The organism is Vreelandella lutescens, assembly GCF_014640815.1.
GTDB lineage: Bacteria > Pseudomonadota > Gammaproteobacteria > Pseudomonadales > Halomonadaceae > Vreelandella > Vreelandella lutescens.
The window spans coordinates 572,211-683,546 of sequence record NZ_BMHM01000003.1 but is presented as its reverse complement, the minus strand read 5'-3'; the positions used below and the strand labels follow the sequence as shown (position 1 = coordinate 683,546).

The window sequence follows — 111,336 nt, the reverse complement described above, 5'->3', positions numbered from 1 at the left end:
GTCGAACCACGTAGCGCGGCGTAACGAATCTTGCGAGGCACGAGCAAATGAGGCACCCGCGAGGGCGGCGATGAGCCGCCTGGATTTGGCCACCGTAAATCATTCAATCTCTGTGCCGCCTTCGGCACCCCTGTCGGGGTGCTTCGCGGGTGCGCTATCGCTTACGCCGCGCTACGGGGTGGCCACCTTAAGTATGGTCGAACCACGTAACTCGGTGTAACGAATGAGCGAGAGCAACGAGCAAATGAGGCACCCGCGGGGCGGCGATGAGCCGCCTGGGTTGGGCCACCGTAAATCATTCAACTTTGGTGCCGCCTTCGGCACCCCTACCGGGGTGCTTCGCGGGTGCGCTCCGCTTACGCCGCGCTACGGGGTGGCCACCTTGAGCGCCTGGGAACCACGTAGCGCGGCGTAACGAATCTTGCGAGGCACGAGCAAATGAGGCACCCGCGAGGGCGGCGATGAGCCGCCTGGGTTTGGCCAACGTAAATCATCACACCTGAGTACCATCTTCGGCACCCCTACCGGGGTGCTTCGCGGGTGCGCTCTGCTTACGCCGCGCTACGGAGCGGCCACCTTGAGANTCACACCTGAGTACCATCTTCGGCACCCCTACCGGGGTGCTTCGCGGGTGCGCTCTGCTTACGCCGCGCTACGGAGCGGCCACCTTGAGAGCCTGGGAGCCACGTAGCGCGGCGTAACGAATCTTGCGAGGCACGAGCAAATGAGGCACCCGCGAGGGCGGCGATAAGCCGCCTGGATTTGGCCAACGTAAATCATCACATCTGAGTGCCACCTTCGGCACCCCTACCGGGGTGCTTCGCGGGTGCGCTCCGCTTACGCCGCGCTACGGGGTGGCCACCTTAAGTGTGGTCGAACCACGTAGCTCGGCGTAACGAATGAGCGAGAGCAACGAGCAAATGAGGCACCCGAGGGGGCGGCGATGAGCCGCCTGGGTTGGGCCAACGTAAATCATCACATCTGAGTGCCGCCTTCGGCACCCCTGGCGGGGTGCTTCGCGGGTGCGCTCCGCTTACGCCGCGCTACGGGGTGGCCACCTTGAGCACCTGGGAACCACGTAGCGCGGCGTAACGAAAGAGCGAGAGCAACGAGCGAAGGAGGCACCCGCAGGGGCGGCGAGTAGCCGCCTGGAAGGTGCCACTGCTGCGTTGCTATAGGTGGTGTTTTAGCGGGATCCAGCGGCGTTGGCGGTGGCTGTCTAGGCCAGCTTCTAGTAGAGCCATGCAACGCAGGGCGTCATCAATATCCACGGGAAGCGGCGCTTTATCACGAATCGCCGTGCTCACCCCTTGGTAATAGGCGAGATAGTCGCCGGGCAGCGTGGGGTGGTCGTGACGGACTAGCGGTGCGTCTTCTCCTTCCCCATCGCGCAGGGTAAGCGTGCCAGGGCTATCCTCTCCCCAGGCAGACGACGGCGTTTCCCCGGCTTTTAAACGATCTTCCTGCGGGTCTAAGCCGTACTTAATGTAGCTACCTTTGGTGCCATGGATACGGTAACGCGGCGTGGGTTCTGCCACTAGCGTACCGGCACTCAAGCTCACACGGAAACCGTCGTATTCTAGCAAGGCGAGGAAGTCGTCATCCGCTTTGGCACTGTCACGGCGTACGCCTAGCTCTAGCAAAATGGCGCTGGGCGTGCCGAATAGCTCGCAGGCTTGATCCAGCAGGTGCGGGCCTAAGTCGTACCAAATACCGCCCCCTGGGGTAGCTTTTTCCCGCCAGCGGTCGCGCACTTCAGGACGAAAGCGATCAAAGCGCGACTCAAAGCCGGTCATGCGCCCTAGCGTGCCTTCCTTTAAGAGCGCTTGAATGGTCAGGAAGTCGCTATCCCAGCGGCGGTTATGAAATACCGAAATCAGCCTTTCCTTATCCACCGCCAGGGCTTTTAGCTGCTTTGCTTCTGAGAGCGTGACGGTAAAGGGCTTATCCACCACTACATGCTTACCCGCCGCGAGCGCCGCTTTGGCTAAAGGGAAGTGGGTATCGTTTGGCGTGGGAATCACGATCAGATCAATATCCTGACGCTTACACAATGCCAGCGCTTGGCTTTCCACCTCCACGTTTGGCAGATCCGCCTTCACTTTGGACTCATCGCTGGAAGAGACAGCCACTAAATCTAGCCCTTCAGTCGCTTGAATCAGCGGGGCGTGAAACGTCTTGCTTGCGAAACCATAGCCAACAAGGCCAACGTTGATGATCGCCTTCATTACAATCCTTAGTCGATGTGACGGTTCAGGTTGGCAAAAAAACAGCCCGTACGAGACGGGCTGTTTGATGGGGAGATTAATCTAGCTTAGACAGGTCGCGCACCGCGCCTTTATCGGCGGAGGTGGCAAGCAGCGCGTAGGCTTTGAGCGCAGGCGTGACTTTACGCGGGCGCTGCTCGACCGGCTTCCAGGCATCTTTGCCTTTGGCGTCCATGGCTTCACGGCGTTTGGCCAACTCAGCATCGCTGAGCTGCACGTTGATGGTGCGGTTGGGGATATCGATCAAGATGGTGTCGCCTTGTTCGACCAAACCAATCGCGCCCCCTGCTGCCGCTTCCGGGGATACATGCCCAATCGATAGGCCCGATGTACCGCCGGAGAAACGACCATCGGTGAGCAGCGCACAGGCCTTACCTAAACCTTTCGATTTCAGGTAAGAGGTCGGGTACAGCATCTCCTGCATACCGGGGCCGCCTTTGGGGCCTTCGTAGCGGATGACGACCACATCGCCCTCTTTCACTTTGCCATCTAACACGTTGGTCACCGCTTGGTCTTGAGACTCCACCACGTGGGCTTTGCCTTCAAATACCAAAATGGAGTCATCGACCCCTGCGGTTTTCACCACGCAGCCATCCAGCGCGATATTGCCGTAAAGCACGGCCAGGCCGCCCTCGCGGGAGAACGCGTGCTCCAAATCGCGGATACAGCCGGTGGCGCGGTCGCCATCGAGACTTGGCCAGCGCGTGCTCTGCGAGAACGCTGTTTGCGTTGGCACGCCACCCGGACCTGCTTTAAAGAACTCAACCACCTCAGGGCTTGGCGAGCGCATGATATCCCACTCATCAAGCGCCGCTTTTAAACTGTCGCCGTAGACGGTAGGAACCGAGGTATCCAGCACGCCTGCCCGGTCCAGCTCGCCCAAAATGGCCATAATGCCACCCGCACGGTGTACATCTTCAATATGGTACTTCTGGGTATTAGGAGCCACTTTACACAGCTGCGGCACTTCCCGGGAAAGTCGGTCGATATCCGACATGGAGAAGTCGACTTCTGCCTCTTGCGCCGCTGCTAATAGGTGAAGAATGGTATTGGTAGAGCCGCCCATGGCAATGTCGAGCGTCATGGCGTTTTTAAACGCCGCCTTGTTGCCAATTGCACGGGGCAACAGGTGGGCCTCTTCGCCCTCGTAGAACCGTTTAGCGAGTTCAACAATGCGGTGACCCGCATTTTCAAACAGTCGACGACGGTCTGAGTGGGTTGCCAGCACGGTACCATTACCTGGCAGCGCTAGGCCCAATGCTTCCATCAAGCAGTTCATGGAGTTGGCGGTAAACATACCTGAACAGCTACCACAGGTGGGGCAAGCACTGCGCTCTACTTCCGCCAGCGTTTCATCATCCACGCTGTCATCGGCCGCCATGACCATGGCATCGACCAAGTCTAGGCCGTGGTTGAGCAGCTTGGTTTTACCGGCTTCCATCGGGCCGCCTGATACAAAAATCACCGGAATATTGAGGCGCATCGCGGCCATCAGCATTCCGGGGGTAATTTTGTCGCAGTTGGAAATACACACTAGCGCATCGGCACAGTGGGCGTTACACATGTACTCGACACTGTCGGCGATGATATCGCGGCTCGGCAGCGAATAGAGCATGCCGTCGTGGCCCATGGCGATGCCGTCGTCCACGGCGATGGTGTTGAACTCTTTGGCTACGCCGCCCGCTTTTTCAATCTCACGCGCCACCAGTTGGCCCATGTCTTTTAGATGCACATGACCGGGTACAAACTGGGTGAAGGAGTTGGCGACCGCAATAATCGGTTTATGAAAGTCGTCATCTTTCATACCGGTGGCACGCCATAGGGCACGGGCGCCAGCCATATTGCGGCCAGCAGTAGTGGTACGGGAGCGATACTCGGGCATGGTGTCCTCTACATCTTTATCATGGCCTGCCGCATACGTGGCAGCAGGCAGTTGAATCCAGCGGTCTTAGATTGTGGCATGAGCGCACCGCTGAGACTAGATGCAGAGGGCAACCAAAGGCCTGTGAGGCCGCCTAGTTGTTAGAAGGTCTCCCACTCCTCTTCTGTGCTCGCTGTGGCCGGCCGTTTGAGCGCCGGACGTGGCTGAGGCGGGTCATTCTCTGGCTGAGTGTCATGAAGTGGTAGGCTAGGCGCTTGGGCATCATTGCGCAGTAACCGTAGTCGCGCCGTTTCGCTGCTCTCCTCTTCTGCCCCTTCTAGCCGGAAGGCAGCAATGACATTCGCTAAGTCCTGCGCTTCGTTCGTTAGCTGCTGGGCAGCACTAGAAATGGACTGCAGCTTGCCAGCGTTCTGCTGAGTGACATTGTCCATTTCAGAGACCGCCGTATTGATCTGGGCGATGCCGCTGCTTTGCTCATCAGAGGCGGTGCTGATCTCTTCCATGATGTCGCTGACCCGCATCACCTGACTGACCACCTGATCGATGGCCTGCTCGGCCTGTTTCACAGCGTCAGCACCACCGGCAATTTCCTGGGAGGAGGTGTCGATTAGGCGACGAATCTCTCCGGCGGCATCGGCACTGCGGCCAGCTAAGTTACGTACTTCATTGGCGACCACGGCAAACCCGCGCCCCTGCTCGCCTGCTCTCGCGGCCTCAACGGAGGCATTTAGCGCCAGAATATTGGTTTGGAAGGCAATGCCGTCAATCACGGTGATGATGTCGTTCATCTTATCGGCGCTCGCGGCAATACGCTCCATACGCTCTACTAATGCCTGCATGCGCTCGCCTGTCTCGCGGCTGGTGGTGGCGTTTTGCATGGCAAGCTGATTGGCCTGACGGGCATTTTCCGTGTTCTGCTGAACCGTCGCGGTCATTTGGTCCATGCTGGAAGCAGTTTGCTGCAGCGAAGAGGCCTGCTGCTCCGTGCGTGAAGCCAGCTCTTCATTTTGCTGCTTAATATGCTCCGAAGCAGGGGTCACGACGTCGACCTTATTGCCCACTTCCGTAATCAGCCCAGATAAGCTGGCCCGCATCGTTTCTAACGACGCCAGCAATTCACCCAGCTCATCATCGCGTTTGAGAGTCACCCGGTTAGCGAGGTTACCCGCTGCAATTTGGAACGTGACACGGCGAGCTTCGTTGAGCGACTTCAGCAGCGATTTCAGGACAGCCACACTCAGCCAAACCATCAAGATAATGCCGAACAACAGAACGCCTAACTGCCCCCACAGTAGCCACTGCTGCTGACGCTCCGCATTGGCCATCAAGGTTTGCGCAGCGGCGCGCTCGTTATCGACTAGCAAATTGATCGTGGCACTTATGCTGTCGGAGGTGGGTTTCACAACATCGTTAAAGGCTTCAAACGCGGCAAACCCATTGCCATCGCGTATCGCGGTAAAGGCTGTTTCAGCACCGGTTAAAAATGTGGCCAAGTGCGCTGTGAGCCCCTGCTGAACGCCACTAGCTTCCGTACGCTGGGCTGTAAAGTCTTGCCAAGTTTGATTGATATCCGCCTGAAGCGTCGTTAATTGTTCTTCCAGTAAGACTAAATCAGCTCGACGCGGGTTACGTACGGCTGGCTCTAACGCCTGAAGTAGCTGTGCGGAGCCCTGCTCAATCTGCTGAAGGTCTGCTATGCCTTCAAGACCCGTTTGGTTCAGGGTACGCAGCCGCTCAGCAGAGCTGGTTAACCCGTAGACCCCAGCCGTTCCGGCCACGGCAAGCAGCACAATGGCGGCAATCACCATTCCCATCAGCTTGGCTTGCATGCTGCTGAAACTAAAGCGTTGCACCCAACCACGCAGCCCGGTGCGGCGTAATGCACCATTATGGAGCTTGAAGCCTCGACTGCGCCCTTGCTGCATCGCGCTATACCCCTTAATAGCGCGAGCGATTGATTTTTGGCCTGCTTTACGGCGAATGGCGGTATAGCCTGCTACGCGATTGCCATCCAGCAGTGGCGCCACGGTAGTATGCACCCAGTAGGTATCGCCGTTCTTGCTACGATTTTTCACCACCCCTTGCCAGGTTTTTCCTTTCTCGATGGTGGCCCACATATTTTTGAAGACCAATGAGGGCATTTCTGGATCGCGAAAAATGCTATGGGGTTCACCCATTAGCTCTGCCTGCGAGTAACCACTAACATCGATAAATGTCTGGTTCACGTAGGTGATCTTCCCCTGACGATCGGAGCGCGAAATCAACACCTGATCATCTGACAGTTCAAGCGCTGTCTGGCTGGATATGCTCATAAAGAACCCCACCTGTTATTTTAAAAAAGGCCTGTTTTGCCTAATGACCCAGCGATGTCCTTTTTACCAAGCCGTTCACTCTAATCACTCTGCTACCTAACCAACGGATATCAGTAGAAAGTATGAGCAAAAAATATGCCACCCAAAGGATGGCATATTCAAATGGTAAAGCATGGTGGTGACTAATGGTGATTAAACGCAGCCGTCAAAAGGCATCCCACTCTTCACTCTCATCGCGCTGACGGTGCTGCTGAGCACTGGGTTGTGACGGTTTGCCGCTTGGCAATCCGGGGGCTCCCTGCTTTACGGCTTTTTGGGCACGGGCAAGCTTTTCACGGGCGGTGTTAATGCTCTCTGCCTGCGCGCCCTCTAAGCGGAAGGCGTCAACAACGTTCGCAAGCTCAAACGCTTCCAGCGCAAGGTTATCTGCCGATGCGGCAATCGACTGCACTTTGGTGGCGTTTTGTTGCGTGACGCTATCCATTTCGGCAATCGCCGCATTGATCTGCCCGATACCGCTGCTCTGCTCATTGGAGGCGGTACTGATGGACGCCATCAGCTCACTCACACGGCTGACCTGTGTCACGACATTCTCAATGGCCTTTTCCGCTTGCTCAACCGCACTGCGACCGCCGCTCACTTCTTGCGTGGTGCTGTCGATCATCTTGCGGATTTCTTGCGCCGCATCCGCACTGCGACTTGCCAACATACGCACTTCGCTAGCCACCACCGCAAACCCGCGTCCATGCTCCCCGGCCCGAGCAGCCTCTACCGACGCATTAAGCGCTAAGATATTGGTCTGAAACGCAATGCCATCGATGACACCGATCATTTCGGTCATCTTTTCGGCACTCTTAGCAATGCGCTGCATACGCTCAACCAACTGCTCCATCTGCTGACGAGTATCCCGCGTGCTGGTGGCATTTTGCTGAGCCAGCTCTGTCGCTTGTCGGGCGTTATCGTTATTTTGCTGAACGGTCGAGGTCATCTCTTCCATGCTAGAGGCGGTTTGTTGCAGCGACGATGCCTGCTGTTCGGTACGGCTCGCCAGCTCCTCGTTCTCGGCGGCAATTTGCTGAATCGCGGGTGTCACGACCGACACGCGGTTTTCTACATCGCCCACGATGCTGGATAAACTGAAGCGCATGGTATCCAGCGAATAGAGCAGCTCCCCTAGCTCGTCATTGCTTTGACGACGCTCCCGCGCCGCTAAGTTACCCGCTGCAATCTGGAACGTCATATAACGCGCGCCCGCCAAACTGCGGAAGACTGATTTCAGGATGAAGACGCTGAGGGCCACCAGTACACACAGGCCAATCAGCAGCAGCACTAGCTGGGCAATAAACATCTGCTGTCGATCATGACGGGCATCATCCATCAGAGCAGCAGCGCCAGCGCGTTCGTAATCCACTAGTTGGCTATTAAGCTCACGAATTTCCGTTGTGGCAGGAAGTACCACGCTATTGAGCGCCTCAAACGCCGCAAACCCGTTGGCTTGGCCTACAGCCTCAATGGCACTGGTAGCACCACCACGCCAAGCGTCAAAGGCAACATTAAACGCCTCTACGCTCTCCTCGGGGGCACTGCTGGTTTGGCGGTACTCTTCCCATAGCTGCTGGGCGGTCTGCGTGCTGCCCGTTAAACTCGCAGACACGGCCTCCATATCTATTCGCCGTGGGTTTCTGACGGCGGGCTCCAACTGCTCCACCGCTAACCCAATATGGCGTTCTATTAACTGCAAGTCAGCCACTGCCTCAAGACCTGCGCGGTTGAGGGTTTCAAGACGATCCCCAGAGGCACTCAAACCATAAAGCCCCAGGCCGCCCGACAACCCGAGCAAGATGAGGGCAACGACCACCATACCGGTCAGTTTTGCTTTTAAGCTGGTGAATTGAAAACGCGCCGCAATACCGCCTAGCCCTCGGCGCTTTAGCGCCCCTTGATGCAAGCCATAGCGACGGGATTTGCCCTTTTCACGTATTTCCGCATACACCCGTTCTGCCAGGGCGATCTGCTTATCCGACGCTTTGCGACGCAGCGACGTGTACCCCACAATACGGTCGCCATCTCTCAGGGGAGCCACCGTTGCGTTGACCCAGTAGTGATCACCATTTTTGCGGCGGTTTTTTACCGTGCCCTGCCAAGTGCCGCCTGATTGAATGGTTTTCCAAAAATCCGCGTAGGCGACTTCAGGCATATCAGGGTGACGAATGAGATTATGCGGCGCGCCGAGCAGCTCATCCCTTGAATAGCCGCTCACCTCCACAAAGGCTGCGTTGGCATAGGTCACGTTACCTTTTAAATCAGAGCGTGAAATAAGCACGGTCTCTTCATCGAGCACGTATTCACGTTGGGTAACGGGCTGGTTGTTGCGCATAGAAGCTCCCCAGGGGCATTATTTTTAATAATTTGATTTTTCTCTATTATCCAGAATTAGCGGGGCACTTAACCAGTAAACAGATGTAAAAAAGCGCCGCTCTCTTCAGAGCGGCGCTTGTAACGATGTTATGGTCTGCCTCAGCTGGCCATCGGCCCGCTATTTGAAGACCACGTTAGCGACATCCCGATAGCGGTTGGCAAAGTGCACCGTCATCCCCTCTTTCAGATAGTCCGGTAGCTCTTCGTAGTCGCGACGGTTTGCTTCAGGCAGGATCACTTCAAAAATATCGCTGCGCCGTGCGGCAATGACTTTTTCGCGGATACCGCCTACGGGTAGCACTTGGCCTGTGAGGGTAAGCTCACCGGTCATCGCCAGCGGGCGAGTGATGGCTTGATGCTTGGCCAACGACAGTAGCGCGGTGGTCATGGTCACCCCGGCGGATGGACCATCCTTAGGCGTTGCCCCTTCAGGCACGTGGAGATGAACAAACGCAGAATCAAAGAAATCTGCATCCGCACCGTACTCCGCCAAATGCCCCAGCGTGTAGCTATAGGCAATATTGGCCGACTCTTTCATCACATCGCCGAGCTTGCCGGTTAGCTTGAAGCCGCGATCTAGCGAATGCACCTTGCCTGCCTCAATCGGCAGCGTGGCACCACCCATGGATGTCCAAGCAAGTCCTGTGACGACGCCTTCGCCTTTCAGGACTTTCTCTTTACGGAAGAGCGGTGCGCCCAGGAACTCTTCCAGGTTTTTGACCGAAACTTTGACGGTCTCGACCTCCTCTTCCAGCAGCTTCACTGCGGCTTTACGTACAATGCGGTGCAGCTGTTTTTCCAACTGACGTACGCCTGCTTCACGGGCATAACCGTCGATCACCTGCTTCAGCGCCGCATCGCTTAGGTTAATGCGCTTTTTCGGCAAGTTATCGCGCTTAAGCAGCTTGGGCCACAGGTGGTGCTTAGCGATTTGCAGCTTCTCTTCGGCGATGTAGCCCGACAGGCGAATCTGCTCCATACGGTCCAGTAGAGGCCCGGGGATGCTGTCTAAGGTGTTGGCGGTGCATACGAAGAGCACCTTGGAGAGATCCATCCGTACGTCGAGGTAGTGATCCAGGAAGTCGACGTTCTGCTCTGGATCAAGCACTTCCAGCAGCGCTGACGCGGGATCACCCTGGAAGGATTGGCCCAGCTTGTCGATCTCATCCAGCATGATGACCGGGTTTTCGACTTCCACCTCTTTAAAGGCTTGAACCAGCTTGCCGGGCATAGCGCCCACATAGGTGCGCCGGTGGCCTTTAATTTCGGCTTCATCGCGCATACCGCCCACCGAGAAGCGGTAGAACTCACGGCCCAGCGCCTCGGCAATGGAGCGCCCAATGGAGGTTTTACCAACCCCAGGCGGGCCCACTAGCAGCACAATCGAGCCACCTACATCGCCCTTGAACGTGCCTTCGGCGAGAAACTCGATAATCCGCTCTTTGACGTCTTTCAGGCCATCGTGGTCGCGGTCGAGCACTGCCCTGGCGTGCGGAAGATCCAGCTGGTCTTGGCTAGTTACCCCCCAAGGTAATGATGTCAGCCAATCCAGGTAGTTGCGGGTTGTGCCGTACTCCGGCGAGCCGGTTTCCAAAACGCTGAGCTTATTGAGCTCATCATCAATGCGTGCCTGCACGCGCTCTGGCACCACTAGGGAATCAAGCCGGTTCCTAAAGGTATCCACGTCGTTTTCGCGGTCGTCTTTGGAGATCCCCAGCTCACGCTGAATCACCTTAAGCTGTTCGCGGAGGAAAAACTCCCGCTGACGCTCCTGCATCTGCGCGTTGACCTGCTCGCTGATTTCGCTTTGCAGCTGTGCCACATCAATCTCTTTACGCAGCAGCGGCAGCACTTTGTGCATGCGCTCGGCGACGGGCAGCGTGGCTAACACGTCCTGCAACTCGGGGCCTTTAGCGGAGGTAATGGCTGCTGCAAAATCCGTCAGCGGGCCCGGTTGATGAGGGCTAAAGCGGTTGAGGTAATGTTTTAGCTCTTCCCCATAGAGCGGGTTGATGGGCAGCAGCTCTTTAATGCCGTTAATGATCGCCATGGCATACGCCCGGGTCTCTTCGTCTTCAGCATTTACGGGCTCTTTCGGGTAGGTAACTTCTACCAAGTATGGCGGCTCTTTTGATAGCCAGCGCTGAATTTTAAAACGCTGCAGGCCCTGGGCAATAAACTGAATTTGCTGATCTTCACTTTTCAGCTTATGCACCTTGACGGCGGTGCCAATCTCAGGAAACCCTTCGTGATCCAGGGACTCAAGACCGTGCTCACCCACAAAGGCCACGCCAATGGTGTGGTGCGGCGTATTACCAACCCGGCGCATGGTCTCCTCCCAGCGCTCGCGGTTGATGACCAGCGGCTGCACCTGGGCAGGAAAGAAGGGGCGGTTGTGAATCGGCAGCAGATAAATGCGTTCGGGCAGCATTTCACTGGCGGGCACTAGTGAGTTAACGCGCTCTCCGTCAGAGCGATAATGCTCACTTTCAGTGCTTTCGTTGCGGGCGTCTTGTGGCTCCTTATCGGTGAGCCACTCATGGTGTTCGTGATCGCGTTCGTAATCCTGGTCGCTCATGCGCCCTCCCATCAACAGTGGTTAGCGGCTTTCGTCGCTTAGCATTGTTAAAGGAATGTGGGCATAGAGCGAAAACTTCAACCCTAAACGTGATTTAGCTCATCACTTGGACATCAGCAATTGCCGTTATGATGGGCTTACGGTTAAGGCTGTAGCAGCGGCGGCATAGGGCGCCCATTCACGCGCCATACGCCGCGAATCACATCAAACTGCAGCTCCCGTGTCCCCAAGGGTAGTCCCAGCCAAAGCGCCGCTACGGTGGGGGCATCATGCCAAATAAAATCGCCGTCGATGCGCTCTAACCAGCGGTGACGCTCTTCCGGTTTATCTAGCGCCGTGATCCGCAGCTCATCTAAGCGGCGAGCATCGAAAAACAGTGCGCCATCCGCCTCTACTTGCAGCCCTAACAGCGGGCTATCGAGTGTGATGGTCGTCACGTCTAATCGGGGGGAGTCACTCAACACCTGTCGTAAATCGGGCTCTAAACGGGCTAACAGACCTTCTGCCATGGGTAGACTGGTGTCTCCCCAGGCCGCTTCTTGGCGCAAACGACGAATGGTTTGACGTACGGCATCCGCGTTTAAGCGGGAAAGCTCGGCTTCTATCCGGCCACTGAGTAGAGGCGTATCAGGGGCTTCGCTAGGCACGCGCACTTCCCCAACCACTAGCTCGCCTTTAAGACGCAGCTCGCTTTCATCCAACTCCATGTGGCTGTGTACGTCCAGGGGCGCAACGTGGATATCATAAGCGGGATAATGAAGCGCTAACTGCTCAATATGCAGGTGGTCGCGCTGGGCAAAGTGGTAGGCGTCATCAATATAGGTGTATCGGCTTTCCAGCGTGGTGGGCCCTAGCGTTAGCTGAGAAAGGCCATCGGTCAAGGTGAGTTGATCCAGCAGCCCACGAAGACGCCAGTCACCAAACATACCTTCTAAGCGGACACGCGCTCCACGCACATCCAGTTCACGACCATTTTGCTGGATAACAAAAGGGGCAAGCGCTAAGCGCAGTTCGGTGTGGCCACTCAATGTTTGATAGCGGCCCTGCCAGCGCGGTACGGAAGGGGCCGAGACTTCACCCACGGCTTTTTGTAGCACGCTATCCAAGCGCGGCAGCAGCGTACCTTCTACATCGGTACTGAGCACACCGTGCCGCGCGCGATATGTGAGTTCCAAGCGCCAAGGTCGGCCTAGCAGCGGTGACAGTACGAGCCGACCGCGGGAGCTCAGCCACCCCTGACGGCTTTCTAATCGGCTCACACGCCACTCACCACGCGCTTCCAAATCCTCCAGCGCTTGGCGGAGACTGCGTTCAAATAGAACGCTGGATAGCAGTTGCGCGACCATCCAAACGACGGCAATCGTCGCGAGGACAGGCACGATCAAACGTTCCTTGCGCATGCTATCTCCTTGAATAGCCTCCCTGCGATACCTTACTCCCTGCATTTCTGCTGGCGGCTAGTTGCTTAACATAACAGGCCATTGGCTCTCTTCATGTCATCCTTTTGATTAATGCAACCAGAACCACAGGTGCATGGTGCTCCAGGCATAAATGCCTGCCATGACATCATCAATCATAATGCCAAAGCCACCGGCTACCCGGCGGTCTGCCCAACGAATGGGCCACGGCTTGAAAACATCGAAAATACGAAAGACCACAAACCCCCAGAGCGCTGCTTCCCAGGAGAATGGCACGGCTGCCATGGTAATCCAATAGCCAACGAACTCATCCCAGACAATACCGGAATGGTCATGCACGCCTAGGTCATGGGAAGTTTTGTCGCACAGCCATACCCCGACCACAAAAGCGACCAGCACAATGCCGAGGTACCAGCCCAAGGTTAGGTCGGCCATCATCCAATAAAAGGGAATGGCGGCTAGCGTACCGAAGGTGCCCGGTGCCCAGGGCACTGTGCCGCTACCTAGGCCAAAGGCAAAAAAGTGAGTGGGCCGTCGCCAAACGCTCGCCGGTGCTCGATTCATTGGGCGCCTCCACAAAAATGCTGCCAGCCAGTGGCGGCTTGAGCGGGCACACCGGTTACCCCTAACGCTTCGCTACAGTGACCAATCACACTCAGTGAGAGCCCACACTCAGCCAATTGCGCTCGCGCTTGTGCCACGTTGTCAGGAGACAGCGTCACTAAAAGCTCGTAGTCGTCTCCCCCCGACAGCGCAGCGGACAATGCCGCCTCACGGCCTAGCGCATCTACTAATCCTTCTACCAAGGGTAGCGCTTCAGGCTCAAGCACAACGCCTACCTGAGAGGCTTCGCGCAGATGGGTTAAATCCGCCAGCAGGCCATCGGAAATATCCATGGCTGCAGTGGCAAGTCCACGCAAGGCAATGCCCGCCGCCAGCCGTGGCTGAGGCATAAGATAGCGCTGTAGCAATGGGTGTGTCAGGTCTCGCTCACCCTGTTGCCACAACGCTAGCCCGCCAGCACCACCGCCTAACGCGCCGGTCACGGCCACTACATCACCCGGCTGAGCGCCTGAACGCGTCATGGCTAACTCAGCAGGCACTTCCCCCATTACCGTCACGCTAATGCTGAGCGCGCCAGAGGTTACATCGCCTCCGGCGAGGGTGGTGGCGTGCTGCTGGCATAACGCATGGAAGCCACGGGCGTAGCCTGCCAACCATTGCTCGGCGGCGGTTTCTTCCTTGAAAACACGCTGATCAAGGGTAAGCGCCATCAGACACCAGCGCGACGTTGCCCCCATGGCGGCCAAATCACTCAGCGCGACCGCCAACGCACGATGCCCTACCGCGTGGGCGGGGGCATCGTGGGGGAAGTGTATGTTCACCACAGAGGTATCAACGCTTACGACAAGCTGTTGGCCTAACTGGGGAATCAATAGTGTGGCGTCATCGCCGCATCCTAGGGCAACGCCATCTGTCGCTTGCGCCTCCTGCGGCGACATCATGTAACGTCGAATCAGATCAAATTCGGCAAGCACAAAGGCCCCTTAAACGCTTGATCAGGCCAGCCGCTTATAGGCGGCGGGCGCTGACTTCGGCACTTCGTAAGCGGTTCGCCAGCTTATCGAGAATACCATTCACGTATTTATGGCCGTCGGTGGCGCCAAATGATTTTGCCAGCTCAACGCCTTCGTTAATCACTACGCGGTAAGGCACTTCCATACGCCGAGAGAGCTCGTAGGCTCCCAGGCGAAGAATGGCCAGTTCCACCGCGTCTAAATCTTCCAAACGACGATCCAGCAACGGCGCAATATCGCGATCTAACTCGGCTTTAAAACGCACCGTGTTATGCAGCAGCTCATGGAACAGCGCTTTGTCCGCGATCTCCATGACTTTTACCCAGTTCTCATGATCTTCTAAATCATCGTCAGCCACTTGGCTACGAAATTCAGCTTCAATCGTGGTAATGGATTTACCGGTCATATGCCACTGGTAAAGTCCTTGTACCGCTAATTCCCTTGCGGCGTGACGCCCCTGCTGTGCCGCAGAGGGCTTGCGCTCACGACGCTCGCTCATTGAGAGTCTCCTACCGGCAGAGCGCGTAGCAGCGATACCATTTCCATCGCGGCCATGGCGGCTTCGGTGCCTTTGTTACCGGCTTTGGTGCCCGCACGCTCAATGGCTTGCTCGATAGATTCAACGGTCAATACGCCATTGGCGACCGGTGTATCAAACTCAAGCTGAAGATGGTTCATCGCTGTATTGCAGCCGCCCGCCACGTACTCAAAGTGCGGCGTGCCGCCACGAATGACAGCACCCAGGGCAATCACCGCGTCTGGTTTCATGACCTTCAGCACACGCTTCACGGCAAGGGGCAGTTCCCACGCGCCCGGCACATGAACGATATGAATATTTTCCACATCCACACCGTGGCGTGTCAGGCTGTCGACAGCGCCTTCTACTAAGCTATCTACGACGTGGTGATTAAAGCGGCCCACCACGATCACGTAGCGTCCATCGACGTCTACAAAAGTGCCTTCAATTTGCGAAAGGGATTGCATCACATTATTCCTGCTGAGAAGTTGGCTCGTCGGCCGTGTCGTTTGGCCCCAGGCGCTCAACCACTTCCAGGTCAAACCCAGAGAGCGCTGAGAATTTCCACGGAGAGCTGAGTAGCCGCATTTTACCCACGCCTAAGTGGCGCAGAATCTGCGAACCAGTACCAATCGTTAAGTAGTTGCCAGACCCATCTGAATCGCTAGTACGCGGTTGACGCACACGATCCAGATAGATATCTAGCTGGTCTTTCAAATCTTGATTCGGGCGTCCGTCATCAATCAGAACAAACACGCCAGCCGGTGCCTGGGCGATTTGGTCAATGGCACGGTGGGCATCCCACCTGCATTGTTCGCCCTTCATCAGGCCCATCACATCGCGCAGGGTGTCGGCTAAATGGACACGTACGGTAGTGGCTTGTTCAGGCGTTGGCTGACCTTTCACCAGCGCCAGATGATGCGCTCCTTGAATACGGTCGCGGAACACATGCAGCGCCAGCTGTCCGTGAACGGTAGATACCTGGGTGGTTTCCACATGGTCTACGGTTTGCTCGTTCACTATACGGTAGTGAATCAGATCGGCAATCGTGCCCATCTTAATGCCATGCGCCTTCGCAAACACTTCCAATTCTGGACGACGCGCCATGCTGCCATCATCGTTCATAATTTCACAGATCACACCGCTGGGGTCAAAGCCTGCCAACGCCGCCAAATCACAGGCGGCTTCGGTGTGGCCAGCACGGCGTAGCACGCCGCCGGGCTCTGCCATGAGCGGGAAAATATGCCCTGGCTGTACGATATCGGACGGCTTTGCATTCGCGGCTACCGCGGCCTGTACCGTACGCGCGCGGTCAGCAGCCGAAATGCCGGTCGTCACGCCTTCAGTTGCTTCGATAGAGAGCGTGAATTTGGTGCCAAAGCCCGAGCCGTTGTCGCGTACCATCAGCGGCAGGTTGAGCTGCTCGCAGCGCTCGCGGGTCATTGGCATACAAATGAGGCCACACGCATAGCGTGCCATGAAGTTGATATGCTCAGGCTTCACCATTTCGGCGGCCATGATGATATCACCTTCATTCTCGCGATCCTCATCATCCATGAGAATCACCATTTTGCCCTGGCGAATATCTTCCACCAGCTCAGCGATCGGGGATAAACCCTCAGAAGAGGAGTGCGCCATGGAATCTCCAAAAAATGTGGTCGCATCGTATGCGATTTCGGGCGTCAGGGTACCTTGCAATGGCAGCTTGCGCTAGTCAGCGTGAGGGGTGGCGATGATCCACCAATCTTGCCCAACGGTTCGCGACTCTTTAATCGTTAAGCGTTTTTGGTCGGCCATCTGGATAATTCCCGGCAGTGCAAAGAGTGGTCTTGCTTCACCGCCTAATAGCGTAGGAGCGATAAACAACTGCAGCTCGTCGACTAAATTCGCCTCTAATAGCGCTCCCGCCAGCGTTGCACCGGTTTCCACCAACAGCTCATTTACCTGCTCATTTTCTGCCAGCCAGCGCAGCATATCCGCTAGCGCAATACGGCCGGCCTCAGCGGGCAGCACCTTAATCTCAGCGCCAGCGGCGGCCAGTTTACGCCGTTTCTCTTCGCTATGCTGATCTGTCGTGATAATCAGCGTGCGCCCTGGTTCCCGCAGGCACGCCGCCGCCAGCGGTAATCGTAGCCGTGAATCCAGAATCACCCTCAACGGCTGGCGCTGAGCGATATCGTCGGCATTGGCCAACGCCAGCTGGTCGGCGCGCAGCGTTAAGCGCGAGTCATCCATAATCACCGATTCTACGCCGCTCAAAATCGCGCTAGAGCGCGCACGTAAACGCTGTACCTGGGCGCGTGCTTGCGGGCCGGTAATCCACTGAGACTCACCCGACCCCATGGCCGTGCGGCCGTCTAAGCTCATGGCCATTTTCAGCCGCACAAAGGGGCGCTGGCGCTCCATACGGGAAATAAAACCAGGGTTTAGCGCGCGCGCATCGGCTTCTAGCAAGCCTACCTGAACCTGGATGCCCGCTGTTTTTAAATGCGCAATGCCACCACCGCTAACCTGAGGGTTGGGGTCTTTCATGGCGACTACTACGCGCGCAACCCCCGCCTGCGCCAGCGCCACCGCGCAGGGGCCTGTTCGCCCGGTGTGGGAACAAGGCTCTAGGGTGACGTAAGCAGTAGCGCCCTGGGCGGCGCTGCCTGCCGCTTTCAGCGCGTGAACTTCTGCATGTGGCTCTCCCGCGCGCTCATGGTAGCCCTCCCCCACCACGCAGCCCTGCTCACTGCTATCAAAGCGCACAATCACACAGCCTACCCTGGGGTTAGGGTCCGTGGTGTAAAGCCCTCGTTTCGCCAACTGAATAGCACGGGCCATAAAGCGATGGTCTGCGGTGGAGAACTCACCCATTACGATGCTCCGTGTGATGAACTATTTCCTGCTATCTCATCAGTAGGCTCTTGGGAGAGCCGATCAATCTCAGCGCGAAATTCATCTAAATCTTGAAACTTGCGGTATACCGAAGCAAAACGAATGTAGGCTACTTGGTCGAGACTACGCAGCGCTTTCATCACGGCTTCCCCAATCTCGCGAGCATTCACTTCACGGTCGCCACGGGCACGCAGCGTTTGGCGGATGCGCTCCACCGAGGCTTCGATGGCCTCAGCACTGACGGGGCGCTTTTCCAACGCCCTTAGCATACCTGCCCGCAATTTCGCCTCGTCAAAGCTCTCGCGGGAGCCGTCGGATTTCACCACCCGAGGCATAATAAGCTCGGCGGTTTCATAAGTCGTAAAGCGCTCGTGGCAATTGGCACACTGGCGGCGACGGCGTACCTGATCGCCTTCCGCCACCAGCCTTGAATCTGTCACTCTCGTATCATTTGCACCACAAAAAGGGCAATGCATGGCAGTCAACCTATTATCAGTACGCACTGGAAGCGGTGCGTGCAGCGTGTCAGCCTGTACGAATAAACCATTGGCAACGCTTAACGCCCTGCCGTTATTCGCCATTTTGTAAACTGTTTTATCGCCTGTTGTCGGCGGCAGCCGTGTCGCCGACCTGACGGCGTAGCTGTGTTATACAACGCATATCACACAGTATTGTAACGATTTGGCACACAAGCTGCAGCGTTTGTCGAAGGTTGATTGATAGGACGCCCTTTATGACCACTTTCGAGCAGACCGTTCACCACTACCTGACCCACCTGTATGGCCCCCGTGCGGGGGAGGTACAGCGGCGGATAGGCCAACATATTGCGCATTTTCGCACCGCCTCAATGGCTGCTCCACCCGCGAGCGCAGCGAATCAAGATGCACCAACATGGAGCGAAAAAGATCAGTGGGTCATCTGTTACGGTGACTCTATTGTGAATGAGGGAACGCCGCCGCTGGCCGTGCTGGACACTTTTCTACAGCGCTACCTAGGGGATGCCATCAGCGGGGTTCACGTGCTGCCCTTTTTCCCTTGGAGCAGCGACGACGGTTTTTCGGTGATTCACTATCGCGAGGTCAATAGCGAGCTGGGCGAGTGGGCGCATATTCAAACGCTAGCCAGCCACTATGACTTGATGGCCGATTTAGTGCTCAATCATGTATCGCGGGAGTCGCTTTGGTTTGTCGATTACCTGACCGGCAGCCTGCCAGGCCGCGACTACTTTATCGAAGTCGATCCGGAAACAGATGTGTCTCAAGTCACCCGCCCACGCAGTAGCCCGCTACTGGTGCCGATCTCCACCCGCCGTGGCATGCGCCACGTGTGGGCGACCTTCTCGGAAGACCAAATAGATCTCAACTTTGAAAATCCGGATGTGCTGTTAGAGTTCGTAGGTATTCTGCTGTTCTACCTACAGCAAGGAGTGCGCATTATTCGCCTGGATGCGGTGGCGTTTTTATGGAAGCGCTTGGGCACTTCCTGCATTCACCTGCCTGAAACCCATACAGTGGTGCGCTTACTTCGCGCCATCGTGGATGAAATAGCCCCAGGTACGCTGCTCATTACCGAAACCAACGTGCCCCATGCCGAAAACATCAGCTACTTTGGCTTAGAGCGCTCAGCGGAAAGCAAGCCCGATGAAGCCCACATGGTGTATCAGTTCGCCCTACCGCCACTGCTGCTGCACACCCTAACCCGTGGCGAAGCGACGACGATGCAAACGTGGTTAAACAGCCTGCCGGTGCTGCCTGAACAGTGCACCTACTTAAACTTCACCGCGAGCCACGATGGTATTGGCGTACGGCCGTTAGAAGGCCTGCTGCCTGACCATGAGCGCGACGCACTGCTGGAGCTGATGCATCGCTTTGGTGGGTTTGTCAGCATGCGCAGCAACCCTGATGGCAGCGATACACCCTACGAGATCAACATTACTTGGTTTGAAGCCATGCGCGGCACCCGCCGCGGGCCAGACCCGTGGCAAATTGCGCGTTTTCTATGCAGCCAAGCGATCATGCTCAGCCTGCAAGGAATACCCGCGCTCTATATTCATACGCTCACCGGCACGCTAAACGATGTCGAAGGCGTGGAGCGCAGCGGCCGCTTACGCTCGATTAACCGTCGCCGCTGGCAGCTTGATGAGCTAGCGCTGCTGCTGGAGAGCCCTTCCACCCCCACCCATGACGTTTTTCGAGCGCTTCACCGGCTACTGGAACAGCGTCGCCAAGAGCCCTGCTTCCACCCCAACGCGCCACAGCGCGTGATAGAAACGCCGCCTGAACTGCTAGCCATTGAGCGCGGCCCGCTTACTCATGGTCGACGTCTACTCGCGCTGTATAACGTCACCGATGGTAAGTTTGACCTCGCCCACGCAGGCGATGCCCTGAACCAAACGCTCACTCAGCACCACTGGCAGCCGCTAGACCCGCTGACAGCTCACCACGAGGAAACGCTGCCGCCTTATGCCGTGCGCTGGCTGGTTGCTGACGCGTAACCCTTGCGACATAACGACTCAGGGCAACGCGAGATAATCGTTAAATAATCTTACTCTGACACACTCACGCTAAACCACCGGAGAGAGCGTGAGTGATGATGCTGCAGCAAAGCGTTGCGATTGGGCCAATGGGGTTTAGTCTGCATCAATTGATGATTGGATTTGCCTTTTTACTGGCCCTGCTAACGGGTGCGCTGATTGGCCAGCGGCATCGTGTGGCGGTCAGCGATACGCTATTTACCTTACTATTTGTGGCAATGGTGGCCGCACGCCTCGTCTTTGTGGTGCGCTACTGGAGCGACTATGATGGCGTTCTGTCGCGTTTGGATATTCGCGATGGCGGCTTCGATATACTGGGTGGCATAGTGGCGGCCCTTGGCTATGCGGGCTGGGCAATGTGGCGCTCATCGCGCCAGCGAGTGCCGCTTGCGGGGGCACTTTTAGTAGGCGGTTTGGCTTGGGGTTTGACAGCTGGCAGTACGCTCCTGATCGAACAGCAGGCTCGTCCACTGCCCACAACACCGCTTGCAACGCTCAGCGGCGAGCCTATTACCCTGCCTGAACTTGCTCAGCAGCAGCAAAAGCCCATGGTGATTAACCTATGGGCAAGCTGGTGCCCGCCGTGTATTCGTGAAATGCCGGTGTTTGAAGAGGCTCAGCAGCAGGCGCAAGACATCACCTTTGTGTTCGTTAACCAAGGTGAAAGCCTTCAACACATTCATGCGTTTATGAGCGAACACACCTTTGATTTGAATAATGTATGGCAAGACCCACGCAATGCCCTAGGCCAAACCACCGGGGCCCATGCCATGCCCACAACGCTTTACTACAACGCAGATGGTCAGCTCGTTAGCACCAATTTTGGCGAGCTTTCCCGTGCCACTTTGCAAGATGGCCTCACACGTATTCGTTAATATGTTTTACCTCTCGGCACCCACATCAAGCCGTATTCATAAGGATAGTGCTATGCAGCGTGTTTTCTTACCCTATGCGGGTCGTTTCGCTTTATTTGCTGCACTGAGCAGCGCAGCGGCAGCCAGTCATGCCGACGAATTGCCAGCCCCCGTTCAGGCACTTGCTGACCAGGGTTTAACGATTCATGGGCAGTTTGATGCGCCGGGCGGAATGCGTGGCTTTGGGGCTAGCGCGCAAGGGCAAGATATGGCGATTTATCTAACGCCTGATGGGGAGCACGCCATTATCGGCACGCTGTTCGACAGCGAAGGTAGCGACCTAACAGAAGCACAGCTAGATGAGCATGTACGGGCACCCTTAGAAGCTGAAACCTGGAAGCTGCTTGAAGAGAGCCGCTGGATTCAGGATGGCAACCCGGATGCTCCACGCATCATCTACACCTTCACCGACGCCAACTGCCCTTACTGCCGCCAGCTGTGGCAACAAACCCGCCCCTGGGTAGAGGCTGGCGAGGTTCAGCTGCGCCACATTATGGTCGGCATTCTCGCCCCTAATAGCCCTGCGTTAGCCGCCACGCTTCTCGGCGCTGACGATCCCTCCGCCGCCCTACACCGCCACAGTGAAGGCGATGAACTCTCCCCCAGCGCACAGCCACGGGATATCGAAGAGCAGGTCTACGCCAACAACCAACTCTTTGAAGAGCTAGGCCTCTACGCCACCCCCACCAGCGCTTTCCAACGTGAGGCTGAAGGCGGCACTGTTCGCATTGACCGAATCCAAGGCCTCCCCAGCCAAGAACGACTCATTGAGATGATGGGTAGCGAAGCGCCCTAACAAAATAAGTAAAAGGCCAATTCATTGGGCGACGGCGGCGATAGCCGCACTTAGCCTGCTGCCGTACTGGTGACCAAATCTTCGCGAGCTGAAGCTCCCTCCCACACCTGAATTTTGAGTCGTGAAAAGCTTGATGTGGGAGGCCAATTCATTGGGCGACGGCGGCGATAGCCGCCCTTAGCCTGCCGCAACACTGGTGCCTTCATCGTCGCGAGCTAAAGCCCCTCCCACACCTGAATTTTTGAGTGATGAAGAGCTTGATGTGGGAGGCCAATTCATTGGGCGACGGCGGCGATAGCCGCACTTAGCCTGCCGCCGTACTGGTGACCAAATCTTCGCGAGCTGAAGCTCCCTCCCACACCTGAATTTTGAGTCGTGAAAAGCTTGATGTGGGAGGCCAATTCATTGGGCGACGGCGGCGATAGCCGCCCTTAGCCTGCCGCAACACTGGTGCCTTCATCGTCGCGAGCTAAAGCCCCTCCCACACCTGAATTTTTGAGTGATGAAGAGCTTGATGTGGGAGGCCAATTCATTGGGCGACGGCGGCGATAGCCGCACTTAGCCTGCTGCCGTACTGGTGACCAAATCTTCGCGAGCTGAAGCTCCCTCCCACACCTGAATTTTGAGTCGTGAAAAGCTTGATGTGGGAGGCCAATTCATTGGGCGACGGCGGCGATAGCCGCCCTTAGCCTGCCGCAACACTGGTGCCTTCATCGTCGCGAGCTAAAGCCCCTCCCACACCTGAATTTTTGAGTGATGAAGAGCTTGATGTGGGAGGCCAATTTATTGGGCGATGGCGGCGGTAGCCGCCCTTAGCCTGCCGCCGCACTGGTGACCAAATCTTCGCGAGCTAAAGCTCCCTCCCACACCTGAATTTTTGAGTGATGAAGAGCTTGATGTGGGAGGCCAATTTATTGGGCGATGGCGGCAGTAGCCGCCCTTAGCCTGCCGCCGCACTGGTGACCAAATCTTCGCGAGCTAAAGCTCCCTCCCACAGAACATTCTACAAAGCATGTGCTAAGTTAATTAAAACTTTATAGGGAGCATAAAATGAACAGGAGCCACCTGCTTCGTCAAGGAAGGAACTCGATTCCGAATGCTCACTACTTAGTAACTGCAACGACTCACCGTCGTCAGCAGGTTTTTACTAATTTTGATAATGCCTGCTGCGCATCCAGGCATTTTTATCACCCTCGCGTGAGCGAGCTAGCGACAACTTTTGCTTTTGTTGTCATGCCAGACCATATCCACTGGCTAATTCAGCTAAACGGCGACCTATCTGAAGCTGTGCGACGTTATAAGACTTATGTATCGCTGAATATTGGCAAGCGTCTTTGGCAAGATGGCTTTCACGATCGAATGATCAAAGATGAAACATCACTTAGAGCAGCTGCAAGGTATATCGTCGCAAATCCTCTAAGAGCTAATTTGGTCGAAGATATAAGAAAGTACGGCTATTGGAATGCTGTTTGGCTATAAGTCACATCCTAGAAAACAAGTGTAAACAACCAGCTGTTTGTCGATTAGAAAAAAGCCAGATGTGGGAGGCCAATTTATTGGGCAACGGCGGCGTCAGCCGCCCTTAGCCTGCCGCAGCACTGGAGCCCACATCATCGCGAGCTGAAGCTCCTCCCACACCTGACTGCTTGAGGGGTGAAGAGCTAGATGTGGGAGGCCAATTTATTGGGCGACGGCGGCGTCAGCCGCCCTTAGCTTGCCGCAGCACTGGAGCCCACATCGTCGCGAGCTGAAGCTCCCTCCTACAACAGTCCTTACGTTCTCTCCTGCAAATGCGTTCAAGCTTACTCTTCAGAGAGATTTTCGAACCGGGGCATGCCGACGTTCCAGGGTTGGATGTCACCTTTCTCGCCAAAATTAGCGTGGTCGCCTAGCACATGGCCGTCATGCTCGCGGGTTTGGCCGTAGAGCGAGCGGTTGTGGAATGTGGGGCCGAAGCGCTCAGCGGTTTCTGCAACATCGCCGGTGTAGCGCGGGTCTTGGGGGCGCTCTTGGCTATTGATGTAGTAGGCAATATCCCACGCTTGCTGACCGGTTAACGAGCGCGGCTGGCCCAGTGGCATGTTTTGATAGATAAACCCAGCCATGGTTTCTACCCGTGCAATACCGGCCCCCCAGTTGTTGGAACCGTCGCCCCAAGGGGCGGGGAAGACATACTCGCCGCTTTCATAGTGCCCAGAGCCATCTTCCTGGTGGCAGATGGCGCAGTTTTCCTGATACGCCTCCTCACCTCTGGCATAGCTGGGTGCTTCAGGCTGCTCAGGTGCTGGGAAGCCACGCCCATAGATCGGCTTATCGGGGTACATCGGCGCGCCGGTGGCGAGCCACTGGTGGTAAGCGCTCAGCGCCAGCATTTCGTCGCTACCATACTCAGGCGGTGTGCCGTTCATGGAGTAGGCAAAGCAGCCTGCAATGCGCTCTTCCAGGTTGTTCACATGCTGATTTTTGCCGCGAAAATCGGGCAAGGTGATGGCGGCTGCCCACACCGGCGCGCTAAACGGTACGCGACCCTCTCCTAGGTGGCAGCTTGAGCAGTTCATATCGTTGTAAACGTACTCGCCTCTTAGCTGCTGGGTATTGGTGAAAAGGTCATGGCCGTAGCGAATGACTTTTTTAAGCTCTGGGTGAAGATCGGAGGCTTCCAGGTCTTCCATGGTGGGCGGCTCATGCACCAACTGATTCAGCGCGGCATCGGCCCGCTCCTCCTGCTGGGCAAACGCATGCGCGGCGTAGAAGCTTAATCCAGCACCCACCACCAGAACAGTACTGGATAGCGCGATTATTTTATGGCGACGGACAATGCTCATTGTGTGGCCTCCCCCTCAGCGGCGGGCTGAGTGGCGTACCACGCCGACACCGCCTGGATATCCTCTTCACTCATGCGTTTAGCAATCGCTCCCATAAGATTCTGTGGGTCGTTACTGCGTGAGTCGTTCTTCCAAGCGTTTAGCTGCGCACTGATATAGCCTGCATGCTGCCCCGCGATGCCTGGAAACGCCTCACCTACACCCCGCCCACCTGGGCCATGACAGCTTTGGCAGGACACAATATAGGCGTTCCAGTCGCCGCGTTCGGCAAGCCGTTGGCCGCGCGCTAGCAGCGCCTCATCGGCATTGTCACCGCCTTGGCCTGGCGTCGCAGGTAGTTGGCTGTAATACACCGCCCCATCGGCAATTTGCTGATCGTTGAGCATATTGGCGAACGTCATCATCGTGGCGTTCTGGCGCTCCCCGGATTTGAAATCGTGCAATTGCTTCGCGATATAGTCAGCATTTAAGCCAGCCAAACGCGGCCAGGATTCGCCACCAGGAATATTCATGCCTCCACCGTTGGCTTGGTGACAGGCTACACACGTCGCTGATGCCGCTTCACCCCGCGCGACATCACCCTCTTGCGCCATGCTAGTGTTCGCCATTAGGCAGGCCCCTAGCAGCAGGCTGAGCCTGCCCCCACGCACTATTTTCATACTCCCCCCTTATGCTTCTGTTGTTATGGTCTTACTGGTTTGAGCTGATACGGTGGGCACTCGCAAGTGTGCGCAAAAACCCCCAGTGGGTGCGTTTTCAAAACGAACATCCCCCCCGAAACGCTCTGTTATCGCGGCGACAATGGCCAATCCCAGCCCACTGCCCTGCTGTTTGCTGGCCCGCCAAAAACGCTGGGTCAGTTGAGCCAGCGTCTCTTCATCCACTCCTGGGCCCTGGTCGTGCACAGTGAAGGTAATGTCGCTGTGCGTTTGTTCAGCCGAGAGCGTAATGGGTGCATCTTTGGGCCCGTGATGTAGCGCGTTATCCACTAAATTTCGCAACGCCGTAATCGCAAGCTCCCTAGGCATCGCCAAATACGCCTCAGGCAGCGCTGCTTGCCACTGGCACTGGCCTTGAGCAGCGGCACTATCGGCAACAGCCAACTCGACAACCTGAGCCACATCGCTTGGCTCGCCATCATCAAAGCGCATGCGGCCCTCAACGCGGGCCAGCGTGAGCAGTTGGTCCAGGGTGTGGGCCAGACGCACGACGCCTGCCTCGGCATGCAGAAGGGCTTCTTGAGCAGCCAGGCCCTCCGCTCGCTGTGCGACTTGTAGGTGGGTTTTGATCGCGGTGAGCGGGGTGCGTAACTCATGGGCAGCGTCATTGGTAAAACGCTGCTCTCGCACCAGGGTTTGCTGCACCCGCCGTAATAAATTATTGAGCGTATCAATGAGGGGCTTGATCTCTTTCGGCACACCGTAAGTAGAGACCGGCGCCAACGCTTCCGGGTGGCGGCTTGCCAACGACGCCCGCAATCGAGAAAGCGGTGCCAAACCACGCCATACGCCTATCCACAACGCGATAAGGCTGCCGATTAATGCCACTACAAATGGCACAACGGCAACACGCACAATGCCGTTTAATAGCATATTGCGCTCATCCATTCGGTCGGCCGTAGTAATCACTAAACCGCCTCGCTCGTAGGTAAACACACGCCAGGTGGTATCGCCTTCTTGGCGGTAGGTATGGCCATGTCGCCCGGGTGCTAGGACGTCATCCATATTGGCGTGAGTGCGGGCGATAATCTCACCGCGTGGCGAGTGCACCTGGCAGGCCAACCCTTCAATAGGCGGAATGGAAAGCGTATTCATCAGGCTTTGCTCCCACACTTCTTCCGGCAATTGATGCACCAGCCCTGCCACCATTCGCGCCGACTGAGCCAATCTCTGGTCGAGGGTGGCCACGAATGTTTTCTGCAAATCGTTGAGCAACCAGGCAGCCGCAACGCCCCATAGCAAGGCCAGTGTTAACCCCAGCGTGAGCAGCAGGCGGGCGCGCAGACTCATCGCTGCCCCTTGGGCATTTGCCCCGGCACAAACACGGCTTCTGGCTTACCTAAGCGGTAACCCAAGCCGCGTACGGTCTCAATAATGCCGCTGCCTAACTTGCGCCGAAGATGATGAATATGGACATTGAGCGCGTTACTTTCGACATCGTCGCTTAGCCCGTAGAGGCTATCTTTGAGTTGATCGGCTGACAGCACGCTACGTGGGGCATGTAGGAAAGCCTCTAGCAGTACCAGCTCACGGCGTGAAAGTGCGATCAGCTCACCGGCTACCCATACTTCCCGCGCGGCAGGATCAAGCGTTAGCGCCCCGTGCACCGTCAGCCCTTGGCTGCGCCCAGCGACACGCCGCAACAAGGCATGCAGTCGCGCTACCAGCTCATCTAAATCGAAGGGCTTGATGAGGTAATCATCTGCGCCTCTTTGCAGCCCATCCACTCTGTCACGCACGGCATCCCTGGCAGTCAGCATGAGCACCGGCGTCGTAACGCCTTCATCTCGCCACGCGCTCAGTAGCGCTAGACCATCGCCATCGGGCAAGCCGCGGTCCAGAATCACCACGTCGCTGGCGACGCTTTGCATTGCCTGACGCGCTGCTTGCACCGAGGTCACGTGCTCCACCACGAAGTGGTACATCATTAGGCCAGAGCGAATACCCGAGGCCACCAGCGGATCATCTTCAATCAATAGGACGTGCATAGCGGTTTCCTTGTGATGGAAGCAGCATGACAAAAGCGCATTAACTAAGCGTTAAGCCACAAGGCAAAAGGATTGCGCCAGATCAAAAAAAGCGCCCTTACCGGGCGGCAAGGGCGTCGATCTTGTAAGCGCTGATAACTTAGCGGGAGATTCGCTGAGCGATAAACCAACCCAGCACCATCGCCGCCAGTAGCGCCAGCAGTGGCAGCGTTACCCCGCCAACAGACGCAATGGCAGGCCCAGGGCAGTAACCCGAGAGCCCCCAACCCACTCCAAACAGCGCTGCGCCGCCTAGCAGCTTGGCATCCAGCTCCTGCTTGGTTGGCAATTGGAATTTGGTGCTAAAAAGCGGCGTGCCGCGGGCGAAGACTAAGCGATAGCCCACAAAGGTGGTGCCCACGGCGGCTCCCAGTACAAACATCAGCGTTGGATCCCAGGCACCGGCAATATCCAAAAAACCGAGCACCCGTGCAGGGTCTGTCATCCCTGAAATCGCGAGTCCCAAACCAAACAGCAGGCCGGCGAGATATCCCGCTGCGGTTTTGACGACTGGCGTGCTCATACCCCACCTCCGATGACATGCCGTACCACATAGACCGTCGCGATGGCCGCCACCAGGAACGTTCCGGTAGCCGCCATAGACCGTGGCGCTAAACGCGCCAAGCCACACACGCCATGGCCACTGGTACAGCCACTGCCTAGCCCAGTGCCCAATCCCACCAAAAGCCCCGCGAGTAGCATTAGCGGCACGCCACCTGCGGGTTCACCAATCACTGCACCGGGCACGCCTGCCACGTTACCTAACCCACCCCCTACGGCCATTACCAGTAATGGGCCGCTAATTAGCCCGGCCAAAAACGCCACCCGCCAAGCACTGTCTCCTTTGGGGCGCTGAGTGATTAAGCCACCAATAATGCCGCTAATACCGGCAATGCGCCCTAGCGCTCCCATCAGCCACACCGCAGAGAGCCCAATCAGCACGCCACCTACCAGCCCTTGCAGGCTTGCCATCGCATTCACAAATCACTCCTTGTACGTTCTAACGCTTGGTTTTGCAGGTTGAAATCCCCAGCAGCGAGTAGAGTGGGCAGAAACTAAATAGCCCCGTCGCCAGCGGAATCACGCCGACCCAGCCCCATACGCCAATCGTGCCTGTTAGCGCCAGCACAATGAGCAGTGCGCCCACTGCAATACGCGCCATTTTGTCGAAGCCACCTACATTCGTTTTCATTGCTGGATACCTGCTGATTTAACGTTGCGCCACCCACCGCTCAAAACCGATTGAGCGGTACTTTTAAGTACACCTGCCCGTTGTCTTCAGCAGGCGGAAGTTCACCTGCCCGCATATTGATTTGAACCGAAGGAATAATCAGGCGCGGCATACCCAAGGTGGCGTCCCGTTCGGTACGCATCTTGACGAATGCCTCTTCACTGATGCCGTCATGCACATGAACGTTCGCTTGGCGCTGTTCAGCAACGTTGGTTTCATGCTGATAGCTTTCGCGCCCTGGCGCTTTGTAGTCGTGGCATAGAAACAGCCGCGTCTGCTCAGGCAGTGCCAATACTTTTTGAATAGAGTGGTAAAGCGTGCGGGCATCCCCGCCTGGAAAATCGCAGCGCGCCGTGCCGTAGTCCGGCATAAAGAGGGTGTCGCCCACAAACGCGGCGTCTCCTACCACATAGGTTAAACACGCCGGCGTGTGGCCCGGCGTATGAAGCACCCGCCCTTCTAGCGCACCAATAGTGAAGGTGTCACCTTCGTTAAAGAGTGCATCAAACTGGCTACCATCCCGTGCAAACTCGGTGCCTGCATTGAAAGCTTTGCCAAAAATTTCCTGCACGTCGACGATGTGCGCACCAATGCCTGTTTTGCCGCCCAGCTTGGTATGTAGGTACGGCGCGGCCGACAGGTGATCTGCATGCACATGGGTTTCTAATATCCATTCCACCTTAAGCCCTTTACCACGCACAAAGGCAATGATCTGCTCGGCAGAGCGGACGTCGGTGCGCCCGGCGGCGTAATCAAAATCGAGTACGGAGTCGATGATGGCGCACGCATCGCTAACGGGGTCTTGCACCACATAGCTAAACGTATTGGTGGGCTCATCGAAAAAGTGGGTGACGACAGGGCGTTGCATGGAGAGCCTCCTGTTGATGCCTGCTAACGTTCAGTCAGTATTTAGCAAGCATAGCGCATTTATAGTTATATATTTAGATCATTTTAGAATTTAAAGACACGAATTACCGTTCGTTTTTTCTTAGCTCCGACTAAGGTCGCAAGCATTTCGGCCGATAAAAGTAAGGGCTTACTTACTGATTGGATTTTTCACAGGGACACCATGAACCGTTTGACAACGACACAGAAACTTTGGAGCACGCTCGGCATCATTTGGGTGGCGATGCTACTGCTAGTGGGCTGGTTGGCGTGGGAGAACCGCCAAACCATCGAAAGTGAACGTCGCGACAGCATTGAGCATATCGTCAGCAGTGTTCATGGGCAGGTTGAAGCACTACAGGCACGCGCTGAGCGCGGCGAGTTAACAGAAGAAGAAGCGCAGCAGCGCGCGATTGATAATATTGCCAGCGTCAGCTTTGGCGACGGTGAGTATGTCTTCGCCTTTGATAACGCCTTGGCCATTGTGTCGCACCCCAATCGTCCTCGGGGTGAAGATATGAGCGCTTACCAAGATGCTAGTGGCATGCGCCTTTACGCCGCCTTTTTAGACGTAGCGCAGGCCGGAGGCGGTCATGTGGACTACTTCTCACGCCGCATTAGCGGTGACGACCAAGTACCCAAAGTGAGCTATGTGGCGCACTTACCCCAATGGGGCTGGTCGCTGGCCGCAGGCGTGTACGTAGATGATATCAACGCCGCCTTTATTGCTAGGTTGATTCGCTCAGCAATGATTCTGTTGGTCATTGGCGTGCCGGTCACACTACTGATGGGCTGGGTCATCCGTGATGTTGCCCGCCGGTTAGGTGGAGATCCTCGTTATGCGGCCACCGTGGTACGCCATATTGCCGATGGCGATTTGACCCAAGCAGCCACCCTCTCCGCCAACGATCAGCACAGCTTACTTTATGATATTAATCGTATGCGCGAGACCCTAGCCGACACTATTAGCGACATCCATCACGGCGCTGACCAAGTCAATAACGGGGTAGAGCAAATTGTAGGTGTCAACGAAGAGCTCTCTACCCGTACCGAAGAGCAGGCCGCCTCGCTTGCGGAAACTGCCTCCAGCATGGAACAGCTAACGGCAACAGTGAAGCAGAACGCTGAACATGCTGACCACGCCCGCACACTGGCTACCAAAACAGCAGAAAGCGCTCAACGCGGTAGCGATGCTATGGTGTCAGTGATCAATACCATGACCACCATTAACGACAGCGCGAGCCAAATGAGCAGCATCGTCAATACGATTGATGCCATCGCGTTCCAGACCAATATTCTGGCACTGAATGCCTCGGTGGAAGCAGCCCGCGCGGGTGAGCAAGGCCGTGGGTTTGCCGTAGTGGCCAACGAAGTTCGCCAGCTGGCTAGCCGCTCTGCGTCTGCTGCTCAAGAGATCAAAGGCTTGATTGAAAACGCCGATGCCCAAGTGGTCGAAGGCAGCCGCCAAGTCAAACACACAGGCGAGATGATTAACGGCGTGGTCAGTGATATTCAGCAGCTCAGTACGCTGGTACAGGAGATCTCGGCGGCCACCATCGAGCAAAGCAGCGGGATTGAGCAGGTGAACCAGGCCGTCACTCAGATGGACCAAATGACACAGCAAAATGCAGGCTTGGTACAGCAGAGCAACCATGCTACTCAGCAACTAGCGCACTTAAGTACTCAACTGCGCCAACTGGTGACGAACTTTAAGCTCAATAACACCGCTCGCCCACCGGCGATTGCCTCTGCCAATGCACCTGCCAAATCCTACACAGACGACTTTTAACCCAGTTTAGCCCCGCCTGACCTTTCAACGGGCGGGGCTTGCTACGTCCTAAATTCTAAGTTCTAAGTTCTACGGCCTACACCTTCCCCTGATTATCCAGCTCTACCGCCTCATGCATGCGCGCCAATATATCCGGCACGGCCGCCTGTACACGGTTCCAGCTAGGGATAAAGGGCCGTTCACGGGGGTTATCTAAAAACAAGTTGCCTGCTTCCAGCAAGTTGCTGGCAAACAGTTCTACCGCCTGCTCTTCGCAGTGGCGATCTAAACTCAACCCATTCATGGTGGCGTCGTGGTCGTAAGCTTCGATCAAATCGAGCGCTAAGCGGTAATAAGTTGCTTTTAGTGTGCGGAAGTCTTCACTGCTAAAGCTCACTCCTTGAGTCGCCAGCTTACGGTACAGCGCTTTGGCGATATCCAGACTCATGCGGTTCAGGCCACCATTGGCATCATCTTCGCTGACGGGCTGGTGCTTGTGGTCGTAAGCATCGGCAATATCGACCTGACAGAGCTGGCGGTGAGAGTAGTTACGCTGCAGTTCAGACAGCACTCCGATCTCCAGGCCCCAGTCGGCGGGGATACGTATGCCTTCCAGCACATCGCTACGCATCGCAAACTCCCCAGAAAGCGGGTATCGGAAACTGTCTAAGTAGTCCAGGTAAGGCAATGGCCCGCATACGGTTTTGAGCGCTCGCAGCAGCGGCGTCACCATCAGCCGAGATACCCGGCCATTGAGCTTTCCTTCCGCAATGCGCGGGTAATAGCCTTTGCAAAAACTGTAATTAAACCGCGGATGAGCCACGGGGTACATGAGCCGTGCCAGCAGGCTGCGGTCATAAGTGAGAATATCGCAGTCGTGTAGCCCCACGACAGAAGAGCGGCCTGACGCTAGCACGTACCCGGCGCAGTACCACACATTGCGCCCTTTGCCTGGCTCCAGCGCGCCCAGACCATGACTCTCCAATTCGGCATCCAGCTCACGCAACCGCGGGCCGTCGTTCCATAAAATACGAGTGTGTTGGGGAAGGCGTGAGAAAAACTCACGGGCGTACAGAAACTGTTCGCGGTCGGCACGATCTAGACCGATCACAATTTCATTAAGGTAAGGCACCTTTACCAGTTCATCGACAATCGCAGAGAGTGCAGGGCCTTCCAGCTCGGAAAATAGCGACGGTAGTATCAGCCCCATCGGTCGGCGTTTAGCAAACTGACTCAGTTCCTGTTCCAGCGCTTCCACTGGGCGGCGGGTAAGGTTATGGAAATCGGTGATAACGCCATTTTGATGAAAATCACTCATACGCTAATCCCCTCATTGGTTAGGCCATGGCAGACGTTTGCAGTGGTGCCGCCGCTAATCGGCGGTCGTCTCGCCCCCACCAGTGGGCCACCCCCTCGGCCCAGCCCGTAGGCCCGGTTTCCTGCGTGCGATAAAGCGCGGTGTTTGTAGGTGTGACCGTTAAGTCGTGGCAGCCTTTGATCACGACGGCCTGATCGACGGCATTGAGCATGGAAATGTCGTTGGGACCATCACCCAATCCCAATGCAAGCGGCGTACGCCCACGTAACGCTGTAAAGCGTTTAATGAGCCAGTCAACGGCGCTCCCTTTATCAGAGGCTTTGCCCATCACATGCCAAAAACGACCGCCTTGCGTTAGCGTCAAACCATCCCCTTCAAGCGCTAAACGAAAGTTTGCCAGCGCGGCCTCATCGTCTTGCCAAATCAAAGGCTCACTACCCTCACGCTTGCGGGCTGCCTTAGCACGGGGTTCATCTAACCCCGTGAGCGACATGACATCGCGAATGTCCAATTCGCTCATGCGGGTAAAACGTACGCCTAGACGATGACGCCAAACGTTCAGTCGGGCGCGGATAAATCCAACGTCAACACCGGTGTGCTTCACCACCACGCCATCCAAACCGCTGCCAGGACGGTCTAAGCGGGCATGACACCACCCCGGCGGCAAACCAATAACGGCACCGTTTTCAGCAACAAACGGCGTGGCCGTCAGGCCTAACGCCTCACGTAGAGAAATAAGTTCGGCACGCGTTTTACTGGTGACCGGTATCACGGGGACGCCTAGCTGCTTTAGACGCGCAAGCCAGGGCGCTGCCGGAGAGAAGTCATAACTGTGGTGGTCAAGCAGAGAGCCGTCTAAGTCGGTAACCACCAAGCGGGGCTGCAGGGCCGGGTCGGCAGCGCTCCCCGTTAGCGGATCGAGATCAAGCAGCTCCGGGTGAGCGCGTGTAGTGCGGGTGTGTTCTGTCATGGCACCACCTTATTACTATCTTAATCACTATCTTAAAAGCCGTTATGCTGGCGTCTTGTTCAGATAAGCAATAAAGCAGAATGCATGCCAATGATTTTTAAACAATTAAAATCAAATACTTAAAATAAAAACTAACGCTTATTCATTCGGAGCACCAAAATAGCGCACCTATAAAGCACCATTTAAGTGCACACCACCCGCACTCCCCTTACCAGTGTCGGAAAGGAAATTTGCAAAAAAAGTAAACAATGCCTTGGCAAACCCTCATAAATAGCTATACTCGAATTGTACCCACTGACAACCTTGTACACCCCCTCACCTGATGTCAGTGGGCTGCAGTGAGCCAAGCCCTTTCATGCCCGCCACCCCCGGCGGGCTTTTTTTATGCTGTATCTATCGCCTTATACAAAAGCGTTGTTCATTGCTTGATGCCACCTATTGAGCATGAATGACCACCTCCACTCGGCGATTACGCGCACGCCCCTCGGCGGTGCTGTTATCTTCCAAGGGTTGAGTGGCGGCTAACCCTACGGCTCGCAAGCGTTCAGCGGCCACACCCGCCGCTTCCAAGGCTTCAACAATGGCAATAGCACGTGCGCTGGAGAGCGCCCAGTTAGAGGAGAACTCTGGGGTGTTAATACTTTGGCTATCAGAGTGGCCTTCTACCCATACTTCGCCATCGTAGCGCTGAATGGTTTCCAGTAGGCTACCCACCAGTGATGAGCCGCCTTCAGTCAGCTCGGCCGTCGCAGAGGGGAACAGCAACCTGTCTTGCACGCGCAAGCTGATGCCCTCAGCCACCCTCGAAACTTCTACCCCTTCCAAATTGGGTAAATAGGGCGAGGTCTCCACCCGTTCAGAAAGCTGGGCATCCAATGCCAGGGCGCTACTGATCGCCTCATCGCTAACTGCCTGTACATTTACCGGGGGACGATCGGTCAGCAGTACCATGTAATCTGCCAAGGGCGCGACGGCAACCTCCTCATCCACACGTACTAGCGGAGTAGGTAGCGTAGAAGTGGGTGATGGAGAGGGTAAGCGCTCCACTAGCGATGCCACCAACGGTGGCTCTAATTCCGGAGTGGGCTCCTCTGCTGCTGGCAGTGCCAATAAAGGAGGTACAAGGGGAGCAGCGGCAGGTCGAGGAGGCAATCCAGCCACTCCTAGTGCGGCGCTCACGGCCATCGGACTAAGGCTGCCTGGCACCGTCACCAGCGCTGCACTTCGCTGCTGGCGGCGCTCTTCCAACATAGCGGGTAAAGGCACTTCTAACGGTGCTGTTAGGCTCTCGCTTGTGTCAGTCTCAGCCGTCTCAGGTGACCAGTCTGGGCTTGTCACCCCCGCTGCGGCAATAATAATGACAAATAGCGCCACCAGCAGCGTCATGATATCGATATAGCTAATCATCCAACCATTGTTGCTATCATCTTCTGGGTAGGTAGACAAAAGTGAGTCATGACGTGGGCCGCTGCGGTGGTCTTCAAGCATGGGGGTGATTACTCATTCAAGTTTTTAACCTCGTGGCCGATTTATGCTAAGCATGGCAAACTAGTCTATCAAAAAGCCGTTTAGTAGCGATAAGGAACTACCAGGTGCGCACTCGTCCTATGTCACTCCCCATTGCCCATTTTTTACGCCCCGTTGGCCTGGGACTTGCTAGCCTGATGCTCAGCGGCTGTTTTTATGCCAGCACCTCGCAAGCGCCCATTGCCACTACCTATCCTTACACTGAACAACAGCGTATGCAGGCGGCCCAACATTGGGAAGTGCTCGCACAGCACGAAGCAGCCGGTATTTTAGGCAGTGAGCGGGTACGCTTTCGTGATTTGCATATCGCAGCCCCTGAGCACGAGCAATATGGCTCATACTACAGCGGTGGAGAATTCGAGCGCGGTTTTAGAACGCTATTAACCAGCGAGCTGGTTTCTCGTGGCGGCAGTGTAACGACCCAGCCACGGGCCAATGGTGCTCTAATACAAATTGATGTAGAAGTGGTCGCCCATCGGGATCGAGGATATACCCGCCCGCCTTTTGGCGCATACACCGCCCTAGCGAGCGGTATTGCCGTTGCCAGCATTCCACTGGGCAACTGGAGTGAACCTGCACTTGCGCTCATTCCAGCGGCGATGGTGGCAGATACCACCAGCGGCAGTTGGACACCTAAAGGGAATGAGGAAATCATCATTACGACGCAAATAGTGGAACAGGATCAGATTCTCTACTCCTCTTCCAACATCTATTACATTAATGCAGGTGACCGCCGCCAATACGCGCCTCACCGGGTTCCTCAAGCCCCCACCACGCCAACCGTTTCTATCACCGATACTTGGTAACATTTATGTCCTTACAATCTCTGTTTGTGTCGTCATCAGCGCGCGTCTTTCGCTTGGGGGCTTTTGCTACCCTCTGCTTGGCAATGCTGGCAGGCTGTTCGACGCTAGGTAATAACGCCCAGCCCCAGGAGCCAAAGCCAGATCTGTCTGAACTCGCCCATCAAGCGGCTCAGCAAATGGTCGCTAACAATCCTGATTTAACGCGCTATAGCCCGATGATAGCCGCCACCTTTGTGAGTATCGACAACCTTACCCAATCCTCCACCTTTGGCCGTATCAGTTCTGAGATTATGGCATCGGCCTTGGCCCAGCAGGGGATGCAGGTTCGCGAAGTAAAAATGCGCGACAGCATGTTTATTGAAGAGAGCGTGGGTGAACTTATTCTCTCTCGTCAGGTTCAACGTTTAAGCTCTCAGCATAATGCTCGCTCAATTTTGATGGGTACGTACGCCCAAGGGCAGGACGCGCTTTATGTGAGCGCCCGAGTGGTTCGCGCAGGCGATGCTATGGTGCTGGGCAGCGCAGACTTCCAGCTTCCGCTGGATAATAATATGCGCAGTTTATTAGAGGCTCAGGGCGGCTGGTAATCTATAGGCTCGCCAGCCAATGACAGTCTGAAAGCCTAGCGATACGCTAGGCTTTTCATTTGCTTAATGAAAGGACGACTATGTCTGCACGTCGGCGTAACAGTAAACCACACATTGTGGCCGTCAGTCGGGTCATCAAGCTATTTGCTAACGTTACCAAAGTATTGAGCTATGGGTTCCACGCACTCTTTCCCAACAAGCGTTTTACGCTGCCAGAACGTGCGGCCCCCTGGCTACCCGCCAATCAAGATACCGTCATCCCTCGTATTATTTGGCAAACCAACTTTACCAATAAGGTGACGCTGCCGGTTTATCTCAATTATCTCTTTAACCGTCTGATGGCACCGCGCTTTGAGTATCGTTTCATGATCACCCAAGCGCGCCATGACTTTATAGAGCAGCACTTTGACCCTGCGTGGCTCGAGAGCTACGACAAACTGCAAATTGGTGCCGCTCAGGCCGATTTTTGGCGGCTATTGGCGCTTTATAAGCATGGCGGCGTTTACCTAGACATCGACGCCCATGCCATCTGGCCATTAGGCCGGGTAGTACCAGCAAATATTGACGAATTATATGTGACGACCCGCAAGGGCGAGCTGAGCAACTACTTTATTGCCAGCCGTCCTGGCAATCCCAATGTGCTTAAATTAATTGAGCAGGTACATCGCAACATTGAGGAGAATCAGCTGACTAATGTGTTCGAGTTAACGGGGCCTGGGGTGTTTATTAAGCTGCTGGATCAAGAGCACGTGCAGACCGTCTCTTATCGCCACGCTTGCAATCAAGGCAGCTTCACTAATGAACACTTTCAGTACATTGATAAAAAAGCGGGGAAATGGACCAAGGAGCAGCAAAAAGTCAGCATTATTCGCCAAGATCCTCCTTCCACGTCTTAATGCACAGCACCGGCTGCCGCTCACCACTAAGCCATAAAAAAGCGCTAGCCTTTACAGGCTAGCGCTTTTTACTAGGCGGTTTTACCCAGCCTAGTGCCCCTTAATGGTGGCTTACTTATACACTGGGAAGCGGCCACACACGTCAGCAACTTTATCCAGCACTTGAGCTTCGATAGCGCTGGTGTCTTCGCCTTTGGCCAGGACGTCGAGAATATCGCAAATCCAACCTGCTAGGTGCGTGCACTCGTCTTCACCGAAGCCGCGCGTGGTCACGGCGGGGGTGCCGATACGCAGGCCAGAAGTGACGAACGGGCTTTGCGGGTCGTTCGGTACGGCATTTTTATTGACGGTGATATGGGCGCGGCCAAGGGCAGCATCCGCATCTTTACCGGTCACGCCCTGCTTGATCAGTGATAGCAAGAACAGGTGGTCTTCGGTACCACCAGATACGATATCGTAACCGCGGTCGATGAAGACCTTCGCCATGGCTTGGGCGTTCTTAACCACCTGCTGCTGGTAGGTTTTGAACTCGGGCTCCATGGCTTCTTTGAAGCAGATCGCTTTGGCGGCAATCACGTGCATCAGCGGGCCGCCCTGGCCACCGGGGAAGACCGCCGACTGCAGCTTCTTCTCGATGTCAGGGTTGTTCTCTGCCGAGAGAATCACGCCGCTACGCGGGCCGCGCAGGGTTTTGTGCGTCGTGGACGTGACCACATGGGCGTGGGGCAGCGGGCTGGGGTAAACGCCAGCAGCGACCAAGCCAGAAACGTGCGCCATATCCACCAACAAGTAAGCGCCTACTTCGTCAGCGATCTCACGGAATTTTGCCCAGTCGACAATCTGAGAGTAGGCAGAGAAACCGGCGATGATCATCTTCGGCTTGTGCTCACGGGCCAGTTCAGCGACTTGGTCGTAATCGATCAGGCCTTGCTCATTCAGGCCGTACTGAATGGCATTGTAGTGCTTGCCAGAGAAGTTGGGCTTGGCACCGTGCGTTAGGTGGCCACCCGCGTCCAGGCTCATACCGAGGATAGTGTCGCCCGGCGTAACCAACGCTTGGAAAACGGCGCTGTTGGCTTGAGAGCCAGAGTGCGGCTGAACGTTAACGTAGGTCGCGCCGAACAGCTGCTTGGCGTAGTCGATGGCTAAGTTTTCAGCGATATCGACAAACTCACAGCCGCCGTAGTAGCGCTTGCCTGGGTAACCTTCGGCGTATTTGTTGGTCAGCTGGCTGCCTTGCGCTTCTAGTACGCGGGGGCTGGCGTAGTTTTCAGAAGCAATCAGTTCGATGTGGGCTTCTTGGCGTGCCACTTCTTTTTGCATGGCATCAAATAGCGCATCATCGAATCCGGCAATTGTCATATCGCGGCTGAACATCGGCGGGAACCTCGTTACAAAAGGATCATCATGGAGAAGCGAGGCGGCTATCATACCGCAGCCTGACGCGACTTTCATCGCATCCGCGTCAGGTCTTACATGAGCATGTTTCATGTTGCCAGCCGCCCCTCAAACCTGACCGACTGGACAACCACGCTACTTCAGCTCAAAGGTGAAGGTGAGGCGCTCGCTGCTGCCCATGGGGTTCATTATGAATTGATTAAGCATAAATGGGTTAGGCAGCGCCACATTAACGGTTAACGACTGGGCTTTGCCCGCCATAATATCCACCATGCCCACCATGAGCTTGGTAATTTGCGGGCCAAGCAGCGGTCCTAATTGCTGCGCTTGCGCCCAGGCTTGCGAAATCGCTTGTTCTTCGCTGATGCCTTCTTGGTTTGCTATTTCGGTAGTCATGCGCGGCAACATGCCTTCATCGCTGTAAGCCACGGTGACGTTACCACCGTACAGCGTCGCCGCTTCAAACAGGGCGGGGTTTTGTGTGGCCTGCTCTAAGGTGGCCCCTTTGGGCAAGCTGATGGGCACATCCATAGAGAACTCTAGGCCACCGGCTCCGTCCAACTGCAAATACCCTTCTGAGGTGAGGCGGTTGCGGCTGCTCGGTTCATTGGAGGGTGCTTCATGCCACTGCGAGGCGCTTTGGCCTTCGGCACTTAAACGCCCGGTACCGCCCGTCAATACACGGTTCAGGGCTTGAAGTTCTTCTCGCTCAGCGGGGGGCACTAAATTGATTAACTCGCCAAGATCAAATTCCGCACCGCTAAAACCCGCCTCGCCTACATAGCTGTTACCTTTTACCCAAGCGTTGTCCAGTAATACGCTCCACTGCTCGCCGGTTAAACTAAAACCGTTGAGTTCGGCATGCTCAAGGCGCTCGTCTCCGGGGCGGTCGAGCCCTTCCAGCGCTTCAATGCGCATATCTCCTAATGCCAACGTCGCGGAGATGCCGGTGGCGAGGTCGTTCAACTCACCGCTAACCCCTTGTAACGCGATGAGACCAACGGCACTGCTGCTCGCCTCTTCTAGCTCTAGGGAATCAATGGAGAGATAACCTGCTAGCGCTTGGCTCTCAAGCTCAGCAGCTAGCTCATCTGCCAAGCTGCCCTCTAGCCGAAAAGTAATATCACTCAGGCTGAGTGCGCTAATCGGGCTGCCTTCCGTCTCGAAAGCTTTTAGCGTAGGCACGGCAGCGCCAGGTTCTCGTAGTACCAGCTCTCCCACGGTCAGCACGGGCGAGTCGAACCCCAATTCAGTGACGCTGATGCCATCTAGCGTAATTGACTCTGGCTGTGTGTAACGACCTGCCACGCGGTAACGGTCGATCGAGAGCAAATCGCCATTGGCGTAAGTAATCGCCACATCTTCTGCCACATAGCTGTTGGCTTCTTCTACTAGCTGCCCAATGGCCATACGGGCATCGTCGCCCGCCAGTTCTGCCTGCAGATCCGCCTCGAACTGCTGTAGCGACGCCTGCGCGGTTCCCGCCACCAACCACAGCGCTACCCCTGTTACGCCCCACTTCATCACATTCGCCCGCATGCCACGACCTCCCTGTTGAAAGGTTTTAGCATATCACCAAGCTGCACCAACGCCATCGCTTATCCATCAGCGAAAAGGCTGCTAAAGAGCCGCCTTTTTTTATTGCTAGTACGATTACGCCTCGCCTAATAATCCTAAGCTTGCCGCCGGGGCTTGCCTACGCAGGCTGTAGGAGAGCGCGTGGCCGATGACACCTATTAACAGCGCGCCGCCGATGGGGAGTGTTAGCCATAGGCCGATATGCAGGCGCGGAGTTAAATCGAGCCAGTAGAGGTAGAGCGCGGCGGTGGCGAGCTCTGCGAGCACCGCCCCTAGCAAGCCGCTGGCAAAACCGAGCAGAGCATATTCTGCCCCCTGCACGCGGGAGATCATCCGGTTACCCGCACCAAACACCCGCAGCAGGCCACTTTCATGGGCACGCACCGGGCGGCTGGCGGTGAGGGCGGCGTAGAGCACACTCACGCCCGCTAACAGCACCAGAATAAGCACGAGCTCCACCGCCCGAGTCACTTGGGTCAACACATCACGAACCTGCCCGAGAATGGCATCTACGTTAAGCAGCGAGACGCCTGGGAAGTCGCTAACCAGCTCGCGCACCAAGCCCTGCTCTTCGTCTGGCAGATGGAAAGCGGTGATGAAGCTATGGCCGAAAGATTCCAATACGCCGGGCGGGAAGATCACGAAGAAGTTCGGGTTAAAGCTGTCCCAGTTAAGGCTACGCAGGCTGTCGATGCGCGTTATGATGCTGTCGCTGCCCACGGCGAATGTGATTTCGTCTCCCAGCCCCAAACCAAGACGCTCAGCCAAACCATCTTCTACCGAAATGGGGACAGTTTCTGAGTCGCTCGAAGGCGTCGCGTCCACTTCGCTCATCCAGCCTTGAGGTTCACTGGCAGGGGTAAACCACTGCCCTGCCACCACTTGGTTGCCCTCAGGCAGGTCAGATTGCCACGTCAGATTTAACTCACGGCGCAGCGAGTTGTCGCCTCGGGCATCAGCGGGCACCGCATCCCTTGGCGCTTGACCGTTAATCTCGGTAATTCGGCCGCGTACCATGGGGTAAAGGGTGCTCTGGGTATCGACCCGTGGCGCCACCGCTTGCTCAAACGCATCCCGCTCGCCGGGCTGAATGTTGATGGCGAAGTAGTTGGGCGTATCTTCTGGGAGCTGGTCTTGCCATGTAGTGAGCAGATCACCACGCACCAGGACGATCATCGCCATGGCAAAAAACGTCACCGAGAAAGCTAATAGTTGCCCCAGCCCCGCCTGCTTGCGGCGGGCCAGCTGACGCCCGCCCAAGCGAAACGCCTGAACCCACTCGCCACCGCCCGTAAGGCGCTGCACAGCGCGAAGCAAACCATTCAGCAATAAAGAACTCACACCCCAAAGCAGCGCCAGTAAAGCTGAGCCACCTACCAGAAGTGCCAAGGCTAATGGGAAGCTGCCTGAATAGAGCCACAGCAGGCCACCAAAGACGATGCTGGCCACACCCACCACCAGCCAAGCGGCGGGCGGCAGGGGGTCCAGCTCTCGGCGCAGTACTTTCAGCGCGCTTACCTGCTTGATACGCAGCAACGTTGGCCCCGCAAACCCTACCAGCACCGACAGCGCGGTAAAGATTCCCAGCCACAGGGGCATAATGCCCGGAGGTGGCAGGGTCATGGGTAAAAAGCTGGTCAAAAGCCACAGTAGCAACGATTGCCCCACCAACCCCAGCAAGGCACCCAGAATCGATGCCATCAACGCTAGGCCGATCAGTTGCAGGCTGAAAATCGTTACTAGCTGGTACTGGCTGGCCCCAAAGCAGCGCAGCAAGGCAGCGGTGTCCAGATGACGCTCTACGTAGCGGCGAGTCGACATCGCCACGGCCACCCCGGCCAACAGCACCGCTGCTAACCCGGCAAGGCCTAAGTAGCTTTCCGCCCGCTGTAAGGCGTTGCCCAGCTGCGGGCGGTCTACCCGCACATCACGCACCTCTACTCCATCACGCCGTAGCTGTGCTAATAAGCCCTGCACTTGCTCTAACGCGGCGGGCGGCCCGGCAGCCAGCAGTTCAAACTCAATGCGCGACCCTGGCTGTACCAACCCAGTGGCTTCAAGGTCAGCGGTATTGAGCATCAAGCGCGGGTTGAAGTTACCAAAACCTGCGGACTGGTCCGCTTCGCGTTCGATAATCCCGCTAATGGTCAGTTCCGTTTGCCCCACCTGCACGCGGTCGCCAATCTCTATCTCAATCAGCTCGGCGAGCCGTGGGTCAGCCCAGGCTTCTCCCGCAGGTGGGCCAGAGGCGATTTGCTCTACGCCGTTACCACGATCCACGTGAGAAACGCCGTAGTGTGGGTAAATATCATCCACCGCTTTGAGGCTGGCAGGCTGGAAACGCTCGCCTTGGCTGATCATGGAGACCAGATCCACTTGATCGCTCAGCGTAAAACCCGCCTGCTCTAAGGTATTGCGCAGCTCTTCCGAAAAGGGATCACGCTGTTCAAGCACTAAGTCGCCACCTAGCATCTGCCCGGCCTGGCGCTCTAGGCCGCGCTCTAACCGATCAAGAAAGAAAGCAATCATGGTGGAAGCGGCCACCGCCAGTACTAGCGCGACAAACAGCGCGCGCACATCTGCCGCGCGAAGATCACGCTTAAGACTTCGCGCCGCTAATCGCCAGTTGATATCACTCATCGCCTTCCTCGCTGCTTGCCGGTGCGGGATCAAACGCTTCCAACTGGCCATTGGTCAGGCGTAGGCAACGGTCGCAGCGACGTGCCAGGGCATGATCGTGGGTGACGAGAATCAGTGTTGTGCCTGCTTCATGATTGAGTGTGAAAAGCAGATCGATGATTTGCGCACCCGTATCCGGATCTAGGTTGCCGGTGGGTTCATCGGCGAAGACCAATTCGGGATCTGTCACGAAGGCTCTGGCAATGGCGACTCGCTGCTGCTCACCGCCAGAAAGCTGCTTGGGCTGGTGGGAGGTGCGTTCGCCCAATCCTACACGTTCTAGCCACTGCTCAGCGGTGCGAGCCTCACCGGCGCGTGGAGAGAGCTCAAGCGGTAGCAGCACGTTTTCTAGGGCACTTAACGTGGGCAATAGCTGAAAATTTTGGAACACAAACCCTACACGCCCTGCCCGCAACGCAGCTCGGCCATCTTCATCTAAGCGGCTAAGCGCATGACCAAAGAGCGTTAGCTCTCCATCGCTAGGCGTATCTAACCCCGCTAGCAGGCCTAACAGCGTTGACTTCCCTGCCCCACTTTTGCCTAGGATCGCCACGCTTTCCCCCGCCGCCACGCTCAACGAAAGGTCGTGTAAGATAGTGAGCGTGCGTTCACCACTGGTCACCCGTTTGGCAAGCTTTTCTGCATGAAGTACTGGCTGGCTAGCCACTTCATTCGGAACCTTATGAGCAAACGATGGGTCGGTGGTGGGCTGGCGTGTAGGCGCGCCATCGGTGGTTATCTTGGATGTTGGGTCAGAGGAGTAAGACATGAAGCTTGGGTTCCCTATAGCGATTCAAAAACTGATGATTCAAAAGCGAGTGATCCAGTCACTTTTTTTTGCTCGTCTTGGCGTTTCAAGTAGCGTTGCACTGGTGACGTTAATGAGCGCGACACCCCTGTATGCCAACAACATTGCCAACGACCCTCCTACACTGCTGGTGATGGGAGATAGCCTCAGTGCGGCTTATGGCATTGAGCAGGAGCAGGGCTGGGTAGCCTTATTAGCAGAGCGCCTTGACGGCGACGCGCAGGTCGTTAATGCCAGCATCAGCGGCGAGACAACCTCAGGAGGCGCGCAGCGATTTGCCGATATCATCGGACAGCGTCAGCCAGATATCGTTCTCTTAGAGCTTGGTGGCAATGATGGCCTACGTGGCCTACCGCCTGCTCAAATGCGGGCCAACTTAGCGGTCATGATTGAGCAAAGCCAGCAAGCAGGTGCAGACGTACTGTTGCTGGGCATCGATATTCCGCCGAATTACGGACAAGCCTACCGCGATGCCTTCACCGGGGTCTATCACTCTCTGGCGGAGGAGTACGATCTCTCCCTCGTGCCTTTTTTGCTGGAAGATATCGCGCTTAACCAACAGCTGATGCAAAGCGATGGCATTCACCCCACAGCGGAAGCCCAGCCCATTATCTTAGATAACGTATGGCCTGCGCTTGAACCCATGTTGGAAGAGACGTACCAGGCTTCTTCTCAGTAGCTACTGAACTCAGTCAGCGTTGATACTTTCTACTGAGGAGATATAGCGCTTTTTTGCCTTAGCTTGTAGTCTTAAGCGATATTTGACCAACGCTAATGGCGTCCATGTCTACTTCCTCGTCCCGCTCGCTTTCTACCGTTTCGCGTCGGCAGTTTTTAACCGCTGCTGGCGCGTTGCTATTGGGTGCCGGGCTGGGGATACACCCCTCTTCTGCGGTGGCTTTCAACCCTCAACAGTTGCGACAAAGTATGCAACAGCAGTATGGGCAAGTTGGACTTAATGTGCTTGAAGAGTGGTTCACACTATTGGAACGCTTACGCGGCCAGGACGTGCAGGCACAGCTTCGCGATGTGAACGATTTTTTTAATCGGCGTATCCGCTGGGTAGAAGATATTCGCGTATGGGGAGAAGAGGACTTTTGGGCAACGCCGCTGGAAGCACTAGGTAAAGGCCAAGGGGACTGTGAGGATTACTCCATCGCGAAATACATTACCCTGAAGCAGCTTGGTGTGCCGGGGGAGCGCTTGCGTATGATCTACGTGCGCGCCCGTATTGGCCGCAGCCAAATCACCCAGGCCCACATGGTGCTAGGTTACTACTCAACACCGAATGCCGAACCGCTGGTACTGGACAACATTTCGCCTTCTATCTCTCCTGCTTCTCAGCGTAACGATTTAGACCCCGTCTTTAGTTTTAACAGTGACGGTCTTTGGGCAGGTGGCGGCTCAGAATCCCGCGCCGACCCGCTGGCACGGCTATCGCGCTGGCGTAGCGTCATCGGGCGGATGCAATCACAAGGATTTATTTAAGAGGACTGGCGTTATGTCGCTGATTAAACAGCTTTGGCTGGCCATTATTGCGCTCTTGCTGTTGTCGTTTGTCGGCAGCCTGGCGATCAGTATCACCAGCAGCCGTGACTACATCGAGCAGGAAGTGCGCATTAAGAACGAAGACAATGCCACGACTCTGGCGCTCTCCATGAGCCAGTTGGATAAAGACTTAGTGATTTTAGAGCTGCTGATCTCGGCCCAGTTCGATACCGGCTACTACCGCTCAATCACACTGCGCGATGCTGAAGGCGAGGTATTGGTTGAGCGCCGCGCCGGTGAATACAGCGGCGATGTTCCTGCATGGTTCCGCAGTTTAGTCCAGTTCGATGTACCCACTGGCAACGCCACGATTCAAGATGGCTGGCGGCAGTTCGGCACGCTGGAACTAGAGAGCCAGCACAGCTACGCTTACGCCTCACTTTGGCGCAGCATGTTAGAACTCGCCGGCTGGTTTTTACTCGCTGGGGCCATTAGCTTAGCGATTGCCACCGTGATGGTGCGGGGCATCAAGCATCCTCTGGTACGCGTCGTCGCTCAGGCAAAAGATATCAGCGCGCGACGCTTTACCACCATTCAAGAACCCCGCACGCTAGAGCTTCGTGAAGTCGCCCAGGCGATGAACGTGCTTTCCGCCAACGTGCGCCAAATGCTCAGCCAAGAGAGCCAAAAGCTCGATGAACTGCGCCGCCATTTGCAGCATGATCGCGTCACGGGAGCTTTAAACCGTGATGTTCTGATGGGCAAACTGGCATCACTATTAGGCAGCGACGATGCCCGCGCCACAGGCCTGATGGTGATGGTGCGCGTGCAGTCCCTAGAGAGTTTGAACGACCAGCTAGGCCACCAAGCGACCGACCAAGTGCTTAGCACCCTGGTCACAGAGTTGGCAGCTCTAGAAACCAGCGCCGACGAAGCGATGATTGGGCGCTTAAACGGCAGTGATTTTCTACTGATGTTGCCGTTGGAAGAGCAGCCAGATGCCCTACTCCCCCGTTTGCAACAAGCACTGGAAAAGGTCGCTTTTAGCGCCCCAGAGGCAAACATACGCCTAGCGACGGCGGTAGTGGCTTATCACTCTAACGACGAACGCGGGCCACTATTGGCCACGTTAGATGATGCCTTGGCCGAAGCCGAAAGTGACAGCAGTACGACCAATATCGCTCTTCGACAGCGTGAGCAAGGTTCATTGTTCGGTAACCATACCGATTGGCGTAACGCGCTAACCGCGGCTATTGCTCAAGGCCCTCAGTTGGCTTACTTCCCTGTGGTGGATGCTCAGAACCGAGTACTGCACTACGAATGCCCGGCTCGACTGGAGCTTGCCAATGCTTGGCAAACCGCAGGCTTGTTTATTCCTTGGGTCACGCGTTTTGCGCTTGAGCCCGCCTTAGATATCGCTGTTATCAAAAAAGCACTGGCACAGCTGGACGTTAACCCAGACCAATGTATTGGGATTAACCTCTCCATTGCGTCGATCAACAATGCGCAGTTCGTCAACGAGCTGCGTTTACTATTAGAGAAGCAGCCCGCCCTTGCAAGTAAGCTCTGCTTCGAAGTGCCTGCTACTCTGACACCTCATACCATTGGCAGCCTACGCGGGCTGTGCAGCGCACTGCGGCCACTTGGCTGCCAGTTCGGTATTGAGCACGTAGGCGCGGAATTCACTAAGCTGGCCGACTTACACGACGTAGGACTTGCCTATCTCAAAGTGGATAGCAGCTTAATTCGCGGTATCCATACCTCAAACGAGCAGCAAACCATCGTGCGCGGCATGGCCACGCTGTGCCACTCGCTGGGGATTCAGGTAATTGCGGAGGGAGTCACAAGCTCTGAGGAGCTAGAAAGCCTGTTCCGCACAGGCGTAGACGGTGCGACGGGACCAGGCGTGCGCTTGAGCTAATCGCTCAAGCCTCTCTTTAGTAAGATTGTTTAGATAGACCACGACGCGGCATCTGCCGCGTCAGATAATCCCGCCATCATCACTCAGCAAATTCACATCGTTCTTAGCACGAAGCGACTTACGCTCCATCACCTTACTCTGAGCGGCAGCGGGCAAATCGGTAAAGCTAAGCACACCTTTCTCTAGCAGCACTTCCAGCATATCTTCCACTACCCGCACAAACGCTAAATCCGACGCAATCATTTGCGCCGACTGCCCCGTTTGCTGGGCCAGAAAGGCAAACACCTCCGGCGAATCCGCCGCGATGGTGTCATTACACTCAGGCGAGGGCTCTTTGCTGAGCATCACAATCTCCCCACGGGCATTTCGTTTGATGTAGAGCATAGCCGCTTCCTCTGTAAGTAAACGCACTGATTGGTTGCGAAAAGTAAACCTGGGTTAGAGACGACAAGGCCGCCCGGAGGCGGCCTTTGGGTTGGGTTAGATATTACTGGTCGATTTTGAGTTGATCGTTATTCAACATATGCTGAATAACATCTTGAGCGCTTCCGCCACCGAAGTCAGAGAAACTCTTACCTTCCAAGCGAACCACTTGATCTGCGTTCTCTTTATTACCAGCCAAATTACCGTCAGAGTTGATGTACAGAACCGTATCATCCCCTTCTTCTTCCGCAACGATATAGGTGCTCAAATCAGCAGCACTCTCTTCGTTCTGAAGCAGCTCAGAGATATCCAACACGTCCCCCTCGCTAGCATTGAAATCCATGACGCTATCATTAGCAGGCTGCTCGGTAGAGCCTTGGTCACCAAACTCCCACTTGAAGGTGTCTGCGCCAAGCCCACCTATTAAGATATCGTCTCCTTGACCTCCAATCAGCGTGTCATTTCCGCCTTTAGCAGGGTTCGGGTCTATCAAGCTATCATAGTTATCTTTGATATAGCTGTAGATATCATCCGATGTGGGTACGCGGCCTAAATCGTCCTCTAGGAAAGCTTTCAGAGCCTTCAACCCAGAACCATCTGGAAGCTCAGCCGAGTCGCGTCCCTCCCATGTCAAAGTATCAGTGAAGATAGCATCGCCAAAGATAATATCGTCACCCTCACCACCACGGAGTATATCGTCCCCGACGTCTGCCAACTCCAGTTCGGTAGATCCTTGGTTCAACGCAACAGAGAGTTCATCTGCTGTATTGACGATTTGTGGTTGGCCAATAGCGGCTGTCACGGGTACAGGAGACACTAGGCCAATTTCATTCAAAGACATTGTTGCATTGGAGTTATTGTTACTCCGGTCATCTACAGAGTAGACAAGCCTGTAGTCACCTGCAGCCAGATCATTGATGACAATGGTAGAGCCACCCGTTCTACTCAAACCGCTATTGATGAGCGAGTTCCAAGAGCCTCCAACCAATTTTTGAAGCTGATATCCAAAGACGTCACTTGAGTTACTAAAAGTGGAGTAAGAGAAACGTAACTGGCTACCATCGGCGGCCACGTTAAACTGATCGCTCGTAACAGAGAAGGCACCCTGGTTTCTTGAATCTGAAATTTGCAGATAGCCTTGATCGATGACAAAGCGACCATTACTGCCAGCTCCTGTCCAATTAGACGCTCTGTCAAGTACGTCATTACTGCCACTAAAATCAGCCAACGTAACGGTATCGATTACACTGACAGTTCCTTGACCTAAGCTATTGGTATTGTCAAAGAAGTTCAAATAATCTTGATTGACACCATTTCCAATGCCTACGCCATAGACCTTCGTGCTACTAGCCTGCACCAACGATCCATAAGCATCGATAGAGGCGCGCAACACGTCAGCATTTGTTGAGTTCCCTGGCCCTTGATCGTTAGCCCCGTAGAAGGTGGGATCGCCATCGGTTAAAAAGAAGGTTAGGTTCTCATACCCAGCCTTGGCATCACTACCGCTAAACCACTGCTCGGCGGCATTGAACGCGGCAGAATAGTTCGTACCGCCGTTAGCACTTAACGTATCAATGGCGTCGGTCAAGTTCTTAAGAAGCTCGCCACTTTGTAAATCTTTTACCGATGCTTTGATGGACGTTTGTCCGCTACCGGCAAACGGTATCAGTGCAATATTGATGACGCCGGAATGGCCCGCAAGCTCGGTAACAAGTTGTGAGAGCGCCTGCTTGGCTAGCTCCATCCGAGTTAGACCGGCGGTGCCCGAAGCATTACCCATACTCCCCGAGACGTCGACGATTAGGGCAATATTATAGTTACCGCCTGGCTCAACAGTCACTTTCGCCCCTCCGACATCACCAATGATGACGTCGTTACCAGAGCCACCTTGAATCACACCACTATTGGGCTCTTGCGGGTTAGGCGTATTATGGGCTGGCGGTGTGTCTTGGCTACCATCGTCATCTAGGTTGCTACCGATAACCAGCAGGCCTTTGTAGAGAGTGATACTTGCTGGTACCGCCACTGATTCAAAATTGCCGTTTACTTCAAGTACAGTTGCTACCAGATCGACATTACCCTCAGCATCCACAGAGAGAGTGCCTTTACCATTTCGGTCAAGGTTAACTACATACTGCGTGCCGCCCACTTCCACCAATGCTGTTGGGAAGGTGTATTCAAAATCGTACTGACTAACGTCGGGTGGATTCGAGGTCTGTATATCAAAGACCACTTCAGAAGGCCCATCAATAGTGGAAGCATCTTCAGACAACACTTCTTTATACTTGATAGCATGTATCAAGTAGTCATCATCATGGCCAACGGCCGTGAACTCAGCACGAGTGAAGAGCAAGCCACTTCCCGGCTCGAATGTGTAAGCATTATCTACTCTATCCGAGCCACCAGGCGCATGCTCTGTTTTAGTGACATTGCCTTGAGCATCGTAATAAGTAACTAACGCATCTGTTGAACTGCCACCACCAGACACAATTGCCCAACCAACGGAATCCCCCTCGTCGTCGAAGAAGTCTACGCGTGCTTCCTCAGCATTATTTCGCCACGCAAACTGGACGTCAAAAGACTTAATCTGGTTATTAAACTCAACCGTAATCTTCTCACTCTGTCCATTACCAACATAGCCAAGCTCACTGCTGGCGGCACCACCCGAGGAAGCACCGACTACTCCAAAACCATCATGGACGGTTCCCGTGACCTTGGATATCTCACCAACGTCACCGTTACCCTTGTAGGCAGTCACAGTAAAGCTACTGGTCGTATCAACGTTTCCTACGTTAATTTCTGATGTCTTCGTGACAATCGCACTGATACTAACTGTTGTGGTATCGATGGTGTCGTTCACTGTAACGGTAGCTTTATCGCTAATGTCTAAGCTTTCAAAATTATGATTGCCTGCATCATTCACCGTGACCTCATAGCTTTCACTATCTAGGTATACATCATCACCCTGAACAGCAAATGCACTTGAGACACTTTCTGTTGCTCCTGAGGCAAAGGTAATGGTCGCTCCATTACTTAATGTAACCGTGAACTCTTTACCTGCTGGATGGCTCAATGTGGCACTAATCGTAGCCGTGCCGCTGCCTTCGTTCACAGTAATATCGTGAAGGGTGATCGTGGTGACGTCGTTGTCGTCAACCGTGGCCACCGTGGCGGTGCTGGTGGTGTCCAGGGCTTCGTAGTTGCCACCGGTGGTGCCGGTGATGCTCAGGGTCTGGCTCTGCTCGCCTTGCTGGAAGACGTCGTCTTCACGGCTGGCGAACGTGACGCTGCCTTCGGTGGCACCGGCGGCAATGACGATCTGCTCGCCGTTGGAGAGCGTGATGGTCAGCTCGGTGGCCGGGGCGTTGTCCACGCGGGCGGTGACGGTGATGTCCTCGCCTTCGGTGACGGTGTCCGGGGCCTCCAGGGTGACAGTAGCCTCTAAATCAGCGTCTGCATCAGCATCCGCATCGGAATCTGCATCTGAATCGGCATCCGCGTCTGCATCGGCGTCCGCATCTGCATCTGCATCGGCATCAGCGTCCGCATCTGCATCGGCGTCCGCATCGGCATCAGCGTCCGCATCTGCATCAGCGTCCGCATCTGCATCTGCATCCGCATCCGCATCGGCATCTGAATCGGCATCCGCATCTGCATCCGCATCCGCATCTGCATCCGCGTCGGCGTCTGCATCGGAATCTGCATCCGAATCGGCGTCCGCATCTGCATCGGCATCTGAATCGGCATCCGCATCTGCATCCGCATCCGCATCTGCATCCGCGTCGGCATCGGAATCTGCATCCGAATCGGCGTCCGCATCTGCATCGGCGTCCGCATCCGAATCGGCATCAGCGTCCGCATCTGCGTCGGCGTCGGCGTCGGCGTCGGCGTCGGCGTCGGCGTCGGCATCAGCGTCCGCATCCGCGTCTGCATCTGAATCGGCATCGGCATCGGCATCGGCATCGGCATCCGCATCCGCATCGGAATCTGCATCCGAATCGGCGTCCGCATCTGAATCGGCATCCGCATCAGCGTCCGCATCAGCGTCGGCGTCGGCATCAGCGTCCGCATCCGCGTCTGCATCTGCATCTGAATCGGCATCGGCATCAGCGTCCGCATCTGCATCCGAATCGGCGTCCGCATCCGCGTCTGCATCGGCATCGGCATCGGCATCGGCATCGGCATCGGCATCAGCATCAGCATCAGCGTCCGCATCGGCATCAGCATCAGCGTCCGCATCGGCGTCCGCGTCAGCGTCAGCATCGGCGTCCGCATCCGCATCCGCATCAGCATCAGCATCGGCATCGGCATCGGCATCGGCATCAGCGTCCGCATCGGCATCAGCGTCCGCATCGGCATCTGCGTCCGCATCGGCATCCGCATCCGCATCTGCATCGGCATCGGCATCAGCATCGGCATCAGCATCGGCATCGGCATCGGCATCAGCATCGGCATCGGCATCAGCGTCCGCATCTGCATCTGCATCTGCATCGGCGTCCGCATCGGCGTCGGCATCTGCATCGGCATCGGCATCGGCATCTGCATCTGCATCGGCGTCGGCATCTGCATCTGCATCTGCATCTGCATCGGCATCGGCATCGGCGTCGGCATCTGCATCTGCATCGGCATCCGCATCGGCATCGGCATCGGCATCAGCGTCCGCATCTGCATCCGCATCTGCATCCGCATCCGCATCGGCGTCCGCATCTGCATCGGCATCGGCATCGGCATCGGCATCAGCGTCCGCATCCGCATCCGCATCCGCATCAGCGTCCGCATCTGCATCGGCATCGGCATCAGCATCGGCGTCCGCATCTGCATCGGCGTCCGCATCTGCATCAGCGTCTGCGTCTGCGTCTGCGTCTGCGTCTGCGTCTGCGTCTGCGTCTGCGTCTGCGTCTGCGTCAGTATCGTCTGCGGCCGCAATGCCGCCATCGAATTCTACGAATTCAGCGCCTTCCAGGCCGCCTTCTGTACTAAAGCTGAGTGGGTCTGTTTCTTCGGCAATACGGGCAACACGTACGAAGCTGTTGCCACCACCACCGCCGCCACCGGCGCCACCACCTGCTGCGGTGGCATCGAGCAGATCGAGCAGATCGCCTTCTTCATCATCTAATGCGGCGAGAAGTGCTTCTAGATCGTCGTCCAGTGCACTGGCGTCGGTAGCAACAATCGCGTCATTGCCAAGCTCAGGCGTGAGGGCGACTTCTTGTCCACCTTCAACAACATTGGCTCCTGTGCCGTCGGCAAAGTCCAGGTCTACTCGACCGTCTGCGGACGTTACGAGCGTTTCGCCTTCTTGGATCACGTCACCGATGCGCAATTCACGCAGGTTACCGTCTTCGTCACGCGCCCATGCTTGACCTGTAATCGCGATTACTGTTGCCATGTTGTCTACTCCGCCCACCGCTACATTTAAGGGGTCGCCGCGTTGGTAAGCACTCATCAAAATAGAGGACTATTAACGGCATTTTGTACCAAGGCTAGTCCTGTTAACGGCGTATTTATATTGTACCGGTGGACAGTACGTACATAGGGAGCGGCAAACGTTGCCAGAGGGCTCTAAAACTCTGTATTAGCGGGTACTTAGAGGCGTTGATTTATGTGTTTACCCCACTCATAGCGTCGTAGGCTTTGATGATCCCATTCAGCATATTCAGGGCACCTGAGTCGTTGTGGGTTTGGCAACGCTGGCAAAACTCATGGGCACGGGCGGCTAAGGCAATGTAATGAGAAGCTCTTTCCGGTGAAGAGAGCGCTAACCACTCCTGCCTTTCACTCAGTTGTGGCCATTGAGCACTCACCACCTCCAATACTTCTTTATATAGCTTGGCGGAAAGCGGCCAGTGGGCCCCCAAAGAGTCATAGCTCCATCCCTGCCAATCCAGCAGAAGTGGATGTGTTCCAAGCATAGCTAAGCGGGCACTACTCGGATTATGAAGGGTGAGGCAGTAAGGCACTTTTTCCACGGCGGCAATGATATAGGGCCAACGCTGCATAAAGGGCTCTACTTGAAAGGCCTGCTGATCATCGTGAGTTAAGTAGCCAAAGTGCTTGGCCTCTATTTTTTTCATGCGCTCTGGCAGGGAAGCAAAAGTAGCCATGTATTGCGTGCGCAGCGCATTCGATAAAGGCATTTTCATAAGCGTTTGGCGCAGCACTGCCATCCAAGGCTTACGTTCTTCGGAATTTAGCCACCTGGGCTGCTGCTCTCCCATCTCCAGGAGGAGGTAATAGCACCAAGGCAATCGGCCGTGGTCACACAACATCGGCACCGTCTGCTGTGTATCCATACGATGTCCACCCACTTCGGTTAAAAGTGCGCTTTCATGTAAGGCTTCATTTTCCCGTGACGGTTTGTAGCATTTCAACAGCCAGTAGTAAGTGCAATCGCTTTCATCAATAACCTGTATTAACACCTGTGCCACCGAACGCCCATGTAACAGTCGGCACTCGATGATGTGATACGACATGTGGTGGCCATAACGTTCCGCGATCCATGCTGTTAGCCACTGTGGCAGGGTGTTGGATTCAAAACGCTTTACAAAGTCGGTGGTTTCTAACAGCGAAACATGCCGGTCACGCGGCAGCAATAGCATGTTAATCGACTGGAAATGTTTGACAACACCCAGGAAGTTGACTAACCCATTCAAGCTGGCCGCCATCATTTGGCGCATTGAAATAAGTAAAATAAAAAGCGTTAACAGCGGACGAACAGATCCGTAAAGATAATCTAGCACGAGGATCGAAAAGCCTAACGCAAAGCTGATATTGATCACGGTGAGGACATTGCTTTGCAACGTATCCTGAATGATCTGTACCTTTTCATAGCGGTAGTAGTGCATAACCACAGCTGCCAATATCAGCACACATATGGCCGCTAGTAACGCTAGCAGCGGGTGCAACAGGGCAATCACACAACAAAACAGCAGAGCAATCACCGAAGAAGACAACGCGTTCAACACAACGGTGAGTACACGATTGCCCAGCAAACGGTGATTGGCAACCAGACGTGTTTTATTTAGGGATTGCAGTATGGCACTGGCAAAATGTGCGATGGCATGTCTTATCAGCCACTGCAGTAGAGCGTAAGCACAAAAGCAGAAAACAGCTAACGCTAACAAAATAGCGATTTGATCTTGATCACTGTGGATACCGGGCATCCATCCCGTCAGGCGGCTTTGGCCAGTCATCAGCACCTGAAGAAGCTGCCATGGAAGGACCAGGCTGGCTAACAAGAGCACCTGGGTCGCCACCTGCATCATGAGGATGGTCAGCACACGCCAGCGAAATGGCCATAGCACTTCACTGGCCAGTGCACGCATCAACGCGCGTATGTGCGCTCGGTGGACGGCTTGCCCTTCTCTTCCTGACATGAGCGGCTGACTACTCCATAAGAGGGGCAATTAATTGCATAAACGCCCGCAATTCATCTGGCTGTGATGCTACCGGGAGATACGTTGACACGGCTTTATATAGAGCGGAAAGGATAGCGGGGTTATGCCTTGGGCTGCGCTGCTCTGACTCGGCCCAGCCATAGATGGGCCACTGTTCTCGATAAGACACCGCTACCCCTGCTTGATGTAGCTCAGCGAACAGGTGCGACATAAAGTCAGCACCATAAAGGCGGCCCAAGGCCACGATGGGTTGACCGTTGTGATAGCGCTGGCTGACCAGCGCCTCAGGAACAGCAACATCGCCCTGAGTGTCTGTCAGATAAAACAGCCGCTGCCAGAAAGCGACCGCAGAATAAGAGGATTGCATGACCGCTTCCAACGCGTCTCTGTCGGCAGGTAGTGCTGGCCCTGAATGGCCATCCCCGCGGAGCAGCGATTCCGACCATCGAGCCAGCCCTTCATGCACCCAAGCCTGCTTAAACATCATATGGGCGTTCTGATAGAGGTGGAAAAGCTCATGGGCAGGGGTGAGATTGTGGGCTGCATCCACTTGCCCACCCAGCGCCATACGGATATGGCACTCTGGCACCGAGGGGTTGCGAACCACTTCGTCGTAGGCCTGTCCGCCACGGGTTTGGTCGGTGCGGAGAATCACCATTATAAAATCGGCCTGCTGGTAGCGGGGCATTTGCAGCGGCGGTGTCAGGCGAAGCACTTCCTGGTAGAGCGCATCCGCTACCGCTAGCTGCCGCTCTATGTCCTCACGCTGCACGGGATCAATATCACTCTGGTAAGAGGCATCCACAAAAAAGTGCACGCCTTTCTCGCTAACAGCATCCCCTTGCGGCGCTGGCAACAAAGATAAGGGGGGCTCACGCGATAAGAGATGGCAGGTACCAGCAGACTGAGACGCTACCGTCTGCTGTGCCATGGTAGGTGCTACGCTCCACACAGTGCAGAATAGCAGCAGCGCTCCCGCCCGCAGCACGATCACCCACCAGGGTTTAGTCACGAAAAGAGTCAGCCAATAACGAATAAAGGCCCACCCCATGAGACGCTTTTACCAGCACGTTGTCATCTGGTCGTAAATGCTGCACGAGTGCCTCTTTCAGCGCTACGACGTTAGGGTAATGAAAGACGCCGTTGGCTTCCCCGCCTAATGCCGGCACCAGCGCTTGGCACAGCGGGCCACATAACAACACTCGGCGGGCACCCACTGCGCTGATGTGAGGTGCCAAACCAAGATGCAAGGTGTCAGCCTCTTCGCCTAGCTCTAGCATATCCCCAAGGATCACAAGTTTTTCGTCAGCCTGAACAGGCAGTGAAGCAAAGGTTTCTAGGGCCATCCCCATCGAGAGGGGGTTCGCATTGTAGGCTTCATCATGCACCGTGATGGGCATGCCCTGGTGGTGGAGACGTTTGACCTCACCTCTTCCGGCAACTGCCTGAAAAGTACTCAAGCGCTCGATCACCGCCGATATATTTACATGATCGTGCCGTGCCACAGCCAATACTGCCATTGCGTTCAGCAGCATGTGACGCCCGGCAGCGCCAAGAGTCACGGGGTATAAAGCACCATCAATGCTCACTAGGCCAGCCTTCTCGGTGTACTGCACCAGCCGTATATCTGCCTCAGCGTGCTCCCCAAAGCTGATGACGTTTAAACGATGGTGTGTCGCCTGCTGTGCCAAATACTCATAATGGGCACCATCTCGATAGAGAATGGCGACGCCTCCTGGCGACATTCTCTTGAATATATGGGCTTTTTTTCGAGCGATTTCATCCAGAGAGCGGTGGTAAATAAGATGAGAAGCAGCAATGTTGGTAATAATCGCGAGATCAGGTCGTGCCAGCTCGGTATTAACCAACATGGAGCCAATGGCCATTTCGACCGCCCAGTACTGTGCCGTTTGTGGCATGGAAGCGAGATTCCAGGCAACCCCCACCGGTAAGTTTGCGCTTCCCCGGCTATACCCGACCGCTTTGTCGCTACGCAATGCATGCGCCAGCATAGCCACTACTGTGGTCTTCCCCGCACTACCGGTGACACCGACCACTCGTCCTGTAAACTGCCGACGCTGGTGCTGGCCAATCGCTAGCACTGCTTTGCGTACGTCATCTACCTGAAGCACTGGAACGCCTGTCTCACGATACGCGCTAGCTTCTTCACACAGCACTGCAGAAGCACCTTTTTCCACCAGTGACTGTACCGCTGGAGCAGATAAAAACCCCACCTCGGATTTACCACGCGCAACAACGATATCGCCCGATTTAAACAGCGATGGCTGACAGCATAGTCCCTCTGCCTGCCAACCTGCCGGAGGTGCCTCGCTCCAATGGCCTTTGGCTACCATTACCAGAGATTCAGCATCTAATATGCCTTGTCCAGGTTGTCGGATATTCGCCTGCCGCCCATGTAGCAGCATCTGTTGATAAGCCACTAAACCAGAAAGGTAGTGTTCAACATCATCGATACGTACCCGAAAGCCATGATGGCGAATAAAGAAACCATCAAGCACCGTATGAGGAGCTTTAAAATACATGGCCACTTCTGGCCAGAAAAAACCATTGAGCAGGTAGTTAGCTCGGGTATGCAGGGCCTGATAAAACTCATCAACGTTAAAATGATGCAGCACATCAGCGAACTCTGGCACGCTTTCCAGCTTTAGCAGCGTTTTATGAAACGCCATAGAGAGTTCAAGGAGCGTGGGGAAAGTCGTGATGCGATCACGGATAAAATCAACATACCCCGCGACATTGCGTACGGCAAAGTCGAAGTAGCGACGCTCTGGACGATACGCCAATAGCTCATTCGTACAGTAAGCCAACCAGTGATCGTGAGCTTTCTCATGACCATTGGCGATAAAAAAATCAAACGCTTTCACCACACAGTCCAGCCACGGGCGGTGTTGGGTTTGCCCATAAAGCCGCATCAGCGCAAACGCGGCTTCCCCATCGTAATAGATAATCCGCGTCTTTTCTTTAACCGACAAATCATCCGCGTTCAGAACATGGACAAAGCTTCCGTCAGGCTCCTGCATACGCACAATGCCCAGTGCCAGCGCACTGGCCACACTTGCATAGCGCTCATCACCCATCACCTGCTGATACTTAACGAGAGCAAGAATAGCGACCGCATTGGCGCCCAGTTTAATCAGGTTGCCCGTATCAACAACGTAAGCTGCCTCTTCGCGCTGAATAATATCTTGGGCGCACAGACTTGAGAGCGCAGCGCTAATTTGCTGGCGTAACTGCGCTAGCTGCCCCTCATCAAGCAACTGTTGGGCACGGCACGTTTCATAGCCTTCCAGTAGGGCGTAAGTACTGCTGGCATGACGAAGCACGTTATAAGTGCCGATTTCACGATGAAAACAGGGAAAATAGCCATATACGTAGCGACCATCCGGCTTTACTTGTTGGCCTAAAAAGCGGGTAGAACGTGCAATGAGCGCTGCTGTGGAAGCAGCACTTAAAGGAGCGACCTCTCGACGGCCCCAGCATCGCGGCTGGGTGCTCAACACATGAACGCTTGGCGCTTCATCACTGAGATCGACAAACATCCCTGCGGTAGAGAAACTCCAGACCGGCATATCATCCGCAAAGCTCGGCATTTGGCTGGAGCCATGGCGGGCCTTGAAATAGCGCTCAAGGTGCGCCTGATGAATATCCGCGTGCCCCACCTGGTGTCCCGCATACAGGCAGGCATTGGCGTTCAGCTCCATCTCGCTCAACAGCAGCCTTGGCTCGCGCTTACCTCCAAACGCCAAGCCGCTGCGAAAGTAGCTACGCTTGTAACGTTTAAGCTCTTGCTTGAAGTCAACCCAGTGCCATTCACGTACCGCAAAAGGCCACTCCACTCGACACCACACCAGAGGGTGTTGAAACTTATGCTGTAGCCGATTCACCGCTTGCAATAAAGTAGGCCATAACGCTGACCAGCGGCTTTCCTGCAAGCTAGCCACATCCAACGATACAGTGGCGACCTGGGCGCGTTGACGGCCATCACTGACCGACACCAACACCAGTGGCTGGAACGCTGGTAGTACTGCATGCCGGTTTAACCACATAGGCATTAACGTGCTGCCTAAGCTTTCTAGCGCCGCCTGTGTTCTAGGGTCACTCATTACTGGGATACACGCTCAGCCACCGGCGCTAACTTCAAAATCAGTTGAAGCCGGTCGCGCACGGCCAGCTTTTTGAAAATAGCGCTCATGTGTGCCTTCACCGTTCGTTCGGTAATATCCAGCTGGCGGGCAACCTCTTTGTTGGTGGCACCACGTGCCACCGCCAGCGCGACGCCCCGCTCACGCTCTGACAGTAGCGCCAAGTATTCGCTATGTTGGTAGCGATCAGGCTCCACACGCTGCTGAAGGGCCTTAAATGACCCCGCCAGCACCTTAGTAAGCAGCTCTTGCCCTACCCAAACACCTTTATTAGTGACCACCAAGGCCACCTGATTCAGCACTTCGGAAGCAGCCAAAGTATGAACATAGCCGCGTGCGCCTAAATCTAGAGCGGTAAGCGCTTGACGGTCATCGGGCGTGTAGCTCATGACAACCACTATGGCTCCCTGCCCCGCTAACAGGGTCACCAGCGCAGGCCATTCATTTAAAGTGGTCGGAATCCAAACGAGATCATCCGTAGCTACCTGATGACAGGCATTAGGTGAAAGCGGCGAGATATCTCGAAACGCTTTTTTCCACCGCGCCTTTAAACTTCCATCCGTTGTTATAAACCAATGTTTCATCAGCGCTCCCCCATGGAATCTCGCCACGCTCTCAAAACAGGTTTCAGCATAAACTGCATCACCGTTCGTTTACCGGTGACGATATCCACCTGCGCCGTCATACCCGGTATTACCTGCAACCGATCCGCTACGCTTTCATTTTCCAGACTGCGTACGCGCACCTGATAGAAGGTGTTTCCCTCTTCATCTGTAATCGTGTCGGCACTAATGTGCTCAAGCTCGGCCTGCAGGCCGCCATAAATGGCATAGTCGTAAGCAGTGAGCTTGATCGTGGCGGGCTGGCCAGGATGAAGAAAAGCAATATCCTGAGGGGCAATCCTTGCTTCCACCAAGAGCTGATCATCGCTGGGAACAATTTCCACGACTTCTTGCCCAGGTTGGGCCACCCCACCAATCGTATTGATATGAATGCGCTGAACAATACCGTCTACCGGTGAGCGGATTTCTGTTAGCCGCACTCGATCTTGCAGCCCCGTACCGGACTGCTGAAGCGCGTTGAGATCACCCAGCGCTTGGGCTAAGTCGTTACGCCACTCGCTGCGTCGCTCTGCGCCTAATTCGCGGAGCTGGGTTTCGGCTTCTTCCACCGCCGCCTGTAAACGAGAGACAGCGGCATCTGATTGATTACGCTCCCCCGTTGCCCTAGATACCTCACGCTGCAGTCGCAGTACTTCAACCTCAGATACCGCCCCGGATGCCAGCAACGGGCGCGTTAAATTCAACTCTTGGCTTGCCATACTCGCCTCACGCCCGGCGGTATCACGACGCGCCTCCGCTTCGCGCAACTCCTGCACGCGCTGACGAATCCTGTCTTGCAGTACATTCTCTTGTTCACGCAGCTCTTCACGACGGCTTTCGTAAACTTCTCGCTCCTGCATGACGATGCTAGGCACTTCTTGACGGAGTTCCTCTGAAGGCTCAAAAGCGGTGCCGGTGGCTAACGCTCGCAAACGCTCAGCACGCGCTTCTAGGGCAAAACCTTGGGCGCGGTTTTCACGAAAATCAGACACAAAACGCGTCGGGTCGATTTGCATCAGCACATCGCCTGCGCTGACCACCTGACCTTCCCGTATCATGATTTGGTTGACCACCCCACCATCAAACGACTGGATTCGCTGAAGCTGGCTCGCAGGAATGACGCGCCCAGCCCCTCGGGTGACTTCATCAATGGCGGCAAAGTATGCCCACACCAGTAGCGCAATGATGGTGAGCAGTATGGTATAGAGAAACAAACGCGCTCGAATGGGCTCTTGTTGCATCCGCGCCCAGTCAGTGTCGCTGGCCCAGTCACGGTTCAGGTGAGCGGATGTGACCCGCTTGGCAAACAGTCGATCCATAAAGGGGCGAAACGGCTTTTGGCCCTTTTCTGAAAAACGACCAATCGCTTCAAAGCCTTTTTGTTCGGACGTGGAGGAGGATTTACGCGCCATTATGATGCCCTCCCGATTTGCCCTTTGCGTAGTGCTTCCACCACGGTATCGCGCGGACCGTCCGCCACTACTTTACCTGCATCCATCACAATAATGCGGTCCACCAGAGAGAGTAGTGAGGTGCGGTGCGTCACCACCAGGATCGTTTTCCCAGCCGCCACGTTTTTCAGGTTAGCTTTAAACGCCTCCTCACTCGCGTTATCCATGGAGCTGGTAGGCTCGTCCAACAGCAGGATGGGCGGATCTTGTACTAGCGCCCGCGCAATGGCGACCGACTGTTTTTGCCCACCTGACAGTGCCTGCCCCCGCTCTCCTACTTGAAGGTCCACACCATGTGGATGGCTATTAACGAGTGACTCTAAACCGGCAAGTTCAATAGCTCTCAGTAACGCCTCATCGTCAACGCGCTCACTACCACCCCCAGCCACGATGTTGTCACGTAACGAGCCAGAAAACAGGCTCACATCTTGAGGGACATAGCCGATATGCCTTCGCAGTTGGAGGGGGTCAAGCTGGCGAATATCGACGTTGTCGACCAGTACCGCGCCTGACGTAGGTTGATAGAAACCCAGCACAAGTTTATTGAGTGACGACTTACCGCAGCCAATACGCCCCAGCAGCGCCACTTTCTCGCCTGCTTTTACCGTGATGGAGACATCTTTTAAGGCGTCGCGCTCTTCGTTGGGATAGCGTAGCGTCACTTTTTCCAGCCGAATATTGCCCGCAAAACTGGGCTTTTCCACATAGGCTTTGCCTTCGTGGCGTTCCACTTTTTTGTCCATGACCGCATTCAAGGAGTCCAGTGCGGTAGAAGATTGGTGGTACTGAGCCAGCAGCGCAGCGGCTTGACTGATGGGAGCCATTGCCCTGGAAGAGAGCATGTAAGCGGCAATCAGACCGCCCTGGGTGAGATTGCCTTCGATGATTTGGTAGACGCCCACAATAATGACGCAGACAGCCACGCTGTGCTGGGCCCATTGCGCTACGTTAGAGACCGAGGTGCTCACCATCTTTAGCTGGGCACCCGTCTTGGATAAAAACGCAGAGGCTTTTTCCCAATGGCGCTGAATGCGGCTCTCCGCCCGCAGTGCTTTTACATTCTCCAATTGGGAGATGGATTCAACCAGCAGCGAGTTGCGCTGTGCGCCGACCTCCCAGGTGGTTTGTGAGAGTTCGTGGAGCTTCCCCTGAGCGGCCAAGGCGTATAAGAGAACAATAACAATCCCGACCAAGACCGGCAGCACTAACCACGGGTTTATCAGCGCGATAATGGCCGCAAACATCAGCACAAACGGCAGATCCACAATGCCTAAAATGGTCGCAGAGCCGATAAAAGCACGCACCGACTCAAACGATTGCAGCGTCGAGGTGAACGATCCCGTCGAAGCGGGTCGCTCCTCTAAACGCAACCCAAGTGACTTTGCCATAATCGCGGAAGAGAGTTTGACATCTGCCCGGCTGGCGGCAAGATCTACAAAGCTGCTGCGCATCAGTCGCAGAGCTAAGTCAAAACAGAGAACGATAAAAATGCCTATCGCCAATACCCACAGCGTTTCTGTTGCTTGGTTGGGCACCACGCGGTCGTAAACGTTAAGTACAAACAGAGGCATTGCAATGGCGAACAGGTTAATCGCCACGGAGCCTAATACGATATCGCGGTATAACCGTCGATTCTCTCGAATAACGCCCCAAAACCAGTGCTGATCACGGCGTTTTTTGACACCAGGCTCGGAAGCGTTATCGGCTAAAAATTTAGGGCGGACATAAATGGCTTCACCGCTGTAACCGGTATAAAGCTCATCTAGAGATATTTCCACATCGGATTCAGAGAGCTCAGGAAAAATAACCCTGGCTTTTTTTTGTTTGACATCTAGCCCGAGCAGCACACAAGCGCGCCCTGGCTCTAATAATAAAATGGCAGGAAAGAGCGCAGGGTTAAGTCCAGACAATCTACTTTTGACAATGCGTGCCGATAAACCAGCACGTGAGGCTGCCCGGCCAAACACGGAAGGAGTCAGTCGTCCCTGCTCTAACGGCAAACCCGCCCGAAGAGCTTCTGAAGAAACATCATGCTGATGAAAGGAGGCGATGGCTTTCAGACACTCCAGTAGCTCATCCCCTGTTTCTTGCTCGGAAGTACTAGTCTCATCCGAAAGCGAGTGAACAGCATCTGTATTATGCAGGTTTGCCTGTGTCACAAAGACCTCATTGCCCAAATACACATTAAGCGGCTCATCTCCGCGCTCTGTAGAGTGCACAAGCCCGCCGTTATCAAAACGGCAGGCTCCGAGCGATACTCATTACCTAACAGTATCATGACGCTAGCCATTCGTTACGAAAGCATCCCCATACCCCATTCCTTGGAGTGTTTGCTGCAGTGCCTGCGCATCCGTTAACGATGCCACGGGGCCCAACTGCACACGGTAGTTTCCAGCAGCGGCATACACGCGTGACTGACTTGTCAGCTGTTCGCTTAATTGGGCACTTAACAGCTCCGCACGCTCTACCGCTCCAAGCGACGCCACCTGAATATAGAGGCTGCCTTCTACGGCTGCAGGAGCGACCGTTTCACTCGCAAAGGCTGTTTCATTTACCGGCATGGTGATCGGCTGTTCACTCGCTGCGTAAGCACTCGATGGCGTATCCGTAGCGAAAGGTGCAGAGGAGATACCCCGCGTAAAGTCTTCCAAGGTGAAGCCACGAGGACCGTCGGTGGCACATGCCATTTCTGGATCTTGTGCCATATCCCCATAGCCAAGTTCTGATAGGCTTGGGATATCCTCACGTACGACTTCAAGCGTCTGCATTAACTGGCCCATAGCCGCCAGTGTGCGTGCCTGCGCCAGCGTCAAATCAAACTCGGCATTGGCATAAGCACGGCTTGCTTCAAAGTACTCGTTTTCACTGTCCAAGACGTCAAGTAGCGTTCGCTGGCCAATATCAAACTGCTGCTGGTAGGCACCACGCACACGGTCTATGGATTGACGGTGATCGTTTAGATAGCGCAGCTGTTCATTAATACGTTGGGTGTCGTTGTAGGCAATTTGGGTCGTTTGACGCACGTTGGTACAGGCCACTTCTCGTTGATTCACTGCCTGTTCAATACGTGTTGAGGCAGCGTCAAACGCTGCACTATCGGAACCACCTCGGTACAGGTTCATGCTGGCCACTAGCTGAATGCTGTGCTCATCGCTTCGACCGGCAATGGAGTCATCTTGGTTATTAGTGCCAGTACGCCCTTGAATATCGAGCCGAGGCATAAAAGCAGCACGGGCTGCGCTTTGCTCTGCACGCTGAACGGCAATATTCTCAATAGCGGCATGAAAATCAGGATTGCCTTCAAAGGCTAAACGAACGGCCTCACTAACATCATTAGGTAATTCACCTGCCAATGTCGGCGCGGGGGACATATTTTGCGGCGGCAGTTCGCCAACAATACGCTGATAACGAGCCGTTACATCGTGCAGGTTCGATGCTTCGGTCATCAGGTTGGACTCAGCCAGCGCCAAACGGCCGCTGATTTGTTCTAAGTCAACGCCGCGCCCAGCACCAGAGAGCGCACGCTCTTCGATTTGAGTGAAGACACGCTGGTGCTCGCGGTAGTTATCTTGTGCCAAGCGCACCATTTCGCGAAAGCGCAGCACATCTAGGTAGGTTTCGAACGCTTCGAGTGCCACGGTCTCACTGGCACCCAGCAGTTCAAAATAAGCGATCAAACGAGTGCGATCTAGACGCTCTACTTCGCTACGCGTTGCAAAGCCATCAAACACCATTTGAGTCAGGGTGAGTTCAGCAAAGTCACTGCTGTAGCTACCACGGCCATCATTTTGCTGATCTTGGCGCCCAACAGCCGCGGTGACATCGATAGAAGGTAGATAATTGCCCTGAGCGACCCGTACGTCGCTACCCGCTGCGCTAAAATTTGCCCACGCCGCGTTCACCTGAGGGTTCGTGACGATGGTTTGTTGAATGGTGCTTGTCAGGTCGGTGCTTCCCGGCGCGTACAAGGTAGGAGGCAACTGCTGAGCCAGCGCTGAAAGCGGTAAGCAGACGAGGGTTGTCAGCGTCAGTGGTCGAAAAGCGCGCTGTAAAAAGAGAGGGTTGCGTTTCGTTGTAACGTTGTCTTTCATGGCCATAGTTCCCTAATGAACGTTTTCGCTACTGGTGAGCAAGTCGCCTTTCCTTTGCAACAACGCACAAACGCATTGTTACCCCCTGGGCTGCTTACCCGTTGAGCACTGCCGACACAGCATCATGCTTCACAAGATCATTGGTGGTTTTGTCTTAATTAAAACACCTTAGATGAATGATATTAGCTTAAGTTAATCGCATGAGTGACAGAGACAAGCTATAAAAACAAAAGTCACAAAAATTTACAATAAGACTTCAAAAAAACACACTAGTCCGACGCTGCCGATTTCCCACCAAGCAACTGCTGTATCACCAACCCACACAGAATAAGCACCAGCCCCACCAACGTAGAGGGCAACATCGGCTCCCCAACGACCAGATAAAGGAGCAAAAGAGAGACCGGTGGAGAGAGAAAAATCAGGTTCGATACCTTGGCGGTACGCGACACTTTCTGGACAGCCATTTGCCACAAAATGAAAGCAACTCCCATTTCAAACAGGCCCACATACACCCCCGCCCCCAATGCTGGCCATCCATGCCATTGAAAACCAGGACCAAATAGCAGCAAAGCCGTTAACACAGGTAGGCCCACGCTAAAATTCTGCCATTGCCCCACCAAGGGCTGCCGCTTATCCCGCGCATTAAGCAGCCAGTACAGCGCCCATAACAGGGTGGATGCGAGGGCAAATAAAACGCCCAAGGGATCTTCAAAAGCGACATTAAAAACATGGCCGCGTGTCGCAATGACCCACACGCCGCTATAAGCCACCAGGCCCGCCGTGATATCTAAGCGTGTTAGACGATGCCCCAGCAAAGGCACTGCCAGGAACGCCATGGCAAGCGCCCAGGTGTAGTTCAGTGCCATAGCCTCTTGGCCTGGCAAACGGTCATACGCTGCAAATAGCACCAGATAGTAAGCGACGGGATTCATCAGGCCAGCCCACAGCGCCGTTCGCCAGCCTTGGCGAAGTGCTAACGTCATATTGCCCTGCTTGAACACTAGCGCGCCCATCAACAGCCATGACACCAGCGCTGCCATCCACATTAGCTCCAGCGGGCTCATCCAAGCCAAGGCCACCTTGAAGGCCGTAGCCACTGTCGACCACAGGGCTACTGCCCCAAGACCGTAAAGTAAGGCCTGCTGGTCTTGAGTCATCGGTCGATATGCCCTAGATCGCGGGCAGGATCAATCTGGTCACGTACCTTCTGTTTAAGCACTTTGATATCGGGGAAGCCGCCATCACGTTTACGCTCCCACAGCAGGTTTTCCCCACACCAGATCTCAAAGGTCCCTCCATGAGAGGGAGATAACGCCACTTCTGTCAGTTGCTCACCAAAGGTGGAGAGAAGCTCCTGCGCGTACCACGCGCTGCGCAACAGCCACTGACACTGGGTACAGTAGCGAATATGAATGCGTGCCATTTCGAGTCCTTATCCATGATTTCCTTTGCACACGACCGCTTTCAGTTCGGCTTACTTGCAGCATTGTGTGGCATCCTAAGCAAGCATTCTGTCATCTTATATTAGCAACCGCCAAGGAACTGAGCATGTCTCAACCAGACGTTTCACAGACGCAGCTGTACGAGTGGCTAACAGGCGACGACGATAGCCGGATGTGCGACGACATCCCTGACGAGGCCTGCCAAGAGCAACCGCGTAACTTCTTTCTCCACTTGTTTGCATCACTGGGTAATAAACTGGCAGATGAGCTCTCTAGCGCTCGCCTCGTACTACCCTGGCTATTAGGCATCATTGGGGCTCCGGTATGGATGGTTGGGCTCTTAGTCCCTATCCGTGAATCAGGCGCCCTCCTTCCTCAGCTATTCGTCGCTGGCTTTATTCGCTTGAAACCTCAGCGCAAATGGGTATGGGTAGCGGGAGCCACACTACAAGCCATCGCCGCTGCTGCGTTAGCGGCATTAGCACTTGCCGGCAGTGGAGCATGGGGTGGCACACTGGTACTGTCAGCGCTGGTTCTGCTCTCGTTGGCCAGAGGATTATCTTCCATCGCCACCAAGGACGTGCTTGGAAAAACCATTGCTAAGCGCCGCCGAGGCACCCTGATGGGCTGGAGCGGCAGCGTAGCAGGCGCAGCCACGCTGGTCGCCGGTGGCGTATTAGTAGGGTTCGGCGATAGCCCCGGTCATGTAGCGCTGGCGATACTCCTTCTTATAGCTGCCGTAGGCTGGCTACTGAATGCCTTCTGCGCCGCCCGAATTAGAGAAGTACCCGGCGCCGTCGAGGGCGGTGAAAACGCTTGGGACAGCATCAAACTTGGGCTATCACTGATGCATGAAGACCGCACATTCTTGCACTTCAACATTGCCAGAGCCCTGCTGCTCTCAAGCGCTCTAGCCTTACCTTACTTAGCCCTACTGGGCCAGCAGCAAAGCGGTACGGAGTTAGGCGGGCTAGGCCTTTTGGTAGTGGTCTCAGGTCTCGCCGCTATGGTGGCAAGCCCCGTCTGGGGGAAACGAGCAGATCAATCCAGCAGGCGTGTCATGCGCGATGCGGCTATAGGTACCGCTATTTGCTGCTTACTTGGTGCGTTATTGGCGTGGTGGCCGGGTAGCTGGACACAAAGCGTGCTGCCCTACGCTGTTGTTTATTCGCTGTTGGTCATCGTGCATCATGGCGTTCGATTAGGACGTAAAACCTACTTGGTAGATATTGCTAGCCAAGATAATCGCGCATTATACGTTGCCCTCTCTAACACCTTTACCGGGGTGCTCATGCTGGTAGTCGGCGGCATAATTGGCGCATTGGCACAGTGGCTGGGCAGCGCTATGCTGCTGGTGGTTTTAGCACTGACTGCGGTAGGTGCCATGCTAAGCGCACAGCGATTACCAGAGGCAGAATAGTATTGCGCATTGCAAAGCTCAGCAACGCTCGCCATGATGGACAGCAAATCGCGGTGACTAGCTTTTTTTTGCTATTCTACCTTTGTTTGGTGGTGTAAAAGACTGCATCGTCCTGCACTAAGAGAGCCCCGCGCCGACGTACAGCGCCATGGCGAAGAAAGACGAGAAGCAACAGGAACCCATTGATGAAACGATCTCCTTTAATAAGCCCGGAGTTACTCGAACGAATTATTGACGCTTCTGAAGATGGCATCGTCGTTGCAGAGCAGGAAGGTGACGAAAACATCCTGATTTACGTCAACAAAGGGTTTGAACGTTTAACGGGCTACAGTGCGGATGAAATTCTGTATCGCGACTGCCGTTTTTTGCAAAATGAAGACCGTGATCAAGATGCATTAGCATCCATTCGTGAAGCTCTACAGGATGGCCGCCCGTCTCGCGAGGTACTGCGTAACTATCGTAAAGACGGCACAATGTTTTGGAACGAGCTATCCATTACGCCAGTGTACGATGAGGCCGATAAACTCATGTATTACATTGGGGTACAAAAAGATGTGACGGAGCGCGTTGAGGCGCAGCTCGCGCTCGCAGAGCTAAAGAAACAGCAGGAGCTTGCGCAATAACGCGAGAGCCTATACGTCATTCATAACTATGTCCTTCATAACTATGAAAAAGTCTCTCGCTACCGCATCGATTGGCTAAACGCTCAGCGCTAGCGGCAAAAAGACGCCTTGCGAAGTACACGCCCATGCGAGCACGTGCTTTTATACAGCTATTTTACAAAAAAGCTTGAACTTCAAACTCAGTGGCGCTATATAGCGCCTAGGCGCTTAATGAGCGTTAGGCGCTTCTCGCTCTGTCGAAACCCTGTGTTGAGGTGGAGCAAGGAGCCGTTGTGATGCCGGTGCGCCGGCTTGGGTTGGAGGGCATTCCATGAGCCGTGACCCCTTAAATCGTGAAACCTACACCAACGACGGGCTTGATGCTGACGAGTTTGATAACTTGGATGCGGTCAACGACGATCACTACGGTAAAAGCAAACCCAGTAAAGCGGATACGCTTCGCGCTCGCCGTCAGGTGGAAGCGTGGCTTGAAGAACGCCGCTTACAGCGTGCTATTGAAGACGATTGGGATGAAGAAGAGTAACGCCTTGCCAACCTACTAAGCGTTTTCCAAGGTGGATAGAACCCGAGGGGCACCCAAACGAGTGCCCCTTTCCGTTTTGACCTCACACTGCATGACTTGCTCCGCTGCATTGCTGGCCTTTAGACGCGCTGGGCACTATCATCTGTGCACCAAGCCAGCATAATGCTGGTCTCGCTTTTACCACAACCTAACGGATTTCCATGGCGCAATACGTATTCACCATGAATCGGGTTGGCAAAGTAGTGCCTCCCAAAAAGCAAATTCTCAAGGATATCTCGCTCTCGTTCTTCCCTGGTGCCAAGATCGGCGTCTTGGGCTTGAACGGTGCCGGTAAGTCCACGCTGCTGCGCATTATGGCCGGTGTCGATAAAGAGTTTGAAGGTGAAGCTCGTCCGATGCCCGGTATCAATGTGGGCTACCTGCCCCAAGAGCCGCAGCTAGACGACGAGAAAAACGTTCGGGATACCGTTGAAGAAGCTCTGGGTGCTATTAAAGAGGCGCAACAGAAGCTTGACGCGGTGTATGTCGCTTACGCAGAACCCGATGCTGATTTCGACGCTCTCGCCAGCGAGCAAGCGCGACTTGAAAACATCATTGAAGCCGCTGATGCCCATAACATTGAGCGCAAGCTGGAAGTAGCTGCCGAGGCGCTGCGTCTGCCACCGTGGGATGCCAAAGTCGGCAACCTGTCTGGTGGTGAGCGTCGTCGTGTGGCGCTATGCCGCCTGTTACTCTCAAGCCCCGATATGCTGCTTCTAGACGAGCCCACCAACCACTTGGATGCGGAATCCGTTGCATGGCTTGAGCGCTTTTTGCACGACTACAACGGCACCGTTGTGGCTATTACCCACGACCGCTATTTCCTCGATAACGTAGCGGGCTGGATACTTGAGCTCGATCGCGGTCAAGGTATTCCCTTTGAAGGCAACTACTCACAGTGGTTGGAGCAAAAAGAGCAGCGCCTGAACCAGGAAGCGAAGCAAGAAGCGACCCGTCAGAAAGCCATCAAGCAAGAGCTTGAGTGGGTGCGCAGCAATGCCAAAGGCCGCCAAGCAAAAAGCAAAGCGCGTCTTAATCGCTTTGAAGAAATGCAGTCTGGTGACTTCCAGAAACGTAACGAGACCAACGAAATCTACATTCCGCCTGGCCCGCGCCTTGGCGATAAAGTGATCGAGTTCCACAACGTTGCTAAGCGCTTTGACGATAAACTGCTTTACCAGGACCTCTCCTTCACTATTCCACAAGGGGCGATTGTGGGTATTGTGGGCGGTAACGGTGCCGGTAAATCAACGCTATTTAAGCTAGTAACAGGCAAAGAGCAGCCGGATGCTGGTGAAGTAGTGATTGGCGATACCGTCGACATCGCCCATGTTGAACAGTTGCGGGATGCGTTAGACGATAAACAAACTGTTTGGGAAGCTGTTTCCAACGGCCAAGACATTCTGAACATCAACGGTTACGAGGTCTCTTCGCGCGCTTACGTTGGTCGCTTCAACTTCAAAGGTAACGACCAGCAAAAGCGCCTGGATGAGCTTTCCGGTGGTGAGCGTGGTCGCCTGCAGCTTGCACAAACCCTGAAACAGGGCGCTAACGTGCTACTGCTGGACGAACCTTCCAACGACCTGGATATCGAAACCCTGCGTGCCTTGGAAGAAGCCCTGCTCGCCTTCCCCGGCTGTGCCATGGTGATCTCGCACGACCGCTGGTTCCTGGATCGTATTGCGACCCATATTCTGGCGTTTGAAGGCGATTCAGAAGTGGTATTCTTCGACGGCAACTACACCGAATACGAAGAAGATCACAAGAAACGCGTTGGCAACGACACACCGAAGCGCATGAAGTACAAGCGCATCGACGCCTAATGTTGTAAGCCTTGCACAACGCAAAAGCCCTGCTGACATTGTTCGTCGCAGGGCTTTTTTTATGGCGCTAACTGTCGAGACAGTTTAGCCAGCGGGCCAGGTAAACTCACGCCCACCCATGAGATGCATATGGATATGGTAGACGGTCTGCCCACCCATTTCGTTGCAATTCATCACTACCCGATAGCCGTCTTCCGCAAACCCCTGCTGCTTGGCAAGCTGTGCGGCGGTGTGCTGCAAGCGGCCCACGAGGGCTAAGTCATCAGAAGCAATATCGTTAAGCGTCGAGATATGCTTTTTAGGGATAATGAGCTGATGCGTCGGCGCTTGGGGGCTAATGTCATTAAACGCCAGTACGTGCTCATCTTCAAACACGATATCAGCGGGAATCTCGCGGTTAATAATTTTGCAGAACAGGCACTCCATCGCAGCCTCCTTAGGTTTGGCGCGTTTATTATCGGTAAAAGGCAGCCCCGCTTACCCCGTTAGCGAAAACGGCGCTGCGATAGCAAATGGCGAACCAGCGGCGCCAAAATAAGCTCCATCGCCAGCGACATACGCGCCCCTGGCACTACCAAGGTGTGCGGGCGAGTCATAAAAGAGTCTTTGATCATCGCTAGCAACCAAGGAAAATCCACCGTCGATGGGTCGCGGAAACGGATGACCACAAACGACTCCGCATCGGTTGGGATATCCTGCACTTCGAAGGGGTTGGACGTATCGACCGTAGGCACACGCTGAAAATTGATATGGGTACGAGAGAACTGCGGCTGAATATAGCGCACGTAGTCATCCATACGGCCAAGGATGGTATCGATCACCGCTTCTTGAGAGTAGCCGCGAAGCTTGGTATCGCGGTCAATTTTTTGAATCCACTCCAGGTTCATGGTGGGTGCCACCCCTACCAGTAGATCGACATGGCGGGCAATATCGTACTCTTGAGTCACTAACCCACCGTGCAATCCTTCGTAGAAGAGCAGGTCGGTACCGCAAGGTAAAGATTGCCACTCGGTGAACGTACCTACCCGATACCCAGCCTCGATTTTCTGCTTATCTTCCGCGTGAATATAGTGCCGGAAGGTGCCGGTGCCGTGCTCGCCATACTCGATAAACAGCCCTTCCAGGCGATCAAGCAAATTGGCTTCAACCGCAAAATGAGACAGCTCATCTTTACGTTCCGGCTCTTCACGAAACATGCGCTTTAAATCATCGCGGGTATAGCGATGAAACGCATCGCCATCCACCATCGCCGCATGCACATCTTCACGTAGAAACATGCGCTCGAAGCTACGGCGTACAGTAGTGGTACCCGCACCCGACGAACCCGTTACTGCAATGATGGGATATTCTCGGGACATTACCCCTCCCTTGCATCAGCAAGCGTTTGTTTCACTGCATCGGGAATGGCCACCGGGCGGCCCACCGCCAGATCTAACAGTAATTTGTTGATCCGTGCGGTGGCGACCACATCGCCCGTTTTGGCCTTAGTCACGCGCTGATATACTGTCAAGGCTTTGCCTTCTGGGTCGGGCACCGCTGTTTCAATCACCAGCGCATCAGGAAAACGAGCCTCCTGCTGATACTGAACCGCCAAATCCACAACAACGCTGGGATAGCCGCTCATATCCCACTCTGGCAGGCCAAGGGCGGCAAATGCGTGCGACCTAGCTTCATGAAGCAGTGAGACCAGCGCGTCGTGGCCCAAGTGGCGGCCATAGTTCATATCAGTCACCCGCACTGTTAGCGGATGACGATGGATAACCGCTGCAGTAGGGAAGTCCAACGAAACACGCTCCATTGCTCTACTCCTTGCCGGGTGACGATGTGACCGTAAAAGTGGGGCGTTACTGCTCGCGCGCGATAGCACGAAACGCGATATCCCGACGGAACTCAACGCCGTCCCAGTGAACCGCTTTCACTCCTTGATACGCTTGCTGCTGGGCAGCCGAAACGGTATCGCCCAACGCCGTGACACACAGCACTCGCCCACCAGCGGTGGTGATTTCACCCGCCGCGTTTTGCGCCGTACCCGCATGAAATACTTTGCACTGTGTCTGTTCAGCATCGCGCAAGCCGTGAATCACGTCGCCTTTGCGGTAGCTACCGGGGTAACCGCCCGCTGCCAGCACGACGCCTACCGCCGCTCGGCTATCCCACTCACACTGTTTGCCGGCCAATTCTCCCTTGGCCCCTGCCAAACACAGCGCTGCTAAATCAGACGTCAGACGCATCATGATCGGCTGAGTTTCTGGGTCGCCAAAGCGGCAGTTGTACTCAATCACTTTGGGACTGCCTTCCGGATCAATCATTAATCCGGCATATAGGAAGCCGGTATAGTCATTGCCCTCTTGTGCCATACCACGCACGGTAGGCAAGATCACCTGCTCCATGATCCGAGCATCAACTTCTGGTGTGACCACGGGAGCCGGGGAGTAAGCCCCCATACCGCCCGTATTCGGACCGGTGTCGCCATCGTAGGCGCGTTTATGATCTTGACTGGTCGCCATGGGAACAACGTTTTCGCCATCCACCATGACAATAAAGCTGGCTTCTTCGCCTTCAAGAAACTCTTCGATAACGACTCGTGCGCCTGCGTCGCCAAAAGCGTTAGCTTCAAGCATATCGCGAATCGCCGCTTCGGCTTCCACTTCGCTCATGGCAACAATCACGCCCTTACCTGCCGCTAAGCCATCCGCTTTGATCACAATGGGCGCGCCCATATCCGCTAAATACGCCAAAGCTGGCTCTACAGCCGTGAACGTTTGATAATCGGCCGTAGGAATGTGATGGCGGGCAAGAAAATCTTTTGTGAACGATTTCGAACCTTCTAGCTGTGCCGCACGCTGGCTAGGACCAAAGATGGTCAGGCCAGCCGCCTGGAATTGATCAACGACGCCTTCCACCAGCGGGGCTTCAGGGCCAACCACGGTCAACGCGATGCTCTCTTGCTGGGCAAAAGCCACCAATGCATCCAGGTCAGTCGCGTTGATCGCTACGTTGGTCAGCTTAGGCTCTGTCGCCGTGCCTGCGTTACCAGGTGCAACAAAGACCTGCTCTACGTCATTAGATTGTGCCAGCTTCCAAGCAAGAGCGTGTTCGCGGCCACCGCCACCGATCATCAAAACTTTCATGGGTATCCTTCTTAAACGGGAGAGCGTCGATGGGCGGCATTATGCCACAACACACTTCACAAGGTGGCGTTAGGAACCTTTATCCGTTTTGTCATCATCATCTGTTTGGGTGGGCTGGTTGAGCGCATTTTGCCAAAAGCGCATATTCTCCTCAGCCAGCTCACGCATAAACTCCATGGGCGAGTGGCGCATCGCCTGCTGCCACTGAGACTGCATCCGCTTTTGCTGCTCTAACATAAGCTGCGTTCCTTGCTCTAAGTAGCGCGCCAGCGGTAGTGGCGAAGACATATCATATACGCGGATCAACTGCGCCAACAGGTCGTTAGAGAACACTTCAGCTTCACTATCCGCCTGCTCCTGTTCGATAATAATCGACAGCAAAATGGTACGCGTCAGATCTTCGCCACTTTTGGCATCTTCAACGCGAAAGGGCTCTTCTTCAATAATCAAACACCGCAAATCCTCAAGAGTGACATAGCGACTCTGTTGAGTGTCGTACAACCTGCGGTTGGCATACTTACGAATTACGCGCACAGCGCATCTCCTTAAACGCGATAGAGGCTTTTGTCGCCGTTGCTGCTATTGTGCCTGCAACACGCGCCCATGCAAGCCAGCTTAGCGGATTAGTGACGTTAAGCACGCCTTTCCTATGACCAATAGACGACGATTATGAATTTGATATTGCTAGATCAGAGCGAGGTCGACGGTCACCACGCTCGTATTACCGATGCGCGACGCCTGACCCATCTGCATGAAGTGCACCGCGCCAATGAGGGCGACCGCCTAACAGTGGGCATTCAGGGCGGTGCCATGGGGAAAGCCACGCTGGTAGAACTCAGCCATACCCAAGCGCTCTTTGCCTTGGAAGATCTTAATGAGCCTCCGCCGCCCGCCCTTCCCGTTCACCTTGTGCTGGCCCTACCCCGTCCACGCATGCTGGCACGAACGCTGGAACACGTGGCAGCGCTAGGCGTGAAAGAGATCACCCTACTGCATACCAAACGGGTAGAAAAAAGCTACTGGCAGTCGCCAGAACTGCGGCCTGAAAAGATCCACCAGCACCTGGTGCTGGGGTTAGAACAAGCGCGTGATACACAGCTACCTTACGTCGCACTGTGTAAAGGATTTAGGCCGTTTATGGAGGAACAGCTACCCGCATTACTGGCCGAGCGGCGAGGTTTAGTAGCACACCCCGGTATGGAAAATGCCTGCCCACGCGGCATTGATCAGCCAACGCTACTACTCGTTGGCCCTGAGGGCGGGTTTATACCGTGGGAAGTGGAACAATTAATCACCGCAGGCTGCGAAGGCATGCACCTAGGTCCTCGCATCCTACGCGTAGAAACAGCCGTGACAGCGCTGCTATCACGGCTGTTCTAAGGCACGTCTATCTCAAACGTTTATGACTGGTCGTCTTCTGGGTCGTGGGGCACATAAGCAGCATTTTCCCCACACCCAGGTTCCTGCAAGAAGGTATTGCGCACATCTAACAGGCCCAGGTGGCTGATGGTACGCCGCCCTAACAGCAGCGGGTAAATCATCTCTTCTCGATCACGAAGGCTAAACTGCTCTTCGTAAACGGTGTCCCCCATGCACACATCCATCAGCACCACAGGGCGCTCGTCACGCCCACCTGCACCACGCACGGTTTGTTCGCGATAGAGAGGACGCTCAATTTGGTCGCTAAACGTCTCACCACTTTCTTGGTCTTCTAGCTTCAGACGAAAGCGCACCCACTCTTCACCGTCCTTTTCAAACATCTCAATATCGCGAGCGTCTAGTGATGACGTCAGCGCACCACTATCCAATTTAGCTTTGACTGCAATGCCCCACGGCTCTATGTAAGCATTTTCGACCCAGCCAAAGACGTTATCTTCAGCCTGAGCGGTCGCACTGACCAGCAAGGAACCGGCCAGTACACTGGCCCCTAATACCCCTAGAAACGTTTTTCCCATTGCAACTCATCCTTGGTGAGGAATTGACGACATGATTGGAGAGGTTGGCGCAGCGATGAAAGCGTGCGCTAGCGAAGCCGCTCTAACAGCGACTGGGTAGCGAAACCATCCGGCACTAGCCCTTGATCGCGCTGGAAAGCACGCAGGCCTGTTTGCGTGTTAGGCCCCATAATGCCGTCAGCGGTACCTACTGAATAACCGGCATCATTCAAACGCTGCTGAAGCGTTCTGACATCATCACGGGTCAAAGGTGCCTCATCTCTGGGCCATGATTGCGAAATGCCCTCACGTCCGGCGATGGCATCCGCTAGGGTGGCCACGGCTAACGCATAGCTGGTGGCATTGTTGTAACGCAAGATAGCGCGGAAGTTGGGGCCAACAATAAACGCGGGGCCGTTGGCACCTGCGGGCACAATCACCGCAGCGCTATCAAAAGAGGGTAGCTCGCCTCGCACGGCTCGCACACCTTGAGCGGCCCACTCAGCACTGCTCTTACGATCGGTTTGGGAATAATCAAAAGCAGCCGGTAAGACCACTTCCGCTCCCCATGGCTGGCCAGCCTGCCAACCGGCGCGTGCCAAATAGTTAGCAGTAGAGGCCATCACATCCGGGATACTACCCCAAATATCGCGACGCCCATCGCCATCGCCATCTACCGCATAGGCTTCAAAGCTGCTGGGAATGAACTGAGTATGCCCCATGGCTCCTGCCCAGGAACCCTTCATCTGTTCGGCGGCAATATCGCCTTGGTCGATAATACGTAACGCAGCCAACAGCTCGCCACGAGCGAAATCCCGCCGACGACCATCGTAAGCAAGCGTGGCGAGAGACTCTAACGTCGAGAAGTCACCAAAGTTACTGCCGTAATTACTTTCAACACCCCAGATGGCAACGATAATTTCTGCTGGCACGCCGTAGCGCTGCTGCATTTGCTGGGCCGTCTCACGGTGCTGAGCATACTTCTCCTGACCATTAGCGATGCGCGTGCTCGACACAGCACTGTCCAAGTACTGCCAAATAGCACGCACGAACTCAGGCTGATAACGATCCAACTCAATGACCCGGTCACGATAACGTAGGCCATCAAAAGCGGTCGCTAGCGTCGCTTCACTAATTCCCTGGTTAGCTGCATAGCGACGAAACTCGCTAACCCACTGGTTGAAACTAGCATAGCGCACCTCCTCAGCCGCTCGAGCATCCACCTCAGTCATTAGTTGTGGGCTAGCATGCGCCACAGTGCCATGAAGGGAAGCTAGAGTAGCAACAATATAAAGCGGTACTAAGGCACTACGGCGGGTACTCAATGAACCTTTACATTTCAATAACATGGAGTTCAACGGCATAGTAATCTTCTCTCGGCAATCCTTGGCGTGACCCTGATGATGGCTCAGAAAAGAGGGAGATACCAGCCCTAGGCAGCCAAGCGCCACAAAACGGCCAGATGGAAGATAACGACCATGACGGTAAGCGTACAACGCAACCATAAATACCAAGAGGGAAAGCCTTCGCGCCCCTCACGGCTGACATCGTACCCACCCATGAGTAAGAAGCCTGCTAGTAGCACCCATAACCCCGTTATTGGGCTGAACAGTAATGCAGGCCATGCAATCAGACTAGGCACCATCGCTAGGATCAGCCGCCGGGCGTTATTCGCACGAGGCACTTGAAGCGCACTCCCCCAATGGACGCCCCCTAAAAAAGACAATATGACAGCGCTGTAGTAAGTGAAACCGTAAATCGCGCTGACCTGCCAAACGGTAGGCGCCAGCCACACGGCAATGCTGCCCCCCAAAAAGGGCAGCAACCCCGCAAGGCCTAAGCCCCATGCTAAACGGCGGTCACTGACAGTTGAGATCATTCCTACTCATCCGTTTCTTCAAACTCTGTTGCGGCAATCAACCAACGCTGCCATTCGTTAGGCAGCACGCAGGGCGGCTCAAATTGGGAGGGGGCAACACGCCAAGGCTGATGACGCTCCAAACCAAAGGGCAAAGACTCCAGAGCAGGCAGCCAATAGGCGACGTAAAGCCCTTTTGGGTCATAATGACCGGCTTGCTTAAGCACGTTAAAATACCGATCTTGCCTAGGATCACGACCGACCCCCGCAATATAGCGCCAGTTACCCCAGTTGCTAGCCACATCATAATCAATCAAGCAGTGTTCAAACCACCAAGCGCCCAAGCGCCAATCCACCTGCAAGTCTTTTACCAAAAAACTGGCTACGTTCTGACGCGCACGATTTGATATCCAGCCGGTCCGTTTAAGCTCCAGCATGGCAGCATCAATAAACGGCACGCCCGTTTCGGCGTTGCGCCAAGTGTTAAATGCGTCATTCACAGGTGGAAGCTGTTCACGGCCAAACAGCGCCGCGCCTTCCAACTGAGCTGCCCGATGGAAGTAGTCGCGCCACAGCAACTCGAAAATAATCCAGTAGCTAGATTCACAGCTTCCATTAACGGCTTCCCACGCTTTTACCTCTTTATGCACTTGGCGCGCCGATAAGCACCCCCGTGCTAACCAAGGGGAAAAACGGGTTGAGAAGTTAGCGCCTAACAAGCCGTTGCGAGTTTTCTTGTAAGACTCCGCACCGTTTTGCCGCCATAAATAGTGTTGCAACCGGTCGTTAGCGGCAGACTCTCCACCTACAAAGACAAATCCTTGGCGCTTATCTGGCTGCCAGGCGGCGCTCGTCTCACACACCGCTTTCAGCGGTGGAAACCCACGCGGAGCCCCTTCTGGCCAACCCGGCAGAGTCACTGGCGCGGGTTGAGGCTTTGGTATGTCACACTGCTTTTCAACGCTTCGACGAAACGCCGAAAAACTTGCAGGCAGCTCTTCTCTATCAAAAGGTAGTGTCGCAGCATCCAGCAAATAGCCGCTATCAGCACGGTATAGCTGGCAGCTATCGGGCAGGTTTGCGGCTACGCGAGCAATATTATTGGCCTCTTCGCATCCTGAATGCTCCGATACGCGCACTTCTTGGGCGCGAAGCTTCGTCGCTATCTCGACGACCACCTCAGCGGGGTCGCCAATACGCACCAATAGATCACTTCCGCGCTGTAATAGCTCGCCACGAAGCTCCATGAGGCTTTGCCATAAAAAGCGCAGCCGAGCTGGCCCTAATCTGGGCGTGCTGTCACCGGGAACGGTTGCCTTCAACCAACGCTGGTCTAGTACATAGAGGCAAAGCAACTGGTCGGGGGATTGATCGAAATGCAATAAGGGGTTGTCGGCTACCCGAAGATTGTCCTGCAGCCAGACAATATTAGTCGTGCTGTTCATGCTCTTGCCTCCTCGGCGTGCTGTGCTGCCTGGCCTCGCGACGGCAACGTTCGCTGCAGAAGCGCACCTCGTCCCAGCAGCGCGCCCATTTTTTCCGCCAAGTAAATGGGCGCTGGCATTGAACGCAGTCTTTTTGCGGTAAATCTTGTTTACGTCTCATCTATCCATCTCGCTACGGGCTAATCACGCCACGTCACGCCGTAATACATGGACATAATATCTTATACAGTACAATTATTGTATATAAATTGACACCGCTATTTTGCAGTAGCGCGCATTTGCCATGCGCTGCTTTTAGATATAAAAAAAGCCACCGATCAGGGTGGCTTAAGCACAAAACGTGTCTTACTAATGTTAGTCGGGATCGGTATTGCGAGGCTGACGCTTAGCGTTTTCGTGAGTCTCCATACCGCTTTTAAGCTCATGGGTAAGCGGATCGTAGTTGGGGCGTAGCTCATCCTTCACCGTGCCGCTCCAAAGCCGCGACCCCACAAAGTATCCGGCTCTCCCTATCACATGGGCCGCAATGGGCGCAGTAATCAAGATAAAGACAATAATAGCAAAGGAGCGTGCCACGACCCCCACTTCGGCAAAGTGCATCGCCGATGCCAACATAATAAGGATGACGCCCAGCGCCGCTGCTTTGGTGGTCGCATGCATGCGCGTCAGCAGGTCAGGCAGTCGCAATAATCCTATGGATGCCAGTAGCATAAAACTGGCTCCCGTTAAGATCAGCGTTCCTTTAATAAACTCAATCATCCCGAGGGCCCCCACGTTCCAAAAAGCGTGCAAAGCCGATGGCGGCCAAGAAGCCCATCAGCGCAATCACGATGGCGGCATCCAAAAAGCTGGAGACACCTGACTGAATGGCATAAACGCCCACCAAGCCCACCACGGTCGTTGAAAACAGCTCCAGAGCGACGACGCGGTCAGGTAAGCTGGGGCCGCGCACTACGCGAACAAACGTCAGCACCAACGCTAACCCCATAATGACCTGACTGATTAAAATCACGGTATCCATTAACGAAATAGCTCCAGTGCCCGGTGTTCCATCTCTTTTAAATTACGGCGCAGCTCTTCTTCGTCGTCCAGAAACATCGCGTGTATATACAACACCTTACGGTCATCTGAAACATCAAGACTGAGCGTTCCCGGTGTTAATGAGATCAAATTTGCCACCATAGTGATTTCCATTTCAGTGCGCGCAGAGAGCGGCAGTGCAATGACCCCAGGCTGCATATGCCAAGGTGGTGTCAAAATATCAAAGGCGACGCGCAAGTTGGCCTGCACCAGCTCTTTCATAAAGAAACCGAGAAAACCAATAATACGCGGCACGCGAGCAGGGTAGCCTTTTAGCGACTCCACCTGGGGCTCGATCAGTAGCAACGCAATATAGCCAAAAATCATCCCCACCAGCAGGTTCAAGCCTGTGAAGTCACCGCTGAGAAGGACCCATGCTAGTCCTAACAATAGGTTCCAAATTGCACCGGTCATGGGGTTTCCTCCAGGCCATTATCAACTCGCTCTGCTTGTATCTCGATGGGATCAAGCAGAGCAGACTCTGCACTGGCCGAGGCACCTAGCACCGCCTCAATGTAGCCTGATGGCGTCATTAGCTGGTCACCAATTTGGTTCATGACCAGCATGATGGGCTCTGCAAACACGCCAATTAACAACGACATCATGGCAAGCACTACAACCGGCAAATACATCATCCACAGGCTTGGTTTCAATAATCGCCCGTCATCCCCTGCCGGTGTGTACGCTTGTGGCACTTGGTTCTCTTCGGGCAGTGCTTTCCAGAACACTTCATTCCAGATCTTCACCATGGAGTAGAGCGTCATCAAGCCAACCGCCAACGCAATACCGGTGGCGACATACGCTTCCGCCTCTAAACCTGCGCGCACCAGCACAAACTTGGCGAAGAACCCCGACAGCGGCGGAATACCCGCCAACGAGAAGGCACTAATAAAGAACGCTACCGCCAGCCAGGGGCGCTCACGATATAGCCCACCCATCTTTTTCAGCTGATAAGTGCCTTGCAAGCGGTGAGTAATCCCGCTGATTAAAAACAGATTCGTCTTCACAATGATGTTGTGCATGATGGCAAACACGCCGCCAGCAATGGCCAGCGGGGTGTAGAGCGCCAGCCCCAGGATCATGTAACCAATCTGACTAACGATGTGGAACGAGAGTATGCGGCGAAATTCATATTGAGCGGCGGCACCCAGCACCCCGGTGACCATCGTGAAGACAGCACCCCACAGCATGATGTCTTGAAGATAGCCCATTGTCTGATCGAAGATCAGCGTAAACACCCGGAACAGGGAGTACACGCCCACCTTGGTCAATAGCCCTGCAAACAGCGCAGACACCGCTACCGGCGGTGTATGGTAAGAAGCAGGCAGCCAGAAGAACAGCGGAAACGCGGCGGCCTTGATACCAAACGCCACCATGAACATCACCGCGAGCACTTCCACCATGCCGCTATGCTCGGCTTCATCCATACGCAATGCGATATCGGCCATGTTGAGCGAGCCGACCGTGCCATATAACAACCCTATCGCGGTTAAAAAAATCACCGATGCCAGCAGATTGAGCGTCACGTACTTGATCGCCCCTTCCATCTGGGCGCGTTCACCGCCCAAAATCAGCAGCGCAAACGAGGCCACCAGCATCACCTCAAACCATACATAGAGGTTGAAAATATCACCGGTTAAAAAGGCCCCCGCGACACCTGCTAACAGCAAGTGCATAAGCGGATAGTAACCAAACTTCTCGTGCCCACGACCGGTGGTCGCGAGGGAGTAAATCCCCATGGCAAGACCGATAATCCCAGTTAATAGAATCATCACAGCGCTGAGCATATCGGCCACTAAGGTGATGCCGAAGGGAGCCGGCCAACTGCCCATCTGCATGGTGATGTAACCATCCGCCAACACGGCAATAAACAGCCACAGGCTGACAACAAAAAGCGCTACATTGCCAGCAACGGCAACAAATCGCTGCATGGGCCGTGAGCGCCAGAACATCAGCGAAATAGCCCCAGAAAGCAGCGGCAACAGAACGGGAAGTGCGACTTCAGGCCTCACGTGTCGGTATCCTTCATCTTGTCCAAATCATCTGCCTTAACAATTTCGTAAGCCCGGCGAATCAATACCACTGCAAACGCCAGCACGCCAAATGCAATGACGATGGCGGTTAACACCACTGCTTGTGGCAGCGGGTCAGCCACATCGCCCAACGGCTGCATCATCCCTTCAGGGATCAGCGGCGGCGCGCCACGAGTCATACCTGCAGTGGTGAAAATCAGCAGGTTGGCGCCATTGGATAGCAGCAGTAAGCCAATCACCAATTTGACGATAGAGCGGCGTAGCATCATAAAAATCGCGGTGGCATATAACAGGCCAATCGCCAGTGCCATTAACGGTTCCATGGGCGTCCTCCTGCTAATATTGGGTTAGGTAGCTTACGGCTCATCCTTATCCACCTCCATTAACGCCATGACCATGCCCATCACCGAGCCCAACACTGCCAAGTACACTCCAATATCAAAAATTAACGGCGTAGATGCTTTGAAGTCGATAACAGGAATCGTCCACCATTGAGCGGTCAGAAAAGGCTGCCCCATAAACCATGCAGGCACGACTGAGATCATCCCAAACAACAGGCCGGCACCGATCAGATCCCGAGGGTCAACCATGCGCAGCACTTCTTTGGTCGCGCTGACACCAAAGGCAAACAGATACAGCGTGAATGCACCGGCGGCTACCAACCCGGCAATAAAGCCACCGCCCGGCTCATCATGACCACGCAACAATAGGAAAACCGAGAACATCAGTTGCAGCGGCATCAGAAAACGTGCCGCCGTATTAAGAATAATCGTGCCTGATTTAACCATCGTAGGGCTCCTTCACGCTGGCTTTTTCGCCATCTACCGCTTTGCCTTCCGTTTCGCCGTGACGCAGCTTTAGCATCGCAATCACACCAATGGCGGCAAGTGCCAAGACAAACATCTCGCCCAGCGTATCGAGCGCACGATAATCCACCAAAATGACGTTGACGATATTGCGGCCATGGGCAAGCGGCGCGCTGTTTTCCACCATGTAAGTGGAGATCGTCTCAAATTGGTCAATACTCCAGGCCGTCATGATCAGCAGGAAGATCAATACACCCATGGTGGCTGCTACAGATCCGTCGCGGATGCGCTCAAGGTTGGTAGAAAGATTTGAAAAACGCGGCAACCTGAAGAGCACTAGAACCAGCAGAATGACGGTCATGGTCTCTACCAACAGTTGGGTAATCCCCAAGTCTGGAGCGCTGAATAAAATAAAGATCAATGCAATGGAGAAGCCCATGATACCTACCGACACCACGGCACCTAAGCGCGAGCGGGAAATGGTGGCAAAGAGAGCCCCCATGGCCATGGTGGCCACCACAATGACCTCATGGAAGCGCACATCCAAGGTAAGGGCCAACTGAGGTGAGTGGCGCAGTAGAATGGAGTTACCAATCAGCGCGATGAGCACCACAAGCATAACGAGGATGTAATTGCGCATATAACCATTTTGCAGCAAGCGCGTTTGCCACTCAGAGAAGCGCACAATGCCATTCATCAAACCTTCATAACCCGCTTCAGGGCCATATCGCATCACCGGGGCCAACCGGGCTAGCTGGCCTCGCACGCTGTCCCAGCGTTTAAATAGCAAAAAGCCAAGTATCAAACTTACCACCGACATAATCAGCGCCACATTCACGCCGTACCATAGCGACAGCGATACAGGCAGCGCGCCTCCTGACACAGCAGTGGCTGCGGAGGTGAGCATTGCATCTGCACCCAGCATGGCTGGCGCTAAGCCAAGCGCTAACGAACCAAAGGCCAACAAACCTGGGCCAATCAACATGCTCAGCGGTGCTTCATGAGGTGTTTTAGGTGTTTCATGTCGTGCACCGTAGAACGGTCGTAATGCAATGACCGCTGCCACAGCAATCGTCAAGATCGCTGCTAGGAAAGCAAATAGGACCAACAGCAACTGAACTCGCTCAGCGCCTAATGCTGCTTCAAGCATTAACTCTTTGCCGATAAAACCAAAGAGCGGTGGCATCCCAGACAACGAAAGCGCCGCGATAAAAGCAATCACCGCCGTCACGGGCATAACACTGCGTAGCCCCCCCATGGCGGTAACATCTTTCGTGCCGGTTTCATGATCGAGAATACCCGCCACCATAAATAGCGCCCCTTTATACATAGAGTGGGCGAGCAAAAAGGTGACGAAGGCGGTCATCGCATAGTCAGAACCAATACCCAACAACATGGTGAGCGTACCCAACGCCATAATGGTCGAATACGCGAGAAGCTTTTTAATGTTGGTGTGATGAATCGCTAAGAAAGCACCGGTTAGCATGGTGGTCGCCCCCACCACAGAGAGCACCGTTACCCACATACCGGTTCCACCCAGTTCCGGCTGTAGACGCGCCAGCAGGTATATACCAGCTTTCACCATGGTGGCGGAGTGCAGGTAGGCCGACACAGGCGTCGGTGCCGCCATCGCGTTAGGCAACCAAAAGTGGAAAGGAAATTGCGCAGACTTGGTAAAAGCACCCAGTAACAAACAGATCAGCAAAGGGGTATAAAGCGCATGCTGACGCAGATCGTCGTCTGATTGCAAAATCTCATAAAGCGACCAGCTACCGCTGGCCACGCCCAACAGTACTAAACCGGCCATCAACGCTAGTCCACCGGCCACCGTCACAAATAGCCCCTGACGGGCAGATTTACGGGCCTCGATATCCGTGTGGTTAAAGCCAATCAGCAGATAGGAGGTGATACTAGTCAGCTCCCAAAAGATGAACAGCGTGAGCAGGCCATCAGCCAGCACTAGCCCCAACATCGATGCCATAAAGGCGACTAACGCCAAATGAAAACGGGCAATATCGTGGTGGCCTTTTAAGTAACCGCCTGCGTAAATCAGCACGCAGGTACCGATCACCGTGATCAGCAACCCGAACAGCAGGGAAAGACCGTCTAACAGAAAAGTAAGGCTAATACCTAATGAAGGCACCCACTCCCACTCTAGTAATTGAGGTCCCTCGCTAAACACCAACGGTGCCTGGCTGAGCAGCCAGCCCGCGATTAACGCCGGAAACAGCGCAAGCAGCAGGCTTGTTCGCTCCCCAAACCAGCGGTTGAGCAGCGGCGACGACGCTGCCAACACAAAGCCCATTAACACGGCAAATTGCATCCGGCGTTTTCTCCCTAGTGAATGCTTAATCATCCAGATAAGCAGCCTATGCCGATGCACAAGCCGCTTAAACGTTGAATAAATGTGATTTTAAATGCACAAACCTTATACCAGCCTTTCTCAAATTTCTAGGAAAGTTGGTCTCAATAAAAAGCTGCCTAGCGCGCAACGCTAGGCAGCTATTTTAACAAATGCATGGTATTAGGGCGTGGAAAGCCAGCCAGAGAGCTCGTTGTTGACCACGGCCAGCAGCGCATCGATGTGGTCATCACGGTCATTCAAACAGGGGATGTAGCTGAAGGTTTCTCCACCCGCTTCCATAAAGCTGTCGTGAATCTCCTCCTTAATCTCTTCAAGGGTTTCTACACAGTCTGAGGAGAAGGCAGGTGAAAGAATGGCGATGTGCTTGTGCCCCTGCTTTGCAAGCTCAGCAACGTGGTCGACAGTTTGTGGCCCTACCCACTTTTCAGGACCAAACTGCGACTGAAACGCCGTATCCACTTCTTCTTTAGTGAAACCTAACTTTTCACGCATTAATCGCGTGGTTTTTTGGCACTGGCAGTGGTAGGGGTCGCCTTCCATCAGATAGCGTTCCGGCACACCGTGATAGCTCGCCACTAGTTTTGTCGGTCGGCTTTCAAATCCATCGTAAGCCTCTTGCACGGAGTTCGCTAACGCCTGAATGTAGGCAGGGTGCTCAAAGTAGGCGGGCACGGTGCGGATATAGGGCTGCCACTTCATTTTCATCAGTGTACGAAAAGCCTGATCGTTCGCCGTTGCGGTGGTGGGCGAACCGTATTGCGGGTAGAGCGGAAAGAACACGATGCGCTCGCAGCCCTTCTCTTTCATGCGTTTCAACACGCTATCGGTCGAGGGGTTGCCGTAGCGCATGCAGAAATCAACCTCTACATCATCGCCATACAGCGCTTTTAAGCGCTCGGTCATTTTTTCCGTTTGGGCGCGCGTGGTGGTTAACAGCGGGCTTTCATTCTTCTCATTATTCCAGATGCTCTTGTACGCATGACCAGACGAAAAGGGACGCTTGGTCAGAATAATCAGCTGTAGCAGAGGCTGCCATTTCCAACCTGCGTAATCCACCACGCGCTTATCAGATAAAAATTCGCTGAGATAGCGGCGCATGGACCAGTAGTCGGTGGCATCAGGCGTTCCCAGGTTGGCAAGTACCACGCCCACCTTGGCGCGGGGAACGGCAGGGTGATTGCTAGGCGCATGGGTTAAACGCCCCTCACCGGGTTGATCCTTCACAACGCTATCGGCCATCTCGCTAACTCCTTAGGTGCAGTACGTAATGGGCAAAATCTTACCACTTTTCGGCACAGCCGCGGCATAAAGTTATACTATCAGTATTATTTGTATAACTGCAGGCTAACTCATGTCTAAGCCGTTACTCCTTATCCTGGGTGACCAGCTGTCGCTGTCACTACCTACGCTTCGCGATGCGCCCCCCAATGCGGTGGTTGCGCTATGCGAAGTGGCAGAAGAAGCGCGCTACGTGCCGCATCATCTGCATAAAATCGGCCTGTTTATGGCCGCCATGCGCCACTTCGCTTATACCTTGCGCGATAAAGGCTATACGGTGCATTACAGTCGTATTGACGATGCCGACAATACCCACTCATTGATAGAAGAAGCCGAGCGACTCGCAAAGCAGTATGGCTGTGATGAAATTCGCGTCACGCGCCCAGGTGAGTGGCGGCTGTGGAACAGCATGCAACAGCGCCAGCAGGCTGCCCTTCCTTGGCAGCTGCTTGAGGATGATCGTTTCTTCACCACCCCTGATGATTTCGCACACTGGGCAGAGGGCCGCAAGCAGCTGCGTCTGGAATACTTCTACCGGGAGCAGCGCAAACGTACTGGGCTTCTTATGGAAGGCGACGCGCCCATCGGCGGGCAATGGAATTACGACCACGACAACCGCGAGCCTATCAATGCCTCTTTAAGCTTCCCCGCCCTGCCTCAACACGGTCAGGATCACCTTACTCAGCAAGCCCTTAAGGATGCGGCGCACTACTTTGAGGGCCATATGGGGTCGATAGAGACGTTTAACCTCCCCGTCACTCGCCGCCAAGCCCTGGTGGACTTGAACCATTTTATAGAACACGGGCTAGCTGATTTTGGTCGCTACCAAGATGCCATCAGCGACCGCGAGCCTTTTCTCTACCACTCACGGCTCTCTGCGGCGATGAATATTGGCCTGCTCTCACCGTTTGAAGTCTGCGAAGCGGCTGAAGCCCACTACCATGCCGGCAAAGCGCCCATTAATGCGGTGGAAGGCTTTATTCGCCAAATCTTGGGCTGGCGCGAATACGTACGCGGGCTCTACTGGACACAGATGCCCACATACAAACAAGAGAATCGACTTAACTTTACCCGAGACCTCCCCGCCTTTTATTGGGATGCGAAAACCGACATGCGCTGCCTCCAGCGCGCTATCCAGATGACCATTGATAACAGCTACGCCCACCACATCCAGCGGCTCATGGTGACCGGCAACTTTGCGCTGCTATGCGGCGTAAAGCCTGAAGCGCTGTGTGACTGGTATTTGGCGGTCTATGCTGATGCCTGCGAGTGGGTAGAGTTGCCAAATACATTGGGCATGGTGTTACACGCTGATGGTGGGCTGATGGGCTCAAAGCCCTACTGCGCCTCTGGCAAATACATCGACAAGATGTCCGACCACTGCCAGCACTGCCGCTACTCCCCCAAAGAAATGACCGGCCCCAAGGCTTGCCCGTTTAACAGCCTTTACTGGCACTTTCTGGAAACCAATGCCGAACAGCTCAACCGCAACCCGCGCATGAAGCTTATCTACGGCTCACTGGCCCGTATGAAAGAGGAAAAGCGCGAGGCCATTCGCCAGCAGGCAGAACACTTCCTCGACCAGCTATCCACAAGCACTAGTTACGGTCAGCCAGCGCATACTCAAGGCTATTCCACCCAGGAGACTCCCTCATGAGCCGCTTTGCTACGTTAGAAGCGCAAGCGCCAGTGACGCTCTACCACGATGGTCACTGCCCTTTTTGCCGAGTGGAAGTGGCTTGGCTGGCTAAACATCGCCACCGCGAACGCGTGAAGCTGGTGGATATTCAAAGCAGTGAGTTTAACGCAGACGCCATCGGCCGCAGCTTTGATACCATGATGGGGCAGCTGCACTTGCAGGATCGACAGGGGCATTGGTATGTAGGCATGGACGCCAGCCGGGCCCTCTATGCGGTGTTGGGCTACCGGCGGCTAGTAAGACTTTCTTGCTTACCGGGCCTGCGAAGCATCATGGATGCAGGCTACCGTTTTTTCGCCCGACGCCGTATCCGGCTGGGGCAGTGGTGGGAAAAACGTCAGGGTAAATCCGTTCGCTAATTAAAATACCAGCGGCATACGCGAGGTCAGCGGCGCACTGTAATGGGCGTCGCGGCCAATGACTTCATCCTGCGGCACGTGCTGAACGAGGTATGCGCGATGAATACCCGCACGCTTTAGCTCCAGATACACGTCATCCAATGAGCGAAACAGCATCGGCTTGTTACGCTGCATTAGCATATGGCGCTCACCTTCTACATCTTCCAACTCTACTTGGTAGAAGCGGCTGCCTGAATGGGTAATTACCCGAATCTCAAAGTTGTCGTGGCTTGCGACGAACTGTTTTAGCTCTTTCAGTTCCATGGTTCCCTCCTGTTATTGGTCATCGCCATGGAGCACAGCATGACGCGGCCCCATGACAATAATATTACCTTGGCACTAACTGCCTAAGAGGGCAATAACAGAAAAGAGTTCCTGACCAATTCGTCAACTTATGGTCGATTTACTGATATTCCGAGGGGTCAATCGCTTTACCCAGCGAGTTACGATCAATCCAGTTACCGCCCTTGGTCTCTTTGTACCGAAAGACCACTTTGTCGCCGACAGCAACAGGAAGCTCTGCATCTTCTGTTTGGTAGCTGTACTTTTCCCCTTCCACTACTAAAAAATAGCGGTAAAGATCGGGCATGCCCAACCACTCTTTAAAAGGCCCCTCACGCTCTAGCGACTGGAGTTCACCACGGCCTTCCAGCTTGGGAAGACGTTTGCGGTTACCGCGCCTAAAACCACCTGCCATTTGCTACTCCTGTCTATCTATCTGCTCGAGGCTAACTGCTCAATGGGGTGCGCATTATACGTCCTCCCCCATAACGCTCAAGTTAATCACCAAACGCTTCGCCATAGCTATCGGGCGCCAAGTCTTCAAAACGCGTGTATTTACCGATGAACGCCATATGAACGGTGCCAATCGGCCCGTTACGCTGCTTGCCGATAATCAACTCAGCGATGCCCTGGTTATCTGGGTTATCCGGGTTATACACCTCATCCCGGTAAACGAAGGCAATGACGTCCGCATCCTGCTCAATCGCTCCCGATTCCCTCAAATCCGACATCACGGGTCGCTTGTTGGGGCGCTGCTCTAGCGAGCGGTTAAGCTGCGAAAGCGCCACTACCGGGCACTGAAACTCTTTAGCTAACCCTTTCAGTGAACGGGAGATTTCAGAGATCTCTCCCGTGCGGTTTTCAGAGAAGCCGGGGATCTGCATCAACTGCAGGTAATCGATCATGACCAGCGCCATATTACCGTGCTCTCGCACGACACGGCGCAGGCGTGAGCGCATCTCGTTAGGCGAGAGCGCGGCGGTATCATCAATAAATAGCTGCTTATCTTTAAGCAGGTTCACCGCTGAGGTAAGGCGCGGCCAATCTTCATCTTCAAGCTGTCCTGAACGCACTCGGGTCTGGTCAATACGACCCAGTGAAGAGAGCATACGCAGCATCAAAGACTCAGCTGGCATCTCCATGGAGAACACCATGACGGGCTTATCGCTGGCAATCACCGCATGCTCTACCAGGTTCATGGCAAAGGTGGTCTTACCCATGGAGGGTCGACCGGCAATAATCACCAAATCGGAAGGCTGCAGGCCTGAAGTCATCTCATCCAGGTCGCGAAAACCGGTGGAAAGCCCGGTCATTTCGCCTTTGAGATTGAACAGCTCATCGATGCGATCAACGGCCTTGGTGAGTAGCTCACTCATACCGATCGGGCCACCGGTTTTTGGTCGCTCTTCAGCAATTTGAAAAACCAGCCGCTCGGCTTCGTTTAAAAGCTCATCAGCTGGACGCCCCTGAGGAGAAAACGCCCCATCGGCAATTTGATTCGCCGCTCGGATAAGCTTACGCAGCGTTGCACGCTCACGCACAATGTCAGCATAGGCGCGAATGTTGCTTGCCGAGGGCGTATTACGGGCCAGCTCTGCCAGAAAACCCAACCCACCTACGGTATCTAGCTGATCCCGCGCCTCAAGCGCTTCGGAGAGCGTGACCACATCTAACGGCTTACCCGACTCCGCTAAATGAATCATCACGTTGAACACCAACCGGTGCTCATAGCGATAAAAATCGTCAGCCACCAAGCGCTCAGAGACGTTATCCCACGCTTGATTGTCTAACATAAGCCCGCCTAACACCGACTGCTCCGCCTCTAACGAGTGCGGCGGCAGCTTAAGCGCCGCCGTTTCCTGATCAGCAGAAGGCTGGTCCTGCATAGCGAGCTCCTTAAAAATAACGCATTGCCAACGGCGCTTATCTTAGCCGGGCAGCTTCCTTCGTACCACTGACATAGCACATCAGTGGTCGCTTAAAAAAGACAAAGGGCGCGGGAAATCCCGCGCCCTTTGAGGCGTTAGCGTTGGCGAGAGAAATTACTCTGCGACAACAACCACGCGTACAACGGCGTCCACTTCTGCATGCAGGTGGAGGTCGATGTCGTATTCGCCAGTTTGACGAATCGGTCCATTCGGCATACGAACTTCGCTCTTGGCCACTTCGATGCCAGCAGAGGAGATCGCGTCAGCCAGGTCACGCGGACCGATAGAACCAAACAGCTTGCCTTCGTCGCCCGCTTTAGAAACCAACGACAGTTCGATGTCGTTAAGCTGCTCAGCGCGTGCTTGGGCTTCTGCTTTACGCTCAGCGGCTTGAGCTTCAAGCTCAGCACGCTGTGCTTCAAACGCTTCAACGTTTTCTTTGGTGGCCGGTACGGCTAAACCGTAAGGCACCAAGTAGTTACGACCATAACCAGGCTTAACAGTGACCTTGTCACCCAGGCCGCCCAGCTTACCAATGTTGTCGAGCAGAATGACTTCCATCTCGTAAACCTCTTGTCAGTTGCTGCGGGCAAGGCGTGCGCGAACGTTCGCGAATGTATCAATCAGCCCCAACAGCAGCACAATGAGAATCGTGGGCCAGGTCGTGATCAGAAGCACATAAAATGCCACCAACCACAGCCCGTTCATCCCCTTAATTCCAATAAACCCATGCACTAACGCAATACCGGCTATCAGCAGCGGGATCCAACTAAGCATGGCCAGCGCCTGCGCACCAAGCGCCATCCCTGCCACCCCAAGCACCACTAGAACAGCGAGCTCTTTAGGTGTTAAACGCAGGGCATGGAATTCGTCACGAAAGCCGCCTGGGTTATAAAGCCCAGCCTGCCAGCTACGTGCTAGCGCCAAACAGGCAATGGCCGCTAACAACACTACCAGCCCCGTCACGCCACCAATAACAATGGCGGCTAGGCTGGCCGTATCGACGCCTTGATTAGCAAACTCCGTGAGCATGCGGTCAATCTCAACTGAGCTTTCCCGCAGTTGCTCCAGCATTAGCTGTGTCCCACCCGGTGGGCTGAAGATGCCGAGCTGAACCATTGCAGCAGCCACTAACGTGCCTACAATCAACGCTTCACTCCAACGCATCCGCTCACGCAAAATGACAGCCATCAGCGTCACTAGCAGTACGCTAGATAGCGGAATAACGTCACCTTGCGCCCACCAAAAACCTGCTGGTAGTGCGGCGGCGATAATAACCGGTAGCGCGGGGGCAAAGCCTTTACGCAGGGTTACGAGCGCCGCGATGGCAGCACCTAGCCAAAACAGCCAGGGCACTAGCGCTGCTAACGCTGCCCCGCCTGCGGCGTAGGGCGTGCTGCGCATCAACCATCTTGCTAGTGCCAGCATCACGTTAAACGCTTACTGGTGGCTATCGGAGTAGGGCAGCAGTGCCAGGTAGCGTGAACGCTTGATAGCGGTCGCCAGCTGACGCTGATAGCGTGCTTTGGTGCCGGTGATGCGGCTCGGAACGATCTTGCCGGTTTCGGTGATGTAAGCCTTCAGCGTGTCGAGATCTTTATAGTCGATCTGCTTGACGCCTTCAGCGGTGAAGCGGCAAAACTTACGGCGACGGAAAAAACGTGCCATGGACTAGCTCCTTAAAACGTGCGGTGGATAAAATCAGGCAGTTTCTTCAGCTTCGCGCGGCTTTTCTTCGCGACGCGGACGCTTTTCTTCTGCCGGCTTCATCATCGGAGAAGCTTCAGTGATCGCTTCTTTGCAGCGAACAACCAGGCTGCGGATGATGGCGTCGTTGAAACGGAAGATGTTCTCGATTTCTTCGAGAGTCTCGCCGGTGCACTCAACGTTCATCAGCACGTAGTGGGCTTTGTGGATCTTGTTGATCGGGTAAGCCAGGTGACGACGGCCCCAATCTTCAAGGCGATGCACAGTGCCAGCGTTCTCAGTAACGATGCTGGTGTAGCGCTCGACCATTGCCGGCACTTGCTCGCTCTGATCCGGGTGGACCATAAACACGATTTCATAATGACGCATGGAATCTCCTTGCGGTTTGACAGCTTCCGGTGTGCGTTGAGGCAAATGCCTTAACTACGACAGGGAAGCAAGGAGTTAACTGAAATGCCCTTTCTTGGCCGCGAACAGCCGAGATAGCGCATCAAGCAGAACTGTTAATCGTACAAGTTATATACCAATACGAGCGCCCGCTTATGAATAAACGGGCGCAAGCATTCTAGTGGGCTGGCAGCTAACTTGCAAGCTGTCGCTGCCGAACGGCCTCAAACAGGCAAATGCCGGTGGCCACCGATACGTTAAGGCTCGATACCTGCCCGGCCATCGGCAACTTAGCAAGATTATCGCAGGCTTCACGGGTCAGCCGGCGCATGCCCTTCCCTTCCGCTCCCATTACCAGCGCGGTGGGGCCAGTCATATCAATCTCGAACACGCTGGCCTCTGCCTCACCCGCCGTGCCGGTAATCCAAACGCCCGCATCTTTGAGCTTTGCCAAGGTGCGCGACAGATTAGTGACCTGATACACCGGCACCACTTCTGCTGCCCCACAGGCGACTTTTCTGACCGTTGCGTTTAGCGGCGCCGCTTTATCTTTTGCCACAATCACGCCATGCGCCCCTGCCGCATCGGCACTTCGCAGGCAGGCACCGAAGTTATGCACATCGGTCACACCGTCAAGCACGAGCAGTAGCGGCGGTGTGGGTGCTTGCCAGGCGCGTAGCTTAAGCCAAAGCGACTCTTCGCCTTCTGGTGTTAACGGCGAGCAAAACGCCACCACCCCCTGATGGGCAGCCCCTTGCGTCAGCTGATCCAGCACATCACGAGACTGCTCTTTCACGCGCGCGCCAATGGCTTGGGCGTTGGCGACCACTTCCTTTAAGCGGCTACCAGCACCTTGCTGAACCCATAGCTCACGAGGAGCTTCACCACGTTCAAGCAGGCTCTCCAAGGCGTGAATACCGTACACCTGATCCAGGCCATCCGGTGTGCGGATGGCCGTACGTGGCTGACGTCGAGACGACGACGATTTCATGCTTAACCCTTTTTCGCTGATGGTTTACGCGGGCCGTTACGAGTGCGGCGCGGGCCACGACGCGTAGGCGCGTTATCCGTTGCTGCGGCAGCTTTCGGACCACCGCTTTCACCACGGCGCTTGCGCGGCTGGCGACGAGGGCGCGGCTTATCATCGGTGAGACCAAAGTCGATCTTACGGTCATCCATATCCACCCGCGCCACTTGAACCGTGAGGCCGTCACCCAGGCGATACGTTGCTCCTGTGCGCTCCCCTTTCAGGCGGTGCTTCTCGGCTTCATAGTGGTAGTAGTCCGACGGCAGCGAAGTGACGTGAACCAAGCCTTCCACATAAAAGTCGTCGAGACGCACAAACAGGCCAAACTGAGTCACCGAGGCAATAGTACCGTCGAAGGTTTCGCCCAGCTTGTCAGACATAAACTCACACTTGAGCCAGCTCTCGACATCACGCGTCGCTTCATCGGCCCGGCGCTCGGTCATTGAGCAGTGCTCGCCCAGCTCCAGCATTTGCTCGAAGGTGTACGGACACCATTTGCTTGGCGGCTCGACCGGAGCACCTTCTACACGAACCACCGTATTGGTCTGGCGAGGGCCACGAATAACGGAGCGAATCGCACGGTGTACCAGCAGGTCAGGGTAGCGACGAATAGGCGACGTAAAGTGCGCATACGCCTGGTAGGCCAAACCAAAGTGACCTTCATTCTGCGGCGAATAGACGGCCTGATTCATTGAACGCAGCATGACGGTCTGGATAATATCAGCATCTGGACGGTCAATAATGGCTTCACGTAAGGCCTGATAATCCTGCGGCGTTGGCATATCGCCCCCACCCACAGAAAGTCCCAGTTCGCTGAGGAATAGGCGCAGCTTGTCTAGTCGCTCAGGCGTAGGCCGCTCGTGAATACGGTATAGCGCCGGCAAATCGTGCTTGTCTAAGAAGCGTGCTGTCGCCACGTTCGCCGCCAACATGCACTCTTCAATAAGCTTGTGGGCGTCGTTGCGCGTGCGCGGTACGATTTTCTCGATTTTACGCTCATCGTTAAAGATGATCGCCGTCTCAGTGGTATCAAAATCGATCGCGCCGCGCTCTTCACGAGCGGCGCGCAGCAGGCCGTAAAGCTCATGCAGATTTTGCAGCGGCTTGACTAGCTCGGCATGCTCACGACGCAGCGCTTCGCCCTCTTCGCTTTCGCCGTCCAACATCGCTGCCACCTTGTTATACGTCAGGCGGGCGTGAGAATTCATGACGGCTTCGTAGAACGAATAACGGCTAATCGCACCGGTTTTGGAGATGTTCATCTCACACACCATCACCAAGCGATCGACATGCGGATTTAATGAACACAGGCCGTTAGAGAGTAACTCAGGCAGCATCGGCACCACTTGGCCGGGGAAATAGACTGAGTTACCCCGTGTGCGTGCTTCATCATCCAGCGCGGTGCCTGGGCGCACATAGTGCGACACATCTGCAATCGCAACCAGTAGCTTCCAGCTGCCAGATTTAGTTTTCCAGGCACATACCGCGTCGTCAAAGTCTTTGGCAGACTCATCGTCAATAGTGACCAGCGGTATATCACGCAGATCAACGCGATGTTTTTTATCCTCTTCCAGTACCTCAGCGGAAATCTCGCTGGTCTGGTCAAACACCTCCGGCGGGAATTCTGCCGGGATATCGTAGCTGCGAATGGCAATATCGATTTCCATACCGGGGTCCATACGCTCACCCAGCACTTCGATGACTTCGCCTACCGGCTGCACACGGGTCGCAGGCTGCTGAACGATCTTGGCCGAAATGACCTGACCATCTTTAGCACCGGCGCTCACAGTATGGGGAATAATCACTTCTTGGGTAATGCGCGGATTCTCAGGAATCAGCACCCCAAATTCCGGTGTATTACTGCGATAGACGCCTACAATCGTTTGCGTATTACGCGCAATCACATCGGCAATGGTCGCCTCATCGCGGCCACGGCGGTCACGCCCACTCACGCGCACCAGCACATGGTCGCCATGGAACACACGGCGCATTTGGCGCGGCGGAAGCACGAGGTCAGGTTTTTTCCCATCGTCACGGAGCACAAAGCCAAAGCCATCCCGATGCCCCAGCACTTTACCTTTGATCAAATCGAGCTTGTCGATGAGGGCGTAAGCACCGCGGCGGTCGCGTAGCACCTGGCCATCACGCTCCATTGCCGCCATACGCCGACGCACGGCTTCAAGATGGTCTTCATCTTCAATGCCCAGCATACGGCTCATGTTTTCATGGGTAATCGGCTTACCATAGCTTTCTAAGGCAGCCAATAAGTATTCGCGGCTGGGCGCAGGATTATCATACTTTTGCGCCTCGCGCTCGGCGTGCGGATCATCACTCAACGTCCAATACTTCATGCGATCAACATCCTTGATTGCGTTTGCGGGAGGCGGACAGTTAGCGCAGGCGCTGTACGCTGCGGGCGGGTGTTAATGTCGACGGCGCTAGCGTCGGTGTCAGCTGCTAATAAGCTGAAGCGTGTCATATTTTGTTTGGTCATGGGCGCAGTATAGCGCTGCCCGTTCAATCACCCAACCACCTAACACTGCATTAATATGAATTCAGTGTTAAAAAAAGCGCCTCAGGGCTTGTATTTAACCACGACCTCGGTATCATACGCGCCACTTGCCCAGATGGCGGAATTGGTAGACGCGCTAGCTTCAGGTGCTAGTGTCCGTATGGACGTGGAGGTTCAAGTCCTCTTCTGGGCACCAAATAACGTTATGTTACCCCCTTTTCATGACGTTATACGGTGCAGCGGCAAGCAAGCAGCGAAAGCTGTATTATGTAGTAGTATGTAAAAGCAGTAACTGTAGTTTGTATTCGCCCAGGTGGCGGAATTGGTAGACGCGCTAGCTTCAGGTGCTAGTGTCCGTATGGACGTGGAGGTTCAAGTCCTCTCCTGGGCACCATACGAATACAAACAATGTACTGCAAAAGTAAGACATAAAAGATGATGCGCCCAGGTGGCGGAATTGGTAGACGCGCTAGCTTCAGGTGCTAGTGTCCGTATGGACGTGGAGGTTCAAGTCCTCTCCTGGGCACCATTTTTGGTCCCGTCCGCATCACTCTTATCTTCTCTATACTTATCTTCTCTGTGTCTCATTTAATTTATCCCTCGCCCAGATATTCATCTGTATGGCGATTTTTTTGTTTTCTCTTTCCGCTCTCACCTCTCGAGTTGACGCTGTGACTGTTGGATTCATCCTTTGATCAGCGCTCTTACCTGCGCTTCTATCATCCGCTGTCTATTTCCGAACACACCTATTAAAGGCAGCGAACGACATATACCCTTTCGCCCGCTGCCGGTCTTACGCAACGCTTAGCTGCGTGTCTCCACTGTAATAACTATTGATAGCGCCCTGGGCGACGAGCAATCTCCTCCAGCGCCCACCCCTGTGTTCGCAGCTCACCCTCTAACACGGCTTCCATGGTGGGGGTGAGATCAGGAAAGAAGTTGAGCCCGGTGCGCGCTTCGATGTCATCAATCGTTACTAAGTAATCATCCAGAGGCTCATTACCCCTAACGTCTTGGGGCATGATAAACGCTAGCGCTAAAGGAACATCATCGTGAGGTGCAACGATAATTTTATAGAATGCTTCAGGCACTTCTACAAAGCCCACGCGGTTAAATACGTTATCCATAAAGCGTTCGGGGTAAATGGGGCCGGTGATCACCTGTAGACGCTCAAAGCGAGGCGCAAAGTGATCCATCACCGACTCTTCTAACCGCTGCCACAGCTGACGATTTAAGTTAGGCCGCTGCGGGGCCATATTGCTCATCAAAAAGGTGTCGATTTGCGCACTGCGCCCATGCACTGCAGCAATGGCGTAATTGGGAGCCAAATGTCCGCGGTCATAGCCGCTTCCTGAGTAACTGTCGGTTCCCACCGGCCAAAGTGTGCGCCAGTCAGCTCTAAAATTAGGCCGACCACCGATACGAGTACCGTCCGGCACGGCTTCTACTTGATAGCTTACCCACAGCGCGCCAACGCGAACATCGGACCATCCCACTAAAAACCCATCATTACTTAACACGCGATGGAACGTAGTGGGGCGAAACGCCTCCCAGGTGGGCACGCCTTGCCACGTATAGGCGTCTTGATGCTGGCGACCTTGGAACTCCCACAACCCGGTACCCACAATCACAAACAGCACAGCGATGCCCAGACGTCGCCCTTGGCGACGCCAGCGCATAAACGATTTCCCCAACGAAGTCACTCCCCTACAAACGTTACTCAATCACTCGCTTTTTAAGAGATGGCGAGAATTACCAACCCACTGAAAACATCGTTTCTAAATCATGGCGGGAGTGAACCTGCATCGCGTTAAGCGTTTCGGTATCGCTGATTCCTTCGACGGCATTTAGGCGCTCGGTGACGAGCTCAGCCAAGCTTTCAAAGTCGCGTGTACGGGCAATGGCGACTAAATCGTAACGGCCACAGGTGGAGTACACTTCGCTAATGCCTTCGACATCCGCTAAGCGCTCAGCGACGGCTTTTACTTGGCCTTTTTCGGTGTTAATCAAGATCACTGCGTTTTGCATGGCGCCCTCATGGATCATGGTGTGTGGATATCACGCTAAGGGGCGAGTATAGCAGCCTGCTGGTGGCGGCCAAGCGCTGCCAGCGAGCGTGGCTAATTGTCGCGCTATTTATAAGGTTATTCGCACTAATTTTGAGCATGCGCTAGCATGTACCAGAGACCTTCGACTTATGAGCTTTGTCGAAGTATTAAGAGGTGGCCCACCACCCAATCACCGTAGCAAAACGTCAGACCGTGACGATAAGGAGACACCATGGCTAATCAAAGCCGTCGTAAGTTCATGCGTAACAGCGTGCTAGGCCTCGCTGCCCTGCCGTTTGGTGCTGGAATCCTGTCGAAAACTGCTTTTGCCCAGGAGCTGCCTCGTCTAGACCCGTCCTCACCTACCGCTCAGGCGCTAAACTACGTTGAAGTAGCCAGCGACGCCAGCGACCACCCCGCCTATGAAGAGGGCGAACTCTGCTCTAACTGCATGTTCTTCAATGCAGACAACGAAGGCTGCCAGCTCTTCCCGGAAAACAGCGTAGAGCCCGATGGCTGGTGCCAGTCATGGACTGCCAAAGCGTAAGCAGCGGTTAAGCGAACGCCATCACGATGACCCCGCGCACGGCGCGGGGTCATCGTTTTTTAGCGCTACGGTTTAACCTCTTTACTGTCCTCTTCCACCGGCCAATGGTAGCGGCGCGTTACCTTCCCTTCCTCCATGGAAACGAGATGCACAGGAAAGCCCCATAGCTGCTGTAGGTGGCGAATCACCGGGTAGACACTTCTGCCCAATGGCCGACGATGGTCCTGAATATGATGCAGGGTTAATGAGCGGTCGCCACGAATGGCGGCTTCCACCACCTGAATATTCGGCTCTCGCACTGACAGCGCATACTGGCTTGAAAGCGCTTCCCGTACTCGCTTGTAACCACGTTCATCGTGAATCGCAGCCACTTCCAGCATCTCTGATTGGTCATCATCAACGATCAAAAACAGCTTCAAGTCACGAATGACCTTGGGGGATAAAAACTGCTGTATGAAGGATTCATCCTTGAAGTTGCGCATCGCAAATTCAAGCGTCTCCCGCCAGGGGCTGCCTGCAATATCGGGGAACCACTCCCGGTCTTCCTGGGTGGGTGTTTCACATATACGCTTGATATCCATAAAGATGGCAAACCCCAACGCATAAGGGTTAAGGCCGCTGTAATAAGGGCTATCAAACCCCGGCTGGTTAATCACCGCCGCATGCGACTGCAAAAACTCCAGCATCAGGCCCTCATCGACCTTGCCTTCATCGTACAGCCGGTTCATTAGCGTGTAGTGCCAAAAGCACGCCCACCCCTCGTTCATCACCTGAGTTTGTCGCTGCGGGTAGAAGTACTGCGCCAGCTTGCGCACGATGCGCACAATTTCCCGCTGCCAGGGAGCCAAAAGCGGGGCATTTTTTTCGATAAAGTAAAGCAGGTTTTCCTGTGGCTCAGAAGGGTAGAGACCGCCGCTATGCAGTCCTAACGGATCGTCATCGCTGTGTAAGCTTCCCGGCAAGGGGGCCATACCCGCAGGCGGTTCGGGAATAGTTCGCCACAGCATATTCACCTGTGTTTGCAGATAGGCCTCGCGTTCATCCTGACGTTTGGCCTCCTCCTCTGCCGAAATAGGTGATGGCCGCTTGTAGCGGTCAACGCCGTAGTTCTGCAGTGCGTGGCAAGCATCCAGCAGTTGCTCAACCGCGTGTACACCGTGGCGCTCTTCGCACTGGGCAATGTATTTGCGGGCAAACACCAGATAATCGACGATAGATTCGGCGTCGGTCCAGGCACGAAATAGGTAGTTGCCTTTAAAAAAGGAGTTATGGCCATAGCAGGCGTGGGCAATCACCAGCACCTGCATCATCAAGGTGTTCTCTTCCATCAGGTAGGCGATGCAGGGGTTGGAGTTGATCACCAGCTCATAGGCGAGCCCCATTTGCCCACGCTTATAGGCCTGCTCCACCGCTAGAAACTGCTTTCCAAACGACCAGTGATGATAGCCCACCGGCATGCCGACACTCGCATAGGCATCCATCATCTGTTCGGTGGTGATGACCTCGATTTGATTGGGGTAAGTATCCAGCCGATACTCATCGGCAAGCCTAGCGAGTTCTTCATCGAAGCGCTCCAACACGCTGAAATTCCAGTCCGACCCAGTGGCGATGGGCTTGCGGGTTACACTCATGGCGCACTCCTCAACTCGCACTACCGCTCTTGGCTCAAGCGGCGCTTAAATAGCTCACGAAAGACAGGGTAGATATCTCCGGCATCGACAATCTGGCGCATGGCAAACCGTTCGGGAAACTGCGCAGCCACGGTTTCGTATTCATGCCATAGCGACTGATGGTCGTGGGGGGTGATTTCCACGTAGGCGTAGTACTGCAATTGAGGCATCAGCTGTTTGACCAGCAAATCGCGGCAGATATTGGAGTCATCGTCCCAATTGTCCCCATCGGATGCCTGGGCCACGTAGAGATTCCACTGACCGGCGGGGTAGCGTTTTTCAATGATCTTATTGACCAAATTCAGCGCGCTGGAGACGATGGTGCCGCCGGTTTCTCGGGAGTAGAAAAACTCCTCTTCATTCACCTCTCGAGCGGCGGTGTGGTGGCGCACAAACACCAGTTCAACCTTCTCGTAGTGCTTCTCTAAAAAGAGATAGAGCAGTAAAAAGAAGCGTTTGGCGATATCTTTATGATTTTGTGTCATGGAGCCGGACACGTCCATAACGCAGAACATGACGGCTTGGCTCGACGGCTGCGGCTGAGCCGCCAGCTGGTGGTAGCGCAGGTCGTAGGTATCAATAAACGGCACCGCCTCGATGCGTTTCTCCAGCCGTTCTATCTCCGCTTTCAGCTCTACGATACGCGCAGGATTGCGCAACACAGGGTCTTTGCGCTCCTCCGCTGCTAATGCTTCCTGGGCCTCTTTCAGCGCGCGTTTAATCGGCGCACGCATGGCAATGCGCCGTGCGTAGGCTTCGCGCATCGAGCGGGTAATACTAATGCGCGAAGGAACGCCATCTCGCGCAAGCCCAGCCCGCACCATTTTGATCTCTTCAAGCGATTTGAGCGGCTTGCGCTGCAAGTGGGGCAGCTCTAAGCCGTCAAACACAAACTCCAAAAATTCTTCGCGGCTAAGGGTAAACGCAAACTCATCGCTGCCTTCACCCTGATTAGATGCGCCGCCCTCCCCGGCACCACCGCCACCGCCTTGACCGCCAGGGCGGCGAATTTTATCGCCCTGAAGAAACTCCTTATTCCCCGGTGAGACGATATTGCGTGCCCCTCCCTGCCCGTGCTGAAACACTGGCTCAGAAATATCTTTGGCGGGAATCGATATTTTCTCGCCTCGCTCCATATCGGTGATGGAGCGGCGGTTCACCGCCTCCTCCACCGAGCGCTTGATATGCTTGCGATAACGCTCTAGAAAGCGCTGCCGATTGACCGCGCTTTTATGCTTAGCGTTAGGTCTGCGATCAATAAAGTAGGTCATTCGACCTCCTTAACACCCCGATCTTAAGCGCTTGGCTTCAGCGCCTTCGTGTACGGCCCTAACGGCAGCCCGCTATTGTGACTTACGTACGCGCAGGTACCACTCAGACAGCAGCCGCACCTGTTTTTCGGTATAGCCACGATCTACCATGCGCGCCACGAAGTCCTCGTGCTTTTTCTGATCCGATTTTGACGCCTTGGCATTAAAGGAGATCACCGGCAACAGCTCTTCGGTGTTGGCAAACATCTTGTGCTCAATGACCCCTTTTAACTTCTCATAAGACTGCCAACTGGGGTTCATACCGTTGTTTTGTGCCCGCGCCCGCAGCACAAAGTTCACCACCTCATGACGGAAGTCTTTCGGGTTGGAGATCCCTGCCGGCTTCTCAATCTTCTCAAGCTCCTCGTTCAGCGACTGGCGGTTAAGCAGCTCGCCGGTTTCGGGGTCGCGGTACTCTTGATCCTGAATCCAAAAGTCGGCGTAGGTGACGTAGCGGTCGAAAATATTCTGACCATACTCGCTGTAGGACTCCAGATAAGCGGTTTGGATCTCCTTGCCGATAAAGTCCACGTAGCGCGGGGCCATGAACTCTTTGATAAAACCGAGATAGCGCTCGAACACTTCCGAGGGCAATTGCTCGCGCTCCAGCGCCTGCTCTAGCACGTACAGCAAGTGAACCGGGTTCGCCGCGACTTCAGTACTGTCGAAGTTGAACACCTTCGAGAGAATTTTGAACGCAAAGCGAGTAGAAAGCCCCTGCATACCTTCATCTACGCCCGCCGCGTCGCGGTACTCTTGAATCGACTTAGCACGTGGGTCGGTGTCTTTTAAGTTCTCGCCGTCGTACACACGCATCTTAGAGTAGATATTAGAGTTCTCGGGCACTTTGAGCCGCGATAGTACTGAGAACTGGGCCAGCATGCGCAGCGTATCCGGTGCACAAGGGGCCGCATTGAGCGAGGAATCTTCTAACAGCTTTTGATAGATTTTGATCTCTTCTGACACCCGCAAGCAGTAAGGCACCTTGACGATATAGACACGGTCTAAAAACGCCTCGTTATTGCGGTTATTACGGAACGCCTGCCATTCAGATTCGTTGGAGTGGGCCAGAATGACGCCATCAAAGGGAATCGCCCCCATGCCTTCTGTGGGGTTGTAGTTGCCCTCTTGAGTAGCGGTTAGCAACGGATGGAGCACCTTGATAGGTGCCTTAAACATCTCCACGAACTCCATCAGCCCCTGGTTGGCACGGCAAAGCCCGCCTGAGAAGCTATAGGCATCCGGGTCGTCCTGGGAGTAAAGCTCCAACTGACGGATATCCACCTTACCCACTAGCGAGGAGATATCCTGGTTATTCTCATCACCCGGCTCGGTTTTGGAGATAGCGATTTGATTCAGCCGTGATGGGTAGAGGCGCACCACCCGGAACTGGGAAATATCGCCGCCGTACTCTTTTAAGCGCTTGGCCGCCCAGGGCGACATCACGCTGCGTAGGTAGCGCCCTGGAATGCCAAATTCTTGCTCCAATAGCTCGCCGTCCTCTTCCGGCGAGAAAAGCCCTAAAGGAGACTCATATACCGGAGAGCCTTTAATGGCATAGAACGGGATGCGCTCCATTAACAGCTTTAAGCGCTCGGCCAACGACGATTTACCGCCGCCTACCGGCCCCAGCAAGTACAGAATCTGCTTGCGCTCTTCAAGCCCTTGGGCCGCATGACGGAAGTACGCCACAATTTGCTCGATGGCCTCTTCCATCCCATGAAACTCGGCGAAGGCGGGATAACGGCGAATGACTTTATTTGAAAAAATGCGTGATAGACGCGGGTCTTTCGCCGTGTCGATCACTTCAGGCTCGCCTATCGCTTCCAGCATGCGCTCGGCGGCGCTGGCATAAACCTTCGGATCGCGGCGACAAAGCGCCAAGTACTCCTCAAGGCTCATGTCCTCTTGCTGAACGCGGGCAAAACGGTCTTGAACGTGATCAAAGATGCTCATGGAACTCTCCTGTGGCCCATCCCCCAGCAGCGACCGCCCAGTGAAATCATCGAAGCGGCGTGCCATTCGAGGTGTCGCTCTATCAGCGTAGTCAGCATTAGCAAAAAGTGATGACTTAACCTTCAACGCAGCGTCGCTAACCGCTGAGATACCCTTATGAGCACAAGAGGAGAGGTTTAGTTGCGTTGAATTTATGGCGTGCGTGCAACGCAAAACGCCACCTAAGCGGTGGCGTTTTACAATCATAAAAGCGGCATCTGCCTGGGCAGCGGTGCGGCTACTCAAGCACCGTTTTTACATCCGCTAATAGCTGGTCCAGCAATTCAACGGTAGTGTTCCAAGCGCACACAAAACGTGCTCCACCGGCACCGATAAAGGTGTAGAAGGTCCACCCTTTGGCTTTCAACGCTTCGATCGCATGTGGGGGCAATTCAACGAACACGCTGTTGGCTTGAGTGGGGAACATCAGCGAAACGCCGGGCAGCGCTTGGAGCCCCTCCGACAGATAGCGTGCCATCGCGTTAGCATGTTCAGCATTGGTTAACCAAGCACCGCTTTCCAAAAGGCCTAGCCACGGCGCTGATACATAGCGCATTTTGGACGCCAGCTGCCCTGCCTGCTTACAGCGGTAGGAGAAGTCTTCAGCAAGCTCGCGGTTAAAAAATAGAATCGCCTCGCCAAATGCCAGACCGTTTTTAGTGCCTGAGAAACACAGCGCATCGACGCCCACTTGCCAAGTCAACTCCGCAGGCGAGGCTTTGAGACTAGCGCAGGCATTGGCAAACCGCGCACCGTCCATATGCAGGCGCAAGTCGTGTTTGTCGGCCATGGCACGAATGGCCAGTAGCTCTTCTCGGGAGTAAACAGTGCCCACTTCAGTGGCTTGGGTCAGCGATACCACCTTCGGTTTTGGGTAGTGAATATCGCTGCGCTTGGTCACCAGCGCCTCAATACCTTTTGGCGTTAGTTTGCCGTTCGCCCCTGGAGAGGTCAGCAGTTTGGCACCGTTGGAGAAAAACTCCGGCCCACCGCACTCGTCGGTCTCGATATGCGCCAGCTCATGACAAATCACGCTGTGGTAGCTGCGCCCCATCGCGGAAAGGGCCAGTGAGTTGGCTGCAGTGCCGTTGAACACGAAGAACACGTCGCAATCGTAGTCGAACATTTCACGAAAACGATCGGCGGCGCGGGCGGTCCAGCGGTCATTGCCATAGGCGAGGTCATCGGCCTGGTTGGCTTCAAGTAGGTACTGCATCGCCTCCGGACAGATACCGGAGGTGTTATCACTGGCTAAAAATCGCGGGGTACACTCCGAGGGCATGACGATAATCCTTTTGTCTGACGGTCGTGCGGCGCAGGCTGGGTGCCACCCGCGCCTTAAATCCCTAACGTGGCTTAGTGGTTAGGGTGATCCATCAGTCTATCGCCATTTTAGCGTTAACGTCACGCCCCATAAGCATTACAGCGAGGCTGCTAATCGAGTGCCCTGATCAATGGCGCGCTTTGCATCCAGCTCGGCCGCTTCATCTGCGCCACCAATCACATGAACACGCCCGCGAGCTTGGCTCAGCGGAGCAATCAAGTCGCGCACTGACTCTTGGCCCGCGCACACCACGATGGTGTCCACCTCAATCACCTGCTCTTGCCCTTCGCGGCGAATGTGCAGGCCCGCATCGTCGATGCGCACGTACTCGCAGCCGGTGAGCGTCTCTACACCGCGCTGCTTTAACGAAGCGCGATGCACCCAGCCGGTGGTTTTGCCCAGGTTTTTGCCCGGCTTAGAGCTTTTTCGCTGCAGCATCACAATGCTACGCGGTGAACGAGGCGGCAACGGCGCTTTTAGGCCGCCCCGTTCGCCCACGGCTAAATCCACGCCCCACTCATCGCACCATGCGGCCACATCCATGGCGGGGTGCCCCTCGTGGGAAAGCAGCTCCGAAACATCAAAACCAATGCCGCCTGCCCCAATCACCGCCACGCGCTTGCCTACCCGCTCAGGCTGCTCAATGGCGTCTGCATAGCTCAGCACGCTGGGGTGGTCGGCCCCAGGTAGCGCCAACTCGCGAGGCATCACACCGGTGGCAATCACGATCTCGTCAAAATCTGCCAGGGCGTCTACGCTGGCCTCGGTGTTTAAGCGCACGTCCACCGCGTGCTTTTCGAGCATGACGCGGAAGTAGCGCAGGGTTTCGTTAAACTCCTCTTTGCCGGGGATTTTACGGGCGTAGTTGAACTGCCCACCCAGCTCGCTGCGACGCTCAAAGAGCACCACGGCGTGCCCACGGCTGGCCGCCGCTACCGCCGTGGCAAGCCCCGCCGGGCCACCGCCTACCACCGCTACCCGCTTAGGCGTTTGCGCAGGCACCAGGGTAATCTCGGTTTCGTGGCAGGCACGGGGGTTGACTAGGCAGGAGGTCAGTTTGCCCATAAAGGTGTGATCCAAGCAGGCTTGGTTGCAGGCGATGCAGGTATTAATTTCATCCGACAACCCCGCCTCGGCTTTACGCACCCACTCCGGGTCAGCCAAAAACGGACGCGCCATCGACACCATATCCGCATGGCCCTCGGCCAGTACGCGCTCGGCCACCTCCGGCATATTGATACGGTTGGTGGTAATCAGAGGAATCGACAGCGCCGCACGGATGCGGCGGGTGACCTCGGTAAACGCCGCCCGTGGCACGCTGGTGACAATGGTGGGCACTCGCGCCTCGTGCCAGCCAATGCCGGTATTGATGACGTTCGCGCCAGCGGCTTCGATGGCCTGGCCCAGCTGTACGACTTCTTCCCAGGAGCTGCCCTCTTCTACTAAGTCGATCATCGACAGGCGGAAGATCAGCAGGAAACGCTCGCCAACCGCTTGGCGAATACGCTTGACGATCTCGACGGGGAAACGCATGCGCCGCTCAAAGTCGCCACCCCACTCGTCGTCACGCTGGTTGGTGCGGCGACAGATAAACTGGTTGATCAAGTAGCCTTCCGAACCCATCACCTCAACGCCGTCGTAGCCTGCCTGCTGGGCGAGCGTAGCGCAGCGAACGTAGTCGGCAATTTGCTGCTCTACCTCTTCGCTGGAAAGCGCCCGAGGCGTGAACGGGTTGATAGGCGCTTGCAGCGCTGAAGGGGCCACCAGCTCTGGTGAGTAAGCGTAGCGCCCGGCGTGCAAAATCTGCATGCATAGGTGCCCACCTTCAGCGTGTACCGCATCGACAACGTGGCGGTGCTCCGCCACTTGTGAGGCCTCTGTCAGCGCGTTAGCACCTTGAAACACCGCTCCTTCGGCATTCGGCGCAATACCCCCCGTCACAATCAGGCTTACCCCTGCACGCGCCCGCTCTGCATAGAACGCCGCCAAGCGCTCAAAGCCATTCGGCGCTTCCTCTAAATTGGTGTGCATGGACCCCATCAATACGCGGTTAGGCAGCGTTAAGTGCCCCACGGTTAATGGACGAAATAGGTGCGGATAAGCTGGCGCTTGGTGCATCACGGCGCTCCTTCACTGTTATTAGTACGGCGGGTAGTCAACGGCTTGCCACTCACATTCAAACAAGCGTATGACATAGCGCTGGCTACGTACAGACTTTTACCACGCTTCTTCCAGGCCTTTTTGCCCAACGGATGCCCGTTATCTTGCCTACTCTCCCCCTTGCCCCTGGCGGCAAAGCGCGTCACATTAACCGGCTAACGATAAGGGATTGAATTTAGGGAATGCGCTATGCCATTGATTTACTTTTTACCCCCGCTGGCCACCGTACTGATTTGGTCTGGCAATATGACCATCAACCAGCTTTCGGTAGATGCCATCGCTCCTAGCAGTATCGCGTTTTTACGCTGGCTGCTCGCCCTCGTCGTGATGACGCCTTTTGTGCTGCCGGCCGTACTGCGCCACAAAGATGAGATCGTGCGTAACTGGCCAAAACTCGCTCTGCTCGGGCTATTAGGGATGGGGCTATGGCAGGGGTTGGCTTATGTCGCCGCTGAAACCACCACCGCCACCAACATGGGCATTCTGGCGGCCATGGTACCGCTGCTAACGGTGCTGTTAAGCGCGCTGATATTGAAAGAGCCCCCAACGCTAGGCGGTGTGATGGGCGGCGTGCTCGCCTTTATCGGCGTGACGGTGCTACTGGGCCGCGGTAACCCCCTTTCACTGCTGCAATTACAGGTAGCCCAGGGCGATGCGCTTATGGTCGTTGCTGCTACCTGCTACGCGCTTTATGGCGTGATGCTCAAGCGCTGGTCGATGAACCTGCCGCCATGGGTGATGCTCTATGCACAGGTCTGCTTTGCCGTGCTGTTCCTGCTGCCGCCCTACTTGATGGGCCCCATGACGCCGGTGGATGGGCAAAATATCTGGCTCATTCTGTATGCGGGCATTCCTGCTTCCGTCATTACCACGTTCTTGTGGATGCGAGCGGTTCGCCAAATCGGCGCTAATCAGGCGAGTATTTTTATCAACCTGATGCCGCTGTTTAGTGCACTGATTGCCATGGCGCTACTGGGTGAACAGGTATCGGGATTCCACTTCATAGGCGGGCTGTTAATCCTTGCCGGTGTCATGATGGCGCAAACGCTGACACGCCCGTTAGTACGCGCCGCCGCTGCTCGAAAAACGCGCAGCGCACAGCAATGATACAATAGGCCAACTTCATTCAATGAATGGGAACCCCTGACCTATGTCCCTAGAAGAACTGCACCTTAATCTGCGTAACCTCACCAGCGACGACTACGGCCAGCTGAAATCGCTGATGGACGCGGTGTATCACGATATTGGTGGCGCTTGGCCCAAGCACACCATCGATAAGCTGATCCAGGAGTTTCCTGAAGGCCAAATTGCTATTGAAGACGATGGTGTACTGGTCGGTGTTGCCCTCACCGTACAGGTGGATTACGACGAGTTCTCCAACCCGCATAAGTACGACGACCTGATTGGCCATCGTGAAATTATCCTGAACGATCAGGAAGGCGACGCCATGTACGGGCTGGATGTGTTGATCCACCCGGACTACCGCGGCTACCGCCTGGGCCGCCGCCTTTACGAAGCCCGTAAAGAGCTGTGCCGCTCGCTTAACCTCCGTGCCATTCTGGCGGGCGGGCGAATCCCTGAATACCATCAGCACGCCCATGAATTAAACCCCGCGCAATATATCGACAAAGTGTCCCGTAAAGAGATTTACGACCCGATTTTGTCGTTCCAGCTCGCCAACGACTTCCAGGTCAAGCGTCTGCTGCGCAAGTACCTGCCGGAAGATGAGCAGTCCCGTGGCTACGCCACGCTGCTGGAGTGGAACAACATCCTGTTTGAGCCCGCTGAAAGCGTGCTGGATACCCGCCCGACGCAGGTGCGTGTCGGTGCCGTTCAGTGGCAAATGCGTGAGTTCGCCTCAGTAGAAGCGGCGTTGCAGCAGATTGAGTACTTCGTCGATGCGCTGTCGGATTACCAAAGCGACTTCGCCGTTTTCCCGGAGCTATTCACCACGCCGCTGATGGGCCTGCAAGACCGCGCCGCTCAGAAAGACCAGACGGCCGCCATTCGCTTTTTGGCGGGCTTTACCGACCGCTTCAAGAGCGAATTGTCGCGGATGGCGGTCTCCTACAACATCAACATCATCGGCGGTTCGATGATCGAGGTGGGTGACGATGATCGCCTCTACAACGTGGCGTATCTGTTCCACCGTGATGGCGAAGTAGAAAAACAGCTGAAACTACACATCACCCCGCAAGAGCGCCGCGACTGGGTAATCGAGGGCGGCGATAATCTGCAGGTGTTTGATACCGACGCAGGCCGCGTAGGCATTTTGATCTGTTACGACGTGGAGTTCCCGGAGCTGGGCCGCCTGCTGGCCGACCAGGATATGGATATTCTCTTCGTACCGTTCTGGGTCGACACCAAAAATGGCTACCTGCGGGTGCGCCACTGCGCCCAGGCTCGCGCCATCGAAAACGAGTGCTACGTGGTCATTTGTGGCAGCGTCGGCAACCTGCCCTCCATCGAGAACCTGGATATCCAGTACGCGCAATCAGCGGTGTTCACGCCGTCCGATTTCGCCTTCCCCCACGATGCGGTGCTGGCCGAAACCACGCCCAACACAGAGATGATATTCTTCTCTGATTTGGACCTGACCCGCCTCACCGTGGTGCGTGCCGAAGGCTCGGTCACCAACCTCAAAGACCGCCGTAAAGATCTCTTCGATCTGCGCTGGCGTGACTGGTCGTGGAAGTCCGGCGGTAAGCAGGAAGACTGAGGGTCAGTCGCCCGACGACACCACCGCGCATAAAAAACGCCGCCCACCGGGCGGCGTTTTGCCATTCACAACTCACTTTTCACCACTTACAAATCACCACTCACCACAAAGCTACTCCTCCGGCCAAACAAGGTGGCGCGGCACTCTGCCTTTGGCATCAAACGCTACGCCTT

General features: G+C 55.0%; 95 protein-coding genes and 3 tRNA genes (1 of these 98 cut by a window edge). 24 read left to right on the top strand and 74 right to left on the bottom strand.

Translation table 11 applies throughout. The features are described 5' to 3' along the window. Nucleotides 1-1,172: 1,172 nt before the first annotated feature. From IEW65_RS10640 to nrdR, 13 genes are all read right to left on the bottom strand, one after another. Nucleotides 1,173-2,228 carry an oxidoreductase gene (locus tag IEW65_RS10640; RefSeq protein ID WP_188639438.1) on the bottom strand — a complete coding sequence of 352 codons (1,056 nt, stop codon included), beginning with the start codon at nt 2,226-2,228 and terminating at the stop codon, nt 1,173-1,175. 76 nt (nt 2,229-2,304) lie between these two features. After that, nucleotides 2,305-4,149, bottom strand: a complete 1,845-nt coding sequence (gene ilvD, locus IEW65_RS10635; RefSeq protein WP_188639437.1) for a dihydroxy-acid dehydratase — start codon at nt 4,147-4,149, stop codon at nt 2,305-2,307. A 140-nt stretch (nt 4,150-4,289) separates the two neighbouring features. Then, nucleotides 4,290-6,461 carry a methyl-accepting chemotaxis protein gene (locus IEW65_RS10630; protein WP_188639436.1) on the bottom strand — a complete coding sequence of 724 codons (2,172 nt, stop codon included), beginning with the start codon at nt 6,459-6,461 and terminating at the stop codon, nt 4,290-4,292. Between the two features lie 205 nt (nt 6,462-6,666). Beyond that, nucleotides 6,667-8,838 carry a methyl-accepting chemotaxis protein gene (locus tag IEW65_RS10625; RefSeq protein WP_188639435.1) on the bottom strand — a complete coding sequence of 724 codons (2,172 nt, stop codon included), beginning with the start codon at nt 8,836-8,838 and terminating at the stop codon, nt 6,667-6,669. A 159-nt stretch (nt 8,839-8,997) separates the two neighbouring features. Then, a complete protein-coding gene (gene lon, locus IEW65_RS10620) occupies nt 8,998-11,457 on the bottom strand; it encodes an endopeptidase La (RefSeq protein WP_188639434.1) in 2,460 nt (819 codons plus the stop codon). A gap of 143 nt (nt 11,458-11,600) precedes the next feature. Continuing rightward, nucleotides 11,601-12,857 (bottom strand): DUF945 family protein, encoded by a 1,257-nt coding sequence (locus IEW65_RS10615; protein ID WP_188639433.1) that lies wholly within the window; start codon nt 12,855-12,857, stop codon nt 11,601-11,603. A gap of 108 nt (nt 12,858-12,965) precedes the next feature. Beyond that, nucleotides 12,966-13,439: a phosphatidylglycerophosphatase A family protein gene (locus IEW65_RS10610; protein ID WP_188639432.1), complete on the bottom strand. Its 474-nt coding sequence runs from the start codon at nt 13,437-13,439 to the stop codon at nt 12,966-12,968. Then, entirely contained in the window at nt 13,436-14,413 is a 978-nt protein-coding gene (thiL, locus tag IEW65_RS10605) for a thiamine-phosphate kinase (protein WP_188639431.1), read from the bottom strand. The genes IEW65_RS10610 and thiL overlap by 4 nt, the downstream gene beginning before the upstream one ends. A gap of 34 nt (nt 14,414-14,447) precedes the next feature. After that, nucleotides 14,448-14,951 carry a transcription antitermination factor NusB gene (gene nusB, locus IEW65_RS10600; RefSeq protein ID WP_188639430.1) on the bottom strand — a complete coding sequence of 168 codons (504 nt, stop codon included), beginning with the start codon at nt 14,949-14,951 and terminating at the stop codon, nt 14,448-14,450. Then, nucleotides 14,948-15,436 (bottom strand): 6,7-dimethyl-8-ribityllumazine synthase, encoded by a 489-nt coding sequence (gene ribH / locus IEW65_RS10595; protein WP_188639429.1) that lies wholly within the window; start codon nt 15,434-15,436, stop codon nt 14,948-14,950. Before ribH ends, nusB begins: the two co-directional genes overlap by 4 nt. 4 nt (nt 15,437-15,440) lie before the next feature. Continuing rightward, on the bottom strand, nt 15,441-16,607 hold the full coding sequence (gene ribBA / locus IEW65_RS10590; RefSeq protein ID WP_188639428.1) for a bifunctional 3,4-dihydroxy-2-butanone-4-phosphate synthase/GTP cyclohydrolase II: 1,167 nt from the start codon (nt 16,605-16,607) through the stop codon (nt 15,441-15,443). A 72-nt stretch (nt 16,608-16,679) separates the two neighbouring features. After that, a complete protein-coding gene (gene ribD / locus IEW65_RS10585) occupies nt 16,680-17,828 on the bottom strand; it encodes a bifunctional diaminohydroxyphosphoribosylaminopyrimidine deaminase/5-amino-6-(5-phosphoribosylamino)uracil reductase RibD (protein ID WP_188639427.1) in 1,149 nt (382 codons plus the stop codon). Continuing rightward, entirely contained in the window at nt 17,828-18,325 is a 498-nt protein-coding gene (gene nrdR, locus IEW65_RS10580) for a transcriptional regulator NrdR (protein WP_188639426.1), read from the bottom strand. Before nrdR ends, ribD begins: the two co-directional genes overlap by 1 nt. Before the next feature lie 257 nt (nt 18,326-18,582). Here nrdR and IEW65_RS10575 point away from each other — a divergent pair, with 257 nt between their 5' ends. The 4 genes from IEW65_RS10575 to IEW65_RS10560 all read left to right on the top strand — a co-directional run bounded on the left by IEW65_RS10575 (nt 18,583) and on the right by IEW65_RS10560 (nt 23,571). Next, a complete protein-coding gene (locus tag IEW65_RS10575) occupies nt 18,583-20,343 on the top strand; it encodes a sugar phosphorylase (RefSeq protein WP_188639425.1) in 1,761 nt (586 codons plus the stop codon). 98 nt (nt 20,344-20,441) lie between these two features. Beyond that, nucleotides 20,442-21,257, top strand: a complete 816-nt coding sequence (locus tag IEW65_RS10570; protein WP_188639473.1) for a TlpA disulfide reductase family protein — start codon at nt 20,442-20,444, stop codon at nt 21,255-21,257. A 52-nt stretch (nt 21,258-21,309) separates the two neighbouring features. Next, nucleotides 21,310-22,092, top strand: a complete 783-nt coding sequence (dsbG, locus tag IEW65_RS10565) for a thiol:disulfide interchange protein DsbG (RefSeq protein ID WP_188639424.1) — start codon at nt 21,310-21,312, stop codon at nt 22,090-22,092. Nucleotides 22,093-23,142: 1,050 nt separating this feature from the next. Beyond that, nucleotides 23,143-23,571, top strand: a complete 429-nt coding sequence (locus IEW65_RS10560) for an REP-associated tyrosine transposase (RefSeq protein WP_188639423.1) — start codon at nt 23,143-23,145, stop codon at nt 23,569-23,571. Between the two features lie 323 nt (nt 23,572-23,894). On the opposite strand, the gene IEW65_RS10555 is transcribed toward IEW65_RS10560, so the two are convergent. From IEW65_RS10555 to IEW65_RS10520, 8 genes are all read right to left on the bottom strand, one after another. Continuing rightward, nucleotides 23,895-24,917 (bottom strand): c-type cytochrome, encoded by a 1,023-nt coding sequence (locus IEW65_RS10555; protein ID WP_188639422.1) that lies wholly within the window; start codon nt 24,915-24,917, stop codon nt 23,895-23,897. Beyond that, entirely contained in the window at nt 24,914-25,576 is a 663-nt protein-coding gene (locus IEW65_RS10550; protein WP_188639421.1) for a c-type cytochrome, read from the bottom strand. Before IEW65_RS10550 ends, IEW65_RS10555 begins: the two co-directional genes overlap by 4 nt. Before the next feature lie 9 nt (nt 25,577-25,585). Then, the gene (locus IEW65_RS10545) at nt 25,586-26,926 is read right to left on the bottom strand and encodes an ATP-binding protein (protein ID WP_188639420.1); all 1,341 of its coding nucleotides are present in this window, start codon (nt 26,924-26,926) and stop codon (nt 25,586-25,588) included. Further along, the gene (locus IEW65_RS10540) at nt 26,923-27,624 is read right to left on the bottom strand and encodes a response regulator (protein WP_188639419.1); all 702 of its coding nucleotides are present in this window, start codon (nt 27,622-27,624) and stop codon (nt 26,923-26,925) included. Before IEW65_RS10540 ends, IEW65_RS10545 begins: the two co-directional genes overlap by 4 nt. A gap of 139 nt (nt 27,625-27,763) precedes the next feature. Further along, nucleotides 27,764-28,186: a DUF6691 family protein gene (locus tag IEW65_RS10535; protein WP_188639418.1), complete on the bottom strand. Its 423-nt coding sequence runs from the start codon at nt 28,184-28,186 to the stop codon at nt 27,764-27,766. Next, nucleotides 28,183-28,635, bottom strand: a complete 453-nt coding sequence (locus IEW65_RS10530; protein WP_422822614.1) for a YeeE/YedE family protein — start codon at nt 28,633-28,635, stop codon at nt 28,183-28,185. The genes IEW65_RS10535 and IEW65_RS10530 overlap by 4 nt, the downstream gene beginning before the upstream one ends. A gap of 28 nt (nt 28,636-28,663) precedes the next feature. Next, entirely contained in the window at nt 28,664-28,855 is a 192-nt protein-coding gene (locus IEW65_RS10525; RefSeq protein ID WP_188639416.1) for a YgaP family membrane protein, read from the bottom strand. A gap of 40 nt (nt 28,856-28,895) precedes the next feature. Further along, complete coding sequence (locus tag IEW65_RS10520) at nt 28,896-29,762, bottom strand: MBL fold metallo-hydrolase (RefSeq protein ID WP_188639415.1); 867 nt, start codon at nt 29,760-29,762, stop codon at nt 28,896-28,898. A 201-nt stretch (nt 29,763-29,963) separates the two neighbouring features. Between IEW65_RS10520 and IEW65_RS10515 the strand changes: the two genes are divergently transcribed. Continuing rightward, a complete protein-coding gene (locus IEW65_RS10515; protein ID WP_188639414.1) occupies nt 29,964-31,568 on the top strand; it encodes a methyl-accepting chemotaxis protein in 1,605 nt (534 codons plus the stop codon). 76 nt (nt 31,569-31,644) lie between these two features. Here the strand turns inward: IEW65_RS10515 and IEW65_RS10510 are convergent, their stop codons facing one another. From IEW65_RS10510 to IEW65_RS10500, 3 genes are all read right to left on the bottom strand, one after another. Continuing rightward, entirely contained in the window at nt 31,645-32,865 is a 1,221-nt protein-coding gene (locus IEW65_RS10510; RefSeq protein ID WP_188639413.1) for a glycosyltransferase family protein, read from the bottom strand. A 19-nt stretch (nt 32,866-32,884) separates the two neighbouring features. Beyond that, nucleotides 32,885-33,835: an HAD-IIB family hydrolase gene (locus IEW65_RS10505; protein WP_188639412.1), complete on the bottom strand. Its 951-nt coding sequence runs from the start codon at nt 33,833-33,835 to the stop codon at nt 32,885-32,887. Between the two features lie 435 nt (nt 33,836-34,270). After that, nucleotides 34,271-35,323 carry an OmpA family protein gene (locus IEW65_RS10500; RefSeq protein ID WP_188639411.1) on the bottom strand — a complete coding sequence of 351 codons (1,053 nt, stop codon included), beginning with the start codon at nt 35,321-35,323 and terminating at the stop codon, nt 34,271-34,273. 119 nt (nt 35,324-35,442) lie between these two features. Here IEW65_RS10500 and IEW65_RS10495 point away from each other — a divergent pair, with 119 nt between their 5' ends. The 3 genes from IEW65_RS10495 to IEW65_RS10485 all read left to right on the top strand — a co-directional run bounded on the left by IEW65_RS10495 (nt 35,443) and on the right by IEW65_RS10485 (nt 37,651). Further along, the gene (locus IEW65_RS10495) at nt 35,443-36,168 is read left to right on the top strand and encodes a hypothetical protein (protein ID WP_188639472.1); all 726 of its coding nucleotides are present in this window, start codon (nt 35,443-35,445) and stop codon (nt 36,166-36,168) included. Nucleotides 36,169-36,173: 5 nt separating this feature from the next. After that, nucleotides 36,174-36,755 carry a FlgO family outer membrane protein gene (locus tag IEW65_RS10490; RefSeq protein ID WP_188639410.1) on the top strand — a complete coding sequence of 194 codons (582 nt, stop codon included), beginning with the start codon at nt 36,174-36,176 and terminating at the stop codon, nt 36,753-36,755. A gap of 80 nt (nt 36,756-36,835) precedes the next feature. Next, the gene (locus IEW65_RS10485) at nt 36,836-37,651 is read left to right on the top strand and encodes a glycosyltransferase family 32 protein (protein ID WP_188639409.1); all 816 of its coding nucleotides are present in this window, start codon (nt 36,836-36,838) and stop codon (nt 37,649-37,651) included. A gap of 111 nt (nt 37,652-37,762) precedes the next feature. Here the strand turns inward: IEW65_RS10485 and glyA are convergent, their stop codons facing one another. The 4 genes from glyA to IEW65_RS10465 all read right to left on the bottom strand — a co-directional run bounded on the left by glyA (nt 37,763) and on the right by IEW65_RS10465 (nt 44,075). Further along, nucleotides 37,763-39,028 carry a serine hydroxymethyltransferase gene (gene glyA / locus IEW65_RS10480; RefSeq protein WP_188639408.1) on the bottom strand — a complete coding sequence of 422 codons (1,266 nt, stop codon included), beginning with the start codon at nt 39,026-39,028 and terminating at the stop codon, nt 37,763-37,765. A gap of 156 nt (nt 39,029-39,184) precedes the next feature. Further along, nucleotides 39,185-40,588: a hypothetical protein gene (locus IEW65_RS10475; protein WP_188639407.1), complete on the bottom strand. Its 1,404-nt coding sequence runs from the start codon at nt 40,586-40,588 to the stop codon at nt 39,185-39,187. A gap of 114 nt (nt 40,589-40,702) precedes the next feature. After that, on the bottom strand, nt 40,703-43,267 hold the full coding sequence (locus tag IEW65_RS10470; protein WP_188639406.1) for an ABC transporter permease: 2,565 nt from the start codon (nt 43,265-43,267) through the stop codon (nt 40,703-40,705). Further along, nucleotides 43,260-44,075 (bottom strand): ABC transporter ATP-binding protein, encoded by an 816-nt coding sequence (locus IEW65_RS10465; protein WP_188639405.1) that lies wholly within the window; start codon nt 44,073-44,075, stop codon nt 43,260-43,262. The genes IEW65_RS10470 and IEW65_RS10465 overlap by 8 nt, the downstream gene beginning before the upstream one ends. Before the next feature lie 112 nt (nt 44,076-44,187). Here IEW65_RS10465 and IEW65_RS10460 point away from each other — a divergent pair, with 112 nt between their 5' ends. The 3 genes from IEW65_RS10460 to IEW65_RS10450 all read left to right on the top strand — a co-directional run bounded on the left by IEW65_RS10460 (nt 44,188) and on the right by IEW65_RS10450 (nt 47,523). After that, nucleotides 44,188-44,793, top strand: coding sequence for an arylesterase (locus IEW65_RS10460; protein WP_229755534.1), 606 nt, complete (start codon nt 44,188-44,190; stop codon nt 44,791-44,793). Nucleotides 44,794-44,888: 95 nt separating this feature from the next. After that, nucleotides 44,889-45,602: a transglutaminase-like cysteine peptidase gene (locus tag IEW65_RS10455; protein ID WP_188639403.1), complete on the top strand. Its 714-nt coding sequence runs from the start codon at nt 44,889-44,891 to the stop codon at nt 45,600-45,602. 13 nt (nt 45,603-45,615) lie between these two features. Continuing rightward, nucleotides 45,616-47,523, top strand: a complete 1,908-nt coding sequence (locus IEW65_RS10450; RefSeq protein ID WP_188639402.1) for an EAL domain-containing protein — start codon at nt 45,616-45,618, stop codon at nt 47,521-47,523. 60 nt (nt 47,524-47,583) lie between these two features. Here IEW65_RS10450 and IEW65_RS10445 read toward each other — a convergent pair whose 3' ends face one another. The 11 genes from IEW65_RS10445 to IEW65_RS10395 form a co-directional block, all read right to left on the bottom strand. After that, nucleotides 47,584-47,907, bottom strand: a complete 324-nt coding sequence (locus IEW65_RS10445) for a tryptophan synthase subunit beta like protein (RefSeq protein WP_188639401.1) — start codon at nt 47,905-47,907, stop codon at nt 47,584-47,586. A 103-nt stretch (nt 47,908-48,010) separates the two neighbouring features. After that, the gene (locus IEW65_RS17110) at nt 48,011-53,335 is read right to left on the bottom strand and encodes an immunoglobulin-like domain-containing protein (protein WP_229755533.1); all 5,325 of its coding nucleotides are present in this window, start codon (nt 53,333-53,335) and stop codon (nt 48,011-48,013) included. Nucleotides 53,336-53,546: 211 nt separating this feature from the next. Continuing rightward, nucleotides 53,547-55,322: an ABC transporter ATP-binding protein gene (locus IEW65_RS10435; RefSeq protein WP_188639400.1), complete on the bottom strand. Its 1,776-nt coding sequence runs from the start codon at nt 55,320-55,322 to the stop codon at nt 53,547-53,549. Between the two features lie 10 nt (nt 55,323-55,332). After that, entirely contained in the window at nt 55,333-56,274 is a 942-nt protein-coding gene (locus IEW65_RS10430; protein ID WP_229755532.1) for a hypothetical protein, read from the bottom strand. Between the two features lie 73 nt (nt 56,275-56,347). After that, nucleotides 56,348-59,467, bottom strand: coding sequence for a UDP-N-acetylmuramoyl-tripeptide--D-alanyl-D-alanine ligase (locus IEW65_RS10425; protein ID WP_188639398.1), 3,120 nt, complete (start codon nt 59,465-59,467; stop codon nt 56,348-56,350). Continuing rightward, on the bottom strand, nt 59,467-59,895 hold the full coding sequence (locus IEW65_RS10420; RefSeq protein ID WP_229755531.1) for a response regulator transcription factor: 429 nt from the start codon (nt 59,893-59,895) through the stop codon (nt 59,467-59,469). The genes IEW65_RS10425 and IEW65_RS10420 overlap by 1 nt, the downstream gene beginning before the upstream one ends. Nucleotides 59,896-60,089: 194 nt before the next feature. After that, a complete protein-coding gene (locus IEW65_RS10415; protein ID WP_188639396.1) occupies nt 60,090-61,520 on the bottom strand; it encodes an HlyD family type I secretion periplasmic adaptor subunit in 1,431 nt (476 codons plus the stop codon). Then, complete coding sequence (locus IEW65_RS10410; RefSeq protein ID WP_229755530.1) at nt 61,520-63,718, bottom strand: type I secretion system permease/ATPase; 2,199 nt, start codon at nt 63,716-63,718, stop codon at nt 61,520-61,522. Before IEW65_RS10410 ends, IEW65_RS10415 begins: the two co-directional genes overlap by 1 nt. A 123-nt stretch (nt 63,719-63,841) precedes the next feature. Then, nucleotides 63,842-65,650 (bottom strand): TolC family outer membrane protein, encoded by a 1,809-nt coding sequence (locus IEW65_RS10405; RefSeq protein ID WP_188639395.1) that lies wholly within the window; start codon nt 65,648-65,650, stop codon nt 63,842-63,844. A 269-nt stretch (nt 65,651-65,919) separates the two neighbouring features. After that, complete coding sequence (locus IEW65_RS10400; protein WP_188639394.1) at nt 65,920-66,807, bottom strand: DMT family transporter; 888 nt, start codon at nt 66,805-66,807, stop codon at nt 65,920-65,922. Next, complete coding sequence (locus tag IEW65_RS10395; protein WP_188639393.1) at nt 66,804-67,073, bottom strand: Rdx family protein; 270 nt, start codon at nt 67,071-67,073, stop codon at nt 66,804-66,806. Before IEW65_RS10395 ends, IEW65_RS10400 begins: the two co-directional genes overlap by 4 nt. Nucleotides 67,074-67,198: 125 nt before the next feature. Between IEW65_RS10395 and IEW65_RS10390 the strand changes: the two genes are divergently transcribed. The 4 genes from IEW65_RS10390 (at nt 67,199) to ettA (ending at nt 71,520) form a co-directional block, all read left to right on the top strand. Next, nucleotides 67,199-68,512 carry an MFS transporter gene (locus IEW65_RS10390; protein WP_188639392.1) on the top strand — a complete coding sequence of 438 codons (1,314 nt, stop codon included), beginning with the start codon at nt 67,199-67,201 and terminating at the stop codon, nt 68,510-68,512. Nucleotides 68,513-68,697: 185 nt separating this feature from the next. Next, entirely contained in the window at nt 68,698-69,135 is a 438-nt protein-coding gene (locus IEW65_RS10385) for a PAS domain S-box protein (protein ID WP_188639391.1), read from the top strand. A gap of 310 nt (nt 69,136-69,445) precedes the next feature. Continuing rightward, nucleotides 69,446-69,658, top strand: a complete 213-nt coding sequence (locus tag IEW65_RS10380; protein ID WP_044628513.1) for a PA3496 family putative envelope integrity protein — start codon at nt 69,446-69,448, stop codon at nt 69,656-69,658. Between the two features lie 200 nt (nt 69,659-69,858). Then, entirely contained in the window at nt 69,859-71,520 is a 1,662-nt protein-coding gene (gene ettA / locus IEW65_RS10375) for an energy-dependent translational throttle protein EttA (RefSeq protein WP_188639390.1), read from the top strand. A gap of 84 nt (nt 71,521-71,604) precedes the next feature. Here the strand turns inward: ettA and IEW65_RS10370 are convergent, their stop codons facing one another. From IEW65_RS10370 to phaR, 5 genes are all read right to left on the bottom strand, one after another. Next, nucleotides 71,605-71,946 (bottom strand): histidine triad nucleotide-binding protein, encoded by a 342-nt coding sequence (locus IEW65_RS10370; protein WP_188639389.1) that lies wholly within the window; start codon nt 71,944-71,946, stop codon nt 71,605-71,607. 59 nt (nt 71,947-72,005) lie between these two features. Beyond that, complete coding sequence (locus tag IEW65_RS10365) at nt 72,006-72,878, bottom strand: phosphoribulokinase (protein ID WP_188639388.1); 873 nt, start codon at nt 72,876-72,878, stop codon at nt 72,006-72,008. Further along, on the bottom strand, nt 72,878-73,318 hold the full coding sequence (locus IEW65_RS10360) for an acyl-CoA thioesterase (RefSeq protein WP_188639387.1): 441 nt from the start codon (nt 73,316-73,318) through the stop codon (nt 72,878-72,880). Before IEW65_RS10360 ends, IEW65_RS10365 begins: the two co-directional genes overlap by 1 nt. Nucleotides 73,319-73,364: 46 nt before the next feature. Then, nucleotides 73,365-74,651, bottom strand: coding sequence for a phosphoribosylamine--glycine ligase (gene purD, locus IEW65_RS10355; protein ID WP_188639386.1), 1,287 nt, complete (start codon nt 74,649-74,651; stop codon nt 73,365-73,367). A gap of 69 nt (nt 74,652-74,720) precedes the next feature. After that, nucleotides 74,721-75,185 (bottom strand): polyhydroxyalkanoate synthesis repressor PhaR, encoded by a 465-nt coding sequence (gene phaR / locus IEW65_RS10350; RefSeq protein ID WP_188639385.1) that lies wholly within the window; start codon nt 75,183-75,185, stop codon nt 74,721-74,723. A 135-nt stretch (nt 75,186-75,320) separates the two neighbouring features. Between phaR and IEW65_RS10345 the strand changes: the two genes are divergently transcribed. Next, nucleotides 75,321-76,031: a 16S rRNA (uracil(1498)-N(3))-methyltransferase gene (locus IEW65_RS10345; RefSeq protein ID WP_188639384.1), complete on the top strand. Its 711-nt coding sequence runs from the start codon at nt 75,321-75,323 to the stop codon at nt 76,029-76,031. A gap of 20 nt (nt 76,032-76,051) precedes the next feature. On the opposite strand, the gene rloA3 is transcribed toward IEW65_RS10345, so the two are convergent. The 13 genes from rloA3 to hemH all read right to left on the bottom strand — a co-directional run bounded on the left by rloA3 (nt 76,052) and on the right by hemH (nt 87,411). Beyond that, the gene (gene rloA3, locus IEW65_RS10340) at nt 76,052-76,606 is read right to left on the bottom strand and encodes a retropepsin-like aspartic peptidase RloA3 (protein WP_188639383.1); all 555 of its coding nucleotides are present in this window, start codon (nt 76,604-76,606) and stop codon (nt 76,052-76,054) included. Nucleotides 76,607-76,674: 68 nt separating this feature from the next. Next, nucleotides 76,675-77,934, bottom strand: coding sequence for a lytic murein transglycosylase (locus IEW65_RS10335; protein ID WP_188639469.1), 1,260 nt, complete (start codon nt 77,932-77,934; stop codon nt 76,675-76,677). An 83-nt stretch (nt 77,935-78,017) separates the two neighbouring features. Then, nucleotides 78,018-78,464: a DUF3429 domain-containing protein gene (locus tag IEW65_RS10330; RefSeq protein ID WP_188639382.1), complete on the bottom strand. Its 447-nt coding sequence runs from the start codon at nt 78,462-78,464 to the stop codon at nt 78,018-78,020. 2 nt (nt 78,465-78,466) lie between these two features. Next, nucleotides 78,467-79,888, bottom strand: a complete 1,422-nt coding sequence (locus IEW65_RS10325; protein WP_188639381.1) for a DASH family cryptochrome — start codon at nt 79,886-79,888, stop codon at nt 78,467-78,469. Next, entirely contained in the window at nt 79,872-80,048 is a 177-nt protein-coding gene (locus tag IEW65_RS10320; RefSeq protein ID WP_188639380.1) for a DUF2256 domain-containing protein, read from the bottom strand. The genes IEW65_RS10325 and IEW65_RS10320 overlap by 17 nt, the downstream gene beginning before the upstream one ends. A gap of 194 nt (nt 80,049-80,242) precedes the next feature. After that, the gene (gene mnhG / locus IEW65_RS10315; RefSeq protein WP_188639379.1) at nt 80,243-80,647 is read right to left on the bottom strand and encodes a monovalent cation/H(+) antiporter subunit G; all 405 of its coding nucleotides are present in this window, start codon (nt 80,645-80,647) and stop codon (nt 80,243-80,245) included. After that, on the bottom strand, nt 80,640-80,909 hold the full coding sequence (locus tag IEW65_RS10310) for an MrpF/PhaF family protein (RefSeq protein WP_188639378.1): 270 nt from the start codon (nt 80,907-80,909) through the stop codon (nt 80,640-80,642). Before IEW65_RS10310 ends, mnhG begins: the two co-directional genes overlap by 8 nt. Further along, complete coding sequence (locus tag IEW65_RS10305) at nt 80,909-81,382, bottom strand: Na+/H+ antiporter subunit E (protein WP_188639377.1); 474 nt, start codon at nt 81,380-81,382, stop codon at nt 80,909-80,911. The genes IEW65_RS10310 and IEW65_RS10305 overlap by 1 nt, the downstream gene beginning before the upstream one ends. Further along, entirely contained in the window at nt 81,379-82,980 is a 1,602-nt protein-coding gene (locus IEW65_RS10300) for a Na+/H+ antiporter subunit D (RefSeq protein ID WP_188639376.1), read from the bottom strand. Before IEW65_RS10300 ends, IEW65_RS10305 begins: the two co-directional genes overlap by 4 nt. Beyond that, nucleotides 82,977-83,324, bottom strand: coding sequence for a Na+/H+ antiporter subunit C (locus IEW65_RS10295; protein ID WP_188639375.1), 348 nt, complete (start codon nt 83,322-83,324; stop codon nt 82,977-82,979). The genes IEW65_RS10300 and IEW65_RS10295 overlap by 4 nt, the downstream gene beginning before the upstream one ends. A gap of 33 nt (nt 83,325-83,357) precedes the next feature. Further along, complete coding sequence (locus IEW65_RS10290; RefSeq protein ID WP_188639374.1) at nt 83,358-83,789, bottom strand: Na+/H+ antiporter subunit B; 432 nt, start codon at nt 83,787-83,789, stop codon at nt 83,358-83,360. Beyond that, nucleotides 83,782-86,130 carry a putative monovalent cation/H+ antiporter subunit A gene (locus tag IEW65_RS10285; protein WP_188639373.1) on the bottom strand — a complete coding sequence of 783 codons (2,349 nt, stop codon included), beginning with the start codon at nt 86,128-86,130 and terminating at the stop codon, nt 83,782-83,784. The genes IEW65_RS10290 and IEW65_RS10285 overlap by 8 nt, the downstream gene beginning before the upstream one ends. 201 nt (nt 86,131-86,331) lie before the next feature. Further along, nucleotides 86,332-87,411, bottom strand: a complete 1,080-nt coding sequence (gene hemH, locus IEW65_RS10280) for a ferrochelatase (RefSeq protein ID WP_188639372.1) — start codon at nt 87,409-87,411, stop codon at nt 86,332-86,334. A 112-nt stretch (nt 87,412-87,523) separates the two neighbouring features. Here hemH and IEW65_RS10275 point away from each other — a divergent pair, with 112 nt between their 5' ends. Continuing rightward, a complete protein-coding gene (locus IEW65_RS10275) occupies nt 87,524-89,107 on the top strand; it encodes a cryptochrome/photolyase family protein (RefSeq protein ID WP_188639371.1) in 1,584 nt (527 codons plus the stop codon). Further along, nucleotides 89,104-89,508, top strand: coding sequence for a thiol-disulfide oxidoreductase DCC family protein (locus IEW65_RS10270; RefSeq protein WP_188639370.1), 405 nt, complete (start codon nt 89,104-89,106; stop codon nt 89,506-89,508). Before IEW65_RS10275 ends, IEW65_RS10270 begins: the two co-directional genes overlap by 4 nt. On the opposite strand, the gene IEW65_RS10265 is transcribed toward IEW65_RS10270, so the two are convergent. The 9 genes from IEW65_RS10265 to rnr all read right to left on the bottom strand — a co-directional run bounded on the left by IEW65_RS10265 (nt 89,509) and on the right by rnr (nt 97,229). Next, complete coding sequence (locus IEW65_RS10265) at nt 89,509-89,811, bottom strand: DUF6482 family protein (protein ID WP_188639369.1); 303 nt, start codon at nt 89,809-89,811, stop codon at nt 89,509-89,511. Nucleotides 89,812-89,950: 139 nt separating this feature from the next. Continuing rightward, on the bottom strand, nt 89,951-90,244 hold the full coding sequence (locus IEW65_RS10260) for a hypothetical protein (protein WP_044628494.1): 294 nt from the start codon (nt 90,242-90,244) through the stop codon (nt 89,951-89,953). An 82-nt stretch (nt 90,245-90,326) separates the two neighbouring features. Beyond that, nucleotides 90,327-91,715: a replicative DNA helicase gene (gene dnaB, locus IEW65_RS10255; protein ID WP_188639368.1), complete on the bottom strand. Its 1,389-nt coding sequence runs from the start codon at nt 91,713-91,715 to the stop codon at nt 90,327-90,329. Nucleotides 91,716-91,871: 156 nt separating this feature from the next. Continuing rightward, a complete protein-coding gene (rplI, locus tag IEW65_RS10250) occupies nt 91,872-92,318 on the bottom strand; it encodes a 50S ribosomal protein L9 (protein WP_188639367.1) in 447 nt (148 codons plus the stop codon). 15 nt (nt 92,319-92,333) lie between these two features. Continuing rightward, nucleotides 92,334-93,185 (bottom strand): hypothetical protein, encoded by an 852-nt coding sequence (locus tag IEW65_RS10245; protein ID WP_188639366.1) that lies wholly within the window; start codon nt 93,183-93,185, stop codon nt 92,334-92,336. A gap of 12 nt (nt 93,186-93,197) precedes the next feature. Next, entirely contained in the window at nt 93,198-93,425 is a 228-nt protein-coding gene (gene rpsR, locus IEW65_RS10240; RefSeq protein WP_009097135.1) for a 30S ribosomal protein S18, read from the bottom strand. Nucleotides 93,426-93,458: 33 nt separating this feature from the next. Continuing rightward, the gene (gene rpsF, locus IEW65_RS10235) at nt 93,459-93,833 is read right to left on the bottom strand and encodes a 30S ribosomal protein S6 (RefSeq protein ID WP_188639365.1); all 375 of its coding nucleotides are present in this window, start codon (nt 93,831-93,833) and stop codon (nt 93,459-93,461) included. Nucleotides 93,834-94,044: 211 nt separating this feature from the next. Further along, a complete protein-coding gene (rlmB, locus tag IEW65_RS10230) occupies nt 94,045-94,842 on the bottom strand; it encodes a 23S rRNA (guanosine(2251)-2'-O)-methyltransferase RlmB (RefSeq protein ID WP_188639364.1) in 798 nt (265 codons plus the stop codon). Between the two features lie 2 nt (nt 94,843-94,844). After that, nucleotides 94,845-97,229: a ribonuclease R gene (gene rnr / locus IEW65_RS10225; RefSeq protein WP_188639363.1), complete on the bottom strand. Its 2,385-nt coding sequence runs from the start codon at nt 97,227-97,229 to the stop codon at nt 94,845-94,847. Nucleotides 97,230-97,499: 270 nt separating this feature from the next. On the opposite strand from rnr, the gene IEW65_RS10220 reads away from it, so the two are divergent. From IEW65_RS10220 to IEW65_RS10210, 3 genes are all read left to right on the top strand, one after another. Next, nucleotides 97,500-97,586, top strand: a tRNA-Leu gene (locus tag IEW65_RS10220). A gap of 111 nt (nt 97,587-97,697) precedes the next feature. Continuing rightward, nucleotides 97,698-97,784: transfer RNA gene (locus IEW65_RS10215), tRNA-Leu, on the top strand. 48 nt (nt 97,785-97,832) lie between these two features. Continuing rightward, nucleotides 97,833-97,919: transfer RNA gene (locus IEW65_RS10210), tRNA-Leu, on the top strand. 301 nt (nt 97,920-98,220) lie between these two features. On the opposite strand, the gene IEW65_RS10205 is transcribed toward IEW65_RS10210, so the two are convergent. Together IEW65_RS10205 and IEW65_RS10200 are read right to left on the bottom strand one after the other, a co-directional pair. After that, entirely contained in the window at nt 98,221-99,069 is an 849-nt protein-coding gene (locus IEW65_RS10205) for a DNA/RNA non-specific endonuclease (protein WP_188639362.1), read from the bottom strand. A gap of 73 nt (nt 99,070-99,142) precedes the next feature. Then, the gene (locus IEW65_RS10200; protein ID WP_009097150.1) at nt 99,143-99,418 is read right to left on the bottom strand and encodes an Lrp/AsnC family transcriptional regulator; all 276 of its coding nucleotides are present in this window, start codon (nt 99,416-99,418) and stop codon (nt 99,143-99,145) included. A gap of 252 nt (nt 99,419-99,670) precedes the next feature. Between IEW65_RS10200 and IEW65_RS10195 the strand changes: the two genes are divergently transcribed. After that, the gene (locus tag IEW65_RS10195; RefSeq protein ID WP_188639361.1) at nt 99,671-99,985 is read left to right on the top strand and encodes a high-potential iron-sulfur protein; all 315 of its coding nucleotides are present in this window, start codon (nt 99,671-99,673) and stop codon (nt 99,983-99,985) included. A 65-nt stretch (nt 99,986-100,050) separates the two neighbouring features. Here IEW65_RS10195 and IEW65_RS10190 read toward each other — a convergent pair whose 3' ends face one another. The 5 genes from IEW65_RS10190 to IEW65_RS10170 all read right to left on the bottom strand — a co-directional run bounded on the left by IEW65_RS10190 (nt 100,051) and on the right by IEW65_RS10170 (nt 108,402). Continuing rightward, nucleotides 100,051-101,616 (bottom strand): SpoVR family protein, encoded by a 1,566-nt coding sequence (locus IEW65_RS10190; protein WP_188639360.1) that lies wholly within the window; start codon nt 101,614-101,616, stop codon nt 100,051-100,053. Between the two features lie 20 nt (nt 101,617-101,636). After that, entirely contained in the window at nt 101,637-102,926 is a 1,290-nt protein-coding gene (locus tag IEW65_RS10185; protein ID WP_188639359.1) for a YeaH/YhbH family protein, read from the bottom strand. Between the two features lie 72 nt (nt 102,927-102,998). After that, nucleotides 102,999-104,921 carry a PrkA family serine protein kinase gene (locus IEW65_RS10180; protein WP_188639358.1) on the bottom strand — a complete coding sequence of 641 codons (1,923 nt, stop codon included), beginning with the start codon at nt 104,919-104,921 and terminating at the stop codon, nt 102,999-103,001. 277 nt (nt 104,922-105,198) lie between these two features. Continuing rightward, nucleotides 105,199-106,242, bottom strand: coding sequence for a threonine aldolase family protein (locus IEW65_RS10175; protein WP_188639357.1), 1,044 nt, complete (start codon nt 106,240-106,242; stop codon nt 105,199-105,201). Between the two features lie 138 nt (nt 106,243-106,380). Beyond that, complete coding sequence (locus tag IEW65_RS10170) at nt 106,381-108,402, bottom strand: NADPH-dependent 2,4-dienoyl-CoA reductase (RefSeq protein ID WP_188639356.1); 2,022 nt, start codon at nt 108,400-108,402, stop codon at nt 106,381-106,383. 231 nt (nt 108,403-108,633) lie between these two features. Here IEW65_RS10170 and IEW65_RS10165 point away from each other — a divergent pair, with 231 nt between their 5' ends. Further along, nucleotides 108,634-109,551 carry a DMT family transporter gene (locus tag IEW65_RS10165; protein WP_188639355.1) on the top strand — a complete coding sequence of 306 codons (918 nt, stop codon included), beginning with the start codon at nt 108,634-108,636 and terminating at the stop codon, nt 109,549-109,551. A gap of 43 nt (nt 109,552-109,594) precedes the next feature. Then, complete coding sequence (locus IEW65_RS10160; protein WP_188639354.1) at nt 109,595-111,163, top strand: bifunctional GNAT family N-acetyltransferase/carbon-nitrogen hydrolase family protein; 1,569 nt, start codon at nt 109,595-109,597, stop codon at nt 111,161-111,163. 111 nt (nt 111,164-111,274) lie between these two features. Here the strand turns inward: IEW65_RS10160 and IEW65_RS10155 are convergent, their stop codons facing one another. Continuing rightward, on the bottom strand, nt 111,275-111,336 hold the end of the coding sequence (locus IEW65_RS10155) for an MGMT family protein (RefSeq protein WP_188639353.1). It continues 241 nt past the right edge of the window; the window shows 62 of its 303 coding nt (coding positions 242-303); its start codon lies off the right edge, out of view — the gene reads right to left on this strand; the stop codon is at nt 111,275-111,277.

What these genes read in the sequence shown, in the direction of transcription:
- IEW65_RS10370 (WP_188639389.1), bottom strand. Translation starts at nt 71,946, where the DNA reads ATGGAGTGCCTGTTCTGCAAAATTATTAACCGCGAGATTCCCGCTGAT.
- IEW65_RS10460 (WP_229755534.1), top strand. Translation starts at nt 44,188, where the DNA reads ATGAGCGCGACACCCCTGTATGCCAACAACATTGCCAACGACCCTCCT.
- IEW65_RS10180 (WP_188639358.1), bottom strand. Translation starts at nt 104,921, where the DNA reads ATGAGCATCTTTGATCACGTTCAAGACCGTTTTGCCCGCGTTCAGCAA.
- IEW65_RS10295 (WP_188639375.1), bottom strand. Translation starts at nt 83,324, where the DNA reads ATGGAACCGTTAATGGCACTGGCGATTGGCCTGTTATATGCCACCGCG.
- IEW65_RS10165 (WP_188639355.1), top strand. Translation starts at nt 108,634, where the DNA reads ATGCCATTGATTTACTTTTTACCCCCGCTGGCCACCGTACTGATTTGG.
- IEW65_RS10395 (WP_188639393.1), bottom strand. Translation starts at nt 67,073, where the DNA reads ATGGCACGCATTCATATTCGCTACTGTACCCAGTGTCAGTGGCTGTTG.
- IEW65_RS10450 (WP_188639402.1), top strand. Translation starts at nt 45,616, where the DNA reads ATGTCGCTGATTAAACAGCTTTGGCTGGCCATTATTGCGCTCTTGCTG.
- rlmB (WP_188639364.1), bottom strand. Translation starts at nt 94,842, where the DNA reads ATGAAATCGTCGTCGTCTCGACGTCAGCCACGTACGGCCATCCGCACA.
- IEW65_RS10260 (WP_044628494.1), bottom strand. Translation starts at nt 90,244, where the DNA reads ATGGCAGGTGGTTTTAGGCGCGGTAACCGCAAACGTCTTCCCAAGCTG.
- IEW65_RS10615 (WP_188639433.1), bottom strand. Translation starts at nt 12,857, where the DNA reads ATGCGCAAGGAACGTTTGATCGTGCCTGTCCTCGCGACGATTGCCGTC.
- IEW65_RS10190 (WP_188639360.1), bottom strand. Translation starts at nt 101,616, where the DNA reads ATGAGTGTAACCCGCAAGCCCATCGCCACTGGGTCGGACTGGAATTTC.
- ilvD (WP_188639437.1), bottom strand. Translation starts at nt 4,149, where the DNA reads ATGCCCGAGTATCGCTCCCGTACCACTACTGCTGGCCGCAATATGGCT.
- IEW65_RS10430 (WP_229755532.1), bottom strand. Translation starts at nt 56,274, where the DNA reads ATGGCACAGCAGACGGTAGCGTCTCAGTCTGCTGGTACCTGCCATCTC.
- IEW65_RS10470 (WP_188639406.1), bottom strand. Translation starts at nt 43,267, where the DNA reads ATGAGTGATATCAACTGGCGATTAGCGGCGCGAAGTCTTAAGCGTGAT.
- IEW65_RS10425 (WP_188639398.1), bottom strand. Translation starts at nt 59,467, where the DNA reads ATGAGTGACCCTAGAACACAGGCGGCGCTAGAAAGCTTAGGCAGCACG.
- IEW65_RS10275 (WP_188639371.1), top strand. Translation starts at nt 87,524, where the DNA reads ATGTCTAAGCCGTTACTCCTTATCCTGGGTGACCAGCTGTCGCTGTCA.
- IEW65_RS10400 (WP_188639394.1), bottom strand. Translation starts at nt 66,807, where the DNA reads ATGACTCAAGACCAGCAGGCCTTACTTTACGGTCTTGGGGCAGTAGCC.
- IEW65_RS10445 (WP_188639401.1), bottom strand. Translation starts at nt 47,907, where the DNA reads ATGCTCTACATCAAACGAAATGCCCGTGGGGAGATTGTGATGCTCAGC.
- IEW65_RS10310 (WP_188639378.1), bottom strand. Translation starts at nt 80,909, where the DNA reads ATGGATACCGTGATTTTAATCAGTCAGGTCATTATGGGGTTAGCGTTG.
- ettA (WP_188639390.1), top strand. Translation starts at nt 69,859, where the DNA reads ATGGCGCAATACGTATTCACCATGAATCGGGTTGGCAAAGTAGTGCCT.
- IEW65_RS10495 (WP_188639472.1), top strand. Translation starts at nt 35,443, where the DNA reads ATGTCACTCCCCATTGCCCATTTTTTACGCCCCGTTGGCCTGGGACTT.
- IEW65_RS10385 (WP_188639391.1), top strand. Translation starts at nt 68,698, where the DNA reads ATGAAACGATCTCCTTTAATAAGCCCGGAGTTACTCGAACGAATTATT.
- purD (WP_188639386.1), bottom strand. Translation starts at nt 74,651, where the DNA reads ATGAAAGTTTTGATGATCGGTGGCGGTGGCCGCGAACACGCTCTTGCT.
- IEW65_RS10390 (WP_188639392.1), top strand. Translation starts at nt 67,199, where the DNA reads ATGTCTCAACCAGACGTTTCACAGACGCAGCTGTACGAGTGGCTAACA.
- IEW65_RS10205 (WP_188639362.1), bottom strand. Translation starts at nt 99,069, where the DNA reads ATGCGCTGGCGTCGCCAAGGGCGACGTCTGGGCATCGCTGTGCTGTTT.
- IEW65_RS10200 (WP_009097150.1), bottom strand. Translation starts at nt 99,418, where the DNA reads ATGCAAAACGCAGTGATCTTGATTAACACCGAAAAAGGCCAAGTAAAA.
- IEW65_RS10560 (WP_188639423.1), top strand. Translation starts at nt 23,143, where the DNA reads ATGAACAGGAGCCACCTGCTTCGTCAAGGAAGGAACTCGATTCCGAAT.
- IEW65_RS10575 (WP_188639425.1), top strand. Translation starts at nt 18,583, where the DNA reads ATGACCACTTTCGAGCAGACCGTTCACCACTACCTGACCCACCTGTAT.
- IEW65_RS10195 (WP_188639361.1), top strand. Translation starts at nt 99,671, where the DNA reads ATGGCTAATCAAAGCCGTCGTAAGTTCATGCGTAACAGCGTGCTAGGC.
- IEW65_RS10245 (WP_188639366.1), bottom strand. Translation starts at nt 93,185, where the DNA reads ATGCTGGCACTAGCAAGATGGTTGATGCGCAGCACGCCCTACGCCGCA.
- IEW65_RS10550 (WP_188639421.1), bottom strand. Translation starts at nt 25,576, where the DNA reads ATGAAAATAGTGCGTGGGGGCAGGCTCAGCCTGCTGCTAGGGGCCTGC.
- IEW65_RS10525 (WP_188639416.1), bottom strand. Translation starts at nt 28,855, where the DNA reads ATGAAAACGAATGTAGGTGGCTTCGACAAAATGGCGCGTATTGCAGTG.
- IEW65_RS10505 (WP_188639412.1), bottom strand. Translation starts at nt 33,835, where the DNA reads ATGACAGAACACACCCGCACTACACGCGCTCACCCGGAGCTGCTTGAT.
- IEW65_RS10265 (WP_188639369.1), bottom strand. Translation starts at nt 89,811, where the DNA reads ATGGAACTGAAAGAGCTAAAACAGTTCGTCGCAAGCCACGACAACTTT.
- IEW65_RS10285 (WP_188639373.1), bottom strand. Translation starts at nt 86,130, where the DNA reads ATGCAATTTGCCGTGTTAATGGGCTTTGTGTTGGCAGCGTCGTCGCCG.
- IEW65_RS10270 (WP_188639370.1), top strand. Translation starts at nt 89,104, where the DNA reads ATGAGCCGCTTTGCTACGTTAGAAGCGCAAGCGCCAGTGACGCTCTAC.
- IEW65_RS10465 (WP_188639405.1), bottom strand. Translation starts at nt 44,075, where the DNA reads ATGTCTTACTCCTCTGACCCAACATCCAAGATAACCACCGATGGCGCG.
- IEW65_RS10415 (WP_188639396.1), bottom strand. Translation starts at nt 61,520, where the DNA reads ATGGCGCGTAAATCCTCCTCCACGTCCGAACAAAAAGGCTTTGAAGCG.
- IEW65_RS10405 (WP_188639395.1), bottom strand. Translation starts at nt 65,650, where the DNA reads ATGAAAGACAACGTTACAACGAAACGCAACCCTCTCTTTTTACAGCGC.
- IEW65_RS10420 (WP_229755531.1), bottom strand. Translation starts at nt 59,895, where the DNA reads ATGAGCTACACGCCCGATGACCGTCAAGCGCTTACCGCTCTAGATTTA.
- IEW65_RS10630 (WP_188639436.1), bottom strand. Translation starts at nt 6,461, where the DNA reads ATGAGCATATCCAGCCAGACAGCGCTTGAACTGTCAGATGATCAGGTG.
- IEW65_RS10610 (WP_188639432.1), bottom strand. Translation starts at nt 13,439, where the DNA reads ATGAATCGAGCACCGGCGAGCGTTTGGCGACGGCCCACTCACTTTTTT.
- IEW65_RS10540 (WP_188639419.1), bottom strand. Translation starts at nt 27,624, where the DNA reads ATGCACGTCCTATTGATTGAAGATGATCCGCTGGTGGCCTCGGGTATT.
- IEW65_RS10365 (WP_188639388.1), bottom strand. Translation starts at nt 72,878, where the DNA reads ATGTCCCGAGAATATCCCATCATTGCAGTAACGGGTTCGTCGGGTGCG.
- IEW65_RS10160 (WP_188639354.1), top strand. Translation starts at nt 109,595, where the DNA reads ATGTCCCTAGAAGAACTGCACCTTAATCTGCGTAACCTCACCAGCGAC.
- dnaB (WP_188639368.1), bottom strand. Translation starts at nt 91,715, where the DNA reads ATGCAGGACCAGCCTTCTGCTGATCAGGAAACGGCGGCGCTTAAGCTG.
- IEW65_RS10485 (WP_188639409.1), top strand. Translation starts at nt 36,836, where the DNA reads ATGTCTGCACGTCGGCGTAACAGTAAACCACACATTGTGGCCGTCAGT.
- dsbG (WP_188639424.1), top strand. Translation starts at nt 21,310, where the DNA reads ATGCAGCGTGTTTTCTTACCCTATGCGGGTCGTTTCGCTTTATTTGCT.
- ribH (WP_188639429.1), bottom strand. Translation starts at nt 15,436, where the DNA reads ATGCAATCCCTTTCGCAAATTGAAGGCACTTTTGTAGACGTCGATGGA.
- rpsR (WP_009097135.1), bottom strand. Translation starts at nt 93,425, where the DNA reads ATGGCACGTTTTTTCCGTCGCCGTAAGTTTTGCCGCTTCACCGCTGAA.
- glyA (WP_188639408.1), bottom strand. Translation starts at nt 39,028, where the DNA reads ATGTTCAGCCGCGATATGACAATTGCCGGATTCGATGATGCGCTATTT.
- IEW65_RS10345 (WP_188639384.1), top strand. Translation starts at nt 75,321, where the DNA reads ATGAATTTGATATTGCTAGATCAGAGCGAGGTCGACGGTCACCACGCT.
- IEW65_RS10305 (WP_188639377.1), bottom strand. Translation starts at nt 81,382, where the DNA reads ATGACCGGTGCAATTTGGAACCTATTGTTAGGACTAGCATGGGTCCTT.
- nusB (WP_188639430.1), bottom strand. Translation starts at nt 14,951, where the DNA reads ATGAGCGAGCGTCGTGAGCGCAAGCCCTCTGCGGCACAGCAGGGGCGT.
- IEW65_RS10185 (WP_188639359.1), bottom strand. Translation starts at nt 102,926, where the DNA reads ATGACCTACTTTATTGATCGCAGACCTAACGCTAAGCATAAAAGCGCG.
- IEW65_RS10380 (WP_044628513.1), top strand. Translation starts at nt 69,446, where the DNA reads ATGAGCCGTGACCCCTTAAATCGTGAAACCTACACCAACGACGGGCTT.
- IEW65_RS10490 (WP_188639410.1), top strand. Translation starts at nt 36,174, where the DNA reads ATGTCCTTACAATCTCTGTTTGTGTCGTCATCAGCGCGCGTCTTTCGC.
- IEW65_RS10335 (WP_188639469.1), bottom strand. Translation starts at nt 77,934, where the DNA reads ATGTTATTGAAATGTAAAGGTTCATTGAGTACCCGCCGTAGTGCCTTA.
- IEW65_RS10320 (WP_188639380.1), bottom strand. Translation starts at nt 80,048, where the DNA reads ATGAGACGTAAACAAGATTTACCGCAAAAAGACTGCGTTCAATGCCAG.
- IEW65_RS10640 (WP_188639438.1), bottom strand. Translation starts at nt 2,228, where the DNA reads ATGAAGGCGATCATCAACGTTGGCCTTGTTGGCTATGGTTTCGCAAGC.
- IEW65_RS10570 (WP_188639473.1), top strand. Translation starts at nt 20,442, where the DNA reads ATGCTGCAGCAAAGCGTTGCGATTGGGCCAATGGGGTTTAGTCTGCAT.
- IEW65_RS10530 (WP_422822614.1), bottom strand. Translation starts at nt 28,635, where the DNA reads ATGGCAAGCCTGCAAGGGCTGGTAGGTGGCGTGCTGATTGGGCTCTCT.
- IEW65_RS10330 (WP_188639382.1), bottom strand. Translation starts at nt 78,464, where the DNA reads ATGATCTCAACTGTCAGTGACCGCCGTTTAGCATGGGGCTTAGGCCTT.
- ribD (WP_188639427.1), bottom strand. Translation starts at nt 17,828, where the DNA reads ATGGGTGAGTTCTCCACCGCAGACCATCGCTTTATGGCCCGTGCTATT.
- rplI (WP_188639367.1), bottom strand. Translation starts at nt 92,318, where the DNA reads ATGGAAGTCATTCTGCTCGACAACATTGGTAAGCTGGGCGGCCTGGGT.
- IEW65_RS10290 (WP_188639374.1), bottom strand. Translation starts at nt 83,789, where the DNA reads ATGGTTAAATCAGGCACGATTATTCTTAATACGGCGGCACGTTTTCTG.
- IEW65_RS10325 (WP_188639381.1), bottom strand. Translation starts at nt 79,888, where the DNA reads ATGAACAGCACGACTAATATTGTCTGGCTGCAGGACAATCTTCGGGTA.
- IEW65_RS10170 (WP_188639356.1), bottom strand. Translation starts at nt 108,402, where the DNA reads ATGCACCAAGCGCCAGCTTATCCGCACCTATTTCGTCCATTAACCGTG.
- IEW65_RS10475 (WP_188639407.1), bottom strand. Translation starts at nt 40,588, where the DNA reads ATGCGGGCGAATGTGATGAAGTGGGGCGTAACAGGGGTAGCGCTGTGG.
- IEW65_RS10510 (WP_188639413.1), bottom strand. Translation starts at nt 32,865, where the DNA reads ATGAGTGATTTTCATCAAAATGGCGTTATCACCGATTTCCATAACCTT.
- IEW65_RS10545 (WP_188639420.1), bottom strand. Translation starts at nt 26,926, where the DNA reads ATGAGTCTGCGCGCCCGCCTGCTGCTCACGCTGGGGTTAACACTGGCC.
- IEW65_RS10175 (WP_188639357.1), bottom strand. Translation starts at nt 106,242, where the DNA reads ATGCCCTCGGAGTGTACCCCGCGATTTTTAGCCAGTGATAACACCTCC.
- rloA3 (WP_188639383.1), bottom strand. Translation starts at nt 76,606, where the DNA reads ATGGGAAAAACGTTTCTAGGGGTATTAGGGGCCAGTGTACTGGCCGGT.
- IEW65_RS10360 (WP_188639387.1), bottom strand. Translation starts at nt 73,318, where the DNA reads ATGGAGCGTGTTTCGTTGGACTTCCCTACTGCAGCGGTTATCCATCGT.
- IEW65_RS10435 (WP_188639400.1), bottom strand. Translation starts at nt 55,322, where the DNA reads ATGTCAGGAAGAGAAGGGCAAGCCGTCCACCGAGCGCACATACGCGCG.
- IEW65_RS10515 (WP_188639414.1), top strand. Translation starts at nt 29,964, where the DNA reads ATGAACCGTTTGACAACGACACAGAAACTTTGGAGCACGCTCGGCATC.
- IEW65_RS10625 (WP_188639435.1), bottom strand. Translation starts at nt 8,838, where the DNA reads ATGCGCAACAACCAGCCCGTTACCCAACGTGAATACGTGCTCGATGAA.
- IEW65_RS10535 (WP_188639418.1), bottom strand. Translation starts at nt 28,186, where the DNA reads ATGAGCACGCCAGTCGTCAAAACCGCAGCGGGATATCTCGCCGGCCTG.
- IEW65_RS10555 (WP_188639422.1), bottom strand. Translation starts at nt 24,917, where the DNA reads ATGAGCATTGTCCGTCGCCATAAAATAATCGCGCTATCCAGTACTGTT.
- rpsF (WP_188639365.1), bottom strand. Translation starts at nt 93,833, where the DNA reads ATGCGTCATTATGAAATCGTGTTTATGGTCCACCCGGATCAGAGCGAG.
- hemH (WP_188639372.1), bottom strand. Translation starts at nt 87,411, where the DNA reads ATGGCCGATAGCGTTGTGAAGGATCAACCCGGTGAGGGGCGTTTAACC.
- IEW65_RS10520 (WP_188639415.1), bottom strand. Translation starts at nt 29,762, where the DNA reads ATGCAACGCCCTGTCGTCACCCACTTTTTCGATGAGCCCACCAATACG.
- IEW65_RS17110 (WP_229755533.1), bottom strand. Translation starts at nt 53,335, where the DNA reads ATGGCAACAGTAATCGCGATTACAGGTCAAGCATGGGCGCGTGACGAA.
- rnr (WP_188639363.1), bottom strand. Translation starts at nt 97,229, where the DNA reads ATGAAGTATTGGACGTTGAGTGATGATCCGCACGCCGAGCGCGAGGCG.
- mnhG (WP_188639379.1), bottom strand. Translation starts at nt 80,647, where the DNA reads ATGATTGAGTTTATTAAAGGAACGCTGATCTTAACGGGAGCCAGTTTT.
- lon (WP_188639434.1), bottom strand. Translation starts at nt 11,457, where the DNA reads ATGAGCGACCAGGATTACGAACGCGATCACGAACACCATGAGTGGCTC.
- IEW65_RS10500 (WP_188639411.1), bottom strand. Translation starts at nt 35,323, where the DNA reads ATGCTTGAAGACCACCGCAGCGGCCCACGTCATGACTCACTTTTGTCT.
- IEW65_RS10455 (WP_188639403.1), top strand. Translation starts at nt 44,889, where the DNA reads ATGGCGTCCATGTCTACTTCCTCGTCCCGCTCGCTTTCTACCGTTTCG.
- ribBA (WP_188639428.1), bottom strand. Translation starts at nt 16,607, where the DNA reads ATGGCGCACTCCTCTTCTGAGGGTTTATCCCCGATCGCTGAGCTGGTG.
- nrdR (WP_188639426.1), bottom strand. Translation starts at nt 18,325, where the DNA reads ATGCATTGCCCTTTTTGTGGTGCAAATGATACGAGAGTGACAGATTCA.